The organism is Candidatus Nitrosopumilus sp. bin_7KS (assembly GCF_054095835.1).
Genome location: NZ_JBSWSO010000006.1, coordinates 53,496 through 162,168, shown reverse-complemented (window position 1 = coordinate 162,168; position 108,673 = coordinate 53,496). Strand labels below are relative to the sequence as shown.

Annotated in this window: 145 protein-coding genes, 2 tRNA genes and 1 pseudogene (2 of these 148 only partly in view); 57 read left to right on the top strand and 91 right to left on the bottom strand. The window is 32.7% G+C overall.

Annotated elements, in window-relative coordinates:
- A protein-coding gene (locus ACW9W4_RS07230) for a hypothetical protein (protein WP_457761797.1) crosses the window boundary here: on the top strand, positions 1-148 show its 3' portion. Its footprint begins 101 nt before the window's first position; only the last 148 of its 249 coding nucleotides appear in the window; its start codon lies off the left edge, out of view; it ends in the stop codon at positions 146-148.
- On the opposite strand, the gene ACW9W4_RS07225 is transcribed toward ACW9W4_RS07230, so the two are convergent.
- Positions 145-972 (bottom strand): hypothetical protein, encoded by an 828-nt coding sequence (locus ACW9W4_RS07225; protein WP_457761796.1) that lies wholly within the window; start codon positions 970-972, stop codon positions 145-147. The genes ACW9W4_RS07230 and ACW9W4_RS07225 overlap by 4 nt on opposite strands.
- Before the next feature lie 107 nt (positions 973-1,079).
- Positions 1,080-2,894: a CBS domain-containing protein gene (locus ACW9W4_RS07220; protein ID WP_457761795.1), complete on the bottom strand. Its 1,815-nt coding sequence runs from the start codon at positions 2,892-2,894 to the stop codon at positions 1,080-1,082.
- 144 nt (positions 2,895-3,038) lie between these two features.
- Between ACW9W4_RS07220 and ACW9W4_RS07215 the strand changes: the two genes are divergently transcribed.
- Together ACW9W4_RS07215 and ACW9W4_RS07210 are read left to right on the top strand one after the other, a co-directional pair.
- Positions 3,039-3,467 carry a bifunctional nuclease family protein gene (locus ACW9W4_RS07215; protein ID WP_457761794.1) on the top strand — a complete coding sequence of 143 codons (429 nt, stop codon included), beginning with the start codon at positions 3,039-3,041 and terminating at the stop codon, positions 3,465-3,467.
- Between the two features lie 50 nt (positions 3,468-3,517).
- Positions 3,518-3,736, top strand: a complete 219-nt coding sequence (locus ACW9W4_RS07210; protein ID WP_457761793.1) for a hypothetical protein — start codon at positions 3,518-3,520, stop codon at positions 3,734-3,736.
- Here ACW9W4_RS07210 and ACW9W4_RS07205 read toward each other — a convergent pair whose 3' ends face one another.
- Entirely contained in the window at positions 3,737-3,967 is a 231-nt protein-coding gene (locus tag ACW9W4_RS07205) for a hypothetical protein (protein ID WP_457761792.1), read from the bottom strand.
- Between the two features lie 44 nt (positions 3,968-4,011).
- Here ACW9W4_RS07205 and ACW9W4_RS07200 point away from each other — a divergent pair, with 44 nt between their 5' ends.
- Together ACW9W4_RS07200 and ACW9W4_RS07195 are read left to right on the top strand one after the other, a co-directional pair.
- Positions 4,012-4,371 carry a hypothetical protein gene (locus ACW9W4_RS07200; RefSeq protein ID WP_457762072.1) on the top strand — a complete coding sequence of 120 codons (360 nt, stop codon included), beginning with the start codon at positions 4,012-4,014 and terminating at the stop codon, positions 4,369-4,371.
- A 163-nt stretch (positions 4,372-4,534) separates the two neighbouring features.
- Entirely contained in the window at positions 4,535-4,912 is a 378-nt protein-coding gene (locus ACW9W4_RS07195; protein WP_457761791.1) for a hypothetical protein, read from the top strand.
- On the opposite strand, the gene ACW9W4_RS07190 is transcribed toward ACW9W4_RS07195, so the two are convergent.
- The 5 genes from ACW9W4_RS07190 to ACW9W4_RS07170 form a co-directional block, all read right to left on the bottom strand.
- Complete coding sequence (locus ACW9W4_RS07190) at positions 4,906-5,166, bottom strand: hypothetical protein (protein WP_457761790.1); 261 nt, start codon at positions 5,164-5,166, stop codon at positions 4,906-4,908. The genes ACW9W4_RS07195 and ACW9W4_RS07190 overlap by 7 nt on opposite strands.
- 176 nt (positions 5,167-5,342) lie before the next feature.
- Positions 5,343-5,483 (bottom strand): hypothetical protein, encoded by a 141-nt coding sequence (locus ACW9W4_RS07185; protein WP_457761789.1) that lies wholly within the window; start codon positions 5,481-5,483, stop codon positions 5,343-5,345.
- 358 nt (positions 5,484-5,841) lie between these two features.
- Positions 5,842-6,195: a hypothetical protein gene (locus tag ACW9W4_RS07180; protein ID WP_457761788.1), complete on the bottom strand. Its 354-nt coding sequence runs from the start codon at positions 6,193-6,195 to the stop codon at positions 5,842-5,844.
- Between the two features lie 194 nt (positions 6,196-6,389).
- Entirely contained in the window at positions 6,390-6,719 is a 330-nt protein-coding gene (locus ACW9W4_RS07175; protein ID WP_457761787.1) for a pyrimidine dimer DNA glycosylase/endonuclease V, read from the bottom strand.
- A gap of 319 nt (positions 6,720-7,038) precedes the next feature.
- A complete protein-coding gene (locus tag ACW9W4_RS07170; RefSeq protein WP_457761786.1) occupies positions 7,039-7,884 on the bottom strand; it encodes a cobalamin B12-binding domain-containing protein in 846 nt (281 codons plus the stop codon).
- 226 nt (positions 7,885-8,110) lie between these two features.
- On the opposite strand from ACW9W4_RS07170, the gene ACW9W4_RS07165 reads away from it, so the two are divergent.
- On the top strand, positions 8,111-9,490 hold the full coding sequence (locus ACW9W4_RS07165; protein WP_457761785.1) for an NAD-dependent epimerase/dehydratase family protein: 1,380 nt from the start codon (positions 8,111-8,113) through the stop codon (positions 9,488-9,490).
- Positions 9,491-9,497: 7 nt separating this feature from the next.
- On the opposite strand, the gene ACW9W4_RS07160 is transcribed toward ACW9W4_RS07165, so the two are convergent.
- Positions 9,498-10,037, bottom strand: a complete 540-nt coding sequence (locus ACW9W4_RS07160; protein WP_457761784.1) for a DUF1722 domain-containing protein — start codon at positions 10,035-10,037, stop codon at positions 9,498-9,500.
- 138 nt (positions 10,038-10,175) lie between these two features.
- On the opposite strand from ACW9W4_RS07160, the gene ACW9W4_RS07155 reads away from it, so the two are divergent.
- Positions 10,176-11,084: a peptidase gene (locus ACW9W4_RS07155; protein ID WP_457761783.1), complete on the top strand. Its 909-nt coding sequence runs from the start codon at positions 10,176-10,178 to the stop codon at positions 11,082-11,084.
- Between the two features lie 183 nt (positions 11,085-11,267).
- Here ACW9W4_RS07155 and ACW9W4_RS07150 read toward each other — a convergent pair whose 3' ends face one another.
- Positions 11,268-12,359 carry a DUF1297 domain-containing protein gene (locus tag ACW9W4_RS07150; protein WP_457761782.1) on the bottom strand — a complete coding sequence of 364 codons (1,092 nt, stop codon included), beginning with the start codon at positions 12,357-12,359 and terminating at the stop codon, positions 11,268-11,270.
- Positions 12,360-12,454: 95 nt separating this feature from the next.
- On the opposite strand from ACW9W4_RS07150, the gene ACW9W4_RS07145 reads away from it, so the two are divergent.
- From ACW9W4_RS07145 to ACW9W4_RS07135, 3 genes are read left to right on the top strand one after another with little or no spacing between them, the layout of a single operon-like run.
- Positions 12,455-12,598 (top strand): hypothetical protein, encoded by a 144-nt coding sequence (locus ACW9W4_RS07145; RefSeq protein WP_457761781.1) that lies wholly within the window; start codon positions 12,455-12,457, stop codon positions 12,596-12,598.
- 57 nt (positions 12,599-12,655) lie between these two features.
- On the top strand, positions 12,656-13,213 hold the full coding sequence (locus ACW9W4_RS07140; RefSeq protein ID WP_457761780.1) for a UbiX family flavin prenyltransferase: 558 nt from the start codon (positions 12,656-12,658) through the stop codon (positions 13,211-13,213).
- Between the two features lie 7 nt (positions 13,214-13,220).
- On the top strand, positions 13,221-13,649 hold the full coding sequence (locus tag ACW9W4_RS07135) for an SRPBCC family protein (RefSeq protein ID WP_457761779.1): 429 nt from the start codon (positions 13,221-13,223) through the stop codon (positions 13,647-13,649).
- Here ACW9W4_RS07135 and ACW9W4_RS07130 read toward each other — a convergent pair.
- From ACW9W4_RS07130 to ACW9W4_RS07120, 3 genes are read right to left on the bottom strand one after another with little or no spacing between them, the layout of a single operon-like run.
- Positions 13,646-13,852, bottom strand: coding sequence for a Sec-independent protein translocase subunit TatA/TatB (locus ACW9W4_RS07130; protein ID WP_457761778.1), 207 nt, complete (start codon positions 13,850-13,852; stop codon positions 13,646-13,648). The genes ACW9W4_RS07135 and ACW9W4_RS07130 overlap by 4 nt on opposite strands.
- A gap of 26 nt (positions 13,853-13,878) precedes the next feature.
- On the bottom strand, positions 13,879-14,670 hold the full coding sequence (gene tatC, locus ACW9W4_RS07125; protein ID WP_457761777.1) for a twin-arginine translocase subunit TatC: 792 nt from the start codon (positions 14,668-14,670) through the stop codon (positions 13,879-13,881).
- A 29-nt stretch (positions 14,671-14,699) separates the two neighbouring features.
- A complete protein-coding gene (locus ACW9W4_RS07120; protein ID WP_457761776.1) occupies positions 14,700-15,167 on the bottom strand; it encodes a hypothetical protein in 468 nt (155 codons plus the stop codon).
- A gap of 95 nt (positions 15,168-15,262) precedes the next feature.
- On the opposite strand from ACW9W4_RS07120, the gene ACW9W4_RS07115 reads away from it, so the two are divergent.
- Both ACW9W4_RS07115 and purS read left to right on the top strand, forming a co-directional pair.
- The gene (locus tag ACW9W4_RS07115) at positions 15,263-15,649 is read left to right on the top strand and encodes a hypothetical protein (protein WP_457761775.1); all 387 of its coding nucleotides are present in this window, start codon (positions 15,263-15,265) and stop codon (positions 15,647-15,649) included.
- Positions 15,650-15,783: 134 nt separating this feature from the next.
- Complete coding sequence (gene purS, locus ACW9W4_RS07110) at positions 15,784-16,044, top strand: phosphoribosylformylglycinamidine synthase subunit PurS (RefSeq protein ID WP_457761774.1); 261 nt, start codon at positions 15,784-15,786, stop codon at positions 16,042-16,044.
- A 7-nt stretch (positions 16,045-16,051) separates the two neighbouring features.
- On the opposite strand, the gene ACW9W4_RS07105 is transcribed toward purS, so the two are convergent.
- Positions 16,052-16,462 (bottom strand): CBS domain-containing protein, encoded by a 411-nt coding sequence (locus ACW9W4_RS07105; protein WP_457761773.1) that lies wholly within the window; start codon positions 16,460-16,462, stop codon positions 16,052-16,054.
- 78 nt (positions 16,463-16,540) lie between these two features.
- Between ACW9W4_RS07105 and purQ the strand changes: the two genes are divergently transcribed.
- The 5 genes from purQ to ACW9W4_RS07080 all read left to right on the top strand — a co-directional run bounded on the left by purQ (position 16,541) and on the right by ACW9W4_RS07080 (position 21,901).
- Positions 16,541-17,221, top strand: coding sequence for a phosphoribosylformylglycinamidine synthase subunit PurQ (gene purQ, locus ACW9W4_RS07100; protein ID WP_457761772.1), 681 nt, complete (start codon positions 16,541-16,543; stop codon positions 17,219-17,221).
- On the top strand, positions 17,218-19,407 hold the full coding sequence (purL, locus tag ACW9W4_RS07095; RefSeq protein ID WP_457761771.1) for a phosphoribosylformylglycinamidine synthase subunit PurL: 2,190 nt from the start codon (positions 17,218-17,220) through the stop codon (positions 19,405-19,407). Before purQ ends, purL begins: the two co-directional genes overlap by 4 nt.
- Positions 19,400-19,531, top strand: a complete 132-nt coding sequence (locus ACW9W4_RS07090) for a hypothetical protein (protein WP_457761770.1) — start codon at positions 19,400-19,402, stop codon at positions 19,529-19,531. Before purL ends, ACW9W4_RS07090 begins: the two co-directional genes overlap by 8 nt.
- Positions 19,532-20,127: 596 nt before the next feature.
- Positions 20,128-21,570 carry an amidophosphoribosyltransferase gene (locus tag ACW9W4_RS07085; protein ID WP_457761769.1) on the top strand — a complete coding sequence of 481 codons (1,443 nt, stop codon included), beginning with the start codon at positions 20,128-20,130 and terminating at the stop codon, positions 21,568-21,570.
- Between the two features lie 52 nt (positions 21,571-21,622).
- Positions 21,623-21,901, top strand: coding sequence for a DUF427 domain-containing protein (locus tag ACW9W4_RS07080; RefSeq protein WP_457761768.1), 279 nt, complete (start codon positions 21,623-21,625; stop codon positions 21,899-21,901).
- Positions 21,902-21,904: 3 nt separating this feature from the next.
- Here ACW9W4_RS07080 and ACW9W4_RS07075 read toward each other — a convergent pair whose 3' ends face one another.
- Positions 21,905-22,081: a hypothetical protein gene (locus tag ACW9W4_RS07075; protein WP_457761767.1), complete on the bottom strand. Its 177-nt coding sequence runs from the start codon at positions 22,079-22,081 to the stop codon at positions 21,905-21,907.
- Between the two features lie 81 nt (positions 22,082-22,162).
- Here ACW9W4_RS07075 and ACW9W4_RS07070 point away from each other — a divergent pair, with 81 nt between their 5' ends.
- Positions 22,163-22,327, top strand: coding sequence for a hypothetical protein (locus tag ACW9W4_RS07070; protein ID WP_457761766.1), 165 nt, complete (start codon positions 22,163-22,165; stop codon positions 22,325-22,327).
- 324 nt (positions 22,328-22,651) lie between these two features.
- Here the strand turns inward: ACW9W4_RS07070 and ACW9W4_RS07065 are convergent, their stop codons facing one another.
- Positions 22,652-22,867, bottom strand: a complete 216-nt coding sequence (locus tag ACW9W4_RS07065; protein WP_457761765.1) for a hypothetical protein — start codon at positions 22,865-22,867, stop codon at positions 22,652-22,654.
- A 589-nt stretch (positions 22,868-23,456) separates the two neighbouring features.
- Here ACW9W4_RS07065 and ACW9W4_RS07060 point away from each other — a divergent pair.
- From ACW9W4_RS07060 to ACW9W4_RS07050, 3 genes are read left to right on the top strand one after another with little or no spacing between them, the layout of a single operon-like run.
- Positions 23,457-23,606, top strand: coding sequence for a hypothetical protein (locus ACW9W4_RS07060; RefSeq protein WP_457761764.1), 150 nt, complete (start codon positions 23,457-23,459; stop codon positions 23,604-23,606).
- 38 nt (positions 23,607-23,644) lie between these two features.
- Positions 23,645-24,613, top strand: coding sequence for a nitroreductase family protein (locus ACW9W4_RS07055; protein WP_457761763.1), 969 nt, complete (start codon positions 23,645-23,647; stop codon positions 24,611-24,613).
- Positions 24,614-24,654: 41 nt separating this feature from the next.
- Positions 24,655-25,455, top strand: coding sequence for a helix-turn-helix transcriptional regulator (locus tag ACW9W4_RS07050; protein ID WP_457761762.1), 801 nt, complete (start codon positions 24,655-24,657; stop codon positions 25,453-25,455).
- Positions 25,456-25,783: 328 nt separating this feature from the next.
- Here the strand turns inward: ACW9W4_RS07050 and ACW9W4_RS07045 are convergent, their stop codons facing one another.
- The gene (locus ACW9W4_RS07045; protein WP_179361934.1) at positions 25,784-25,987 is read right to left on the bottom strand and encodes a hypothetical protein; all 204 of its coding nucleotides are present in this window, start codon (positions 25,985-25,987) and stop codon (positions 25,784-25,786) included.
- A 126-nt stretch (positions 25,988-26,113) separates the two neighbouring features.
- On the opposite strand from ACW9W4_RS07045, the gene hsp20 reads away from it, so the two are divergent.
- The 5 genes from hsp20 (at position 26,114) to ACW9W4_RS07020 (ending at position 29,526) form a co-directional block, all read left to right on the top strand.
- On the top strand, positions 26,114-26,608 hold the full coding sequence (gene hsp20, locus ACW9W4_RS07040; protein ID WP_457761761.1) for an archaeal heat shock protein Hsp20: 495 nt from the start codon (positions 26,114-26,116) through the stop codon (positions 26,606-26,608).
- 148 nt (positions 26,609-26,756) lie between these two features.
- Positions 26,757-26,915, top strand: a complete 159-nt coding sequence (locus tag ACW9W4_RS07035) for a hypothetical protein (protein ID WP_457761760.1) — start codon at positions 26,757-26,759, stop codon at positions 26,913-26,915.
- 386 nt (positions 26,916-27,301) lie between these two features.
- On the top strand, positions 27,302-28,126 hold the full coding sequence (gene purC, locus ACW9W4_RS07030; RefSeq protein WP_457761759.1) for a phosphoribosylaminoimidazolesuccinocarboxamide synthase: 825 nt from the start codon (positions 27,302-27,304) through the stop codon (positions 28,124-28,126).
- Between the two features lie 345 nt (positions 28,127-28,471).
- Positions 28,472-28,972, top strand: a complete 501-nt coding sequence (locus ACW9W4_RS07025; protein ID WP_457761758.1) for a helix-turn-helix domain-containing protein — start codon at positions 28,472-28,474, stop codon at positions 28,970-28,972.
- 149 nt (positions 28,973-29,121) lie between these two features.
- Positions 29,122-29,526, top strand: a complete 405-nt coding sequence (locus ACW9W4_RS07020; protein WP_457761757.1) for a PPOX class F420-dependent oxidoreductase — start codon at positions 29,122-29,124, stop codon at positions 29,524-29,526.
- A gap of 80 nt (positions 29,527-29,606) precedes the next feature.
- Here ACW9W4_RS07020 and ACW9W4_RS07015 read toward each other — a convergent pair whose 3' ends face one another.
- Positions 29,607-29,990, bottom strand: coding sequence for a hypothetical protein (locus ACW9W4_RS07015; RefSeq protein ID WP_457761756.1), 384 nt, complete (start codon positions 29,988-29,990; stop codon positions 29,607-29,609).
- Between the two features lie 102 nt (positions 29,991-30,092).
- Positions 30,093-30,578 (bottom strand): DUF4352 domain-containing protein, encoded by a 486-nt coding sequence (locus ACW9W4_RS07010; protein WP_457761755.1) that lies wholly within the window; start codon positions 30,576-30,578, stop codon positions 30,093-30,095.
- Positions 30,579-30,802: 224 nt separating this feature from the next.
- On the opposite strand from ACW9W4_RS07010, the gene ACW9W4_RS07005 reads away from it, so the two are divergent.
- Entirely contained in the window at positions 30,803-31,312 is a 510-nt protein-coding gene (locus tag ACW9W4_RS07005) for a dihydrofolate reductase family protein (RefSeq protein ID WP_457761754.1), read from the top strand.
- Positions 31,313-32,100: 788 nt separating this feature from the next.
- On the opposite strand, the gene ACW9W4_RS07000 is transcribed toward ACW9W4_RS07005, so the two are convergent.
- The 24 genes from ACW9W4_RS07000 to ACW9W4_RS06885 form a co-directional block, all read right to left on the bottom strand.
- A complete protein-coding gene (locus ACW9W4_RS07000; protein ID WP_457761753.1) occupies positions 32,101-32,238 on the bottom strand; it encodes a hypothetical protein in 138 nt (45 codons plus the stop codon).
- A gap of 62 nt (positions 32,239-32,300) precedes the next feature.
- Positions 32,301-32,750 (bottom strand): DUF2299 family protein, encoded by a 450-nt coding sequence (locus ACW9W4_RS06995; RefSeq protein WP_457761752.1) that lies wholly within the window; start codon positions 32,748-32,750, stop codon positions 32,301-32,303.
- A 127-nt stretch (positions 32,751-32,877) separates the two neighbouring features.
- Positions 32,878-33,105 carry a hypothetical protein gene (locus ACW9W4_RS06990; RefSeq protein ID WP_457761751.1) on the bottom strand — a complete coding sequence of 76 codons (228 nt, stop codon included), beginning with the start codon at positions 33,103-33,105 and terminating at the stop codon, positions 32,878-32,880.
- A 12-nt stretch (positions 33,106-33,117) separates the two neighbouring features.
- Positions 33,118-33,366, bottom strand: a complete 249-nt coding sequence (locus ACW9W4_RS06985) for a hypothetical protein (protein ID WP_457761750.1) — start codon at positions 33,364-33,366, stop codon at positions 33,118-33,120.
- A 188-nt stretch (positions 33,367-33,554) separates the two neighbouring features.
- Positions 33,555-33,628, bottom strand: a tRNA-Asn gene (locus ACW9W4_RS06980).
- Between the two features lie 71 nt (positions 33,629-33,699).
- Positions 33,700-33,987: a hypothetical protein gene (locus tag ACW9W4_RS06975; protein WP_457761749.1), complete on the bottom strand. Its 288-nt coding sequence runs from the start codon at positions 33,985-33,987 to the stop codon at positions 33,700-33,702.
- Between the two features lie 14 nt (positions 33,988-34,001).
- Positions 34,002-34,559: a 50S ribosomal protein L6 gene (locus ACW9W4_RS06970; RefSeq protein ID WP_457761748.1), complete on the bottom strand. Its 558-nt coding sequence runs from the start codon at positions 34,557-34,559 to the stop codon at positions 34,002-34,004.
- A complete protein-coding gene (locus ACW9W4_RS06965; RefSeq protein WP_457761747.1) occupies positions 34,549-34,941 on the bottom strand; it encodes a 30S ribosomal protein S8 in 393 nt (130 codons plus the stop codon). The genes ACW9W4_RS06970 and ACW9W4_RS06965 overlap by 11 nt, the downstream gene beginning before the upstream one ends.
- A gap of 6 nt (positions 34,942-34,947) precedes the next feature.
- On the bottom strand, positions 34,948-35,127 hold the full coding sequence (locus ACW9W4_RS06960) for a 30S ribosomal protein S14 (RefSeq protein ID WP_008300270.1): 180 nt from the start codon (positions 35,125-35,127) through the stop codon (positions 34,948-34,950).
- Positions 35,127-35,648 (bottom strand): 50S ribosomal protein L5, encoded by a 522-nt coding sequence (locus ACW9W4_RS06955; protein WP_457761746.1) that lies wholly within the window; start codon positions 35,646-35,648, stop codon positions 35,127-35,129. Before ACW9W4_RS06955 ends, ACW9W4_RS06960 begins: the two co-directional genes overlap by 1 nt.
- A gap of 4 nt (positions 35,649-35,652) precedes the next feature.
- Entirely contained in the window at positions 35,653-36,369 is a 717-nt protein-coding gene (locus tag ACW9W4_RS06950; RefSeq protein ID WP_457761745.1) for a 30S ribosomal protein S4e, read from the bottom strand.
- Complete coding sequence (rplX, locus tag ACW9W4_RS06945) at positions 36,369-36,836, bottom strand: 50S ribosomal protein L24 (protein ID WP_457761744.1); 468 nt, start codon at positions 36,834-36,836, stop codon at positions 36,369-36,371. Before rplX ends, ACW9W4_RS06950 begins: the two co-directional genes overlap by 1 nt.
- 4 nt (positions 36,837-36,840) lie before the next feature.
- A complete protein-coding gene (locus ACW9W4_RS06940; protein ID WP_457761743.1) occupies positions 36,841-37,263 on the bottom strand; it encodes a 50S ribosomal protein L14 in 423 nt (140 codons plus the stop codon).
- Entirely contained in the window at positions 37,263-37,586 is a 324-nt protein-coding gene (locus ACW9W4_RS06935) for a 30S ribosomal protein S17 (protein WP_457761742.1), read from the bottom strand. Before ACW9W4_RS06935 ends, ACW9W4_RS06940 begins: the two co-directional genes overlap by 1 nt.
- Complete coding sequence (locus ACW9W4_RS06930) at positions 37,583-37,849, bottom strand: ribonuclease P protein component 1 (RefSeq protein WP_457761741.1); 267 nt, start codon at positions 37,847-37,849, stop codon at positions 37,583-37,585. Before ACW9W4_RS06930 ends, ACW9W4_RS06935 begins: the two co-directional genes overlap by 4 nt.
- On the bottom strand, positions 37,846-38,052 hold the full coding sequence (rpmC, locus tag ACW9W4_RS06925; RefSeq protein ID WP_457761740.1) for a 50S ribosomal protein L29: 207 nt from the start codon (positions 38,050-38,052) through the stop codon (positions 37,846-37,848). Before rpmC ends, ACW9W4_RS06930 begins: the two co-directional genes overlap by 4 nt.
- Complete coding sequence (locus ACW9W4_RS06920; RefSeq protein WP_457761739.1) at positions 38,049-38,828, bottom strand: 30S ribosomal protein S3; 780 nt, start codon at positions 38,826-38,828, stop codon at positions 38,049-38,051. Before ACW9W4_RS06920 ends, rpmC begins: the two co-directional genes overlap by 4 nt.
- 2 nt (positions 38,829-38,830) lie before the next feature.
- Positions 38,831-39,289 (bottom strand): 50S ribosomal protein L22, encoded by a 459-nt coding sequence (locus ACW9W4_RS06915; protein WP_179361910.1) that lies wholly within the window; start codon positions 39,287-39,289, stop codon positions 38,831-38,833.
- A gap of 5 nt (positions 39,290-39,294) precedes the next feature.
- Positions 39,295-39,690, bottom strand: coding sequence for a 30S ribosomal protein S19 (locus tag ACW9W4_RS06910; protein WP_457761738.1), 396 nt, complete (start codon positions 39,688-39,690; stop codon positions 39,295-39,297).
- Between the two features lie 44 nt (positions 39,691-39,734).
- Positions 39,735-40,001 carry a 50S ribosomal protein L23 gene (locus ACW9W4_RS06905; RefSeq protein ID WP_179361908.1) on the bottom strand — a complete coding sequence of 89 codons (267 nt, stop codon included), beginning with the start codon at positions 39,999-40,001 and terminating at the stop codon, positions 39,735-39,737.
- Positions 39,998-40,810: a 50S ribosomal protein L4 gene (rplD, locus tag ACW9W4_RS06900; protein ID WP_457761737.1), complete on the bottom strand. Its 813-nt coding sequence runs from the start codon at positions 40,808-40,810 to the stop codon at positions 39,998-40,000. The genes ACW9W4_RS06905 and rplD overlap by 4 nt, the downstream gene beginning before the upstream one ends.
- On the bottom strand, positions 40,810-41,805 hold the full coding sequence (locus tag ACW9W4_RS06895; RefSeq protein ID WP_457761736.1) for a 50S ribosomal protein L3: 996 nt from the start codon (positions 41,803-41,805) through the stop codon (positions 40,810-40,812). Before ACW9W4_RS06895 ends, rplD begins: the two co-directional genes overlap by 1 nt.
- Positions 41,806-42,028: 223 nt before the next feature.
- The gene (locus ACW9W4_RS06890) at positions 42,029-42,838 is read right to left on the bottom strand and encodes a putative RNA uridine N3 methyltransferase (RefSeq protein WP_457761735.1); all 810 of its coding nucleotides are present in this window, start codon (positions 42,836-42,838) and stop codon (positions 42,029-42,031) included.
- A 31-nt stretch (positions 42,839-42,869) separates the two neighbouring features.
- A complete protein-coding gene (locus ACW9W4_RS06885) occupies positions 42,870-43,607 on the bottom strand; it encodes an archaeal proteasome endopeptidase complex subunit alpha (RefSeq protein WP_457761734.1) in 738 nt (245 codons plus the stop codon).
- A 134-nt stretch (positions 43,608-43,741) separates the two neighbouring features.
- On the opposite strand from ACW9W4_RS06885, the gene ACW9W4_RS06880 reads away from it, so the two are divergent.
- Positions 43,742-44,158, top strand: a complete 417-nt coding sequence (locus ACW9W4_RS06880; protein WP_457761733.1) for a DUF371 domain-containing protein — start codon at positions 43,742-43,744, stop codon at positions 44,156-44,158.
- Between the two features lie 168 nt (positions 44,159-44,326).
- On the opposite strand, the gene ACW9W4_RS06875 is transcribed toward ACW9W4_RS06880, so the two are convergent.
- Positions 44,327-45,595 (bottom strand): PQQ-dependent sugar dehydrogenase, encoded by a 1,269-nt coding sequence (locus tag ACW9W4_RS06875; RefSeq protein WP_457761732.1) that lies wholly within the window; start codon positions 45,593-45,595, stop codon positions 44,327-44,329.
- A 120-nt stretch (positions 45,596-45,715) separates the two neighbouring features.
- Between ACW9W4_RS06875 and ACW9W4_RS06870 the strand changes: the two genes are divergently transcribed.
- Positions 45,716-46,057, top strand: coding sequence for a hypothetical protein (locus ACW9W4_RS06870; protein WP_457761731.1), 342 nt, complete (start codon positions 45,716-45,718; stop codon positions 46,055-46,057).
- A 70-nt stretch (positions 46,058-46,127) separates the two neighbouring features.
- Here the strand turns inward: ACW9W4_RS06870 and ACW9W4_RS06865 are convergent, their stop codons facing one another.
- The 6 genes from ACW9W4_RS06865 to bioA form a co-directional block, all read right to left on the bottom strand.
- Complete coding sequence (locus ACW9W4_RS06865; RefSeq protein WP_457761730.1) at positions 46,128-46,778, bottom strand: Snf7 family protein; 651 nt, start codon at positions 46,776-46,778, stop codon at positions 46,128-46,130.
- Between the two features lie 90 nt (positions 46,779-46,868).
- A complete protein-coding gene (locus ACW9W4_RS06860; protein WP_457761729.1) occupies positions 46,869-47,978 on the bottom strand; it encodes a redoxin family protein in 1,110 nt (369 codons plus the stop codon).
- 4 nt (positions 47,979-47,982) lie between these two features.
- Positions 47,983-48,714 (bottom strand): cytochrome c biogenesis CcdA family protein, encoded by a 732-nt coding sequence (locus ACW9W4_RS06855; RefSeq protein WP_457761728.1) that lies wholly within the window; start codon positions 48,712-48,714, stop codon positions 47,983-47,985.
- Positions 48,715-48,910: 196 nt separating this feature from the next.
- Complete coding sequence (locus tag ACW9W4_RS06850; RefSeq protein WP_457761727.1) at positions 48,911-50,053, bottom strand: aminotransferase class I/II-fold pyridoxal phosphate-dependent enzyme; 1,143 nt, start codon at positions 50,051-50,053, stop codon at positions 48,911-48,913.
- Entirely contained in the window at positions 50,028-51,005 is a 978-nt protein-coding gene (gene bioB / locus ACW9W4_RS06845; protein ID WP_457761726.1) for a biotin synthase BioB, read from the bottom strand. The genes ACW9W4_RS06850 and bioB overlap by 26 nt, the downstream gene beginning before the upstream one ends.
- A 73-nt stretch (positions 51,006-51,078) precedes the next feature.
- The gene (bioA, locus tag ACW9W4_RS06840) at positions 51,079-52,395 is read right to left on the bottom strand and encodes an adenosylmethionine--8-amino-7-oxononanoate transaminase (RefSeq protein WP_457761725.1); all 1,317 of its coding nucleotides are present in this window, start codon (positions 52,393-52,395) and stop codon (positions 51,079-51,081) included.
- A 72-nt stretch (positions 52,396-52,467) separates the two neighbouring features.
- On the opposite strand from bioA, the gene bioD reads away from it, so the two are divergent.
- Complete coding sequence (bioD, locus tag ACW9W4_RS06835) at positions 52,468-53,151, top strand: dethiobiotin synthase (RefSeq protein WP_457761724.1); 684 nt, start codon at positions 52,468-52,470, stop codon at positions 53,149-53,151.
- Here bioD and ACW9W4_RS06830 read toward each other — a convergent pair whose 3' ends face one another.
- The 3 genes from ACW9W4_RS06830 to ACW9W4_RS06820 all read right to left on the bottom strand — a co-directional run bounded on the left by ACW9W4_RS06830 (position 53,152) and on the right by ACW9W4_RS06820 (position 56,034).
- Positions 53,152-53,700, bottom strand: coding sequence for a hypothetical protein (locus ACW9W4_RS06830; protein ID WP_457761723.1), 549 nt, complete (start codon positions 53,698-53,700; stop codon positions 53,152-53,154). It lies immediately after the preceding gene.
- Positions 53,701-53,823: 123 nt separating this feature from the next.
- Positions 53,824-55,218, bottom strand: a complete 1,395-nt coding sequence (locus ACW9W4_RS06825) for a hydroxymethylglutaryl-CoA synthase family protein (protein ID WP_457761722.1) — start codon at positions 55,216-55,218, stop codon at positions 53,824-53,826.
- A gap of 111 nt (positions 55,219-55,329) precedes the next feature.
- Positions 55,330-56,034: a DsbA family protein gene (locus ACW9W4_RS06820; RefSeq protein ID WP_457761721.1), complete on the bottom strand. Its 705-nt coding sequence runs from the start codon at positions 56,032-56,034 to the stop codon at positions 55,330-55,332.
- Between the two features lie 406 nt (positions 56,035-56,440).
- On the opposite strand from ACW9W4_RS06820, the gene ACW9W4_RS06815 reads away from it, so the two are divergent.
- On the top strand, positions 56,441-57,397 hold the full coding sequence (locus ACW9W4_RS06815) for a TackOD1 domain-containing metal-binding protein (RefSeq protein ID WP_457761720.1): 957 nt from the start codon (positions 56,441-56,443) through the stop codon (positions 57,395-57,397).
- On the opposite strand, the gene ACW9W4_RS06810 is transcribed toward ACW9W4_RS06815, so the two are convergent.
- The 6 genes from ACW9W4_RS06810 to ACW9W4_RS06785 form a co-directional block, all read right to left on the bottom strand.
- Complete coding sequence (locus ACW9W4_RS06810; RefSeq protein WP_457761719.1) at positions 57,384-60,107, bottom strand: polysaccharide deacetylase family protein; 2,724 nt, start codon at positions 60,105-60,107, stop codon at positions 57,384-57,386. The genes ACW9W4_RS06815 and ACW9W4_RS06810 overlap by 14 nt on opposite strands.
- Positions 60,085-61,911, bottom strand: a complete 1,827-nt coding sequence (locus ACW9W4_RS06805; RefSeq protein WP_457761718.1) for a glycosyltransferase family 2 protein — start codon at positions 61,909-61,911, stop codon at positions 60,085-60,087. Before ACW9W4_RS06805 ends, ACW9W4_RS06810 begins: the two co-directional genes overlap by 23 nt.
- A gap of 118 nt (positions 61,912-62,029) precedes the next feature.
- Entirely contained in the window at positions 62,030-62,332 is a 303-nt protein-coding gene (locus ACW9W4_RS06800) for a hypothetical protein (protein WP_457761717.1), read from the bottom strand.
- A gap of 306 nt (positions 62,333-62,638) precedes the next feature.
- The gene (locus ACW9W4_RS06795) at positions 62,639-62,947 is read right to left on the bottom strand and encodes a hypothetical protein (RefSeq protein WP_457761716.1); all 309 of its coding nucleotides are present in this window, start codon (positions 62,945-62,947) and stop codon (positions 62,639-62,641) included.
- A 37-nt stretch (positions 62,948-62,984) separates the two neighbouring features.
- Positions 62,985-63,173 (bottom strand): hypothetical protein, encoded by a 189-nt coding sequence (locus tag ACW9W4_RS06790; RefSeq protein ID WP_457761715.1) that lies wholly within the window; start codon positions 63,171-63,173, stop codon positions 62,985-62,987.
- A gap of 163 nt (positions 63,174-63,336) precedes the next feature.
- Positions 63,337-63,465: a CxxC-x17-CxxC domain-containing protein gene (locus tag ACW9W4_RS06785; protein ID WP_457761714.1), complete on the bottom strand. Its 129-nt coding sequence runs from the start codon at positions 63,463-63,465 to the stop codon at positions 63,337-63,339.
- A gap of 271 nt (positions 63,466-63,736) precedes the next feature.
- Here ACW9W4_RS06785 and ACW9W4_RS06780 point away from each other — a divergent pair, with 271 nt between their 5' ends.
- Positions 63,737-64,789, top strand: a complete 1,053-nt coding sequence (locus ACW9W4_RS06780) for a type II glyceraldehyde-3-phosphate dehydrogenase (protein WP_457761713.1) — start codon at positions 63,737-63,739, stop codon at positions 64,787-64,789.
- On the opposite strand, the gene ACW9W4_RS06775 is transcribed toward ACW9W4_RS06780, so the two are convergent.
- A complete protein-coding gene (locus ACW9W4_RS06775) occupies positions 64,786-66,039 on the bottom strand; it encodes a hemolysin family protein (RefSeq protein ID WP_457761712.1) in 1,254 nt (417 codons plus the stop codon). The genes ACW9W4_RS06780 and ACW9W4_RS06775 overlap by 4 nt on opposite strands.
- Before the next feature lie 137 nt (positions 66,040-66,176).
- Positions 66,177-67,514, bottom strand: a complete 1,338-nt coding sequence (locus tag ACW9W4_RS06770; RefSeq protein WP_457761711.1) for a threonine synthase — start codon at positions 67,512-67,514, stop codon at positions 66,177-66,179.
- Positions 67,515-67,775: 261 nt separating this feature from the next.
- Here ACW9W4_RS06770 and ACW9W4_RS06765 point away from each other — a divergent pair, with 261 nt between their 5' ends.
- The gene (locus tag ACW9W4_RS06765) at positions 67,776-67,994 is read left to right on the top strand and encodes a hypothetical protein (RefSeq protein WP_457761710.1); all 219 of its coding nucleotides are present in this window, start codon (positions 67,776-67,778) and stop codon (positions 67,992-67,994) included.
- Between the two features lie 292 nt (positions 67,995-68,286).
- Here ACW9W4_RS06765 and ACW9W4_RS06760 read toward each other — a convergent pair whose 3' ends face one another.
- The 3 genes from ACW9W4_RS06760 to ACW9W4_RS06750 form a co-directional block, all read right to left on the bottom strand.
- A complete protein-coding gene (locus ACW9W4_RS06760; RefSeq protein WP_457761709.1) occupies positions 68,287-68,604 on the bottom strand; it encodes a hypothetical protein in 318 nt (105 codons plus the stop codon).
- A 70-nt stretch (positions 68,605-68,674) separates the two neighbouring features.
- Positions 68,675-69,124, bottom strand: coding sequence for a hypothetical protein (locus ACW9W4_RS06755; protein WP_457761708.1), 450 nt, complete (start codon positions 69,122-69,124; stop codon positions 68,675-68,677).
- Positions 69,125-69,165: 41 nt separating this feature from the next.
- Positions 69,166-69,747, bottom strand: coding sequence for a resolvase (locus ACW9W4_RS06750; RefSeq protein WP_457761707.1), 582 nt, complete (start codon positions 69,745-69,747; stop codon positions 69,166-69,168).
- A 377-nt stretch (positions 69,748-70,124) separates the two neighbouring features.
- Between ACW9W4_RS06750 and ACW9W4_RS06745 the strand changes: the two genes are divergently transcribed.
- Positions 70,125-70,340 carry a hypothetical protein gene (locus tag ACW9W4_RS06745; protein ID WP_457761706.1) on the top strand — a complete coding sequence of 72 codons (216 nt, stop codon included), beginning with the start codon at positions 70,125-70,127 and terminating at the stop codon, positions 70,338-70,340.
- Between the two features lie 31 nt (positions 70,341-70,371).
- Positions 70,372-71,199 carry a hypothetical protein gene (locus ACW9W4_RS06740; RefSeq protein WP_457761705.1) on the top strand — a complete coding sequence of 276 codons (828 nt, stop codon included), beginning with the start codon at positions 70,372-70,374 and terminating at the stop codon, positions 71,197-71,199.
- On the opposite strand, the gene ACW9W4_RS06735 is transcribed toward ACW9W4_RS06740, so the two are convergent.
- The 3 genes from ACW9W4_RS06735 to ACW9W4_RS06725 are packed head-to-tail and all read right to left on the bottom strand — an operon-like array spanning position 71,192 to position 73,573.
- Positions 71,192-71,500, bottom strand: a complete 309-nt coding sequence (locus ACW9W4_RS06735) for a zinc ribbon domain-containing protein (RefSeq protein WP_457761704.1) — start codon at positions 71,498-71,500, stop codon at positions 71,192-71,194. The genes ACW9W4_RS06740 and ACW9W4_RS06735 overlap by 8 nt on opposite strands.
- Positions 71,497-72,606, bottom strand: a complete 1,110-nt coding sequence (locus ACW9W4_RS06730) for a thiolase family protein (protein ID WP_457761703.1) — start codon at positions 72,604-72,606, stop codon at positions 71,497-71,499. Before ACW9W4_RS06730 ends, ACW9W4_RS06735 begins: the two co-directional genes overlap by 4 nt.
- Position 72,607: 1 nt before the next feature.
- On the bottom strand, positions 72,608-73,573 hold the full coding sequence (locus tag ACW9W4_RS06725) for an LLM class flavin-dependent oxidoreductase (protein ID WP_457761702.1): 966 nt from the start codon (positions 73,571-73,573) through the stop codon (positions 72,608-72,610).
- A 99-nt stretch (positions 73,574-73,672) separates the two neighbouring features.
- Here ACW9W4_RS06725 and ACW9W4_RS06720 point away from each other — a divergent pair, with 99 nt between their 5' ends.
- Positions 73,673-73,819, top strand: a complete 147-nt coding sequence (locus tag ACW9W4_RS06720; protein ID WP_457761701.1) for a hypothetical protein — start codon at positions 73,673-73,675, stop codon at positions 73,817-73,819.
- 12 nt (positions 73,820-73,831) lie between these two features.
- Here ACW9W4_RS06720 and ACW9W4_RS06715 read toward each other — a convergent pair whose 3' ends face one another.
- The 5 genes from ACW9W4_RS06715 to ACW9W4_RS06695 form a co-directional block, all read right to left on the bottom strand.
- A complete protein-coding gene (locus ACW9W4_RS06715) occupies positions 73,832-74,500 on the bottom strand; it encodes a nucleotidyltransferase family protein (protein ID WP_457761700.1) in 669 nt (222 codons plus the stop codon).
- Entirely contained in the window at positions 74,501-74,752 is a 252-nt protein-coding gene (locus ACW9W4_RS06710; RefSeq protein ID WP_457761699.1) for a hypothetical protein, read from the bottom strand.
- Between the two features lie 172 nt (positions 74,753-74,924).
- Positions 74,925-75,056 (bottom strand): hypothetical protein, encoded by a 132-nt coding sequence (locus ACW9W4_RS06705; protein ID WP_457761698.1) that lies wholly within the window; start codon positions 75,054-75,056, stop codon positions 74,925-74,927.
- A gap of 9 nt (positions 75,057-75,065) precedes the next feature.
- On the bottom strand, positions 75,066-75,458 hold the full coding sequence (locus ACW9W4_RS06700) for a hypothetical protein (RefSeq protein WP_457761697.1): 393 nt from the start codon (positions 75,456-75,458) through the stop codon (positions 75,066-75,068).
- 30 nt (positions 75,459-75,488) lie between these two features.
- Complete coding sequence (locus tag ACW9W4_RS06695; RefSeq protein ID WP_457761696.1) at positions 75,489-76,640, bottom strand: 5-(carboxyamino)imidazole ribonucleotide synthase; 1,152 nt, start codon at positions 76,638-76,640, stop codon at positions 75,489-75,491.
- A 100-nt stretch (positions 76,641-76,740) separates the two neighbouring features.
- On the opposite strand from ACW9W4_RS06695, the gene purE reads away from it, so the two are divergent.
- Positions 76,741-77,316, top strand: coding sequence for a 5-(carboxyamino)imidazole ribonucleotide mutase (gene purE / locus ACW9W4_RS06690; protein ID WP_457761695.1), 576 nt, complete (start codon positions 76,741-76,743; stop codon positions 77,314-77,316).
- 1 nt (position 77,317) lies between these two features.
- On the opposite strand, the gene ilvA is transcribed toward purE, so the two are convergent.
- Both ilvA and ACW9W4_RS06680 read right to left on the bottom strand, forming a co-directional pair.
- The gene (gene ilvA / locus ACW9W4_RS06685) at positions 77,318-78,526 is read right to left on the bottom strand and encodes a threonine ammonia-lyase (protein WP_457761694.1); all 1,209 of its coding nucleotides are present in this window, start codon (positions 78,524-78,526) and stop codon (positions 77,318-77,320) included.
- 183 nt (positions 78,527-78,709) lie between these two features.
- Positions 78,710-79,549, bottom strand: coding sequence for a hypothetical protein (locus tag ACW9W4_RS06680; protein ID WP_457761693.1), 840 nt, complete (start codon positions 79,547-79,549; stop codon positions 78,710-78,712).
- A 73-nt stretch (positions 79,550-79,622) separates the two neighbouring features.
- Between ACW9W4_RS06680 and ACW9W4_RS06675 the strand changes: the two genes are divergently transcribed.
- Positions 79,623-79,745: a hypothetical protein gene (locus ACW9W4_RS06675; RefSeq protein ID WP_457761692.1), complete on the top strand. Its 123-nt coding sequence runs from the start codon at positions 79,623-79,625 to the stop codon at positions 79,743-79,745.
- Between the two features lie 10 nt (positions 79,746-79,755).
- The gene (locus ACW9W4_RS06670; protein ID WP_457761691.1) at positions 79,756-80,559 is read left to right on the top strand and encodes an adenylate/guanylate cyclase domain-containing protein; all 804 of its coding nucleotides are present in this window, start codon (positions 79,756-79,758) and stop codon (positions 80,557-80,559) included.
- A 3-nt stretch (positions 80,560-80,562) separates the two neighbouring features.
- Here the strand turns inward: ACW9W4_RS06670 and ACW9W4_RS06665 are convergent, their stop codons facing one another.
- Complete coding sequence (locus ACW9W4_RS06665; RefSeq protein WP_179361860.1) at positions 80,563-80,709, bottom strand: hypothetical protein; 147 nt, start codon at positions 80,707-80,709, stop codon at positions 80,563-80,565.
- A gap of 137 nt (positions 80,710-80,846) precedes the next feature.
- On the opposite strand from ACW9W4_RS06665, the gene ACW9W4_RS06660 reads away from it, so the two are divergent.
- Together ACW9W4_RS06660 and ACW9W4_RS06655 are read left to right on the top strand one after the other, a co-directional pair.
- A complete protein-coding gene (locus ACW9W4_RS06660; protein ID WP_457761690.1) occupies positions 80,847-81,218 on the top strand; it encodes a hypothetical protein in 372 nt (123 codons plus the stop codon).
- A 62-nt stretch (positions 81,219-81,280) separates the two neighbouring features.
- On the top strand, positions 81,281-81,667 hold the full coding sequence (locus ACW9W4_RS06655) for a hypothetical protein (protein ID WP_457761689.1): 387 nt from the start codon (positions 81,281-81,283) through the stop codon (positions 81,665-81,667).
- Here ACW9W4_RS06655 and ACW9W4_RS06650 read toward each other — a convergent pair.
- Genes ACW9W4_RS06650 through ACW9W4_RS06635 form a run of 4 tightly spaced genes read right to left on the bottom strand, consistent with a single transcriptional unit; the run spans position 81,664 to position 82,833 of the window.
- Positions 81,664-82,077, bottom strand: coding sequence for a VOC family protein (locus ACW9W4_RS06650; RefSeq protein WP_457761688.1), 414 nt, complete (start codon positions 82,075-82,077; stop codon positions 81,664-81,666). The genes ACW9W4_RS06655 and ACW9W4_RS06650 overlap by 4 nt on opposite strands.
- A gap of 36 nt (positions 82,078-82,113) precedes the next feature.
- Complete coding sequence (locus ACW9W4_RS06645; protein ID WP_457761687.1) at positions 82,114-82,314, bottom strand: Lrp/AsnC ligand binding domain-containing protein; 201 nt, start codon at positions 82,312-82,314, stop codon at positions 82,114-82,116.
- Positions 82,315-82,325: 11 nt separating this feature from the next.
- Entirely contained in the window at positions 82,326-82,565 is a 240-nt protein-coding gene (locus tag ACW9W4_RS06640) for a hypothetical protein (RefSeq protein WP_457761686.1), read from the bottom strand.
- A gap of 34 nt (positions 82,566-82,599) precedes the next feature.
- The gene (locus ACW9W4_RS06635) at positions 82,600-82,833 is read right to left on the bottom strand and encodes a hypothetical protein (protein ID WP_457761685.1); all 234 of its coding nucleotides are present in this window, start codon (positions 82,831-82,833) and stop codon (positions 82,600-82,602) included.
- Between the two features lie 254 nt (positions 82,834-83,087).
- On the opposite strand from ACW9W4_RS06635, the gene ACW9W4_RS06630 reads away from it, so the two are divergent.
- Complete coding sequence (locus tag ACW9W4_RS06630) at positions 83,088-83,339, top strand: hypothetical protein (RefSeq protein ID WP_457761684.1); 252 nt, start codon at positions 83,088-83,090, stop codon at positions 83,337-83,339.
- Positions 83,340-83,582: 243 nt separating this feature from the next.
- Here ACW9W4_RS06630 and ACW9W4_RS06625 read toward each other — a convergent pair.
- Together ACW9W4_RS06625 and ACW9W4_RS06620 are read right to left on the bottom strand one after the other, a co-directional pair.
- A tRNA-Phe gene (locus ACW9W4_RS06625) sits at positions 83,583-83,659 on the bottom strand.
- A 44-nt stretch (positions 83,660-83,703) separates the two neighbouring features.
- On the bottom strand, positions 83,704-84,240 hold the full coding sequence (locus tag ACW9W4_RS06620; protein WP_457761683.1) for a cob(I)yrinic acid a,c-diamide adenosyltransferase: 537 nt from the start codon (positions 84,238-84,240) through the stop codon (positions 83,704-83,706).
- Positions 84,241-84,330: 90 nt separating this feature from the next.
- Here ACW9W4_RS06620 and ACW9W4_RS06615 point away from each other — a divergent pair, with 90 nt between their 5' ends.
- Positions 84,331-84,864: an HD domain-containing protein gene (locus tag ACW9W4_RS06615; RefSeq protein ID WP_457761682.1), complete on the top strand. Its 534-nt coding sequence runs from the start codon at positions 84,331-84,333 to the stop codon at positions 84,862-84,864.
- A 1-nt stretch (position 84,865) separates the two neighbouring features.
- Positions 84,866-85,090 carry a hydrolase gene (locus ACW9W4_RS06610; RefSeq protein WP_457761681.1) on the top strand — a complete coding sequence of 75 codons (225 nt, stop codon included), beginning with the start codon at positions 84,866-84,868 and terminating at the stop codon, positions 85,088-85,090.
- Positions 85,091-85,092: 2 nt separating this feature from the next.
- Here ACW9W4_RS06610 and ACW9W4_RS06605 read toward each other — a convergent pair whose 3' ends face one another.
- Positions 85,093-85,386: a hypothetical protein gene (locus ACW9W4_RS06605; RefSeq protein WP_457761680.1), complete on the bottom strand. Its 294-nt coding sequence runs from the start codon at positions 85,384-85,386 to the stop codon at positions 85,093-85,095.
- 74 nt (positions 85,387-85,460) lie between these two features.
- On the opposite strand from ACW9W4_RS06605, the gene ACW9W4_RS06600 reads away from it, so the two are divergent.
- Positions 85,461-85,808: a hypothetical protein gene (locus ACW9W4_RS06600; protein ID WP_179363552.1), complete on the top strand. Its 348-nt coding sequence runs from the start codon at positions 85,461-85,463 to the stop codon at positions 85,806-85,808.
- A gap of 51 nt (positions 85,809-85,859) precedes the next feature.
- The gene (locus ACW9W4_RS06595) at positions 85,860-87,083 is read left to right on the top strand and encodes an ornithine cyclodeaminase, nickel-pincer nucleotide-dependent (protein ID WP_457761679.1); all 1,224 of its coding nucleotides are present in this window, start codon (positions 85,860-85,862) and stop codon (positions 87,081-87,083) included.
- Here the strand turns inward: ACW9W4_RS06595 and ACW9W4_RS06590 are convergent, their stop codons facing one another.
- The 7 genes from ACW9W4_RS06590 to ACW9W4_RS06560 all read right to left on the bottom strand — a co-directional run bounded on the left by ACW9W4_RS06590 (position 87,084) and on the right by ACW9W4_RS06560 (position 93,962).
- Positions 87,084-87,821 (bottom strand): RAD55 family ATPase, encoded by a 738-nt coding sequence (locus ACW9W4_RS06590; protein ID WP_457761678.1) that lies wholly within the window; start codon positions 87,819-87,821, stop codon positions 87,084-87,086.
- Positions 87,822-87,902: 81 nt separating this feature from the next.
- A complete protein-coding gene (locus ACW9W4_RS06585) occupies positions 87,903-88,754 on the bottom strand; it encodes a TrmB family transcriptional regulator (protein ID WP_457761677.1) in 852 nt (283 codons plus the stop codon).
- Positions 88,755-88,883: 129 nt separating this feature from the next.
- The gene (locus ACW9W4_RS06580; protein ID WP_457761676.1) at positions 88,884-89,543 is read right to left on the bottom strand and encodes a hypothetical protein; all 660 of its coding nucleotides are present in this window, start codon (positions 89,541-89,543) and stop codon (positions 88,884-88,886) included.
- Positions 89,540-90,178, bottom strand: coding sequence for a hypothetical protein (locus tag ACW9W4_RS06575; RefSeq protein WP_457761675.1), 639 nt, complete (start codon positions 90,176-90,178; stop codon positions 89,540-89,542). Before ACW9W4_RS06575 ends, ACW9W4_RS06580 begins: the two co-directional genes overlap by 4 nt.
- A 75-nt stretch (positions 90,179-90,253) precedes the next feature.
- The gene (locus ACW9W4_RS06570; RefSeq protein WP_457761674.1) at positions 90,254-92,923 is read right to left on the bottom strand and encodes a LamG-like jellyroll fold domain-containing protein; all 2,670 of its coding nucleotides are present in this window, start codon (positions 92,921-92,923) and stop codon (positions 90,254-90,256) included.
- The gene (locus tag ACW9W4_RS06565; protein WP_457761673.1) at positions 92,920-93,423 is read right to left on the bottom strand and encodes a hypothetical protein; all 504 of its coding nucleotides are present in this window, start codon (positions 93,421-93,423) and stop codon (positions 92,920-92,922) included. Before ACW9W4_RS06565 ends, ACW9W4_RS06570 begins: the two co-directional genes overlap by 4 nt.
- Before the next feature lie 92 nt (positions 93,424-93,515).
- The gene (locus tag ACW9W4_RS06560) at positions 93,516-93,962 is read right to left on the bottom strand and encodes a hypothetical protein (protein ID WP_457761672.1); all 447 of its coding nucleotides are present in this window, start codon (positions 93,960-93,962) and stop codon (positions 93,516-93,518) included.
- Positions 93,963-94,134: 172 nt separating this feature from the next.
- On the opposite strand from ACW9W4_RS06560, the gene ACW9W4_RS06555 reads away from it, so the two are divergent.
- The 11 genes and pseudogenes from ACW9W4_RS06555 to ACW9W4_RS06505 all read left to right on the top strand — a co-directional run bounded on the left by ACW9W4_RS06555 (position 94,135) and on the right by ACW9W4_RS06505 (position 106,230).
- A complete protein-coding gene (locus ACW9W4_RS06555) occupies positions 94,135-95,085 on the top strand; it encodes an AAA family ATPase (protein WP_457761671.1) in 951 nt (316 codons plus the stop codon).
- 5 nt (positions 95,086-95,090) lie between these two features.
- Complete coding sequence (locus ACW9W4_RS06550) at positions 95,091-96,662, top strand: vWA domain-containing protein (RefSeq protein WP_457761670.1); 1,572 nt, start codon at positions 95,091-95,093, stop codon at positions 96,660-96,662.
- A 28-nt stretch (positions 96,663-96,690) separates the two neighbouring features.
- On the top strand, positions 96,691-97,374 hold the full coding sequence (locus ACW9W4_RS06545; protein WP_457761669.1) for a hypothetical protein: 684 nt from the start codon (positions 96,691-96,693) through the stop codon (positions 97,372-97,374).
- A 129-nt stretch (positions 97,375-97,503) separates the two neighbouring features.
- Positions 97,504-98,136: a hypothetical protein gene (locus tag ACW9W4_RS06540; protein WP_457761668.1), complete on the top strand. Its 633-nt coding sequence runs from the start codon at positions 97,504-97,506 to the stop codon at positions 98,134-98,136.
- 127 nt (positions 98,137-98,263) lie between these two features.
- Positions 98,264-99,799: a type II/IV secretion system ATPase subunit gene (locus ACW9W4_RS06535; RefSeq protein WP_457761667.1), complete on the top strand. Its 1,536-nt coding sequence runs from the start codon at positions 98,264-98,266 to the stop codon at positions 99,797-99,799.
- 2 nt (positions 99,800-99,801) lie between these two features.
- A complete protein-coding gene (locus ACW9W4_RS06530) occupies positions 99,802-101,247 on the top strand; it encodes a type II secretion system F family protein (RefSeq protein WP_457761666.1) in 1,446 nt (481 codons plus the stop codon).
- 92 nt (positions 101,248-101,339) lie between these two features.
- Entirely contained in the window at positions 101,340-103,898 is a 2,559-nt protein-coding gene (locus ACW9W4_RS06525; protein WP_457761665.1) for a hypothetical protein, read from the top strand.
- 82 nt (positions 103,899-103,980) lie between these two features.
- Positions 103,981-104,676, top strand: coding sequence for a prepilin peptidase (locus tag ACW9W4_RS06520; RefSeq protein ID WP_457761664.1), 696 nt, complete (start codon positions 103,981-103,983; stop codon positions 104,674-104,676).
- Between the two features lie 126 nt (positions 104,677-104,802).
- Positions 104,803-104,970: pseudogene (locus ACW9W4_RS06515) on the top strand (helix-turn-helix domain-containing protein); the annotation flags it as partial.
- An 84-nt stretch (positions 104,971-105,054) separates the two neighbouring features.
- Positions 105,055-105,198: a hypothetical protein gene (locus ACW9W4_RS06510; RefSeq protein WP_457762071.1), complete on the top strand. Its 144-nt coding sequence runs from the start codon at positions 105,055-105,057 to the stop codon at positions 105,196-105,198.
- A 108-nt stretch (positions 105,199-105,306) separates the two neighbouring features.
- The gene (locus tag ACW9W4_RS06505) at positions 105,307-106,230 is read left to right on the top strand and encodes an SHOCT domain-containing protein (RefSeq protein WP_457761663.1); all 924 of its coding nucleotides are present in this window, start codon (positions 105,307-105,309) and stop codon (positions 106,228-106,230) included.
- Here the strand turns inward: ACW9W4_RS06505 and ACW9W4_RS06500 are convergent.
- Both ACW9W4_RS06500 and ACW9W4_RS06495 read right to left on the bottom strand, forming a co-directional pair.
- Complete coding sequence (locus ACW9W4_RS06500; RefSeq protein WP_457761662.1) at positions 106,227-107,585, bottom strand: pyridoxal phosphate-dependent aminotransferase; 1,359 nt, start codon at positions 107,583-107,585, stop codon at positions 106,227-106,229. The genes ACW9W4_RS06505 and ACW9W4_RS06500 overlap by 4 nt on opposite strands.
- Before the next feature lie 70 nt (positions 107,586-107,655).
- Positions 107,656-108,673, bottom strand: the 3' portion of a protein-coding gene (locus ACW9W4_RS06495; RefSeq protein ID WP_457761661.1) for an AMP-binding protein. 908 nt of this gene lie beyond the right edge of the window; the window shows 1,018 of its 1,926 coding nt (coding positions 909-1,926); its start codon lies off the right edge, out of view; its stop codon occupies positions 107,656-107,658.

Sequence of the window (108,673 nt, the reverse complement as noted above, 5' to 3'; positions counted from 1 at the left end):
TATTGAAAACCATGGCAAGGTCCTCTGGACTGAGATTTTAGAAAAAGTTGATCATGATGAAATTACTTACAAACTTACCTTGAAATTCCTACGTAGGGATGGATATGATATTGGGAATCATAAAATTCCAGAAGTGAAAAAATTCTAATCTAGATTAATTTTACAACTGCCATCTGTATTTCTTAACTTCTTTGCCATGATAAATGGGGTTACTAGTAAGATTGGAATTGATATTGCAATGAAAAATGTTTGTAGTTGGGTTAAAGCAATTGACAATGCAATACCGCTTGCAGTTCCAATAAATATTGACAAAAATGATCCTGCGCAAGTTGGACATGCGATAAATAATCCGGCTATTGCACCTATACTGCTTGCTCCCCTACCTTTTCTTGAAATTGTATATGCGTTAACTGCAATTACTGTGTTTAATCCGACCAAATATGACACAATAATTTGTAATACTAGATTAATTGGTATTACGTTTAATCCTACATGTTCTGTAAGGTATATGATAACTTGTGGCATGTATCCTGGTTCGTCACAACATGGTGCAATGAATCCTGATGGTATGGTGGCACCATAATGATATGAAAAGTTAACTTCTGGTTGATACACTAGTGTTCCTGAAACCAGTGAAAAAAATATTCCATATCCGATAAATGTCGTAGTAAATATTTTTCGAGATTTTGTATTCCATGTGGCAAATGCAATAATTGATAAAAGATCCTTTCCTTTGTTTTCTACTTTTTCTCTTTGATATCTGTATATTCCAAATGCAATGGCTCCAAATGATACTATTAGAATAATATAAAATGCATAAGCAATTCTTTGTATGGTGTCCATGGAACTGGGAGTAAATAATTCTGGATCTTGATATCTGCTATACATGAAAAATAAAATTCCAATAGTTACAAATCCTAAAATGATTAGTTTTTTTCCTTGAGTTGTACATTTTTTCTCTTCAACTTCCATATGTCAAATTTTTTAGATATTACATTAAATTCTATCCTAATTCCGGTTTGGTGATAAGCGTAGATTTTTGGGATTTGTTTTGTTGATAGTTTGATTAATTGAGAGTTTTAGCTTAGTTTAGGCACAAAAATGTAGATAATTGCAATTATTTCCAATCTGCCAAAAATCATCAAAAACCCTAAAACAATTTTTGTTGCAGGATCTGTATCAAAATGAATTACTCCTGCAGATAATCCTCCTGTGGTGATTACTCCTACTGATTCAAAAAATGCATCTTGGAATGGAACGTTCTCAATTGCTGCAAGATGTAATCCTGTTATTGATGCAATTATAGGAAATAATGCTAGAATGATAAGTGTGGATATGACTTCTTTTTTTGCTTGAGGTGCAAGTTCTGCACGTTTTACTTTACTGAGCATTGCTCTAACATCTCTGAGATGGAAAATTCTAAATATTTTCAAACCTCCTGCAGTGGAGAATCCGCATCCGCCAATTACCATCAAAATTATCAAAACTGCATGTGCTCCTCCACTCAAACCTGCAAGACTATCAATTTGCAATCCTGCAGTTGTACTGGCTGATACAGAATAAAATGCACTCTGCATTGGATCTAAACCACTAATTCCAATAAACAAAACAGTTGCACTACCTAAAATTGCAAAGTATGTTAAAACTTCTTTTCCAAGTTTTGGGGATAGGAATTTTTTTCTTACAAATGCATAGTGGAAAGTAAATGGTAATGCTCCTAGTATCATTGCCCCCATCAAAATGATATGTTCTTGCCAAACCAACCCTTCAAGAATTGTCGATGTAGGTGTAAATCCTCCTGTAGATAGAGTACTCATAGCCAGTGAGAAATTATCAATGATGTTTCCTTCCCCAAATACATACAGTAGAGATGCAACTATTACAATGTAAATCGAAAAGATGACTGTGATGGTTAAGAATAATTCTTTCATGTGCAATGTTCTTCCTGAAATAAAACCCCTCATTGATTGTAATTTGGATTCGGGATAAAATGCAGTAATCACTAGGTAAATGAAACTCATTCCTCCTACCAGTTGGGTATAGCTTCGAAAGAATGTGAAACTTTGAGTGAGTTTTTCTGGTTCATCAAATAATGATATTCCCCCAGTTGTAAATCCTGCAGCACTAGAAAAGAATGCATTGCTAAATTTCTCAATATCTGTTTCATCACTTGGAAGGACGTACAGATACGGCACTGTTCCAAACAATGATAGCAAAAATAGGCTTGAAAACACCAAAATTGATGCTTGCTGTAAGTTTAGACTTGATTTTTCACCATAAGAGTTGAGGAAAAATCCTGTAACTAGTAAAAGCACAGTAGTCAGGTAAATTCCTGTAGCAGTAGTAGTATCTTCTAATATTGTTGCAACAATGGCCGGAACCAAAAGTAGCACCCCTGCAAACTGTAATACAAAACCAAGATTTCCTAAAATGGCTTTTACTGGTGGACTCAATAATCGAGGTGCAGTAGCTGTTGCATCTCTAATGACATTTGCGATAACTGATTGAAAAATCATTCCAATTACTTGATTTTTCTTTGATAAAACTGGAAGTTTTCTGATGTTGTTATCTCTCATTTTATGTAATGCATCTTGTAAAGTTGCTTTTTCATTAATTGTAATTAGAGGCGTACTCATGATGTCTTTCAATTTTGTAGATTCTGCGTAAACTGTAACGTCACTAACTTTACTTAGAATGTCTTCATCTGTAACAATCCCTACTGGGAAATTATTTTTATCTGTAACAACAATGTCATCTGTTTCATAATGACGTAACATTCTGGCCGCTTCACTGGTTTGCGTCTCTAGTCCAAGAGTCAGTACATCTTTGTCCATGTAATCTGTAACGTACTTGCTAAGAACATATGAGACAGCACGTTCTGGATTAGTTGACATTAAGCTACCTTAGTTGGGGATTTTAAATAATTTGGGGTTACGCGTGAGAAGTGATCGTTGAAAAATAATTAACTAATTCGTGATTTTGATCTCATTTTTTTGCTATCTTTATAAGCACTGAACAGGATGTTTATTCGTATTACTATGGAAATTGATCAAGCACAAGAGCCTGATTATGACTCTGTAAAAATTGATTATGTTGGATTCGTTGATCCATATGCCGTAGAAGGTATGGTTGTTCTAAAAGCTGATAATGGAAAAGAATTCCATATGAGGGCATTTTCTGGCGAGGTTGCAAAACACATCTCAAGTTTTGGAGAAACTGAAGGAGAGGCTGCACCATCCATTTACAAGATGATTGAAGAAATTTGTGAACAAAATGAATTGGTTCTAGTCAAAGTCAAAATTTATGAAAGCGGTGATGTATTACGTGCCAATCTGTACTTTACAGGTAAGAAAGACCTTGTATTGAGAAACTATCGTGCTTCAGACGCAATGGCGTTAGGTGCATTTTATAATATTCCAATTCTTGTAAGAAAGAATCTGCTTAAAGAAAGCATGGAAGCAGAATAAAATTAATTTTAATTAGTATAGTTTTTCTTCTAGTGTATAATTGAGATATTATGAATGAACAAGAGCAACTTATGGATAATTTGCTTAATGTTGATCTTGAGATAATTGATGTGGTTAGAGAACTACATCAAGGTAATTGGGATTCAGAATCTATGAAACAACAAGTTGGAGATTTGCTGAAAATTAGAGATGAAATGGTACAACAACTAATGTCTATGAAAGGTGATGATCATTCTTGTGATTGTGGCCATGATCATACACATGAATAATTAACTTAATTCTTCAAAGAAATTATCTGGAAATTTTTTCTTAATTTTTGCTATTTCTAATTCATAGGTTTGAATTTTCAATTCTATTTCATCTCTTTCTTTATCTTTGAGATTTTCTTTGTCTTTTTTTAGCTTGTTGATTTGACTAGTTAATGTCTTGTACATTATTGAAAATTCAGGAAAATTCTCAGGTAATTCCTCCCCCATAGCTAGATTAAATATACATCCCACTAATACGGATTATGAAAATTCTTTTGTTATCTTTACTTTTTATTATGTCTGGAATGGGTATAGCATTTGCTGATACTGTAGCTACACAAAACGCATCTGAAAATAAAATCCATTTTGTAAATGAGCAAATTATGATCGTGGCTGACGTTTCAAACAATCAAGACACTCCACAAAATTTTGCATATATCACACAAGTGCGAGATGGTAATGATGTTGTAATTTCATTATCTTGGCTGACTGGTTCTTTATCTCCTGGACAGTCATTTTCCCCTGCACAATCTTGGATTCCTATTGAACCAGGAACATATCACATTCAGGTGTATGTTTGGGAGAGTATTGACAAGCCTTCGGCATTATCTCCTCCACTATCTATGATGGTAAATGTAAATGAACGTCAAATCTAATTAAATAAAAAGCGCTTCATAATTCGGCAATTCTCATCATCTATCAGTTATAGCTTAGAAGGTTGATTAATCATCAGCATTTTTCCTCATATTGTCTTGAATATATTATCATTCAATCTAAAAATCAGAAGCTTTTTCACATGATGGGATTTCATTATGATGTATGGCAAATCTTGAAAAAATCTACCAAAGTGTTGCAGAACAAGTGATTCAACGCTGTCATGGGGCAATCAAGATTACTAAACATGGTAAGATAATTGAAGTCTATGACACAAGACGACATATTTGGAGTGATGGACTAGCCGGTCTTATAATTAAAGAAGAATCAAAGAATGCAAATCTTCGCGATTGGGAAGTTGCAAGGTGTATTAGACCTCGTATAATTTCTATGCTTCTTGAAGACAAGAAAGGATTATTATCGACACGGTTAGCTCCTGACAGTGCTGAAAATCAAACTAGAAAAAGATTATCCAAGAAAAAATTTACTGTTAAAAAACCAACAACCAAGAAGAAACCAATTAGAAGGAAATCTAATCAGTAGACTACTTTTCTGATCAAATGTGGCTCTTTTAGCATGATTGAGTCATCTTTGGTAGCTGACAAATCTACTTCTTTGAGATTATGATTTGTAATTACAATTAATGCCTCACATCTAGAACACAGTATTGTCTTTCCATTTGAGCGACCTTCCCTGACGAGGTCTTTTTCCAATCTGTCTTCTTTTTGGCATGTGGGGCATAGCCTTGGCTCTTTTAGAATTGTGATTATTTCCTTGATGAAAATGGACCTGCCCATGTATTTGATTTGAAAATACCCCTAAAGAATTGTATTGTTAATTGGTATCAGCATTCCATTTTGAATGTCAAACCGCTTTAATCATTCAAAATTAGAACGAATGGTATTCAGTATATTTCCAATCTAACCAATTAACACTATTTTATCTGGGTCGTTGAAAATATATTTTTGTAAATCTAGACTATTTTTCGCAGTAAGTCATTTACTGCTTTGGAATAACTATATGTTGAATTTTGTTTATGTATTGTTTTAGCCTGAAATTGTCTAATTTTCTTATCTAAACTATCCTCAATCATTATTGTTACTCGTCTTCCCATATCATCATTTACCCTTCATTGTATTAATACCAGGAATGCAATTTCCCCTAGTGCTAATCATATGTCTTGTAAGTGGCTGATCATATTGCTATGTAAACCTGATTATAATTTACAATAATGCTTTATATTTTATGTAATATTTCATACTAAATGTTAAATAGTTATTTGTCCTATACAATATGATGTCGTTAGTTGTAAAATCTGGCGATTAGACCGCGCTGCCCCGCAGAACGAAAAAGGCAATCAGGCGTTTAGACGTTTGACCACGAGAGGAAATCTCTCAATGTTCTGCAGTTAGGGGTTTGCGCCTTTTTGTTTTCTTTAGAAAACATATTGAATTATTAGAAAAATAAAAAAATTATGGTGAGAATGCTTTTCCACTGACACTATTGTCCCATGCATCCACCATTGGATTTTGTCTTCTTTCAAGTTCTTCCAAGTAGCCGTTTATTTCTCCTGCAGGGATGTAAAATGTTGCAGATACAATATCTCCAACACTTGCATCACAGTTTGAAACAACAACTGATCTTCCAAGACTTGATTCACCCACACAACCATAATCTGTTACAGCGATAACTGACACTTCTTCAGTAACTAATTCTGGAAGAATGTTCCAGGGGGCTATCGTGAAAACTAGTATCACTGAAGTAGCCACAGCCACAATAACTAGAAACTTTAGTTGTGGTGTTTTTGTGTTTTTTGTTTGTTGCATTTCTATTCAATACTATTAACACATTATGATATATAACCTAGGGCTAACATTTGAACTAGTGCTAACAATATGAAGTACTAGTATAATTTTGAGATGGTGTAGACTGAATGTTGTGTTCTACATTATTTTCAAAGTTTGTATTTTCATAAAAAATTAATAAAATATATTGAATTTATTTTAAAAATAAATTAAAATCACACTTTACAATTACAGCCTTTTTGTTTTAGAATTTGGATTTGCTTTGTTGGCATGTCTAGATATACATCCTGTTTTGATTTACCTGTTGCATTTTTTACATCTAATGGACTTTGGTGATTATATCCTCTACTTTTCATTTCATTAACTTGATCATTATGTCTAAGATACAATGCCTTTAATTTTCCAATCCATCTGATGGTTTCAGGATGTTTTGAATACCCTTTCTTGTTTTGGGTGATGACAACCCACATCGCATGTAGCTCACGATGCTCACCTAGAAGATGGTTTCTACATAATTTTTCAACAGGAATATCCCAAACCCTCATTTGGCTTTCCTAGATCTTGGTTTTGTTCTTAAAACAGCTTTACAACACATACATCTGGCATTCTCAGATAACACAAAAATTCCGCAAAATGTGCATCTTTTTTGTCCTATTTCATACCTGATTCTGTTTGGGGCTGGTGCTGCCTTGTATCGTTCACAAATATTGTTACATGTCCTACCCAATTATTTCACCCACAATTCCCCTGATTACTAATTCAACTAACATACTGAAAATGTTGATTTGAGTTATTTAAGACGCCTACATTTTCAAATCTAGTGCCAAAATTTACCTCGTTGATTTTATTTGAGATGATGATTTTTTAATTAACACTTCTAATAATTTTTGGTAATTCTTCTAAATTGACTTCTGAAATTACTCTTGCATCAAACTTTGGAATTTTCTCTGATTGTAGTGCATACCCGCCAATTAGAATTGGGATTTTACATTCATCATTTATTTTTCGTACTAATCTTTGACCAGCTAAGATATTATCTGGCAATGTAATTGAGACAAATACCATATTGGGTTTATTGTTTTCAATAAAGCTAATGATGGATTCTGTTGGCAATGATGTTCTCATATTGTATACTTTGAATCCTTTTATTGAAAGATATGTTTCTAAGACATCGCATCCCAAATGGTGTTCCTCACCAACTGGAACACATATGAGAATTTTTTTCTTATTTGCTATACTTAAAATGCTATCCATAATTATTTTAACTAATGTTTGTGCAATGTTGCTTGCTACATGTTCTGTTGCGATGCTAATTTTATTACTTGCCCAATCTTCCCCAACGTCATACATGACTTGTTTTAAAATTTTATCAAAAAAATCTGCTTGATTAAAAATTCTTGTATAGTCTTGATATATTTTTACACAATCTTCTATGTTACCTTCTGTTAATTTCTTGTATAGTTGTTGTTTTGATTTTTTTGTTGATTCTTCTCTTTTTTTAATATCTTTTGGATTGTAAGATGCTAGTACTGAAAGGATTTTGGGATTATCTCTATATTCAATTGGAATGTCATCTTTTATGACTTCTGATGCTTTACCTAAATATTTCACAATCTCTTGTTTGGATGTACTTTTTTTTGAATCCCATACACTTTTGACTAGGTATAGATATTGATCAGATTTTACTTTTTTTGCTCTGATATAGACCACACATATTTTTTTAAAAAATACTATTTAACTGGTGCTAAATTAAATTTATAGTGCTAATTTTACAACTTTTTGTGACTGTATATCAAAATATATTTTATAATTACCACTAGTAGTAATAATTATCACTAGTTTAAATAATCTGAATAAAAAATTATTCTGTGAATAAACAATATCTTGAAAAATTTACCCTTCACTGTTCTCAATCATTATGTGGTGGATTGTGATGATGAAACAACATTCCTTAAATGAAAAAATTAATCAATCATCTCCGTTTTCAATTATGGTTACTGGTGTAACTGGTTTTATTGGATCTAGATTATTGTCTATTCTTTCATCCAATGGTTACACTGTTACAGGATTAAGTAGAAAAAAATTGAATGATGAAGGTAATGTCAAATATGTACAAGCTGATGTTTTTGATAAAGAACAATTAACAAAATCTATGCATGGAATTGAAGTTGCGTACTACTTGCTTCATTCTATGGAGGGAAGTAAAAGTGAATGGCAAAAATTTGCAAGCCGTGAAAAAGTTCAAGCTCAGAATTTTCTTGAAGCCGCAACAAAATCTGGCGTAAAAAGAATAATCTATTTGGGAGGACTAGTCAATGACAGTCTTGAATTATCTCCTCATATGAAAAGTCGTAAAGATGTAGGTGACATACTTCGCTCAGGTTCTATTCCTGTAACTGAATTTCGTGCCTCATTAATTATTGGTGCACAAGGTGGCTCATATGCTATGTTACGTTATCTTGTAGAGCGATTACCTGTGATGATTTGTCCATCTTGGGTTAAATCATTGGCTCAACCTATTGCAGTCGATGATGTAGTTTTCTATTTAGCTGAATGTCTTTCAAAGTCTGAAACTATGGGTCAAATTTTTGAAATTGGGGGTCCTGATAAGATCACCTATGAGGAATTAATGAGAATATATTCTGCTTATTTGAATAGAAATCTGTTTGTTATACAAATTCCTTTTTTAACTACTCGACTCTCCTCTTATTGGGTGGACCTTATTACTCCAGTTAAGGCCTCCCTTGCAAGACCTCTAATCGATAGTCTTGTGCATGATACCATTGTCACTGACGATAAAATTATAAAAATCATCCCAATTAAATTGAAATCCGTGCGTGAATCAATTGATATCGCTACCAATGAAATGAATTCATCCCCACCGATATCTAAAGTAAAAGAAGAAAAAACTGGTTTCAAAATTAATCAAAAGTTAATTCAGATCTCATTATTGGCTTTGGCTTTTATTGGAACTTCTTATTATTGGTTAGATGATAGATCTGATGTTTATCAACCTCTTTGGTTGTTAGGTTCTTTTCTTTGGTATGGAATCATAATTTCATCTCTGATTCTGATACGAAATAATGCCCGTTTGGGTTATTTTTTGGCGGGAATATTGTCTTGGGTTACTTTGGTATTTTGGCTATCTGATAATTTTTATGTTGTATTTCAAACTTCATTGATTGCATCAGAACCTAATGAATTGATGACGTTTAGAAATTTTATTGGAATCTTTGTTGTCTCGTTAACTGTTTTGTCGTCTCATAATTTATTTCATAAGGTTATCGATTATCAGTATAAAGGAAAACCTATCTGATATTTTTTTATTCGCTCTTTTCTAAAATAGCAAATAAATTTTCTAGATTTGAATTTGAGTATAATAGAAAATAGGTTTGCATTGCAAGATATGTGTTGTTGAATCTATAGATTATTTGATTGATTTCCGATAAAATTTCACCGATTGATATTTTTTCATCGTTGTATTGTTTTAGTAATTCTAAAAATCTTTCTTTTTCTAATTGAGTAAAATCATTAAAAAAGGTTCCAAAAACATGCAAAATTACATTACTATGTGTCTTAATTGTAGGTTTAGATTCTAGTGCTATTTTGAGGTGTTTTTCATATTCTTTTAATATTTCTGAAAATTCAATTTTTTTATTACTTGCAACAATATTCCCTAGAATTTTTAATTCACTTTGATTGTGAGCCATAAGCATGTGTTTATTCATGGCTTGAAATGATACTAGATCTTTAATTTGATTTGATTCTTTCACCTTTGTAAAACGCTCAAAAATATATTTTTTGATATCTTTTTCAGTTAATTCTTGTTCTGAAATATGCCTATTCTTTTGTTTTTTATTCACTTTTCATGTTACTTCTAATTTGCATATAAGCAACAATCTGGTTTTTTCACTTTACCACTATGTTTTAGATAATTGAAAAATTAGCACTAGATTATTGTATTAACACTAGGTTAAATATGGTGAGTGAAAAAAATCAATATGAAAACAATAATCGCCGCAATTTCGACAATTGCTCTACTTTTAGTAGTTACCTCATCTGTATCGTCTGCTTATGCAGAGGTTCCAGGTTGGGTAAAAAACAATGCTGGATGGTGGGCTGATGGAGCTATCTCTGAATCTGAATTTATTTCAGGTATTGAATTTTTGATAACTGATGGAATCATTGTAGTGCCTCCAACAACTGTCTCATCTGAAACATCTAATGGTGTTCCAGATTGGGTAAAAAACAATGCTGGATGGTGGGCTGATGGAACTATCACTGATGGTGAATTTGTAAATGGAATTCAACACTTGATAAAATCTGGTCTTATTTCAGTTTCTGTAAATTCTGTACCAGTTCAGGTTGCACCAGTTGAATCAAATAATGATTTAAAGTTAGCTGCACTAGAAGCGGAGTTAGAGAAATGCTCAGAAATTCTCAAAGCATACAAAAGAATTGATTGTGAAAAACCTATTGATAAAGCAATTATGCTTTACAAATACAAAACAAATGCCGAGCACTTTGATCTAGGACCAATAACATATCATTGGTTTGGTGTAGGCTCTGAAGGTAATGGATTTGAAATCACTTCTTCAGGACAAGCAATATTGTCAATTCGTATGCTTGCAGAAAATACTATCTCAGAAATAGCTGCAATACATTGCACTAGTCCTGCAATATGTGCATATGATATCTGGGATGGTTCAAAAGCATTCAAGTATTCTGGAATGGACTTTACCAGTGGTGAGATAGTATTGAATCCTGGTGATTCACGAGAATTCAATATCCTCTTTGGACCTAACATTGGATACGGTGGAACTGAGTTCAAATATGATCCTTCAAAAAGTTACACCTTCAGAATCAATGAAAACTTTGGAAGTGCAAACATTCCTTTGAAACTGGAGTAATCCTCCTTTTTCACTATTTTTTCTAAATTTTAGGTTGATATTCAATCTATATTATTTCTTAAACAAAATCCATATTCGGGTTCCTACAAAAACCCCTACTGCCAAAACAATCAAAATTGGTACTATGAATTCACCTTCATTCATGATGTTTTGTATCTTTTAATGATATTTAGAAATTATTTCTTATGTGACAATTTCATCCAAGCGGTCTTCTTCTTGTGCTCGCTTAATCTCCATGGCAATCCTTCTTCCAACCCCAAATGTTTGACCGTATTGATATTTTGTATATGGGCTAGTTGTTGCAACAATTGGATTTCCTGGGACTCTTAATGATACATCATAAACAATTAATTCTAAATCTTTTGTGATTACACTCTGCAATGAAAATGGTCCAATTATTCCTGGTGCATATTCTTTCTTTACTGCTGCTACAAATTTGTCTCCCATTTTTAGTACTTTTTCAAGTAGTGATTCTCTAATGCTTGCAGGAGTGTGTCCTACTTCGATATTTTGTAAATCGATATCCATTTCTAATTGTTCTTTTGCTGGAAGTGCATTGTAATCATGAATGTTAGTTTGCAATCTTCTCTCAATTCCAATAAAATCAACCTGATTTGAAATTGGAGTGTGGAAGAAATTAAAATTCATGTATGTCCCAATTGCCAATTCTTCAATGCTTGCTTTTTCAAGATCTTTCCTGGCAATTACTCCTTGCTTTATTTTGTCTTCAGATTTTGTCACATAATCTTTGTATGATGAAACTGTAAAGAATGCTCTTTCTAGTGGTCTCTTTTTTTCTTGAACTTTAACAATACATGGTTTGTTAATTCGTTTAGGATCTTTGAATAGTTTAGGATATTTTATTCTGGCTTTTTCTAATAGATAGTATTGTCCTTTTTTTGCAGTCCTTTCTTCTGCTTGGAATAATTTCCTATTTCCAAAAATTGGAACTTTGAATGAATTTTCAATGGTTTTGTATCCCAAGTAAACTGTAAGGGATCTATGTGGAACTATGATTGTACTGGAATCTCTTAGTTCTTTTTGATATTTGGCAGATGCCATATCTTTGAATTTATCTAAAACGGTTATCTCATCTGCAATACGCCCAAATCTTTGGTATGGCCCTTCCCTGCCTTTTTGACAAAAGACTCTGGTTTGAAAATCCTCATCTTTTGCACCATCCATTATTTCCAGTGCTGAGTGACTTCCAAGAACACCAATTTTCACATCAGAGTAATCATTAACAATTTTTTTAATTTCAGAACTTTTAATCACATTGTGCCTGCATGTTGGTATCTAATATAGCTAATTTTTGATTATTCAGATCGGTTGATCAATAGACTTTTTTCAACTGATGGTTGATGGACATTATGCTGTATAATTTTGAACTCCAAATACTGGGGGTTCTACTTCTTCCTGTGATGCTTGCTGCTGGTATCTTTATGTGGTTTAAACGAAGAAAAGCAAATCAAGAGTTATCTGATTCAGAAAATCTAGATTCTGCAAATATCTAGTGTTAATTTTTCCTTTCTATCTAATACATAAAATACTATAACCTCCGATAATAATCATTGAAACTTGTAATTGGAATTACTGGGAGTACTGGTGTAATTTATGGAATTAGAATGCTTGAGACCCTCAAAAAATTAAACATTGAAACTCACTTGATAATTTCTGAATGGGGCGAAAAATGCATCTCCATGGAAACTGAATTTACTCCTGAACATGTAAAATCACTTGCAACAAATGTATCTGATGAAAAAAATATGGCATCAAGTGTTTCTAGTGGCACTCATAGAATTGATGGAATGATTGTTGCCCCTTGTAGCATGAAAACATTAGCTGCAATTGCAAATGGTTATGATGATACTTTAGTTGCAAGAGCAGCTGGTGTTACAATTAAAGAATCTAGGAAATTAATTTTAATGGTGAGAGAAACACCTCTTTCTGCAATTCATTTAGAAAATATGTTAAAACTTGCTAGATTGGGCATTGTTATTTTACCACCTGTAACTGAATTTTATACAAAACCCAAAACCATTGATGACATAGTGAATCATGGTGTCGGTAAATGTTTGGACCAATTTGACATAGAGCACAATTTATACCCTCGATGGGGCACCCTCTAAACTACCATTGCCCAAATTCTCTTTAGAAAAAATTGTTAACAGCAATCGAGAAAATGTATTTGAAATTTTCTCAAATTTTGAAAATTACCAAAGAATAATTCCACAACATTATCCATCAGTTCGTGTTCGTTCTATGCGCGGCGATGTGTCTGTAGTTGAGGAGCATTTGATTTTGGGTACTATGGAATTGTTAATTATGGCAAAACATGTTTCTCAAAAACCAATTTTACATGAAATGATAATTATTGGCGGCGATGCAAAGGGAAGTAAAATTAAACAAGAATTTATCGAACTTGAAAATGGAACCAAAGTTCTAGTGGATGTTGATTTAAAATTTAAAGGAAAAATGAAGTTTTCAGTCATGTTTGGAAAAAATAATTTCAAACAAGATTATGGTGATGTATTAGATGATTTTGTAAAATTAGCTGAAAACTAGTCTGTTTTTACTTCTTTGTCGTTGGAACTTTTGTTAATTTCTTCTTTGAATTCTTTAAGATCTTTGTCTGCCTCGATTTTCCCTTTCTCAAACTCTCCTTTGGCTTTACCAAAAGTTTTTGCAAGTTCTGGAATCTTTTTTGCACCAAAAATCAATACTCCGATAACTACTACCAATACAATGATCTCGGTGGTTCCTAGCATTTACAAAATATTTGCTCATTTCAGATTTAAGTGTTAGACTTTTTTCGCTCTCTACGCTCGATTATGATCATGCCTGCTGCATACAATCCGATCATTGGACCTGCAACAAACATCATTGTTACTCCTGTACCATCCGGAGTAATTACTGCTCCAAAGATCACTATGGCAACTATTGCATATCTAATATTCTTTCTCCAAAAATCAGCATCGACCATCCCTGATGCAGATATTGCATACATTACAAGTGGAAGCTGAAATGAAAAACCAAATGCTAACAAAAATTGTAATACGAATGTTACAAACTCCATTACATTAAGAAAAGTAATTAATCCTGCCCCTTCTCCATATCTATACAAAAAATCTAACATGTATGGGATGACAAAATTATAAGAAAATACACAACCTGCAATGAATAACCCTAATGCGGGCAATGAAATGTTTCTACTAACATTGATTTCGTTTTCTTTTAATGCTGGTTTGATGAATCCTACTAATTCTTTTATTATAATTGGCATACTTAGAACAACTCCGACTAGTGCTGCAACATACATTTGTGCAAAGAAAGCTTGTCCTGGTGCAGTTTGAATTAAATCTACATTTTCTGGTACTAGATTAATTCTCATGTGATTTGTAATTTGTGCTGCAATATTGTGAGTTGGTTCTGGAATTGGATAATACAAAGTGAATTGACTAAATTGAAATGGTTCTGCATGAAACATTAGTAAAAATGCACTAATTCCACCTACAACTAATACAATTCGAACTAGACGTTTTCTTAATTCTTCAAGATGTTGATTAATGCCATCCAATTCTGACATTTGTTTTCTTTAATTCTAAAGTATAATAGTTATGTAGGAATTGGCAATAGTTTTGCTTCTGGAAGTCCTGCCTCTTTGAGTGCTTCAGCAGTAATGCCTCCAAATTCTAATGATATTACTGCCTTTACATTGAATTTTGCTTCCATCTCTTTTGCTAAATTTGAAATATCTGTTGCAGAATAGATTTCATCAGATCCTTTTAGAATAATCCTGTCTCCTTTCTCCATCTCTTTACCATTGTATTTTCCTTGAAGGAATTTAGTAATTTCTGGGAGTTCTTTTCTGTCTATGTTGTTGTAAAAATAGCAAATTCCTTTTACTGATTCATAATCATATGCAGTTCCATTTCTATACATGAAAACTCCTATAAAATGAGCCTCATCTTCTGGTTCTCTGATACATTTGATTTCCCAGTTTAGCAAATTCTTTTCATCATATGCATAACCGCCTAATTCATCAGATGTAATTTTCCAGTATCTCATTCGACCTTTTGCCATTATGAAATATTGTAAATTATTCTGATATAAATTCCATCTCTATGTGACTGGGTAATTTTCTGTCTTCTTTTATAGTAAATTCTCATAATTTCACGGTGTCAGATCCACAAAACCCATTATTTCCAGTAGAAATTGATGATTATCCAAAACTCTTTGATTATGTATTAACTGCAGAGGGTCTGATCTATTTTCAAACTTTGAAAAGAAAATATGTTCTTGGAAAAGAATTGGTTCTAGATGAATACAATAAACTTCGATTGTTGTATGTGTATTATGCTACGGCTAATCGAAATCCAAAAGAAGTTTTTGCATGGCAAGACATTTGCATAACTCTAGACGATAGAGGAATTTTTGAAAAGGACATATATCAATCAAAAGAAGATTTAAAAAATAGTTTATTGATAATTGAAAATCCTCATTATCAATCAGGTCTTTACAGAATCTATACAGAACATGTAAAGGAAAAAATGAATTCCAAGTAACCGGATTCAGGCTGGCAATATCTTAACAACACAAGTCCACAAACCCGGGTTACCTGTGGGTATATTTCAAAATAAGTATAAAAGCACAAAATTAGGAAGATAGATTAACCACGATTTTATTTTTCAATTTGTAAATGTCAACATTCCAAGTTCATGTAACTATAGAAAATAAACCTGGAATAAGTGATCCTGAAGGTGAAACTATTCTCAATGATTTAGTTCTAAAAGGAACCCACAAAACAGTTTCAAAAATCAAAACAGCAAAGATGTTGAAATTTACAATCCAAGAAAATGACAAAAAAACTGCACAGTCAAAAGTGCAGGAAATTTGTGATGATTTGAGAATTTATAATCCAATGGTAAGCATTGTTACAATTGATGTTTTTGAAGGTTAATTCTATTCTAAATTATGTTATCTACTGTGGCGGTAATCAAAAGTTTACTTCTGAGAACTTCTGATAGATTTGTCTGAGTTATGACTCCTACCAATTTTTCATCTTCAAGCACAATTAAACACTTGATGTTGTTGTTTAACATCTTTTGAATTACCTGTTCAACTTCTGTTTCAGGATTAACCCATTTGAATTTTTTAGACATTATCTTTTTTATCTGAATTTGTGATGACTTGACATCTTCTGCTGCAACCTTTCTGACGATATCTCCTTCTGAAACAATTCCTTCCGGTTTGCCATCTTTTAATATCACCAGAAAACTGATCTCTTTTTCTTTTAGAATTTTTGATGCATCAAGTGCATTTTTGGTGTAATCTATTGTGATTACATTTTTTTCCATAATGTCTCGCACTTGAGTCATGGCGATCAACTAATTTCTATACATAAGAGTCTACTATGACTAGATTCAAATTAAATATCTCTGAATGTTTGAAGAATTGTGAAAGTTGGAGTTGTAGTTTTTCCAGGTAGTAATTGTGATCGTGATATGTTCCATGTATTGACTGATGTGTTCCATCTTGATGCAGAATATTTTTGGCATGAAAAAGGATTACCCGAAAATATTGATGCAGTAATCCTTCCGGGAGGATTTTCTTATGGTGATAGATTGAGAGCCGGTGTAATTGCAGCTCACAGTCCAATTATCAAAGATGTGAAAAAAATGGCTGAAAAAGGAATTCCTATTTTAGGTGTATGTAATGGATTTCAAATTCTTGTAGAATCTGGATTACTTCCAGGTGTATTGCTCAAAAATGAATCTCTCAATTTTATGTGTGAATGGACCAATCTGATTGTAGAAAACAACAAAACACCATTTACAAATAAATTTGAACTAAACCAGAGAATTCCAATTCCTATAGCTAATGGAGAAGGGAGATACTATGTTGATGATGATACTATGAAAGAATTAAAGAAAAAAAACCAAATTGTTTTTAGATATTCTGAGGTGGTAAATGGCTCTTCAGATAGAATTGCAGGCGTGTGTAATGAGGATGGCAATGTGGTTGGAATGATGCCTCATCCCGAAAGAGCAGTTGAATCTGACATTAACCCTATTGATAACAAACCTTCTTCTCTAATCTTTGAATCTCTATTGACAAAAATGGGTGTTGCTAAATGAGTTTAGAAGAGCGAGAACTAGCTGAATTAAAATCCAAAATTGGCAGAGATCCTACCTCTACTGAACTACAAATCGTAGCTGCTGAGTGGTCTGAACATTGTTCATACAAGTCATCAAAACGACATTTGAAAATGTTGCCGATGGATGGGCCACTTGTAATTAATGAGAAAGGATATGATTCTGGAGTTTTAGATGTCGGTGATGGATATGTAGTAACTGCTCACATTGAAAGTCACAATCATCCATCTGCTGTTGAACCGTATGGTGGTGCTGCCACTGGAGTTGGTGGAGTGATTAGAGATATTTTATCTGCTGGTACTAGACCTATTGCAATTTTTGATGGATTGAGATTTGGCGATATTGAAAAAGATTTGCAAGCTAGATGGTTATTCAAAAATGCTGTTACTGGTATTGCTGATTATGGAAATTGTTTAGGTATTCCAACTATTGGAGGAGAGGTAGAGTTTGATGAATGCTATGAAAACTATGCAATGGTTGATGTTGCTGCATTAGGTTTTGGTAAAAAAGAAAATTTGATCAAAAACCATGTGGAGAAAGACGACATTGTTGTATTGATGGGGGGCTCTACTGGTAGGGATGGTATTGGAGGTTCTCAATTTGCATCTGATTCTTTGGAATCTGAAGACCGTTCTGCTGTCCAGATTCCTGACCCCTTTATTGAGAAATTAATCATAGAAGCAGTTTTACAGGCACGAAATGAGGGATTAATTCATGCCATGAAAGATCTTGGCGGTGGCGGTTTATCTTGTGCAGTTTCTGAAACTGCTGATGCTATGGAGATTGGAATTGAAATGGATGTAGATAAAGTTCACACTAGAGAATCTGACATGAATGCTGATGAAATCATGGTTTCAGAATCCCAGGAAAGAATGCTAATTGTTACAAGTAAAACAAAATTTAAAAAATTAGAAGAAATTTGCAATAAATTTCGTATCGGTTGTTCTGTTATCGGTCATGTAAAATTTGATAACAATGTGCATATCAAAAAAGGTGAAAAAACTGTTGCCAATTTACCTGCTGATTTTGTAGCTAATGCAACACTACTTGATTTACCATCAAAAGAACCCACTTACTTGAAAACTATTGAAATTGAAAAGGCATTCAATCCTATCTCTGATTACTCTAAACTTATGATGACATTACTTGCATCACCAAACATTGCAAGTAAGATTTGGGTTTACGGACAATATGATCATGAAGTTGGAATTCGAACTGTAGTAAAACCTGGAACTGATGCATCTGTGTTAAGATTGGATAATGGAAAATATCTTTCTGCAAAAATTGACGGTAATCCAAAACAATGCTACATCAATCCTCGAGAAGGAGCAATTGGTTGCTTTGAGGAAGCATGTAGAAATGTTGTATGTACTGGAGCAAGACCTATTGGAATGCTTGATCATCTTCAATTTGGTAATCCTAATGATCCTGAAATTTTCTGGACTTTCTTAGAATCTCTAAAGGGTTTGACTGATTTTGCAAAATCCTTTGAAATTCCATGTGTTGGAGGCAAAGTTAGTCTGTATAACGAGACTCCTAAAGGCTCAATCAAGCCAACTCCAGTCATTGGGGTAATTGGACTAATTGACAAGAAACCATCGGTTCCTCAAAAAATCGTAAATGGTGACTGCCTTATCCTTATTGGTGATACTAAAGATGAGCTTGGTGGGTCTGAATACTTTGAATATGTTCACAAATTCATTGGCGGGAAATGTCCTGTAGTAAACTTTGAGGATTCAAAAAAACATATGAAATCTGTTCTTGACATTATTGATAAAAATCTCATCAAATCTGCCCATGATTGTTCTAAAGGTGGACTTGCAATTGCAGTCTCTGAAATTTGTATGACTAATCAAATTGGTTGTGTTACCTCGTTGGATAAAGTCCGAGGTGAAAAGCTAGATGTTGATAGAATCTTGTTTTCTGAAAGCCACTCTAGATATCTATTGTCCTTTGATAAGAAAAACCTCTCAGAAATTGAGGACGTTCTCAAAAAGAATAATGTTTCATTCAAACAAATAGGTGAATTTGGTGGCGAGAAAATTCAATTTACTAATGATTCCAAATTAATAATTGATCTTGATTTGAAAAAGACTCATGAAATCTGGCTACATGCACTTCCAAATTTAGTACTTCACGGCAAAAAATTCTCTGATGATAATGTCTGAGAAAAAGAAAAAGTCTGAGAGAAAACAGAAAGGACAAAAGGCATCTGAACAAAATCAACGAATTCAAAAATACAAGAGTGAACAACAAAAAAAGAAAAAAGGAAAAAAACCTAAAAAATATTAAAATCTGACAGAAAATTTTTCTAATCTTTGTTAAATTGAAACGATTGTCTCTGAAACTACTATGGTTTGTTTTTCATAATAACCTGCCCTTTTAGGCTCAAAATATCCTAGATACACTCTCATGATCTGTAATATGCTCGGATGTAACTCGGAAGCTTACGCTAACGTGATGTTTTATCACTTTGAATTGGGGAGTTCAAAAGCCTATTGTCGACAGATCATGAGATTTTGTATTAACCATGCTAAAGAAATTTCAAGAGATGATGACTCAATTAGGATTCAAGTGTTAAGTTGAGAAAAATAGAGATTGATGTAAACGATAAAGACTATCTTGATTTTCTATCCGTCTGTATTAATGAGGAGTTATCAGTTGAAGCCAAACTCAAGAACATCATAAAGTATCACATCATAACTTATCGAAATATGAAAAAAATTAGAAATCAAAAGCTATTTTCTGATCGCATAAAGTGATCAGCATTTTTATTGTTCAAAGGTAGTGATGGATCAGGGGATGAAGGCATTAACTGATTTTTCAGCTAAGTTTTACACTTTTTCTAACCTTTTGATGATATGTTTCCCTGAGGAGTCTGCCTAGAAATGCCAAAAGTAAAGGAAAACTGCGGTGTTGTAGGAATTTACAGTTTAACTGGAAAAAATGTTGTTCCGATGGTCTTTGATGCTTTACGAGCTTTACAACATAGAGGACAAGAAGCTTGGGGATTTGCAGTTCCAAACAAACCTCCGTTTAAAAAAATAGGTCTAGTCTCACATTCTTCATCTGAATTTAAAAAAATTGCTCAAGAATATGCATCTCCATGTGTTATTGGCCATGTGAGATATTCTACAATGGGTACAAGTACTTTGGAAAATGCACAACCTTTGAAAGTAAAAGATCTCTGCATTGCACATAATGGAACAATTGCAAATGCTCAAGAATTATCCAATCTAGTTGGAGGTTGTTCTTTTACACCCCAAAACGCAAGTGATACTTTGGTTGCAGCGCAAAGACTAGTGTCACTAATTTCTGAAAATGGTGAAATGGGTAAAGCACTATCTATTTTAAAAAATGAGATGGTTGGATCTTATTGTTTTACATTTATCTCTGATGATAATTCTGTTTATGCTGCTAGAGACCCTAAAGGATTTCGTCCAATGGTGTTAGGTCATAAGGAATCTGATGATACATACATTGTAACTTCTGAATCTGCTGCAGTTACCGCCGTTGGAGCAACTTTACAACGAGATGTAATTCCTGGTGAATTAATCAAATTAAGTCAAAATGGTTTAGAGACTGAACAATTTTCAACTGATACTTCTCGTGCCCATTGTTCTTTTGAATTTACTTATTTTGCTCATCCTTCAAGTAACATGGAGGGGCGCAACATTTACGTTTCAAGAAAAAAAATCGGGCAATTTATGGCAAAAAAATTTCCCATCAAAGATGCTGATTTGGTTATACCTGTACCTGATTCTGCAAGACCTGCAGCATTAGGTTATGCTCAAGAACTTGGTGTATCTTTTGATGAGGGTTTACTAAAAGACAGATACAGTAAGAAAGGTCCATTACGAAGTTTCATTGAACCCCATCAAAGTGATAGAGTTGAAATTAATCGTTGGATAATTCCAATTAGTGAAATAATTAAAGATAAACATGTGGTAGTAATTGATGATAGTTTAGTTAGAGGCACTAGTTCTAAGGCTATTATCAAGGCTCTTCGTCGTGCAGGTGCCAAAAAAATAAGCATGTTGATCACATATCCTCAAATTAATTATCCTTGTTATGCTGGAATTGATTTTCCATCTCAAGAAGAACTTGCTACATTCACTAATGGAAAAACTATGAGCAGTGATGAGATTACTGAGATGGTAAGACAAAGTATTGGTGTTGATTTTCTAGGATATAATGACGCTGAAAATCTAGCAGATGCAGTTGGAATGCCAAAAGACTCAATGTGCTTTACATGTTCTTCCGGAAACTATGATTCATTGGGAATAAAACCTGATTTTACTAAACGCGAACAAGTTAAAGCAAAAATCTAAACTCCATTTATTTGGAGATTTAATTAAATATGGTTTAAAATATCCTATATTCATGCAAGCAATTTGGAATGATGTAGTAATAGCAGAAAGTAATGATACAATTGTAGTAGATGGAAATCATTATTTCCCATTTGACTCAATTAAACAAGAGTATTTCAAAAAAACTGAATTAACTACTGTGTGTGGTTGGAAAGGAATGGCCAATTATTATTCTGTAGATGTTAATGGAAAAATAAACAAAGATTGTGCATGGTATTATGCAGAACCTAACGATGCTGCCTCTAAAATCAAAGGAATGGTGGCTTTTTGGAATGGCGTTAAAGTAGAATGATTTTTAATTTTTAATACAGTTCTTACATTGAGTAAATTTTTCTGTAATTGCTTGCTCTACTGTGTCTGGAACAAAATAGACTTTGTCTAGTTTTTTAATTTCAACAATTTTACAATCTGATGTCATTACGGCTAAGTGATGAACTACTCCATCTAATCTGTTTCCAAGATATCCTGGCATGTCTATATAGTAAAATGATGAGAATATCTATTTTTGCTTTAAAATTCATAGTAAAATGTCAAAATATATAGAAAATTAGGCATGAAATGCAATAATAGAGTCGGTATATATCTAGTTAAAACCATACAAAGTATGTTCAAAAAAATACTAGGGAAATTAAAACTTGGTTGTTGTACAACCAAATCTGCAGACGATGTTAATGCATTCAAAGAGTCTGAAACCAAAACAGAGGAAAAGTCAAAATAAAATGAAATACAATTGTAGAGTATGTACTTTTCATTGGGATGGAAATTCAGATACTTTTGATAAAGTACTGATTCATGAAAAAACTCACATCAAGAAGGTTAGTGCATAGTGGTCATTTGTAACAAATGTTACAATGAACACCATGATCAATGCATGGGAAAGGCTGACATGTTTGCATGCAGTTGTGACAGCTGTAAAAAATAATCCACTTTAATTATTAAAAAAATACGTGCTTTTAGTGAAATCGTATAAGGTAATTATTGAAATTATATGGTAAGGTGTACATCCTATTTTTATCATATCTGTATAATTAATTATGACTGATTATTCTTCGTCAATTTTTTTATTGTATTCATCAATTTTGAGATTGTATTTTTCAATTTCCTCATTTTCAGAATCAATATCCATTTCAAACAACTCTGGATTTTCTTCTTGAGCCTTTTTCATTAGTTTTTTGAATGAATCAGGATCATCTTTTTGAAGATCTAGCAGTAATTTCCCTATGGATTCATCGAGATTACTCATTTGAGTATCAATCATCTTATCTGGTATTTCTAAATATCTTTTATGAGTAATTTCTAGTGCAATTTATGTGGAAAATGAATCTTGACAAAAAATGTTGTATTTATTGAACAACCTATTACTTATGAAGTTAATCTAGTATGAATTATCATGCCTAAATGCAGAAACTGTGATGATGATTTTATACCTGATTCTACTAGTTTTTGCTCTGACGATTGCTCTAATGTGCATGCTCAAAAATATTTTCTATATTAAACTAAACCAAGGGATTACTTGCTAGTGATTCCTGACATTTTCTATGATGAGGCGATATGTTCCTTATGCTGGCTTTGGAATTAATGGTCTGTGGGTCATATCTGTCGTTATACATAACGAATGAATTTGCTCATCTGATTCAAAATAACATTTTTTACAATTAAACTTGACAGGTTCATGACAAATTGAACATCTCTGTTTGATTGTCATTTCAAATCCGCATTTTCTACAACTATCAATTCTCATGGTATGGATGTGTCAAAATTGATCATATACCTTGGTCAGCTGTTTAGCTTACCTGTAATCAATAGGTTTTACTCGACTCTATATGCAACAGATTCTAACTATAATTATGAAAACACAACAAATCTCAAACTGGGATAAAATGGTTCATGCCCCTTTCAAAAAGGTCGTAAAATTTGACCTCATCTGCATGGGAATCGGTGTAGTGATTGGAGTGGGTATTGGAGCATACTCTGTTGCTAGCGGATTATTAGGCTAGCAACAAACTTATTTTTTATGATTATTGATATGACTATAATGCAATTTCAAACAGTAGATGCATCGTACATATCAAAAGAAGGGTGTAGGCTAGTTTGGAAAGGAGTTGATGATGACGATACAGATGTTATTATTCTAAACAAGAATGAACTAAAAAATTTGGTTGAAATTTTTAAAAAAAACTCTACAGGTGAAGTAGAATTAGAAGATCAGTCTAGCTTTATCAGAGTTAATTCTGATGTTACACAATTTACATTAACAAATCATGGATTACTTGAGGCAAAGACTACTGAACTACAAGAACAAGTTTTAGAGTTTGCCAAAGTCCAACATGAACCACAATATGTTTACGTTGGTTCAAAAGAATTCTATCCTTCTGTCTGGATTCGAGATGATGATAAAGAATCCGAAAATATTGCTACAGAAAATCCAAAACAATCGCTCATTGAAGCAATACTGTCTTCAGACCCTGAAAAGATTAAGCAAGATCTTTCTCCTACTGATTTGTTCAGAGTGTTCTCTACTAGACGTTCAACTAGAAAATTCCTTAAAACTAAAGTTGAGGATTGGAAAATTGACAAGATTTTATCGGCAGCAGATGTTGCCCCTACTGCAGGAAACTTTCAAGGATTTCAGGTATTTTTGATTAAAAATGAAAAAACTAAAGAAGCACTTGTAGAGGCTGCAAACAAGCAACCATATGTCAATGCTCCTGTAGTTTTGGTATTTTGTATGGAGCCCTCAAGAGTCAAACTAAAGTTTCCTCAAGAGATATTGGAGAAATTCTCATTACAAGATGCTACTATTGCAGCTGCCTTTTCATTGTTGGCAGCATCAGGTGTAGGATTAAGTACAATATGGATTGGGATGTTTGATGAAGAAAAGGTAATGAAAATTCTAGGTACTGATTTGAGACCTTCATCTATTCTTTGTATTGGATATCCAGATAAGAAAAAACCTCCAAAATCTAGGAGGAAACTCAAAGAACTTATCAAAGTAATTGAATAACGTCTGAAATCGTTTTTATCTTGTATTGAGTAGCAGTATCATTGACTGATCTGTTTGATGAAACTGCAAATTATGTACTTGATTTGGCAAGTCCACAAAGAATGGAAATTTTATTCAAGTTATTAGAGAAAAATTCCACTCCTACTGCATTAGCAAAGGAGATTGGTGCAACTAAACAAGAAGTACATAGAAATTTCACACGATTGGAAGAAAGTGGTTTAATTGAAAAGAAAAATGATGGAAAATACGTGTTAACGACATTTGGAAAAACCGTTTGTACTCAGGTACCCTCATTAGTTTTTCTTTCACAAAATAGAAAATATTTTGAAGAGCACAATTTTGGAGAAATTCCACATAAATTCCAAATGCGCTGTGGGCAATTAGCAATATGTGAGCGTGTTAAGGGATTTTCTAAAACAATTGAGCAATGGAAGAATATTTACAAAAATTCTAATGAATACATCTATGAGGTATTATCTGAAGTTCCTCTTGATTTGATAGAGCCTCTGATAAAGCAAGTCAAAAAAGGCATAAAATTTGATTATATTTTTTCTGAATCTGTAGTAGTTCCAAAAGGAAGGAAGGCACTTCTCAAGAAATTTGGATTTGATAAATTAATGGCTGATGGATTAATTCAAAGAAAAATGACAAAAGATGTTCAAACAGTACTTGTAATGAACGAGAAAGAGGCATGCATAATGTTTCCAAAAGTAGATGGAGAGTCTGATATCAGTGAGATGTTCTATTCCGATGATTCAATGTTTCACGAATGGTGTCTTGATTATTTTAGATATTGTTGGTATGGCTCTGATGTTTTCAAAGAGAGTAAATTAAAAGAATGATTTTTACTTTCTATATGTTATCACTATAATGATCTTTTTAATTTAAATTTTTATAAAATTAGTAGAAACTAATTAGCTGTTTCTAATTTTAGAATAATTTTTAAATTATTTTTACTATATCGTATCTATGGAAAACAAATCCTGTAGAATATGCGCTTCTATATTGGAAGTCGAGCGTAGATGCAAATTCTGTAATGAGCCAACTAGACTCTTTTGTCATACTTGCGGAGTAATGGCAGAAAAAATTGCACATCCTGCCTGTATGATACTAGATGTTAATAGAATGCTTTTAGAATCAGATATGCATCATTAATTTTTTTAATAATTGTTATCTTGATTCAATAAAAATTACATCTACAAGATCTTTATTGCTCCGTTTTGTAACTGTGTCTCGATTTGCATTATGGTAATTTTGTAAATGTGCCTTTCGAGTTTTTATTCCATATTCTCTACATAATCTGCAAAAATATGTCACCTGTCTACTTGATCTTGGTTTTGATTGATTTTCATATTCTTGTATCGTAGTTTGCATGGGTTTTTTATTTAGATTCCAATATTTGAATATTGTCATAAACATGACATAATTGTCAAATATAGACAATTTATGCAAAATCTTTATATTTTGTAATCTCTATTACATTAAATCGGTGATTAAAAGATGTTTGATGACCAATTCGAAAAAACATTTCGAAGATTATCTGGCCCCTTTTTTTCAATGGGAGATGTCTTTGAAATTCCAGATGGGGCCCAAGTCCAAACAGTTGGGCCATACTATTATGGCTATCATATGACCGTAGGGCCTGATGGAAAACCCGTTGTAAAAGAATGGGGTAATGCAAAACCAACCACTGCAATCAGTGATTCTGGCATACGAGAAGTGTATGTAGATGAGACAATTAATGAAAAAGAACGTATTCTGCAACTCGTAGCTGAAATGCCAGGAATAGAGAAATCCGACATTCAGGTCAATGTAGCAGATAACATCGTGTCAATCTCTGCTGAACGCGGAGAAAGAAAGTATGGAACAAAGATTCCATTAAAGTATGACATTGATGAAAATTCCGCAAAAGCAAAGTACACAAACGGTGTATTGGAGCTGACATTCTCTCTTGCCGAAGAAAAACCCAAAGGCAAGATTGTGTCAGTGGAATGATTGGAGGGTGATATTATGAAAAGCATTTCATCAATCAATCAATTCAAAGAGTCTGTCAAATCTTCTGTGGAAAAAGTTTCTTCATATCCTGAAGAAATTATTTCCAAATGGAGGATTGGGAGGAGAAACTTCCCTTGAGGTGAACAACATGCAAAAGGTCAGCTCTTGGAACAAAATGGTACATGCACCATTTAAGAAAGTGGTAAAGTTTGATCTTCTGTGCATAGCAATGGGTATGCCCATTGGTGCCGGAATCGCCACTGCATTCCTAACTGGTGATATTTACCAACTCGTTTCATGGTGGTAGAAAATGCCAGACACTTTGTGTAGAAAGTGTGGAGGGGAGTTGGATGTTGAAAAGCAATGTTTTCATTGCAATCAACCTACCCAACTTTTTTGTACAAAATGCACAAATCCCACAGAAGTTAGATTCCACAGTCAATGCATATACAATGAGGAGATTCTATGGCATACAGTAGCATCACTGGCATAAGTCATAGGGTTTCTTCTTCAAATATGTGAGGGAAAATCATCTTCCCCCCATACCCTATTTTTTGTAATTTTACAATAATCTATGAATCTGCAGAATGTTGACTTTTTTCCTTTACCTTTCAAACTACTTTGCTCCAATCTTTTGATGGCAAATTGACCATGCCCTAGCAGTTAAATTCTATCAATATCAGGCATAATTGTTTGAAGTTTCTAACAAGTGGCAAAGTAAAGGATCTTTACGATGTTGATGAATCTAGTATTTTGTTCAAATTCTCAGATAGGGTCTCTGCATTTGATGTAAAGTTCAAACAAGATATCCCTAGAAAGGGTGAGATTCTTTGCAAATTTGCAGAGTTTTGGTTTAACAAATTATCTGTTCCTAATCATTTTATCAAACGAGAGTCAGATACTGAAATTATTGTTAAAAAAATGAAAATGCTGCCAATAGAGTGTGTGGTTCGTGGCTATTTTTATGGTAGTCTAGTTGGCAGATGGAAAAAAGGTGAGGTTACTTTGCCTGAGGGTACTGATACAACTTTGGCTGCAAAACTCCCTGAGCCGTTATTTGATCCTACAACAAAATCTGAACATGATATTCCAATAAACAAAGAAAAAGCATTGGAGATGAAACTCGTTTCTGAAGAACAATATGCTTGGTTAGAAACGACTTCAATTGACATTTACAAAAAGATGGCAGAAATTGCAGATGGTGTTGGCTTTATTCTGGCTGATTTGAAATTAGAGTTTGGATTATTGGATGGTAACATTACATTGGGTGATTCAATTGGTCCTGATGAATATCGTCTGTGGCCTAAAGACTCCTTTGAGGTTGGAAAAATTCAAGAAGCCTATGACAAACAACTCTTACGTGATTGGTTGACTGCAAATGGATATCAACAACAGTTTGATGATGAACGTGATGCAGGACGTGAACCTGTTGCACCTGAAATCCCTGCTGAAATTATTTCAAAAATGACAGAACGTTATGTTACTGCATATGAGAAACTAACTGGTCATTCATTGTAACACTATTGTCAACTTGGTACTGACTAGAAGTTAACATTCAACTCGATTTTTATTTTTGACCTATTGGAAAATCCTGTCCTGTAGGGTATTTGACAACATCTTTTCCAGGATCTGCCTTTTTTGATATTTTTTGGAATTTCTAAAACCGCTACAACAATTATTCATCCTATACTATATTCATTGTAGTGCTATTGATTATTTTCATTGCACTACAATATCTATTGTACTGGTATCCATGAATATGATAGCAGTCCAACATCCATTATAGTATACAAAAATTGATGCGATTAGACAAAAAAATATGATACGCGGATCTTTTAGATCGCTTTTAGATGGTAATTCTGTATGTCTACGTTACTAGAAAAGCAAATCAAAGTTAATCGTACTGTTACAACAAGTGTTGGACACGCACGTGCAATTGAAGACCCTGCACGAGCAAAAATTGTTGAAATTCTATATCATCAAGCATTGTCAGCTGATCAGATTTCTACTGCTCTAAAAAAGACAGGATACAAAAAAGCATTAACTACTGTCCGTCATCATTTAGAAATTCTAAAATCATCTGGGCTAATTGAAATTGCCAGAATTGAAGAATCTCGTGGAGCCATCACAAAATTCTACAGTACATCTACAAAATTGTTGGATTTTCAGACTCCTGAAGATTTTGATTCAACATATTCTAAAATAATCACAAATACCTCGACGAAAATTGAGAAAATTCTCAAAGGATTAACACCAAAAACTAAATCAAAAGGTAAAAAATCAGAAGAGTACTCTCAATACCTTGTAATGGAGATAATGAACAGAGCAATGACTAATGTTCTTGAAAAATCAAGTACAAAATAATTGAACGAATTTGAAATGATTAATCACCTCAAACCGATCAACTCAAATTTTGCACTTGGAGCAAAAATGTGCAAAAAATCTTCACAAAATGGAATTGTGACGGACAATATCCGAAAAACATCTACGACAATACGGAAAAGTGAAAACTAATGGATGAGAAAGTTGTAAAACTATTTTCAGAGAAAAACCTTGTCTTTATTGCAACTGTCATGAAAGATGGTTCACCACAAGTTTCCCCCGTATGGGCAAATTATGAGGATGGATATGTTTTGGTAAATACTGCAGAGGGTAGAATAAAACACAAAAATATTTTACGTGATCCTAGAGTTGCAGTATCTGTAGTGTCTAAAGACAATCCACTTGACATGACAACAATTCGAGGAACAGTTGATGAATTAATTCCAGACTATGAATACAAACATGCAGACAAACTTACACAACAATACATGGGTCGTGATCATTATCCGTTCAAACGAGATGGTGAAAAAAGAGTCATACTAAAAATAAAACCAAACAAAGTTTTTGTTTTGCCTGAACTGAAGATGAGTGAGTAGAAAATAAAATGTTTCTAAATTCGAGTTTAGAAACATAATACATTCAGTAGGGTGAATTTAAAAAAGATAGCAAGGACAGCTTATCGTCTACGTTTAGCTGCCTTTCTCTTTGGAGCGGCTTTGCGTTTAGATGCAGCTTTTCGTTTTGGTGCTGCTTTTCTTTTTGCTGCCTTTCTCTTTGGAGCTGCTTTTTTGGCTGCAGTTCTTCTCTTTGGAGCGGCTCTGCGTTTTGGAGCTGCCTTTCTCTTTGGAGCTGCTTTTCGTTTGGCTGCTGCTTTTCGTTTTGGAGCTGCTTTTCTCTTTGGTGCAGTTTTACCTGCATTTTTCCTTCGAGTTGCTGCTGCTTTTCTTTTACGAGCTGCTGCTGCCTTTAATGCCTCTGCTGCTGCATTAGCTGCATTCCTCTTTCGAGTTCTTGCTGCTTTTTTAGCTGCTTCGGCTCTTTTGGCTTTAGATACTGCCATAACATTTTGCAAAAATCATCGGTGTTATATTGTAAAAGTCACACATTACTACGCGCTATATAGAAAAATTTGACACTTTTTTTGTTTTTTTTAATTTAACGATCAGCAATTTGTAAGACATACAACAGCTGTATCAACAGTTGATTGATCTTTTTGTGGACGAATAATTATTTTGTATTGTTTTTCTTCATCAAATGGAACATCAAACTGTGTCGTTCTCTGAATTGGTTTGTTTGGATCAAGTCCTTCTAAAAATAAATCATTTGCTGAAAATTTTCCAAAAAATGCTGCATGTTTTTGATCTCTATCATCTACAAAGTAGAATTGCCCTCCTGAAATCACTGTTTTTTCATCACTGATGTTTTTTGCAGTAATTCCAATCATTACAAACGTGTTTTCAGGTGTATTTTCTTTATCTCCGTTATGAGTTCCCTCAAATGTTATGACGTATTCTACAGGTCCTACAATTACTGGATTTCCTACACTTGATTCAATGAAATTTGTTTCATATTGGATATACATGAACATTGCAAATCCCATTGAAGCTATAATTGCTCCAATTACGATGACAATTCCAATTCCACCCATTGATTTTTTGTAATAATTTTGGTATATAGTTGAAACGCACCTTAAAAAAGAGAGTCTAGGCTAAATGCAAAAATGCGCCTTGTGAGAGGTAAGCCTAAACTCTGAATATACTATAATGAAAAAGGACTTAAAATCCCCGGAATTTTAGCCCCAAAACCACTGCCAAATTGGTCAAACATTTGCATAAAACAACAGTTTAACTACAAAACTTCATGGTGATTACAATGAGGAAGATCATTCTATTCGTTGCGTCCAGCTTGGATGGATATATTGCAAAAACCAATGGTAGTGTGGATTGGCTTCCAGTACATTGCTCTTCTGGATATGATAAATTTTACAAATCTATTGACACTGTAATTATGGGTAAAAAGACCTACGACCAGGTACTGGCATTTGGTGCATACCCATACAAAAACAAGAAATCATACGTGCTTACTCGTAATGACATTCCAAATAATGATGAAAATATTCAATTTGTAAATAATGTTGAAAAATTAACAAGATACCTCCTTACTAGTCCTGGCTCTGATGTGTGGCTGATAGGTGGTGCAGAAATAATTACAACATTCATGAATCTTGGTTTAATTGATGAAATTATTTTATCTATAATGCCTGTCGTTCTTGGTAGCGGCATCTCATTATTCAATAATATTCAAAAAGAAACAAAATTTCAATTGATCAAAACTACAGAATATGATGTATTAGTTGAATTACATTACAAAGTTTTGAAATAATTTCTATCCAAATTATTGAACAATTTTTGTCTAAAAATGGTCTTTTTTTACTGATTTTTAGGGGGTTGAGCTTTTACGCACGACACCAATAGTTTAGGGGTCTTTAGCTGGGAGAGCTTGGTGGAATTAGGGTTGCATCTTGTATCTAGGCACAAGTGTTACACCCCCCCTCCAAATGCCTGTTTTTGAAAATTTCATAATGTGACTAAACATGCTAATTTTAAGGGGGGGTTTAACGCCTAGCCTTAATTTTGGGAAATCACTCATTTTAGAAAGTTATCTGAAATTGATGTGATCCAGTCAAATATTTGAAGAAATAGACTTGATGAAAGTATTCTAAATTTATCAAATATGTTATTTGTAGATGCAAATGTTTCATTGATTGCTGATTCATCAATTTGTAAAATACTCTCTTTCATCATTTAATTTTAGGAAAATTCTGATTTTACTATATGTGTGCATTATTGGACACACATTTTGCCCCAAATAAGGGGGGTTTTTTCAACAAAAAGATGACTAGGCCAATTATTGCTTCAGTTCTTTCTGGACTGTCTTTACGATGAAATGGACTGCTAGTGCTAGCCCCATCACTTTGAAGAAATTATTCATGTAATTTGCCCTCTTTTTTGTCATATGTCTCAAGAACCTCGTCTATCATTTTGAGGATATTCAATTCTGAATTGCCTCCCATTTTGTAGTTGGTTCATCAAGTCTGAGCTTACTGACATTGATGCTAACATTGATCTCAAAGTTCTTTGTTGTGTGCTTGAATAACAGATTACAGATATTCATTTCACAAACACCACCAAAGTTGCAATCATTGTTAAAACAAAAGCCTTGTTTTTTGATGCCTTGAGTTTAAGAAATTGGGTTTCTAAAAAACTTGGGTTTGTTGTATTTTTTGTTGTAGATTTTGTTGCTATCATATTCTATCATGGTGACTTTTCGATATAAGGTCCGCGTAGAACTGATAAATCATCTATTTTTTTTAAAATGTTTTCAACAAAAATCTGGCTGTTTTATCGTATTTCTCTGAAACACTGTCTATTGCCTCTAGCATTGTTTGTTGATTGATGTTTTCCTTGTCATCCATCACTACATAGACTCCGACTTTTTGTTTTCCATCTTCAGTGATAATTTTGTTTATTGCCTGTATGGAATAGCAATAATCGCTCACTTTTTTCTCAAATTTTGCTTTCTCTTCTGCACTAAATCCCAAATATCTTGCAATTTGATTATTTTTCATTTCAACTTTGGCACCAATTACTAGGATGCCTGGCTGTCCTTTTGGTTCAAATATGTCTACTGGAATCCCGTACTGTCCTGCATGTTTTACTAGAATTTGAAAATTATTTTCTGGGTTTTTTACTCCTTCAAATGATAACCCTTCATGAATTACCCATCTCTCTACGTTATCTCTCATCCTTGATGCACTCATTGAAAATCTTTGAAATTAGTACTATATGATTCTAAATTTGAATGATTACCCTACTGAATTTAGAATGTTTCTAAACTCGAGTTTAGAAATAACTGTTATCTTTACCTGGAAAACAAGATATTATTTGCTAGATGTTTACATTAAAGCCTGAATCCAAGCCTGGAACCGTTGATGCAATCACAATATTGAAAATTATACCAATCACCATGAATACAATTCCAATGTACAAACAATTCCTTGCCTTATGTGGATCATCTTTTCGTAAAATAAAAAATGCAATAATTCCACCAATCATTCCAAAGAAAATTGGTAACAGAAACCATGCATTACTTCTAGTTTTTTCTGGATATGACATTCTTTTTCATCTTTATTTTGCAACTATAACTTTTTTCTGTAGTTGCGTGATTTCAATTTCTACTGTTTCTAAAGGATCTTCTACTTGATTACGTCTAATTGAGAACATTTTTGGTTTTTCAAAGTCTTCTGTACAATCTGGACATGCATACACTAGCACTCTATGTTCATTTGGCGCTTTTGGATTTGACAATCTTGGATAATACACCAATCTTGCTCCACAATCCACACAATATCTGTTGGCCCTTCTAGTTCTGACCAATGTAAACCTCCTGCATCATTCTAAGTATGCGATCATGTATTAGATCTATATTGTCTAATAGAGTAAACCAATTACTAACAACCGATCAATATTTCTAAATTCGAATTTAGAAACATATTGAATCATGTTCTTTGATTATAGTACTATTGTAGAAATAGAATGTTTCAGAACTCGAGTTTAGAAAGAAGCGCCTCCCACCAGACTTGAACTGGTGACCAACCGGTTAACAGCCGGTTGCTCTACCACGCTGAGCTAGGGAGGCACACGATTGTACCTTGGCAAAAGTGATTTAATCTTTGCGACTATGCATAATAAACTAAAGTTAGAAAATGTTTAGTTGAATTTGGCAAAGAATTCTTTAATTTCTTTTGCATGACTCTCTACTAATTCAATAATTTCCAAGTGTTCATCAGCTGTTGGTTCTCTTTGGTGTACAATTTGAAATGCACTAAGTGCTGAGCCAACCATTTCGCCGACAAAAAACCCACATAAAAAATCCCCAATATTTCCACAGTCCCATGTTTCACCGATTCTTGGAGATGCACCTGCAGATTTGTATAATTCTAAAGTTTGTACTATTAAATCAGTTGTCTGTTTTGAAAATTCAGGATCAAGGGTCATTTGGTAAACTGATTTTACTTTTCTATGCCTTTTTTCTTTTCAAATGAATAGATACCGTCAAGGAAAACTCTATGATCTTTGTTCTTTACTTTGGATCTTAATTCTATGTTGGCAGCTGTCTGTGTGATATCAGTCCACACTTCACCTGTAAGAATGACATCTTCCCCTTTTGGAACCACTTTGGTATTTCCAACAATATGTGTCAATCTTGGAGCTCTTTCTCCTTGGAAATTTTCAATTATGATTGACTTTCCATCTACTTTGACAGTAATTGGAAAGTGAGAGAACACAATTTTCATTTTTATTGTATATCCTGTAACTAGACCTTCACAAATATTTCTAATAATTGATCTTGCAGTATGTAGTATTGCATAATCTCTCTTTTTTTGTTCAATTGTGGATAAGAGAATCTTCCCTTCTTCGATTTTGATGTTTACTGGAATGGTTCTAAAACTTTTGTGAGTTTTACCTAATGGTCCTACAAAGTGCAGCATGTGTTTCTTTAGAGTGACTGTGACTCCTTCAGGAATATCCACTTGATCTTGGAATTTTTCTAGTTGCTCAGTAGACATAACCTATCAAAAATCCTCCAATTCCTTTAGTTACTGCATCATGATGTGACATTACTCCTTGGTTGGTTGTTACCAAAAGCATTCCTCTGTCATATGCAGGCAAATATTGTTGCTCCCAACTATTGTATTCATCTGTTTTTACTTTGAATCTTGGGGAGATTGCTCCACATTTTGTAATTTTTGCTAATAGTTTAATTTTGAATTTTCCGCCTCTTTTATCGTCAATATGCTCAAATTCACCAATGTATCCGTCTTTTTGAAGTGTCTTTAGAACTTCTATACCTAGTTTTGAGGTTGGAAGAATGATGCAATCTGATTTTCTTCTTGCTTCATTATTGTAAAGTGTGACAAATAGATTTGCTAAGATGTTTGTTGCTGGCATATTAAATCACTTATTTTTCCTGAACCCTAAAGATGTTGCTACTTCTCTGAAGCATCGTCTACATAACATTAAATCATATTTTTGAATGACTGCTGTATAATCCCCACATCTTTTACACCATCTGGAACCTCTTCCAAAGTCGTGTTTTTTTCTTCCTGTTGCTTCGTATGATCTATCTTTTGCCATTATGTTATAGTCACTCCAAATTCTTTTTCTAGATAATCTTTTGCTTCTTGACTTTTGATAACATGAGTTTTTCCAACTCTAGCTTTGTGTTTACTTCGAGTTCTAATTCCATATCCTGGTCTAGTTAATGTAATTGAAATTCCTAATCCTAAAATTCCAACTTGTGGGTCATATTTTACTTCTGGAATATCTATGTGCTCGTTAATTCCAAATGAAAAGTTTCCAAAATTGTCAAATGATTTACCGTTTATTGCGTTACCTTTGGCTTCAAGTAGTCTTTTCAATAATGCAACTGCATCCTCTCCACGAATTGTAACTGCAACTCCTATTGGTTCGCCTTTTCTTACTCCCCAATCTCTGTATGCTGCTTTTGCATTACGTGTTGATGGTTTTTTTCCAGAAATTTGCTCTAGTGCAACTTGTGCTGTGGTAATCACATCTCCTGATTTACCTAAACCCATGTTTAGAACAATTTTCTCTAAAGAGATTTTTCTCATTGGGGATTCTGTTACTTGAGACATAAGATCACTTTAATTGAATTATTGGCTCCTGTTTTCCAATTGGCATAATGATGTCTGCAGGAATTTCGATTTTCCTTTCTCCTAATGTGAGTATGACTCTTTTAGGAAGAATGAATGTTCCTTCTTCAATTGATTCAATTTTACCAATTTGTCCTGCGTTGTTTCCTCTTGTAACCAGTCCTTGAATCCCTGTTTCTAATTTAATTACTTCAAGAATTTTTTGTTCTGGCACTTGAATTAAACATGAATCGCCAACATTTACTTTGATATCTGAAATAATTGAACGTCCGTCATGGAATCCAATTTGCAATTTTCCTTTGTTGAGTGTAGTTTTAGTGGTAACTCTAACAAGTTTTTTAGATTTTTCTGATTCGTTAATTTTAATTGGTTTTAGTAATTTGTCTTCAGTTGGAACTAGACGATAAATATCTGATACATCTGCTAGCTCTACAACATCCATTAATCCTATTGAATGGTGAAGTGATTTTCTAACAACTCCATCAATTTTTACTCTTCCAGAATAAATTGATGCTTTTGCTTCTCTTAGACTGGTAACGATACTTAGCATGTCTCTGAGAAATACTGCTGTAGGAACTGAGAAACTTTTTTTGTGTGAACCTGGTTTTACAGTAATTACAAATCGTTTTGCTTTTCTGGTAATTCCCCAGAATTGTGGGGCCATTTGTCGTTTGAGTTTCTTACTGCCTGCTATGCTTACCATTAATTATCATCTTCCTCTTTTTTGGCCTTTTCTGCTACTTTTGTTTCTTTAGGGGCAACTTTTACAGGCTCTGTTTTTGTTTCAGTAGATACTTTTTCTGTTTTTGGTTGTTTTCTAGGATCTTTCCCTTCAAGTTTTGCAATTCTCCATTTGTCTACTGTGTTTAGTGAAGTAACTACAAGATTAGATGTGTGAATGTAAACGTCAAATTTTTCTCCTTTGGTTTTTTCTTTCTTTACTCCTTCAATTGCAACACTGCTTTTCTGTGTAGATATTTTAGCTATTTTACCATCAACTCCTTTGAATTCCCCTCTTACAATTGTGACGCTGTCTCCTTCTACTACTCTTACACTTCTTTTAGCATATTTTTTATGAAGATCTTTTGAAAGTGCACTTCCGAGTTGTTTACTTTTAGTTTTGTATGTTGCCTGGTAAATCATCTGATTGCGCATTTTAGTTGGCTTCATTTTATTAAACCACCATTGATGCCAAGTTAGCTACTCTTGGCCATTTTTCTGTAGCTTCTGCTGCAACTGGTCCTTTGATGTCTGTTCCTTTAGTTTCTCCTTCTGGAGTAATTAGCACTGCTGCATTATCTTCAAAACAAACTCTTACACCATTTAATCTTCTAACTGCATATTTTTGTCTAATAATTACTGCGCCATACACTTGCTTTCTCAACTCTGCAGGACCTTTCTTAACTACAACGTTACAAAAGTCACCGACAGATGCTGATGCAAGTCTGGATGATCTTGTTTTATGTCTTGGAACATTGATTACTTCTAAAATTTTAGCACCAGAGTTATCTGCACATACAATATTTGCACCGACAGGAATTACTTTGGTAACATATGGTCTGAATTCTTCTACTCCTTTACCTGCTTGCTTTGCCATTATGCCTTAACCTCCACAACAACATATGATACTGATTTTGAGATTGGTCTGCATTCTGCAGTTAAGACATGATCTCCTGCTTCAACATCTATGCAGCCTGGTACGTGTGCATGAATTGTACTTGTACCTCTTGCATATCTCTTAAATTTACTAAAGTAAATTGGTGCATCTTTTTGTAATGTGATGGTCTGTCTTGCTTTTGCTCCTGTCACTTTACCATCAAAGAGTTTCCCTCTGATTGATAATCTGCCATGGAATGGACAATGCCTGTCTTCGCATTCTCTGGTTGGCTCTTTAACTTTTAATCCTATATTTTGAGTCATGCTCTTCCTCCAATTCTATCAAATGGTCTTTTTACAATTTTTGTACCTTCAACTACTACATCCTTTCCTTGAATGGAGAATTTCCAACTGTTGGTTGATTTTGCAATGGATTTTGAACCATTTTCTGTGTTTATTGTAAACATTGATTTTGTTTCATTGATAATTCTTCCATTTAATCCTACTACTTGTGGGTTGGTTGATTGGATGATCTCTGTGTCTAATCCTATGAATTCATGTGATGTTATGTTGTCTGCAGTAATCAATTCTTTTTCCTCATCTCAGTTAATCTTGTAAGCATTCTTGCAATGTCGTGTCTTAATGGTTTTAGTTTTCCACTCTCTTTTCTCAATGTTCCTTTAGAACCGTCAATTCTAAGTTTGGCAAGCTCACTGCGTGTTTCTTGAATTTTACCTTTAAGATCTTTTTCGTTTAATTGATTAATTGTCTTCATACTGAGTCTGGTCATTTCAATTTGGTCTCCTCTTCTTCTAGTGTTTCAAGTGTTTCCATGTTCTTTGCTTCAAGTGCAATTCTTTCTGATTCTGATTTCGCATTATCTTTTTTGCCTTGTGCTTTGATAACTTCTATTTTGGCACCTTCAACTTCAATTTCTTCAATTCTTATTTTCTCTGCTTTTGCTTTCATAGATTTTTCAGTTCTCATTTCAAATTCTGGAATGAGTTTTTCTTTTTTAGCAATTCTAATTCTAACTCCGATTAATCCCATTGCTGTTTTTACGTGTGCAATGTCTTCATCTACTATAATCTCTGCATGATGTCCTGCTCTTGGTAAAATTCCTTGGGTGTGTTTCTCAAATGCTGAACGGTCACCTCTAAGTTTTCCTGAAATTGTAATTTGAACGCCCATTGCACCGCCTTCCATTATTTGTTTAAGTGTCCACATGGTTGCTCTTCTAAATGCTGTTCCTCTTTCCAAATGTGATGCCATTCTATTGCACATTACACTTGGTGCTAATTCTGGTTTTTCAATTTCAACTACTGAAATTTGTGGGTTTTTTAATCCAAAGTCTGTTGCAAGTTTTTCTGTTAGTGCTCTAATTCCTGAACCTTTTCTTCCAATTACGATACCTGGTCTTGTTACATGTAATGCAACTCTGGTACCGACTGGTGTTTTTGAAATCTCTGCATGTGAGAAACCTGCATCTTTGATTGCCTCTCTCAGATAATCTTTGAGTAACATCATGTTGTAGTTATCTTTAATTACATTCTTTACTGCTGACATTTCTAAATCTCCTTTGCCACCAATTCTACGTGAGTTAATACATTGTTCTTTGGAGTTGCTCTTCCCATTGCTCTTGGGATGAATCTTTTTACAACAACTCCTTTGTGAACAGTTGCGTTTACAATTCTTAATCTATCTAAATCCATTCCTTTGTATTCTGCATTTGATTCTAAATTGTCTAAAACTTTGATGAATTCTTTTGCAGTTTTTTGTGGATAACGTCCAGACATTACTCCTGGGTCTGGTCTGTGTGCAACTTGATTTTTGTATCTTCCAAATGGAACTGCTCTTTTTTTGTTAATTACTGCAATAAGATAGTCTCTTGCTTTTTCAATTGATAATCCTTTGATTGAGACTGCAACTTCACGTGCATGTTTATGAGAAATATCTTTTTCACGTAGTGATGAACGTACGTGTCTAGTTGGGTCATAATTTTGGAAAGCGTAATTGAATCTACCCATAACAATCACTTTAATGGCACGTAAAGGCTGGATCTTGATGCACCAACACCTGGGGCACCATGTGAAACCTTCTTGTTCGTTATTACATATTCTCCCAAATAATGTCCAATCATTTCAGTTGTTATTGCAACTGGTTGGAATTCTTTTCCGGAGAATGTGTTTACTGTAATACCTACCATGTATGGTAGAACAATCAAATCTCTTACATGAGTTTTGATAGGATTTTTTAATTTACCTGCTTTTGCAGCTTTAATTTCTTCAATCAATTTTCTTTTTCCATCTGTGATTCCTCTGGTAAGTGATCGTCTTTGTCTGGAATTAAATAACAAGAATAATTTTTCTAGTGATAGACTATCTAGTTCCTCTTTTGGAATGCCTCTGTATAAAAATTCTTTAACCATCTCTATTCTCCTCTGTTAGTATTCTTCGAGTTCTATGGTCCATATTAGAGCATTCCTATCTTTGTTGCCAAATCTCTGGCTTTTTCGGTATTTTCAAACTGAACATAAGCTTTTTTGCCGTAAATTGTTCTTGCAGTGTTTACTTTTTTGACATTTTGATTATAGAGTGTCTTTACTGCTTCTGAAATTTCTGATTTATTTGCGGATATCTCTACTATGAAACAAATTTTACTTTCATTCTCTACCATTGCAAAGGTTTTTTCCGTAATGTACGGCTTTATGATGATTTTCATTGCTTGATCTACATTCATTGTGATTTCACCATTACTTCGAGATGTGTTGATTTTATTTTTCCAATCTCCTCTATTGCAGATTTGGAATATACTGTTAATCTAATTGGATCAGAACCTGGGGCTAAATCTAATACACTCAAGTCTTTGACATTTCTTACTTCTACGCCTGGCAATGCACCTGTTGCTTGTGAAAGATTTGTTGAATTTGCAGTTACAAACAAAACACTTTTGCCTATTTTCTTGGTTCTGCCTCTAAGTCTTGATTGTCCAGAACGTGGTTTTCTTGCGTTTAATCTTTTGACATCTTGTGTTAATTTCAATGCGTCTAAGACTTTGGTAATTTCACTTGTTTTAGCAATAGTCTCAATATCATCTGATACTATAATTGGGAATGATTCTATTCCTTCTACTTTGTGACCTCTAAGTTCAACAAGGTCTTTTGATGCTGTTGCTGCAATAGCAGAACATAATGCAAGTTTATTCTCTTTTTTGTTTAATTTCTTAAAAATCACTTTTTCTACAATTGGTGGATGTGCTTGTCTTCCCCCTCTGGTTGATGCAACTTCTGCACCTTGTCCTTGTCTTCCACCGCCTCCACCTTGCATTCTTGCAACACGAGATACACCTTGACCTGTTGGAGGATCGTTTGAATCTGCAACTACATCCATACCTGCCATTGGTTTTCTTCCCTGTCTTTGGAATTTATGAGATGTTAAATTGGTGACAGCTTTGTGAATTAGATCTCTTCTAAATGGAGTTGAAAATATTATTGGTAATTCAATTTCTGTATCTTTAGTTCCAGTTGTTGTGTATGTTGTTGTCTTCATTATACTACAACCTCCAAGATGTTTGGTTTATTGACTTTAACTGGTGCATTTCTGATTTGACTTCTAAGTTTAATTAATCTCTTGTAAGTTCCAGGGACTGAACCTTTTAGAATTATAAAATCACCTTTAACTAATCCAAAGTGTTTGTATCCTCCATCTGGATTGATTTTAATTTCATCTGATTCAGTATTACCCATAATCATAATTCGTTTATCGTATTCTATTCTTTGATGGAATCCTGTCTGTCCTGATCTTGGAACTGTGTACATGACACTTTGTGGTGAAATAGGACCTAATGAACCAACTTCTCTAACTGTTTTTCTTGATTTATGTTGTTTCTTTTTTACTCCCCATCTTCTCATTGTACCTTGCCATCCATGACCTTTAGTAATTGCTGCAACATCTACAGTTGAACCTGTTTCAAAGATTTGATCAATTTTAATTTCTTTACCTAGATGTTCTTTGACATGTGCAAATTGTTTTACAATGTCGCCTCCACTTACCATTGCTTCAAAAATATATGGTTTTTTCATTTCTAATCCTGCTGCTCTTGGAGAAACTGCAACAATTGCATAAATTTCTTTAATTCTTTTTAATCTTGTCTCTGCATTCTCAATTGATCCTGCAATATTTTTAATTGTAATTTCTTTAGCAATATTTTTTGGAATGTCTTCTGCATACACATCAAACTCTGCATGTTTGCCATCATGATCTTTTGAATATCCTCTGATTCCTAAAATTAACACTGGTGGTGTTACTAGTACTGTTCCTAAACTTACCAATTGTTTTCCTGCGTTTGGAACTTTATCACGGTCATCGATGCTGACAATTTGAACACAACCTGCTTTGAAACCACAATGTGCTAAAATTTTTGGTTCTTCAGAAGATGATCTTGATGGCCAAGCCCTAATTCTTGCCTCCATTGACTTTGCACGTACTCTACGTGAATATGCTAGACTTCCTCTACGTGGTTGGTGTCTTTTTCGAGCTCCCATGACTAAATCGCATCATCGATTTCCCTCTATTAAACCATGTGAGATATCGTTAACCATTAAAAAAAATCAGGTTAACCAACTATGCCTAATTTGTTATGGTGCGATTAATTCTGAGACCGTGTTCCAAATTGTATATCCTCCAATAATGATCCCTATTACTCCTAAACCAATTGCAAGTAACAAAAAATTTTTTCTTTCAGGCATTTTTGATTAATTATTGGCGTTAAGTATTGGCGTTAAGTATTGCCAATGTTCCTAACAGTGCTTCTTCTAGACGTACAGTTTCAGTTGCTTGGTTTGGGAAAAAGTTAATTGATTTTGCATTTTGAACTTTATTCATCCTTCCTCCAATTATCTCATGAACTCCTTTCTCAGGTGATCCAAATACAACTAGAGTATGTTCATCTGATTTTGTATATTTTGATAACTGTTCATTGGATACTGGTTTTCCTTTTCTTGATGTTATGATGATGTTTCCTTTCCATTCTGATAGTATGGAAAACAAATTTGCTCTCTCTTTTACTGAATATCCCCAATACTCTGGAACTTCACTTTTATCAATATCTTTGATTGAAAGTTTAGGATAGCCTTCTTTGAATTTAATTGTCACTCTTTTTCCATTTGTAGTGTTGTTACCATAATATCGAATCAATTGGTTAATTCCAACGTCTACATATTTTTCTCCCTTTGAACTTACTACAATACCTTCTCTAATGTCTCCGGCTTTAATTTTTTTAGAATTCACTGGTGTATTGTGACTTGGAATTTTTAATGGGTGTAAAACTCCTGCAAATTTTAAATCATTCATCTTTGGAAATAATCTTCTTCTCAAAAATTGTGGTGTTTCTAAATATCTTAAAATCATCACCATTAATCCTGGGTCTGTTTTTTTGTTTCCTTCTTGATAGATGTAGATTGTATCAATTTTAAAAATTGCACAAGCTCTTGCTAGCACAGAAATTTTTCTAGTTTTATCAATTTTAAGGGATTCATCTGATAATGCAGACTCGGGAATTGCAACAGATAATTTCAATGTAATTTAATCTCTCAGGCCCTTAAAATAATTATTTTTGCTCGTGTGGGTACTTTGTTTTAGCTTCAGTTGCATATTTTGTAATTTGTTCATCTGATACTAATTCATACAACCCTGTTTCTTTTTTGATATGTGCCATTCTGATATGGCTTGTTCCTTCTTTATCTTCACTTGAAAGATAAATTCCTGCAGAAGCTAATACTGCAGCATCATCAAGTGAAAGATCTGCTTTGTATGTTTTCTCTAAAAAGTCAGTTACTTGATCAGAACCAGATCCAATTGCTATTGCATCATATGAGATGTATGTTCCACTAGGGTCTGTTAGATACAATTGTGGTGTGTTGTTTACAACTCCGCCTAGAATTAATGCAACACCATATGGTCTTACACCTGCATATTGAGTATATTGTTGACATTGATCAGCTAAATGTTTAGCAATTGTTTCAACTTCAACTGGTTCATCATAAATCATCTTGTTACTTTGTGAAAAGAATCGTGCATTGTCTACTTGACTTCTAGCATCTGGGATATATCCTGCTGCTGCAACTCCTACATGATCATCAATTTGGAAAATCTTTTGAGCAGTTTCTGAAATTTGTAGTTTTCTTGGTTTTTCTTCCACTGCAATAATAATACCGTCTTTACATTTTACACCGACAGCAATTGTTCCTCTTCTTACAGTTTCAATAGCATATTCCACTTGGTATAATCTACCGTCTGGTGAGAATACTGTAATTGCTCTATCGTAACCTTGTTGTGCAGGAAGCATTTGATTGCAATGCTTTGATTATACAATTTAAACCATGCCCACAATTGAGAGTAAATGCTACATTGATCGGAGCCTGATTTCTTTTGATTTGTACTAATCAAACTTTAATTTGAAACTGAATTTATGAGTGACATATGAAATTTGAAATAGAATTTTCAGGTCATGAAAATATTCGTTCAAATCATCAAAAAACTATTGAAATTACAAAAGAATCCCATTTGACTCCTAGCGGCGATTGTATTATCGGTGTAAATGCAAAATCTGGTTGTGCCGATTTACCTAATGAATTGAAAACTAAACTAAAAAACCCTGATTCTAAAGTAACTTTTTCAATTAAAGTTGGAGATGAATATTTTGTAATTGAGGGTAAAGGTCATCCTGAACTTATTTTATCTCATAATGACGACATTGTCATTAGAAAAAGTGATTTTATCTGTCCCCGTACACTTGCAATAAATTGTGACAAGGCATCTGATTTAGTACCTCGTAGTATGGTTACACGATTACAAGATCCAAAAACTGTTGGTATCCTTACAATCACAGTTGAATGACACTGTCACAATTTTATAGATGGGTCCATGATTATTGCTATGGGTCTTAAAACAAAAATTTTCCTTTTAATTCCATTAGCAACCTTTGCTGCAATAATTATTGGATTTGGAATGTATAATACACTCTGCAAAAATTCAAACATTCCACTTGATTGCTAAAATAATTTGTTAGACTTTATTTCCATTCTTCGATTTTTTAATTATAAAAAAACTAATTATTACTACTAAACCAAATCCTGCAAATGCATAAATTTGGCTTACATACCCTCTAGTTTCACTAACGTCTGTTGGTCTTGGTTCATTCATCATGTTGTCTTTTGATGGTGATGTATGATCTATTGGAACTATTCTGAGAATTTTATCGTCATTAATTTTTGGTGATCCTCTGCCATCTTGGTTACTGGTTAGAATGTACAAAAATCCATCAGGGCCTGTTTGTACATCTCTTAATCTTCCAAATTCATCTTGAAATAATTTTTCATGTGATGTGACTGAATTGTTTTGTAAATTAAATTCAATCATGTGAAGATGATTGCCGCGTAATGTTGCAACAAAATATTTTCCTGTCCATTGTGGTATTTTATCTCCTTGATAAAATTCTGAACCTGAAGGTGCCCATGTATCTTCTCCTGAATGTAAAATGGGATTTTGCATATTTTCTTTTTCTTCATCTCCAATGATGTGTGGCCAACCATAATTTGCACCTGCAATAATTTGATTAATTTCATCATGAGCAATACCTCTCCAACCTGATGGCCCGTGCTCAGTTGCAAATAGATTCCCTGACTTATCCCAATCTATTCCTTGAGGATTTCTATGTCCAAAGGAATACACTGGAGAATTCTCCCATGGGTTATCATCTGGAATAGTGCCATCTGAATTAATTCTTAGAATTTTCCCTCCTAATGAATTCAAATCTTGTGATAAATTAGGTTGTCCTGCTTCACCTGTTGTGATGTAGAGTTTTCCATCGGGACCAAATTGAATTCTTCCTCCATCATGAAAAGGACCTCCTGGAATTTTATCTAGTAATATTTTATCTAGTAATATTTTATCTTCTACTAAAATTCCATCTGATAATTGATAACGTACAAGTTTGTTTGATGTGGATAATAATTCATTGTAGGTATAATACAAATAAATGAAATTATTTTCAGAATATTTTGGATCAACTGCAATCCCCAGCATTCCTCCTTCGACACCTCCAACACCTAGTGATAGAAGAGGTTCGTCAAACAAAATTCCATGTTGGATGATTCTTAGATTGCCATTTCTTTCAGTAAATAGGATGGTTTCATCAGGTAACCAGTCTATGCTCCATGGAATTGTTAGATTATCTGCCACAATCTCTACTTTTACTCCTATTTCTGGATACTCTTGTGCAAACGAAACTGGAATTAATGATAAAAATACTAAACTCCAGACTAATTCTTTCATATTTTATTGGTTGTAATTTTACATTAAATGTTTGTTACATCAACATTATCAAAAATGATCATGTTTTGTTAATTCTCCTTTAGCAAGTTTCTCTTAAAGCATGATGCAACTTTGATCTTTATGGTAAAACCAGTTATTGAATTACCCATTTCTAAGATTCCTACTGATGCTGAATTAAAGAAATTAAAAGAATATTTCAAAGATATGCCTGTAAAGGAAATTCTTTCTGGATTGAAATTTGCAAAAAATAGATGGTCTGCCAAAGATGCTGGTACTCTTAAAGTGGGGAGAAAAAGTATCATTCAGAAAGAAGTTCACTCAGTTACCACTGAACAGGCTCAGTGGAGATTAAAAAATTGGAAGATGATGATTGCTAATTATCGTAGACGTGGGTATAGCTATCCTACTATTTCTAGAATTAAGAAAATTTTAATTCAAAAAAGTAAAAAGAAATCTAAATGATTGGGTTAATTTCTTAATTCTATTTTTTTGATAATCATCTAATCAATAAACTGCAATGAATTGTAGATGTTTAGATGAAGATATCTGTTTTTTTCTCAACAATTTGCTGTTTGAGTGAATCTGGTATGTCTGGAATTGTAGACTTTGTTTGTCCTGCAATTACACTGTGTGCTTCCTCTAGAATAGCTAATGTGTCTGCATTTGTATCTGGTACCATACTCATACTGTCTCCAATACCTACTGATGAACCAGACATCACATCACCTAGTATTTGTGACAAATCTTGCATTGATGCATTAGCTTCTGGCATAATTCCATTAAGTGATGGACTTAGACCTTTGATTATTGCCATGCATGGGCTGAGTGTTACTACTACATCTCCTAATTCTGAAACTGTATCTAATCTAAGTTTGACTTGTTCCATGGATAACTTTGCTCCTCCAACCATGTTCTTCATTTTTCTAACCTGAGTTAATTCTCCAGCATATGCCTGAGCATATGCAGGTTTGTTGTTTCTTTGTGCATTTACTATTTTTTCAAAGATCTTATCATGTTTTATCTGTAATTTTTCATTTATTCCTTCTAATTTTGAAATCTGGAATTGTAATTTTTTTTGTGCAAAATCAATCTTGTTTTTTAATGGCTCATCTGGTTTTACTTTTCCCATAACTCTTTGAGAAATACTTTCTCCTTCTGTTTTATTCCAAGAGTTACTAATCATACTTTTATCCAAATTATGGTTGTTTTTTTTCTTTTAAACAGAGTTGTCACTGCATGTGGTGTCACTGGAGTTACACTTGTTAGAGGTACACTATCCAAAGGTGAATGCAAACACTTGGAATCCACTCCCTTGGATTTCTATCTCCAATAGATGAGAGGCACTATCTGTACTGCTGATTATATTGTACAATTTTGCTTCTGATGTGACTAATTCATTTCCTGATGTAATATCTGATCCTGCATAATCTTCAGGAAGTGGATTTCCATCAAGAAATATCTTCAACATTGCATTATTTTCAGTAACAATGTTTACTTCTTTTGCATTGTATTGTAGTTTAATGATACCTGTATCTGACACAAGTTGCATGTTTTCCTTATTATTTTCCCATTTGCCTATTGGGTAGAAATTATGTAAATTAATTTTATCTGGTTCTGAATATGTTACTATTTTTCCAGGTTGGAAACCTTCATCACTTCCTAATTGATTTCTATTTTGTGCAAAATAGTGTCCAAAATATAATTCTGGTGTTCTAAATAATGAATGTTGAAATTCTTCGATATCTACTAATGATGTTGTAGTTGATGTTTGAACTCCTAATGATGCATTTCGCTCTTCTAATAATTTCTGAATAACTTTTTCAGTTTCTTGATAGCTTCCTTCTCCAATATGATCATATCTGATGTATCCTTCATGATCAGCAATGTATTTTCTTGGCCAATATCTATTTTCAAAAGCTTTCCAAGTTTCCATATCATTATCTAATACAACAGGATATTCTATTCCATATTTGTCAATAGCAATTTGAACATTTTTGGGATCTTTTTCAAATTCAAATTCTGGTGAATGAACTCCGATAATTAATAATCCTTGATCAGAATATTTGTCATCCCATGCAGTGATGTATGGTAGTGTTCTGATACAATTAATACAACTATAAGTCCAAATGTCATACAGAACAACCTTTCCCTCTATCGTTTTAGATAATTCTTCTGGTGTAGTGTTAAGATAATTAGCAATCCCTGCTAATTTTGGGGCTTTTTTAAATCCCGACTTGTCAATTTCTGAAAATGAATTCATGTCTGTGAATGTAGTGGATGATTGTACATCTTGATCTAATGATGAAAAAATTACTCCTACGACGCCTAATCCTGCAGATATGATAATTCCAAATATTATGCCTGTTTTTATTTCTGAATTCATTAAATCACCCTAGGAGTACCAACTCGTTAAGAAGAGGAAAGTTTGCAATGTATGCGAGTTGATTTGTAAATACCAAAATCCCTAAAATTATAATGAAAGCACCTAAAATAACATTATAGTATTTTAGATGTTTTGACATTGAACGAATTATTTTTGTGGCTCTAGAAAAAAAGATTCCCATTAAAATAAATGGAATTCCCAATCCTAATGAATATGCCAACAATAAACTAAATGAAATTGATGGTGTGGTGGCAGCTAAAGTAAGGATTGTGCCAAGTATTGGTCCTACACATGGTGTCCATCCAGCGGCAAATGCTAAACCAAACACAAATGACATTGGATAACTTGATTTTGAATTTTTAGGAAAAAATTTCTTTTCTACATTTAATGCACGAATTTTTGTAGACAATAACAAAAATATTCCAAATGAAACAATGATGATTCCTCCTACCATGTTCAGACTTTCTGTAAAATCACTTGCTGCACTAGAAAGAACACTATTGATTAAAACTCCTAGTATGGAAAATACTACTGAAAAACCTAATACAAAAAATACTGTATTTAGAATAATATTTGCTCTATTGATTGAGAGAACAGTTCCGCTTTTGGAACCTAATTCAGTTACAGTTGTACCTGAGATATATGCTAGAAATGCTGGGATCATGGGTAAAATACAAGGTGCAACAAATGAACCCAAACCGGCAAGTACCGCTACAAGAATAGTTGGGTCTGCCATGTTCTAAATTTACAATTTTTACTTTAAAGCCTTCTTCCAATTCTTTACCCTATCTTTTACTATCCCTTTTTATCTGGGATGTGGATAATTTTGATATGAATAAGCGATTTATCATTGTCGGAGTGGTTTTAGGAATTATAGTTGCACTTGCAGTAATTATTGGCTCACCTGCAATTGGTGGCTTTGACGCAATGCGCTAATCATAAAATTTTTTGTAAGCTTTTTCAAAAATCCCTAATGACTTATCGATTTCAGTGTCTGATAACCACGCAGTAACTGAAATTCTCAGTCTTGCTTGGTTCTTTGGAACGGTTGGGTATCTGATTGGTTGTGCAAATATGCCGTTATCAAACAAAAATTTTCCAAATTGCATTGCCTTTTTTTCATCCCCTACAATTATTGGGATGATTTGACTATCTGAATTTATTTTAAAACCTAATTGTTTGAGTCCTTTTGTGAGTTGTTTTGTATTTTTTGTTAGTTTTATTTTTTGTTTTTCTCTATTTGATTGAAATCGTTTGAATGAATACTCTACCAGAAAAGATGGCAAAGCGGAAGTGTAGATAAAAGATTTTGATTTATTGACACATAAATCAATTACATTGTTATGTGATGAAACATATCCTCCAAATGATCCTAACCCTTTACTTAAACTACTGATGTACAAATCAATTTTCTTTGCAACTTTAAAATGATCTGGGGTTCCTTTTCCATCTTTACCTATTACAAAATCTCCGTGTGCATCATCTACTACTGTAATAGCATTTGATTTATTTGAAATTTCAGTAATTTGTTTTAGTGATGATAGATCACCATCCATGCTAAAAATTCCTTCAGTTATGACAAATTTGTTTTTTCCTTTTTGTTTTATTTTTTTATTTAAATCCTCCATGTCATTATGTTTGTAAATTGAAACTTTGGCATTTGTTAGCTTGCATGATTCAATTATACTTGCATGGTTTAATTCATCGCTAAGAATCAAATCTCCTTTTTTTGCAATTGCTGAAATTGCACCTAAATTTGCCATATATCCTGTGGGGTAGATTAGACAATTTTGATGTGATTTGTGTTTTGCTAGTGCTTCTTCTAATTTTTTATATGACTCATCATTTCCTGAGACTAGTCTAGAGCTTGATTGTAATTGTTTGATTTGGATTTTTGTAGTTGGAATTCCTAAATAGTCATTTGAACATAAGTTGAGAAGTTTTTTGTTATTGATAGTTATTTTGGAACCTTTGGCTATTCCATATCTCATTTTACGATAAAGATTTTTTTGTTTCAGATTTTCTAATTCTGAATCTACAAAATTCAGTTTATGCTTTAAGGCCAATTTTTTCAATCATTTTACGGTCTTTTTTAGCCTCATTTCCACCCATGGTGAGGTATCCTGCGGTGATTATTCCATTTGCTCCACTTTGAAGCAATTCTTCTCCGGAATCATCAAGATTTGTTTCACGTCCACCTGATATTTTGATAACTGATTCAGGTAATAGGAATCTGATCACAGAAAACATTCTGACAATTTCAGAATTTGGTAAATCTGCTTGTAATTCCAATGGTGTTCCTGGAACTGGAACTAGAATGTTGATTGTTACTTCTTCTGGATAAAGTCTAGCTAACTCTAAAGATAACTCTAATCTTTGCTCTCGTGTTTCTCCTAATCCTATAATTCCCCCCGTGCACAATTCTAGTCCAGCTTCTCTTGCAATGCCTAGTGTTTTTAATCTGTCTTCATACGTGTGAGTTGTACATATTTCTGAGAATTTTGATTTTGCAGTTTCTAGATTATGATTGTATCTTTTTACTTTGAGTTCTTTTAGTTTTTTTGCTTGTTCAGGTGTAAGGAAACCCAAACTACATTCAACACTAATTCCTACTTTATCGTTAATTTCTGTAATGATTTTGCATACTTTTTGAAAGTCTGTGGATGATGGTTCTCTCCATGCTGCAACAAGACAATATGACTCTGCTCCTTCTTCCTTTGCTTTTTTTGCCTTACTTACCACTTCTTCTGGTGTTGGTAATTGGTATGATTCTATTCCTGTATCAAAGAATGCTGATTGTCCACAAAATGTACAGTCTTCACTACATGCATTTTTTTTAATATTGTTTAATTGTTCAACATCCACTTTATCTCCATTAAAATCTCGAGTAATCTCATTTGCACATCTTGCTAAATCTTTGAGATTTTCTTCAGGAACATCTAGTAGTTTCTTTGCATCATCTACTGTTATGTGATTTCCAGAAAATACTTTTTCTTGACACTTTTTGATAAATTCCAGAGTACTCATATTTTTATTAAAATAATTCTATTTTATAACATTACTGGAAAGGTTAACCCTAACTGGTATGGGGGGTTAACCGTCAAATTACCTTTGATTTTGCAGATTTGATTGTAGATATTGTTCTTTTTAGGAGTAAATCTAACTCTGATTCAGATATTGCCAATGGGGGTACAAGCATGACTATGTTCCCTAGTGTTCTAAGATAGATTCCATTCTTTTTTCCTTCCTCAAAGAAGATTTTATTTATGGATTTTTTAGGCGAAATTGGTATCTTTTTTGATTTATCCTTTACTAGTTCAATTCCCATAAGCATTCCTTTGTGTCTGATGTCTCCTACGATATCTATCTCTAAAATTTCGTTATAATATTTTTCAAAAACTTTAGATGTTTTTTGAATTTTTTTAATCAAATTGTTTTTCTTGTACATTTTGAGATTTTCATATGCCACAGCTGCTGCAATTGGGTTTCCAGTGTATGTATGTCCATGGAATAAATGTCTCCAATCATTAAATTCCCCTAAAAATGAATCATATATTTTCTTGTTTGTTAAAGTTGCAGCCATTGTAAGATATCCTCCAGTTAACATTTTACCATATGCTACAATGTCTGGAATACTTTTTTGTTCTTCATACTGTGTCATTGATCCTAATCTGCCCAATCCAGTTGCTATTTCATCTAAAACAAACAACACATCATATTTTTTACATATCTGACTGATCTTTTTCTGAAATCCTTTAGGATACACTATGACTCCTCCTGCAACCTGTGCTCCACTCTCCATTACAAATGCTGCAATGTTATCTTTTTTGGATAATCTTTTTTCAATTTTATCTAAACATTGATTTTGATAGTCTGTTAAGGTAAATCCTTTTGGCATTCTGTATTTGTTTGGAACTGGAAATTGTATTGTTGAAAATAATTGCTTTTTAAATTTACCAAAGAACTCTGGTACATATCCTACAGACATGGCCCCAAATGTGTCCCCATGGTATCCATTTTCTAATGTTGCAATCTCTGTTTTCTTTTTGTTACCAATGTTTTTCCAATGTTGTAGTGCTATTTTGATTGCAATTTCCATTGCAGATGATCCATTATCTGAATAAAACACCTTGTGCATCCTAGGTGATATCTTTACAAGACTGTCTGCAAGTTTTTCTGCAGGCTCTGTTGTTAGGTTAAACTGTGATGAATGCTGTAGTTTTTTACTTTGCTGATTGATGGCTTTGATTAGTTGTGGATTTGAATGTCCCCAGACGTTACACCACATTGAGGCTACACCATCTATCATTTTGTTACCTTTAGAATCTGTTAGCCATACTCCCTTTGCACTGGTAATTTCTGTAAATTTATCCCATTCTTTCATCTGAGTGTTTGGATGCCAGACAGAACTTTTCAACGGATTTTGTATAGATTCAGATCTTAATAATTAACCGATGAATTAATCAATGGATAATTCTAAACATCATTGTTGAAATCTTTCTTTATTACGGGAACTGATACTGATGTTGGGAAAACCTACATTACAGCAGGGCTTGCAGTTGTACTTCAAAAAATGAATGTAGATGTCGGCGTGATGAAGCCATTTGCAGCAGGTATTGCTGAAAAAAAAGGATACAAATCTGAAGACATTAAGATATTATCTCGAGCAGCAAAAGTATGTGATCCTGAAAAATTAGTAAATCCCCAATTCTTTCCAATTTCTGCATCTCCATATACTGCATGGAAGAAATTAAAAACAAAACCAAAAATTTCAACCATTCTATCTAGTTTTAAAAAATTAACTAAACTTCACGACATGATTCTGGTGGAGGGAATGGGTGGAATCATGACTCCTATTCTCAAAGACTATTACATTACAAATTTGATTAAAGAAATGAAAATCCCCACAGTAATTGTAACTAGAAGTAAAATTGGAACTGTAAACCACACTATAATGACAGTAAAGATGTGTGAGAAATATAAAATTCCTATCAAAGGAATAATAATTAATAATTTTGACAAGGGATATGCAGTTAAAGACTTGACTCGTGATTTGGAAAATCTTACTAGTGTGCCTGTTATAGGTTCTATCCCTTTTATCGAAGATATGAGCAATACATCTTTGAATAGAATTTTCAAAAAGAATCTTAATTTTAAATTACTATTAAAATAATTATATTCTTAAAATTTTGAATTTACTTGTACCATGAACATTACTAAACTGTGCAATTTTAAAAATTATCTTTGAAAACGAATTTCCCTCTTTAGATAAAACAAACGTTTTCTTGTTTGTAGGAATATTTTCTGATAACACTAACCATATGTTTTCTTTTTCAGGCTGAATTTTTTCCAATGATGCTATTTTTTCATTTATTATTTCAATGTTTGATGATTTTGGTATGCACACTAACAATGTTTTTTTTGAATCTTCTTCTAATGTTTTTGTATTTGGGATTACTATATCCAACTCTGTATCGTTATACGTTACTTTTCTTTGGCTTGTAATTAGTGCATTAGTAAGTAAATAATGCAATATTCCTGTAGCTAATACCCCTACTACTTCATCTTTTACACCCATAGTTAGAATATGATCATAACAATTCTTTGTAATTTCGTTAATGATTTGATCAAACTTCTTTTCAATAATTAATTTTGGAATGATTTCTGAATTTTCTATATAATTGAACAAATATTCTTTGATTGGGTTTGATTCCTCTTCCATTTCTTGGCAATTCTCTTTTTCTTTTTAATAAAATCCTTGTTAGATGATTTTTAAAAGCAGATTATGTGATGTTAATCCTGGTAATTGTTGGTGATTTAATTGAACTATGATGAGTGATATTGTTTATTCATTGTAAACATAGTGTCTTTCGCCTCTGGATTCCTTTTTAGTATCCACATTTACAAGCACAAATTCCTTCTTTGAATTTACCATCGATTCTTCTGGGGCCAGTTTGTTTTCGTGTAGTTCTTCATATTCATCCCATGTGAGTCTTCTTCTATCTCCAATCTCTACTTCTAAATTCAGATTTTTTACTATTTCTTTGTAATCTGGTTGGATTACTCCACTAAACACCATTGCACTGCTGCCACTTCCATATGATCCAAATCCTACTCTTTTTCCTTCTAGATCAACTCCTTTTTGATATTCAAATTCTAAACTACTTCTAAATCCCAAGTATAGTGATGCAGTATACAAATTACCTATCATACTAGATGCAATTAAAGAACTAGATAGTTTTGATTCATAAACTTCTTGATATGTTTCAGTTTTTGTAAATAGTTTGGTGAATTCATGATCTTTTGCCATGAATTCCTCATCACCCAACACTGATTCAATTGTTCCACGTGGATCTTTAGGAACTGGCTCTTCTACTCCAATCTCTTCTAAAATTTTCTTCCATCGTGGTAATTTTCTCCATTCATGTCTGACTAAATATGCTAAGGCCTTCTTTCCCATGTTACTATAAGGCAAATGCATGTTGATGTAGTCCATATGATCCAAAATTGTCTCATCTGGTTCTATTTTGATTAATCCTGATGATGCAACTTTTTTCTTGTATATTTCAAGTGCTTTTCTTACTTGAATCATGTAAAGTAAATTAGAATACTGTCCATGAACAATAGGAGTTTCTTTTCCAAAAGGTCTGTAAAAATCATATTCGTCTTTAATTGAAGTTGATGTCACTTTAGGATCAAATCCCAATAATCTGGGTTCGTCATTTAGAAGCATAACTACTGCTCCTGCACCTTGTGTCATTTCACCACTAGAGCCCATATCGTATTTTGCAATATCAGATACTACTACCAGTGCATGTTTTCCTTCTGCTTCTCCTGCTCGAATCCAGTTTGCATTATCATATAGTGCATAAGAGCCACTTACACATGCAAATTTAGTTTCAACTCCTCCACAGTGCTCAAATGCACCTTGACCGTAAACTTGCTCTAGCATTCCAATAACGTAAGAATTCATTGCTTTTGATTCATCAAATGCTGATTCAGTTGAAATGTATAATCTTCCTATATCGTCAGGTGAAAGTTTATTTTTTTGCATAATTCGTAAGCATGCATTTGCTGCAAGACATGCTGGGTCTTGATTGGCATCTACTATTGCCATCTGTGACACTCCCAAGCCTTTTTGTAACTTTACTGGGTCTAACCCTCTATTATCTGCAAAATCTGCTGCATCGATATACAATCTTGGAATGTAAATTGCAATGTCATCAATTCCAGCTGCCATAAGCTAGGACTCGGAATTTCATTAATAAGGATATTGGGTAAATTCTAAGTAACTAGGAAGGCAATTTTCGTAATTTTGTTGACAATCTATTCATGAACTGATCGCAAAACTCTATTTTTCTAATTCTATTTCAAAAACTCTTTCGAATGTTTCTAAAGGCTGAGCTCCAAACAATCTGGTTGTTTTTCCATCAGGTCCTATGACAAAAAATGCCGGGGTTCCAGTTAATTCTAAATTCTTTGCGTCTTCATTACTTGCAAGAATTGTTTGTGAATGAAATCCGTTTAACATGCATTCAGACCATACGTCCATATCTAATCCTATTTCTTGAGCAAATCTACCTAGATTCTCTGATGATGCCCATCCGTTATTCTCTCCAGTCCAATTGGAATACAAAATATCATGATATTCCCAAAACAAATCTTGATCATTTGCACAATGAGCCCCATGTGATGCATTTACAGAATCAGGGCCAATAATGTTGTAATCCTTGAAAATCATTTTGACTTTACCTGTTTCAATATAGTTTTCTAAAATTTTACCTTCAGTAGAATGAAAGAATACATTGCAAAAATGACATTGATAGTCTCCAAACTCAATTAATGTAACTGGTGCGTTTGGATTCCCAAGTATTGGTGAACCATTTGCAAGAAATGTATCCATGGTAATTTTTGCAGGACCTGCTTGCTGAATGGTAGGAGTTGGTTCAATTTTTAGTTCTGTAGGATTTGCAATCCCATCAAACATTGTAAATGCAATTACTATAACTATTGCTGAAATTATGGCTCCTATGGCAAGTGAAGGTGCATGTAACAATAGAAATTAAAATTGCTTTGGTACATTTAGTCTTTTGTTCTACTTACAATTATTTGATGTAATATTACTTAAAACAAAAATTTATGATATTTTTGATGCTAAATTTTTATTTTCTAAATTAATCCTTTTTTCTTTTTGGATTATCTGAAAAATATACTTTGTTTCACACAATTCTATATCATTTACAATTACTATGGAATGAACTATTTCTTGATTTTTATCATTTGTAATTATAAGTTGAATACTGATATTTGGTTTGAATTCATAATTTTTACTAAAATTGTTACACTTACTATGGATGACACAAGATTTGTAAAATGGTGAAGAAATTTATGCTATATGTATAATTATTGTATGTTTTATTTTATAAACAGTTTTTATTTTAGTTATAATTGGTAAATAGTTATTGAAATCAAAAAATTCTGTTTTAATTATTGAAGATAGTCCTGCTGTCGGTATGTTGCTAGCTGAATTTATGAGAAAATTAGGTTATACTGATATCAAAACCGCTGAGTCTGGACGTGTTGGGATATCTTTGTTTAAACAATTTGTTGAAAAAGATATCACTCCTTTGATATTTTTAGATTATAATCTTCCTGATAGTACTGCAAATTCTATAATGTCTCAGATTTTACCGATAAAGCCTTTTACAAAAATTATCATTGAAACATCAAATGGAAAAGACGAAGACACAATTAAAGAAGTGATAGGGTTGGGTGCATACCACTATCTTCAAAAACCAATCCATTTCAATGAAGTTGAAAAAATTATCACGATATTGGAAGAAGAAGAATCATACTTGGAAAAAAAATCCCACCAAACAAGTACATCTCAAGAAGATGGTGTAGATGAAGGAAAAATTACAGAACACATTGATTTTATTTTAAAAACTAATAATCAAATTAGTCTAAACAAAATTGAACAGATCCTTGGGTTTTCAAATGAATTTATTGAATCTTATTTAAAAAAGTTAGAAACCAAAGGAAAAATAGTTCAATTAGATGATAAAAAAGAAATCGCTTGTAATCAATGTGATTCTATACGAACATCGCAAGTATTTTTTTGTCCAACTTGTAAAAGCTCAAATTTCAAATTAGGTAAATTAATTGAACATTATGATTGTGGTAATATTACAGAAGAAAGCACTTATGAAAATGAACTTTGTCCAAACTGTAAAAAAGAAATTAAAGCCCTAGGTGTAGATTATAGAGTAATGCAAAATCATTATATTTGCAATGATTGTGGTGGGCTTTCTCCTGAAATTTCAATTAGTTACATTTGTTTAAAATGTGAAAGTAGGTTTAAACTTGAAGAGGCACGTTGGAAATCAAGTGTAAATTACAAAGTTCTTAATATAAAATAATTCCATTCTTAACTAAATATTCTATTCCTTGAACAAATGTTTTATCATCCATTGAACCATCTGCCCACCATCCTGCATTATTTTTAATCCATGGAGGGATGGATTGCTCTATTTTTGATGTTTGAGATTTTTCATTGACATGAATTATCTTTTCTTTAACTAAATACTCTATTCCTTGAACAAATGTTTTATCATCCATTGAACCATCTGCCCACCATCCTGCATTATTTTTAATCCATTGTGGAACACTCACTATTAGATTGGAATTAATTTTTCCAATAGGGACAATTTTGTACCCTTTTTCATTAATTTCATCAATGAGTTTTATTAATTCATTAATTTGATTCTCGTCTACAACATTTGTATATGTGGAATTTTCAATTGTGGAAAATTCTTGTGGGTGTAATGAAATTACTGAGAATCCGTAATTGTTAATGCCTTGTGTTGCTTCTGACATTGTTTGTTGAATTGGAACCCATTCAAAAATATTTTGAGTTGGGTTATATTCTCCAGTAGATGCAATTAAAGGGAATCTGTATACTATTTGATTACTAAATTCAAATGGTGGAGAATCGCCGTTTAGTAAACTAGAACTAATGTGGGTAATGTTGTTTTCTTCTAAAATCTCCATTGTATCTGAATTAAATTTATTATTGGGTGGTATGAAAATTTTTGGTCGTTCATTTAGAATTGATTCTATCAGTTCTATTGATTCTTTCAAATTTTTATTTTGTTCTGATTTATCTAAATTTGTAAATGGATCTAATCCTATTCCTTTAGTTGCAATTTCTAAATTTCTTTTACTGTCTATCGTATTCTCTTTGATAAATTCTGTAATTTTTTGATCATTACCAAATGAATTTGCAAGAATTCCTATTGTTAAGAGTGTATTTTTATTTGCAAATGTATCCATGATGGCAATTTGTACATCATTTAACCAATAATCTTGAACATCATCTAACCTAAATGCAATGCAATTGCATGTGTCTATTTTATCTTCTTGTGTAATTGTATTATTGGAAATTACTTCGTTAGTCCCTATTCCATAATTGGGTTTTACTTCACTTATGGGAATTATCTTTGCGTCTATTTTGATGATCTCATCTAATAATTTATTTAATTTTGATATTGATTCTTGATTTGGACTTCCATATTCGCCTTGATTATTTATGGAGAATTCTTGTGGATGAATCATGATTATTGCATATCCTTGTTCTTGAATGCTGAGGGATACTTTGTTTATGATGTAGTCATTATCTCTTAATTCCCATAGTTTACTTTCTACAAGATTTCCTGTCTCTGTGACTGCAGGTATGTTGTAAAATAAATCATCAATTATGAAAATTTCAGAATTATCTTTTACGTGAGAAATTAGATGTGAAAAACCATTTTCATAGAGAATGTTTACTGTATTTTCATCGTACAAATTTTGAGGAGGGATGAAAACATTTGGATTTATTCCAAATAACTCAAAAATTTTAGTATTTGTTTTTAATATTTTTTCTTTTTGAATTTCTTTTGATATGCCCTTTAAAATTTCATTATCCCAACTATGATTTGCAATTTCTATATTTTTTTTATCAATATTTGTTTTTAATAATGTGGTGATTTTTTCATCATTGCCTATTGTATTTCCAATTAGCCCTACCGTCAAAGGGACTTCTTTTTCTGCAAATAAATCGATTAATTCAATTTGAGTATCAACTAACCAATAATCTTGAACATCATCTAGTCTAAATGCAATACAATTACACGTTTGGAATGTTTTTTCATTATTTATTCTAGTTTCTGTATCTCTAAAAATATTAAATTTATTTGAATCTCCAATGATCTGAATTTTTGTTTCAGGCCATAGTAGATTTTCTGAAATAGTATTGGAATTAATTTTTACTGTGTATGTTCCTGATTTAATGTTTGAAAATTGGGCATCCCCTCGAAAATTTACTTTTGATGAGATGACTTTAGTTCCATGGATGTCTAATAACGATACATCATAATCTCCATTTGAAGATGCAATTTTTTTGGAACCATCGTACAAATTAATTAAAATTAGACTTTCAACAACTTCTGGGATGTTTGTAATTATTTTTTGATCATTTTTTAATCCCGGAAGTAGTTTAATTGGAGAGTATGATGTTAGAAAAATGTCTTCAAAGTAAACATCCGCAGTGTAGTGCTCTCCTTGTTTAGTGGTTGACTGAACCCAATACCTTACAGTTTCTCCATCGTCATTAGTTATTGCACGACGTAGTTCTGAATTATTAAATGATTTTAGTACAACTGTGGCATCTTTAATTGGAACTTGTCCGTTTTTATAAAATATTTGAAACTGTAATCCTCCAGATAATGGGATGTTCATTGTAATTTTTACTGGTTTGTCGTTTACTTGCACATATCCAACATCTGCATACATTCCATCTGCATAAACTTCAATTTTGTATCTGTGATTTTCTTCAACTGAGATAAAATCTGAATTACTGCTAAGTTTTTTTTCTAAAATAGGGTCTTTTTGAAAATCTTGGTATACTACAATTTTAATTGAATTATAATCTACAATGTCTCCATTGGTATATTTTACTTCGATTTCTATAGTTTCTTTTTCTTCAGCATATGAGTTCTCAAAATAAATTGTAAATCCTAGAACAAACATCATTATGAATATTGGTAACACTTTTTTCAATTCTATTTTAAACTCCAATTCTTTTTGCACTTGTCCAAGTAGCTTTCTTGTTTCTTAATTGTTCTATAATTGCTTTTAGTAGCAAAAAGTCTACGATCTGTTTGAATCCATACACTAAAAATATTGTATAGAGAAGTAACTTGGGATCCTCATTATCAATTCTCAGTGCTAATGCCGTCATTAGATAGTGCACAACAACAAAAATTAAAGAAATTTGTAAAATATACAAACCATCTCCCATAATGACGCCTACTATGGCATTAATTGTAGCAATAAACCCAATGATTGGAGTAACTACCATTCCTAAGAATAGATATGGTAAAGATAGTCTTTGCAGATGTCCAAATCTAGGATTTGTTAAGGCATCTGAATGTCTTTTTAGTACCTGAATGTTTCCTCTATACCATCGTTTTCTTTGTGCAACAAAGTCTTTCATAGTATTTGGTGCTTCAGTATAGGCTGTAGCTTTACTACTACCCTGAGTAATTAGACCTGCTTTTAGAAGTTTTATTGTTTGATCAAAATCCTCAACAATTGTATCTTTACCATATGCTCCGGCCTCTATCAAGAATGATTTTCTAAATGCACCTAGTGCTCCTGGCACTATGGTAATTGAGCCAAATAAATCAAAAGCTCTCCTGATAATTTGAATTCCAGTTATGTATTCTAATGCTTGGCATTTTGTCAATATGTTGTTTCTGTTTCTTACTTTTATGTTACCTGCAACTGCTGCAACATGCTCATTTACTTCAAATCCTTTTACAATCTCTTTTAGAGCATTTCTTCCAATTATTGTATCTGCATCAACTATTACAATAATTTCACCTTTTGCATATACCGTTCCATAATTTAGTGCAGTAGCTTTCCCTCCGTTTTCTTTATGTAATACAAGAATTTGTTTTTTATATCTTGATGCTATTGCTAATGTTGAATCACTACTACCATCATCTACAAAAATAATTTCTTTATTCGGATATTTTGTTTCTAATAATCCTTCAATTGTATTTGCGATTACCTTTTCTTCATTATATGCAGGTATTATGATCGATATTTTTGGGTATGATTTTACAACTTGTTGATTCTCTTCTCTATACTTGCTTATGACGGCCATAGGTACAAACAACATTGTAGACCAAAATGAGATAGTTAGTGCCCATAACAAAATTATTCTTACAGGTGATTCTAACAATGTATATCCTTCAAATGCAATCATCCCTCCAATGACAAATGGGGAACCTAAAAGAAACACCAAAAACACTGATGGTGCGCGTTTTCCAGTTTTGTTTTTAGAGTATAGTTCCCCTGTTGCTCCAACTATATGATATAGAGTAATCACTCCTCCAATACCCATGGCAATCATACTCAGAGGTCCTAAAATGAAAAAAACACTTGTTACAAGAAATCCGACAATTGCTATAACTAACCCTACTTGGATTAAATCTAATCTTTTTTTTGGGACTACTACATTTTTTCTAATTTTTGTTTTAATTTTTTCTAAAATTGGTTCTGCACATAATTCATGATACCAATTATTTTGAAATCTTAATGATTTTTCTTCAAGATTGATTATTTTTTCACAAGAATTACATTTGATCATTTTTGGATTTAAAAAAACTGTATTGTCTTTTTTTTGAATTATTGTTTTCTCTTTGATTGGTTCATTGTAGATATTGGAAATTTCTAATTCTAAAATTTTCTCTAAATATTGCCTATCTGAATTTGTAATGTCTCTATCATTCCTAAGTCTTTTCAACAGGTATTGATTTCTACCTTCATCTCCTTTTGATTGATCTATAGCCTTAGCTAGTTTTGAGATGATCGAATTTTTGTCCAATTTTAATAATTGTTAAAGCCTAATTTGTGATTATATGTTAGTGCGTCATGAAAATTTTCCTTTCGGTCTATTATTTTATGCAAAATTACCCTGATTTCATTTTATCCAAAATTCCATATTATTGATAATTAATCTCATAAAATTCTACAGCATGGGTAAATTGCCTATAATGATCTACTTCTTTCCAAAACTTTTCTTCATCTATGTTTTTACCTTCATCAATCCAAACATTTAGTATTTTTTGCATAAACATTTGTGTACTATCATCAATTTGAGGTCTAACTCCGGTTTCTTTTTCGATTCTGTCTCTCTCTTCTTTGAATTTCTTTAGTAATTCTTTGAGTTGTTTTCCATTCATTTGAGCATCTTTTTCTCTTTTTGCTGATTGAATGTCTTTTTTGAAATTTGAGAAAAATCCCATTATGTGATATTGTTATTTCTGAGATTAAAGGGTTACAAACACTATGATGAATGCAATTACAACTATTGCTATGGATATTTTCATAAATGATGACATGTTTTTAATTAAATTATGCGACTATTATGGTTTTACACATTATATTTTTGGCAAGTTCCCTGTTTTATCTAAATTTGATTTGCAAACTTTGCAGTAAAGTCTTATTTCTTTTGATGGAAATTCGGTTCCACAATTTTTACAAATAAAGAACTTTTCATCATCCATAATTTTGTTGAGTTTGTAGTTAACTTAAGAGTATTGATGTCAGGATCATCTTGCAGGTCTTTTAAAACTCGGCTTTATTTTAGAATTATTCACTGAAGATTTTTCAAACATCCTATCTGATATGTCGTTTTTTGTTTTTTCCTCAGATGAAATCTCTTCAATTTTATAAATTTTTTTAATTGATTTTGACGGTTTATCATTTTTTGTATAAATGATGTTTGTTGGAGAAATTTTCTTTTTATTATTATTTCTTGGTTTATCCACATCAACTGGATTTTTTTTTGTCCATGTGATGTTATTAACATCTGATGATGATGATTTTTCTTTATTATAATCTCCTAATGATTTAACCATAATTCACTATGATTCTTCACAACATAATAGTATTGATTTATTTTCTATTCTCATTTACTTGGTTGATTATTGATTGCATGCAGTCATGACAAATAATTGAATTTGTATCCATTTTACGAATATTTTCATGATTTTGTATTTCTGAATCATATGTTGCTGCAATGATTATTTTATTATTCCATACTGCAAAATCTTCTTTCTTTTTACTACATACTATACAGTCCATGATTTTAGAAATTTTATCTCAACATAAGCGTGTTTTTTATAAACTGATGGTAAACATTCTGGCCTATTTTTTAACTAAATCTAACTATAATTTAGAAAAAAAAATAAGAATAATTGAAAATAATCAAGTTTAAAATTAATCAAACGAAACTAATCTAAATTTTCTATTTTTGGTGTTTTGGTAAACATTCTTTGCAATATACTGGTCTGCCCTCTTTTGGTTCAAAAGGAACTTCGGAATCTTTTCCGCAGTCAGCACATACGCATTTGTACATTTTTCTGTCTGATGACATACAATACATGATTTTCCTACCCATATGAACGGGAGTATTGGAGTTTAGAATCTAAGATTCTTTATGTTTATCACATGAGTAACATACTTCTTTTTTCGTATGTTTTGATAATAGACGATTGCAGTTTGTACATCTTTTGTACTCTATTGAAAGTTGCACTGGGATATTTTGTATTTTTTTGAATCTTTCCAAAAATCCCATATGTTATCTAAGATAATTTTGAACTTAAGGTTATTGGAATCTAAATAAATGGGTCTGGAACATCTAATTTATGAAGAAAGTCTTTGTTAATGGATATGGTTCTATTGGGAGTAGAATTGTTTCATTTCTAAAAGATGACCCAGAAATTACAGTTGTAGGTATTGGAAAATACTCTCCAGACAGTAAAGTAGATGATGCACTCTCTAAAGGACTGAATGTTTATGTTCCTGAATCTAAATTAGATTCTTTTTCAAATTATAAAATTTCAGGTTCTATTGAATCTGCATTAGACCAATCTGATTTAGTTATTGATGCAGCACCTGGTGGACATGGTTACAAAAATAAAAAAAATCTTTACGAGCCAAAAAAAATCCCTGCAATTTATCAAGGTGGAGAATCCACTACAGGTGAAGCGGCAGTATCTGAATTGTTGTTTAATTCCAGAGTAAATTATGATCAAGCATTAGGAAAATATCATGTGATGCAAGGTAGTTGTAATGTTACTGGAATGGGGAGAGTTTTAGAACCATTACGAAATAAGTTTGGTGATCAATTAGTTAGATTTGATGTTACTCTAGTGAGAAGATGGGCAGATATTGAGCAAACTGAGAAAAAAGTTTCTGACACTATAGAGATGACTGAAAAACCACATCATGGTGATGACGTTAAATTGTATTTTGGAAAAGATGCTCCATTATACGTTCGTGCAATCAAAGTTCCTACAAGACAAATGCACTTACACATAATGGATATTAGATTCAAGGCCACTGCACCAAAACCTTCTGAAATTCATGATGTATTTACAAATGAATTTGGTGTTGCGACACTTTGGACTGCAAAGGGAACTAAAGATGTCAGAGACTATGCTCAAAATATGGGATTTAATTTCACTGACACCAATATGATCCACATTCACGCTAACATGACTACTACAATTGGTGATACTGTTCAAATGATGTACTCTGATGATCAAACTGGAATTGTGATTCCAGAAAATCATATGTTAATGCAAGCTATGCTTTTTGAAAAATCTTACAATGATGCATTTACACATACTGAATCAATATTCCATATGGCTGATAAAAAACAAAAATTACAAGAACATTTTGCTAAAAATAACTAAGTTTTAATTTTTTCAATTCTGATTTTTTTAGGAATATTTTTTGAAACTTTTTCTACAATAATCCTTAATTCGTCAATTTCTACTTTATCTCCTTCTTGGGGAATGTCTTGTAATCTTTCATGCAGTAGTCCATTTAGTGATGCATAGTCATCTCCTTCTGGAACATTAGTTTTAAAAATCTCATTGATTTTGTCAATTTCTATATCTCCGTTTGTAACGATTGTATTTTGATCAATTCTTTCAAAATCTGCTTGTCTAGTCAAATCTGTTTCATCTTCAATTTCACCAACAATCTCTTCGAGAAGATCTTCTAGAGTGACTAATCCTTCTACACCTCCGTGTTCATCAACTACAATTGCCATGTGTGTTTTTCTACCTTTCATTTCTTTTAACAATCCACTTACCATTTTTTCTTGAGATGCAAATACTGGTTTTCTTGCAATTTTTTCAAGACTAGTCATTTTGTTGTCTCGTTCTAATTCTTTGAGGACATCCCTTACATGAATAAAACCCACGATATCATCACTTGTATCGCCATAAATTGGAATTCGTGAATGTCCACTTTGGTTAATTTGAGGTAATGCCTCAAAAAGTAACATTTTAGAATTTAATGTGAACATCTTTGTTCTTGGAGTCATAACTGAACGAATAACTGTGTCATCGAATTTCAAAGCACCGTGAACTAATTCCATTTCATCTCTTTCCAATGCTTTTTCTTCCAAACCCTGATCAATTACTCCTCTGATTTCTTCTTCAGTTATTGGAGGTGGAGTGGAACTACTGCCGGTCATTTTTACCACTCCTTTAGTTATAATCTCAAAAAATTTTACTACTGGGTAGAATACATAACTAAACACTAGTAATACTGGAGAATACCTTAATGCAATTTTAGTTGAATTGGCATTACAATATGTTTTTGGAGTGATCTCTCCGAATACTAGAATTAAAAATGTCATTATTCCAACTGCAATTCCTAATCCATCATCTCCAAACAATCTGATGGCAAGACTTGTTGCAAGTGCTGATGCACCTACATTTACCAAATTATTTCCAAGATTTACACTGGACATCATCCAGCTAGGATTCATTTTTAATTTGTGGAGAGCTTTGGCACCTTTTTTACCTTCATTAAATAATTGAACTACTTTGGATTTTCTTACTCCGACAAGTGCAACTTCTAGACCGCTGAAAAATCCAGACAATCCGATTAATACAGCTAGCGCTGTAATTTCAACCCATAAATCTACCATGATATTCTCCTAGAAAATTTCTTAGAACAATTATTACAATTACTCATTTAGTTTTTTTGCACCATCTTTTGGTTGTTGATTATTTACAAAACATGGATTTAACTCTTGAGATGAAAATTACTTTAGGGTAATTGAGGCTAATTCTTAGGTGGAATTGCAAATTTATTCTCAGGATTTTTATGGTAATCCACAGGTATCATTGCATCTTTTTGTCTACCTGTAAGGATACCTACAACTACTTCATCTTTTTTAATAATTCCCTCAGTGATTAATTTTTTAATTCCAGCTACTGATGCACCTGAAGCCATTTCACAATCAAATCCATTTAGACCGACAACTGACATTCCATCTAACATTTCAGCATCTGTAACTGTTGTTGCAACGCCATTAGTAAATTCTAATGCCCGTAATCCTTTCAAGATATTTGCAGGTCTGCCAATTTGTATTGCAGTAGCTTTTGTTTTGGGTCTTAATCCTTCTTTATCTAAATGATCATAATATCTTGAAATTAATCCTGTATTTGGATTACCTTTATTCCATCGTAATTCTTCATTTTCAAATTCTCCATTATACAAATCAGATAATGTACTTGCACCTTCGGAATTAATTACTGCAATTCTTGGAATTTTTTTAATCCATCCCCATTCATACAATTCCATTAATGCCTTACCACAACTTGAGGTATTGCCTAATGCCCCTCCTGGATACACTATCCAATCAGGTGCTTCCCAATTCAAATACTCTAATGCTCTAAATGGGATTGTTTTTTGTCCTTCAATTCTAAATGGGTTAATTGAATTGACTGTATATCCATCATGATTTTGTGCATCATCTAAGGATTGTTTTAATGCCTCATCAAAATTCCCATCAACTTCTATAATCTGTGCTCCAAATTGATATGCTTGACTTAGTTTTCCTGGGGCTATTTGACCTGCAGGAATATACACGTCACAGTTTATTCCTTCATTTGCTGCAAACATTCCAGCTGAAGCCGATGTATTCCCAGTTGATGCACAAACAATTTTTTTGGCACCCACCATTTTGGCATGAGTCACTGCTGTTGCCATCCCATTATCTTTGAACGAACCACTTGGATTGTATCCTTCAGGCTGTAACCATAGATTATCATTTGAAATTCCTATAAAATTTGCAGCTTTTGACATCCTGTATGGTTTTGATTGTCTTCCTTCTGCTCCATCTAATGATACTAGATATTTTGAACATTCTTCTAAATTCTCAGTATCTATCTGACAAAAATTTAGTAAATCTCTAAATCTCCAAACTCCACTTTCATTGAATATACTATTTTCAGAATCTCGTCTTTTGTAAAAAACTTCTTTGAGTTCTGGAGATGGTTTATTTTTGTATTTTACATCTAAAAGATGTCCTTTCTCGCATTGAACATTTGTATTCTTGATTGGGTATTCTAATCCACATTGGGGATCAATACATTTGAGATAGGCATCACCTTGCATCGTAATTTTAGATAATTGGTGATAATTTAAAGGAAATCATGTAAAAATTGATTGAGCTTTACCATATTTGCTAAACTTTAGATTGGATGTATATCGACTGCAAATGTGGTTACATACAATGAACATCTCAAGAAGATTCTTTCCCAAACTCTTGAATCATATCATGTCCTTAAAGAAATTCAAGATAAGCCGGGTGATCTTGATAACATCAAGAAAGAGATGCTGAAAATTAATGGGTTTCTTAAGGTGATCACTAACAATATGGATGAACAAAAAATTAGCCATTCTGATTTTAAAAAATTAAAATCTAAATTTAGTCATTATTTGGAAAATTATTTTTTTGAAAAAGAGATTGAAACAATGGCTCCTTTATATTCAAATGATGTGCATAGAGTAAAAAATATGAGATTAAAAATTCTTGAAGCATTAGAAGATAAAAAAATGATAGATAGTATGGGGGATTTATTAGAAAAGTTATGACAAATGAAAAAAAATGCATTCTGTGTGGCTGTAGTGATCATAAACTCTTTGGATGTAATAGACATATGTCCAAAAAATGCAGTTGTTTCAAAAAGGATAATTAATTTTATTTTCGTTTTGGTCCAGATCTTTCATGGAAATTCAAACAGCATTTACATTCTTTTTCACGACATTCTGCCTCACTGTGATGACCGCAGATTCCACATTCGCAGCTACTTGACATGATATTGGTTGTATGATTTAGAATATAATTTATCCCCCAATTTTTTATGAGTTTATGGTCAAAATGTGACTATTTTTTTGATTTTGATTTTGTTTTTTTTGCAGGTCTATCTTCTAATTCTTTTTTAATTTCATCTGCTTTATGGTCTACTGCTTTAATGATTTCTTGAATAATTCCATCTAAATCACTATCTTCTGCTACTGGTTCTATAGTACTTGCAATTTCTGTTATGGTGCTTGAGATTTCAGAACTTACATCTTCAAAGCTTTCAGGGTCTTCATAAGCTGCATTGTAAAGATCTTTTAGATTATTGACATGACCTATCACTTGCTCCGTTAATACAATCTTGTAATCTGTTCCATTAACTTCAAATTCTTTAGAACTCATATTGTTTTTTCAATAACTTGAGTTTATAACGTTTTCAGCTAAATTGTTCACATGATGGATTGATAAATAATCAAAATATTATGTAATCTAAGGCTGAAGCATCACTGATTAATCTGGTATGTTTTGATCCTACCACATAACCGTTTTTGATATCTTCTGCAGGTATCCATCTATTTGTAGAAGAGTAGTGTCTTTTTTCAGCTAATTCTCTTTCTATTGCTTCAATATCAAATTCAGCCTCTTCAACTTGTTGAGTTGTAAGATGTTTGATGGTTACCATGATTTTAGTTACTTTTACACGATCACCGAATTTCCATTTGAGGACTGGATTTTCATCTGAAACTTCTAATACTTTGATCTTCATTTGCTTTTTTCCAAATGCATCATGACTGATTAATGCTCTCTCATCTGTAAATTCTTCAAAACTTATTCTTGAATTTACTTCGGCATCTGAGACAGTTTCAAGTAAAGACTCTACTTTATTTTCGGATAATTCTTTATTGATTTTCTCTTCAGACATACATCTGCTGGACATATTATACTTAAAAGTGATTTGAAGAATTAATCTAATTTAGCACTAGTTCGCTGTTTTGTCTTAAATGGCATTTCACATTCTTTGAGGAATAACTCTTTTCTGGACCCTTCTATTTTGGCATAAAATTTACCTTCATATGTACACACACAGTCAGTAATTTCTAGAGATTCATCCCAAATTTTGAAATATTCTCTTAATTCTCTATTTTCATATTTTCCAATATCAATTCTTTTCTTTGATAAAAATTTGAATGCTAATAGAACATTTCTTTTTTTATAAATATCAAAAGTCTTAATCCAGGATAAACAACGTTCGATTTGATCTGCAGGTACTGGAAGAGATGTACTGGTTCCTGATTTTGCCTCTATGGTAAAGATTGCGCTATTGCCCGTATTTACCGCCAATACATCCGGCAATGCTATACTTGGAGAGCCTAATCTAAATGCCTTCCAATTACTGGTACTATTGAATCGCTTTACAATTGTATCTTCCCATTGGTATCCTCTCTGCCTGCGTGTTCTAGCTGCTCTTTGATTATTGGTAATTAGCGGTTGATTTGTTTTTTGTTTTGTAACTGTTAGTGCAGAAAATTTTGATCTCAATACCATATTACTTGCCTGTTGTGTATAGTAAAGTAGGTAATTATATAATAACTCCACAAAATGTTGTGCAAATACGATAATCATCTTAACCTTTTAGAATCTAATCATATTCTCAAAAGATTCTACTAGAGTAATTGAAAAATGAAAGTCAAGATGTGCAGCAATCTAGATACTGTGATCTCTAACCTTCTAAATTAGTTGGAATCTGCGATCTATAAACTTGTCGTATGATAGTTTAGTGTAAATTATGAACTTGTGCCTATTTCTCAAAAGAATTTAGAATACTGTATATGCAAATTACAAAGTAAACATGAATAATTTTAAAACTTTTGAATGAAAATCACTGCAATAGATATTTTAAAATCTTAAAAATATGAATTATAGTGCCTGAATTTGACATAATAATTGAAAAACTATTGGAGCAAAGGAATTTTCATCTAAATACCATGAAGCATTTGGATTTTGAATTGATAATGGATCCTTCTGATAACGAAATTAAAAATATAGAAAAATTGCAAACAACCACAATAGATGAAATAAAAAAAATAGAACAAGAAATTGCTTTTTTAACATCTAAAAATAATGAAAAACTACAATGAGTTTATCAAACCCAACTAAATGTAAAAAATTATGCTAGATGAATTAGTAAAGAATCTAGTTGATGTAAAAAGGAGTTTTGCTAAAAATTACTCTGGAAATGCACACATTCAAGAAGTAATACCATCATCTGTTTCAGATAGATTCCAATTACCCTCTGCACATTTAGAACAACTTCATGATTTTGCCCTCAAAAACCCAATTTACTTTAATCATTATGAAGAAGACATTGAAGGAACTATGTGTACGATCTATGAGGGAGACATTAACCAATATTGGTTAAACAGCATCAAACATGGTTCAAGTTGTCAGCCATTTTATCCTACATGGATAATGTCTGCATATGTGATGACAAGTATTGCTAAAGAACTAGGGTGTTTAGAATTAGTAGATATTGGTTCAGGGGATGGGCGAATAGCTTTTTCTGGAACCATATTGGGACAAACATCTCACAGCATTGAAATCGATGATGTGTTAGTTGAATTACAAAATACAATTTGTAAATCAACAAAACAAAATTTTAATCCAAAATGTGGGGATGCTTTGGAATTAGATTACTCTCAATTAAAATTACACAAACCTGTTTTTTTCATAGGAGGTCTTCCACAAATGGGTGGGGATGTATTGGCAACAAGTATTATAGAAAAAATTAATCATATATACGATTTAAAAAAGAACACTTGTATTGTTTTTGCTGGCACTCATACAAAGCGACAATTATCTGGAAATTTAGAAAATGGTGGGTGGAGTGCATTAATTGAAAAGCACAATTTGAAAGTAATTGATACGGTATCATTGCCTACAATTTGGACATTTGATCAGGCTGTAGAAACACCCTACATCTATACTGAATTTAACTAACTTGAAAATAATAATTTCCTTGAGAAACCCCACATTTTGATATTGTTACAGACTGTCCTATCTCTGGAATTTTTGAAATAGTTGCAATAATTCTGAAAGTTTTTTCAATTTCTACCAAGCAAAAATACTGATCGTTTTTACCTGAAAATTCAATAATTTTAGCCTCAAAATCACTCTCATCTAGTGAAATATCTCCAAAACAATAATTGCAGAATTCAGATGCTGGCCATACAATTTTTTTACAATTGTTGCATTTTGGAATGCAAAAAATTCCGTCAGTTAATTTATTTTCAAAACTCATGTCGCTAAAACCAACACTGTAGATGATGTTGCAGCTGCTGACATATTGTGAACCATTCCAATTTTAGAATTATCTACTTGCCTTTTACCTGCAGTTAATTGAAGTTGTTGTGTAATTTCTATAGTTTGAGCAATCCCCGTTGCACCTAGAGGGTGACCGCATCCAATTAAACCGCCTCTTGGATTTACTTTGAAATTATTGGTATCATGTAATTCTTTGATCATGTTCATACTCTTTCCCTCTTGTGAAAACCCTAAAGATTCCAGTGCCATTGGTTCACAAACTGAAAATGCATCATGTAATTCTATAACATCTATATCTGCAATGTTTTTCTTTGACATTTTTAATGCTGCATCTCCTGCTTGTTTTGTCGAGTCCATGGATGTAAATGAAGTATTTTTTGTAAATCCTGCTGATGTTGTTTTTTGACCAATACCTGTAATCCAAACAGGACTCTCTGAAAGTTTTTTTACTTTTTCCTCAGAGCCTAAAATAATTGATGCACTTCCAGTACAAGGTCTTGAGCAATCTAATAGTCTTAGATCATCAGTGAGTTGTTTTGAATTCATTACATCATTAACGGTAAATGTTTTATGTGAAAATGCGTTCTTATTCTCTTTTGCCTGTTTGTGATTTTTTACTGAAACTATTGCTAGTTGCTCATCTGTAATGTCGTATTTTCGTTTATATGATTTTGAAAATATTGAAGACCAAAAAATAGGATGCTTGAATTCACCACGTGAATTATCCCACTCCAATACACTCCCTGGACTATCGTATCTTTCAGCACCTGTCACTAAAACTAAATCTGCAAGACCTGATGCTATGTACGAATATGCTGAAACAATGGAATTTGTGCCTGAATTACATAAATTTTCAATAGAATAGGCTATTTTTGGCTGAATGCCTGCCATTTCAGATAGTATTGGGGATAGGTATTTTGAATTACTATTTGTAGAAACTAAAACCGCATCAATTTCACTCCTGTTGATGTGTGAATTATTTTTGAATAGTTCTTTTGTAGAATCCAGTAAAATAGAATCAATTTTTTTATCCTCTTTTGTAAAAGGAGTAATCCCATATCCTACAATTCCAACTTTGTTCATATCATTCATCCAAAAATGTTTTTTTGAACAACTCAAATGAATTTATTGTAGGTCCAATTGGGTTAAATTGTAAAATAGGTTGTTCAATTCCAATATCGATAAAATTCTTTAATTGCTTTTTGCATTCTTCTGATGTGCCTGAAATTGCAAGGGATTGTAACATGTTATCAGTTACCAAATTATGGACTGATCTAAATCCTGATTTTTTAAATTCATCAAAAATTTCACTTGTTTCTTTTTGAAAACCATTATCTGATAAAAATTTACGATAAATATCTCCTACAGAAATATAAAATGCAATTGTCTTTTTTGCTCTCAATATTGATTCTTCTGAATTTTCAGACACACATGTGATTATCTGACATGTAACATCTATTTTTCTCTTTGATTGCATTTTAGATATGGTTTGTTTCATTTCATTTAAAGGTCTAAGATAAAAAATTACGCCATTGCCAATTTCCCATGCAAGGTCTACCATTTTTTTATTTATTGCAGCAAGATAAATTGGAATTTCTTTTCTTTGCGGTTTAATTAACAACGTAAAATTATTTAATTTAAAAATTTGACCATCATAATTTACTTGTTTTCCTGATAATACAAGGCGAATTATTTCAACATATTCTTTCATTCTTTGTAATGGGTTTTCAAATTTATTCCCATGAAATGATTCAACTATGGGCAAACTACTTGTGCCAAGTCCTAATACTAATCTGCCATTTGATAATGTATCTACTGTTGATGCACCCATAGCAATAGTTGATGGACTTCTAGAATAGATGTTGATGATTGATGAGCCTATTTTCTGATTTTTTGTTTTGGCTGATACTGCTCCTAACATTGAGAAATTCTCCATACCCCATGTTTCAGGCACCCATACTGTGTCAGTATTTGTTTTTGAGATGATTTCTGAGCATTTTAGTACCTCATCTATGGATAGTAACGAACCCAAACTACATGCAATACGCATGAAACTGGTATGCCTTTTGGATATTCTAGTGTTCTGTTTTAGCAAGGGGTGAATTTTGGTTGAGGTCGAGTATTATCAGATCTGTTTAGAAATGGAATTATGAGTGAACAAATATTCTCAGAAGAATCTGGTAAAAAAACAACATTTTGGGACAATGCAACAAAATATGCTTCAATTAGCAAAGATGAACTATTTGTTGAAGAGATAGCATATTGTATGGTTACATTACATAGAACTGGTGCATAAAAACACAAAATTTTATTTTATTATTTTATCTATTTCCAAAGAGCATTCTTCCATATCTTTGAATGAATCCACTGAATACCATTTGACATTTTTGAATTTTTCAATATTGAGTTTTCCTTTTTTAGCATAATCTGGAAAAACTGTTTTTTCTATATCTCCCTTATCGGGCAAATCTTTTAGAATATTTCTTTCTAAATGATAAATACCTGCATTCATCCACACATCTGAAATTTCTTTTTTTTCTTTGAATTTCGTAATTTTATCATTATTAATTTCCAGCACCCCAAATTTTGTTTTTAATTCAATTGATGCAATTGAATTTTGTTTCTTTGATAGTTTTTTCAAATCTATATTTGTAATCGTGTCTCCGTTTATGACAAAAAAGGATTTGTCTTTGATCAATTTACCTGCTTTCTTAATTGCACCACCTGTACCTAGGGGGGTTTTCTCAATAGAAAATTTTATCTTAATTCCTAAATTTTTAATTTTCAAATAATCTTCAATCATTTCTTGTTTATACCCTGTACAAATTATTACTTCAGATACGCCAAATTTTTTAAGATATTTTAATTGCCATTCTATGATTGGAGTATTTTTAATTGGTACTAGTGGTTTTGGAACATAATCTGTAATTGGTCTTAGTCTTTTCCCTCTTCCGCCTGCTAGAATTATTGCTTTCATCTATTTGGTAGTGGATTTTTCAGGTTTTATGTTTTCAGTCTTTACTATATCTTCCATTTTTTTTGCAAATTCATTATAGATGTCCTCAAGATCCTTTAATGGCATTTCAATACCTAGCAATTTCATTGTTTTATTCCAAGATTCAATATACTTTTCATCATCAAGGCCTTTTCCCAGAGTTTCTGCAATAGAATGAACGCCTTCTGTTTTTCCTAGGGCATAAATTGCAATATCTCTATCTGTTAACAACATTTTTCACTTTCTGTAAGGTAGTAGTTCAAATCCTCTCACGACCTGCATTACATGAAATAGTGTATATAAAGAAATAGAAAATACCTATTCTGATTTAATGTCGCTGTCATAATAAAATAATTCAGTGTAGCATTCAAGACAATGTGGAGAATCAATTTTGGATTTTTTCATATTAACAACTACTTTCTTCAGTTAAATTGTAATGTAATTCTTGATAGCATTCAACACAATAATTTTTAAATTTAGTATGATCACAATCATACACTTTGTTTACATCATTTTCACATTTTGCACAAGTAACCATGCTAATCGTTTAAGATTTTTTAATTTTAAGTATTCCTAATGCTATCTGAATTAATCCTGCAATAATTAATGGAATTGTTTCAGAAAGCACATTGCGTCCTGATTCTTCGGCTTTTACAGGATCTGAATTACCGATAACTACTGCACCGCCAACAATTATCAAAATACCTGCAATTATTATCATAACTCCTAGTGCTTTTGATGATTCCTTTCTTGAAATGAAAAATGCAACAATTGGTAAAATTAATGCGGGTAATCCTAATCCCATACCTCTGGTCTTGTGATCAAATGGAATGAAACCTTCTCCGCTATCAGTACTATAACCTACGACTACATCCATACCATAAACTACCAGTAATGCAATTGCAATTCCAGTAATGATTAATGCAGGAGTTAAAGCCATACTCAAATCCTCTTTAATCAATTAATAAATCTAATTAGAAGGTTTGAGAACTATTTTTGGCAATAGTGATTGTAGTTTATTCAAAAGATCATCAATTGATTCATTTTGCATCCCAATAACATTGAGATGTCCCAGTTTTCGTAATGGCTTTGAAATTTTTTTACCGTACATTTTCAAAAAGACTCCGGGCTCAGATATCTCTAGAGGCGTATATTCACCTGTAAAACTACTATCGCCTAAAATATTGTACATAATAGAATTGTACTTTAGTTTAGTACTACCTAATTCCATACCTAGAATTGCTCTTAGATGTTGTTCAAATTGAGATGTTTCACTAGATTGTAATGTATGATGTCCTGAATTATGAACTCTTGGAGCTATTTCATTAATCATTACTTCATCATTGCTTGTTACAAACATCTCTATGCCAAATATCCCTGCTCCTTTTAGTACAGACATTGTTTTTTCAGCTATCTTTTCTGCCTTGTCTGAAATGTTTTTAGAAACTCTGGCAGGTGTTATTGTTTCTCGTAAAATATTTTGTTCATGTATATTTTCAACTAGTGGATATGTTTTGATTTGACCTTTGGTATTTCTTGAAGCAATTACAGATACTTCCATACTAAATGGTACAAATTTTTCTAAAAGCAGAGGTTGTTCTTTGAAATAATCAAATGCTTTTTGAATTTCATCTTTAGAATTAATTTTAAAATTCCCTCGTCCATCATATGCGTCTCTTCGTGCTTTTAGCATTGCAGGAAGTCCAAATTTTTCTAATCCAATTTTAACATCATCGATATTATTTATTTCCATAAAATCTGGTACTGGAATGTTATTTTCTTTTAGAAATGATTTTTGAAAGAATTTGTCTTGTATAATTTTCAAAGTCTCAGGAGATGGATTGATTTGGGATTTACCTTCAACTGATTTTAAGACATCACTATCTCCTGATTCAATTTCATATGTGATGATGTCTGATTTATTTGCCAATTCAATAATGGCGTCTCTGTCTTTAAAATCTGCAATAATTTGTGTTGCCCCAACTTGGGATGCAGGACAATTTTCAGTAGGATCTAATACAATAATTTCAGATATTTCGCTAGGCATTTTTTTAGCTGCCTCTGCAATCATCATTCCTAGTTGACCCCCACCAATAATTCCAAGAATTTTTGCCATTACCAAATTGTTTTTTTTGGATTAAAAATATCTAATGTATTTGGAATGATATTTTTGAATTTTTCTTAATAGAATTGTTAATTACTCTCTAGTTTTTTCTATTATCATGGCATATTCAAAAAAACCCTTAGTGGGAATTATCATGGGATCTAGTTCTGATAGTAGAATTATGCAGGCTGCTGCAGAGGTTTTAGATGAGTATAAAATTAAACATGAAGATCAAATCGTATCTGCACATAGAACTCCTGCAAGATTAGCAGAATATGCAAAACATGCTGAGAAAATGGGATTCAAAATCATCATTGCTGGAGCAGGAGGTGCGGCACATTTACCTGGAATGATTGCATCTCACACTATAATTCCTGTAATCGGAGTTCCAATTCTAGTTTTTAATGATAAACATCCAAAAAAATCAGATACGGCAAAATTTTCTGCGTTTGGCGGATTAGATTCGTTGTTATCCATAACTGAAATGCCATCTGGTTCTCCAGTGGTAGCTGTGGGAGTAAACAAAGCAGGTAATGCTGCAATCTATGCGATGAAGATGTTAGCAAATGAATTTCCAGATTTGAAAAAGATTTTAAAACAACACAAATCCAATCAACATAATTCAGTCATGAAAGAGTCTGATCAATTAAAAAAAGAAGGTCTTTCAAAATTTGCAAAAAAGAAATTCAAATAGATTAGGTTAGCAATGTGAATTGAATATTTTTCTTTTTTAATGCACCAATAAGTAATTCTGCTTGTTCTTTTCCTTGAGTTTCTAGACTTAAAGTAACGCCTGCAGAGCCTGCATTAATGTTGGAACTTAGTCTATCATGAACCACTTCAACGATATTTGCATTTGCTAAAGTTATTTCATCAACAATTTCTTTGAATGCACCTGGTCTATCAGGTAGTAAAATAGATAATTTTAACAATCTACCCATTGCTGCCAGGCCTTTATCTACTATTTGTCCTAGTAGATACATATCCACATTACCTCCAGCCAATACTGCTACAACTTTTTTTCCTACTGCTGGTTTTTTAGAAATTAGATAAGCTAAACTTGATGCTCCTGCAGGTTCCACCACGAATTTCATTCTTTCCATTAGCAAGAACATTGCTTTTGTAATTTCAATATCATCTACTAGAACTATTTCATCTATGAGCTCTTTAATGATTGTAAATGTCAATTGTCCTGGAACTTTAACAGAAATACCATCAGCTATGGTTCTTTCACCTCCGCTAGAAGTTATTGATCCTTGTTTTACAGAATCATACATTGATGGGAATGACTTTGATTGTACTCCTATAACTTTGATTTGTGGATTTTTTTCTTTAATTGCAATTAATGTACCTGCTGCCAATCCTCCGCCCCCAATTGGTACATAGATTTCATCTACATCTGGCAAATCTTCTAGTATTTCTAATCCTATTACTCCTTGTGCAGCGATTATCTGTGGATCATCAAATGCATGAATCATTATTGCACCAGTTTCTTTAGCTATTTCTTTAGCTTTTGCTGATGATTCATCATAGTTTATTCCTTCCAATATTACATTGGCACCATAACCTCTAGTTGCAGAAACTTTTGCAGGGGATGCATTTTTTGGCATTACAATGGTACATGGGATTTTTTCTAATGATGATGCAAATGCAACACCCTGCGCATGATTGCCTGCAGAAGCTGCAACAACTCCGTGTTTTTTCTCTTCATCTGATAATGATTTAATTTTAAAATAAGCTCCACGAATTTTAAATGAACCTGTTTTTTGTCTAAATTCTGCTTTAAGATATACATCGGATCCTGTCATATCACTAAATGTTGAAGTGTGTATCAGAGGTGTTTTTTTGATTTCATTTCCCCGCAATGCATTTGCAGCCAGTATGTCATCATATGTGGGATTCATTGGAAATCATGCTATTGATTTGGCGTATTTGTCTTCTTCTATCCAAAAATTGTATTTTTAGTCAAATTTTATGCGTATATTTTGAGGAATGCCTAAATAGTAAAAAAATTTACGTTCAAATATATCCAGTGGCCGAATCTCCCCTTTGAGATAATTTCTCATTTTTCGGTCACTTGGGTTTTATTATGATTGAATAACTTTTTCAAGCTCAGTCAATCGTTTTAGAATATTTTCTTTTACTGTATCTGACATTTTTCTTGGATCAAACACTCCTTCACGATTACCATTTTTAATAAATTCTAAATCTAATGATAACAAACATCCTTCTTCACCTGAAACTAATCTAGGATCATCAATTAACACGTGAGATGTTTGATAAGTTTCAAGTAAAAGTGAATCAAGTTCTGAAAATAATTTAGATTTTTTTTCAGATAGTTCTTGAAAATCTACTCCTGCATCTTTTTGAATTTCCGCAAATACTTTTTCTCTGAATTCATCATTTTCATAAAATACTTCAAACAATTTTTGATGATCAAAATCTTTGTATCCCATTTCTTTTAGTTTATTCAATACTAATTGATCACTATTATCTGATAATTGCTCCTGTTCGTTTTTAGTTAAATCTACAATTTCTGCTAATTCTTTTTGGCAATCAATTACACGTTGTTCTGGTTTGTAATATAACAATACATGAAATTGTAAAGATAGATGTCCTGATAACAAATAACTTCCTTCAGAAATCTCAAATTTTGTAAAAATTCGTCTTACATCCTGGTTGTTTGTAATTGATACATCTTGAGTAGACCATTCTTTAAGGGAATCATTTATTTTTTGAAAATAATCTGAAATTTTTTTTGGATCAAATGTTTTTTGATCCGTAATGGTTGAATCCCCCATCATTACTTTCACATCAATCATTTTGGTGACGTCTATTATTTTTGGAAGATATGCTTTTTGAATTGATTCATTCTTTTCATTTAATATTTGAATGAATTCATTAGATGATCTTGAACCTAATCTCACAGGAAATATCTGAAAATTCCTCTCCTTAAACCTTCATCCTTAAATGTAAATAGATTAAAAGGCCCTGATAGGCATGGGTAGTTCAGTAATTTCTTGTGATGATTGCAATGCGGATATTACAGAGTATTATCATGAAGGATACAAGGGGAAAAGAGGCAAATGCCCAAATTGTGGAGTAGATTTCCCACTAGAATAAGGCGATTCAAATGACTAGAGAAGAAAATGAAATTAAACAAAAATCAGAGAATATTGATCAACCCAACAATGTTGTAGATATGATGCTTAGTAAAAATCAGCAACCCACATTAGATTCTGAAACTATGATTTTAGAAACTCAAAAACGAGTTTGGGCTGCTCTGAAAAAAGGTTATGAATATACTGGGTTAATTGACGAATCAGATGCGTTTCTAAGAAAACATGTTTTATCAAAAGTAGATATGGTTGTACTTTATGTTGATTTAGTCGGCTCTACAACAATGACATTGGAAATGCCTGCAGAAAAAATTGCAATTATAATTAGCTCCTTTTCTCAAGAGATGGCTGCAGTTATTAGACAACACCATGGTTATGTCTTAAAATTTGTAGGGGATGCAGTGATTGGATATTTTGTTAGGGATGAAAGTGGGCTTCTTGCAGCTGATAATGCCGTAGATTGTGCTAACTCTATGATCTCGATTATTCAAAAAGGAATTAACCCAATTTTGAATCAATATGATTATCCTGATTTAATGGTGAAGATTGGAGTTGATTTTGGTCAAAATATTGTAGTAAGGTATGGTTCAGATATTGAAAATTCCCATGTAGATTTAATGGGACCTGCCATGAACATTGCAGCTAAAATTCAAAACATGGCAAAACCCAATCAGATTTTAATTGGTAACGACGTATACCAAAGACTACACCCAAGTTCCCAAAAAGATTTCGTACGAATTATTTGGACAAAAGATGAATGGAAATATCGTTCAAGAGCTACAGGCGAAACTTACCATGTCTATGAATTCAAAGGATGAATGTTAAACTGTAAAATTATCCGGACACTCCACATGTTCATAGTGGTGCTCTGTAAATTTTTCTTGAACTACATAAATTACAATTTTATGAAGATCTTTCCCTTCAATGTCTTTTTTGCATTTTAGACATGCCTTTTTTGATTGTTCCAACTGTATTTGCGATCCAAACTGCGAATCTATAAGGATCTGCGATCAGCTCAAGTTGAGCTAAGGCACCTGAGAATTGAGTTAGTGGTATATCAAATGCGTAAAGCAAGCCACAAATATAGCAAATATTCAGTATAATCATGGATAATACGGTGACAAACCATCTGCGTGACCTCTATGGATTAAATCCAAACATACCTCATGTGGCATTTCAATTTCCAAGACTGCCACCAGGATTATCAAATCCAATGTTCAAAAACCATGAGAATCCAATGAAGGCACAATTTTTACAAAATGCAGATAATGTGGCTCAAAAACTTCAGGGATTTCAACACATGTATCAACAATATGCTGCAGGCCTACTAACAATGACCTCTTCTGTGATACCACCAGGACACCCTGCATACACTAGACAAAATTCTATAGAAACACTTCAGACAGAGAATGACAAACTGATTAAAGAAAATTTGGAATTAAAGAAAAAATTAGACAAAGAAAAAAATTCAAAATAATTACTAGTTCTAAAAATTGCAATTAGGCAACATCCTTATTAATTTCAAAAAATAGTTTGATCATGGTAAAAACTGCTGCTGATAAATGGAAAGACACTGTAATCAAATACAGAAAAAACTGCCAAAAAATTTTAGAGATATCTGGCAATATACGATATGCCGGAATTGTAAATGCATATGGCAGAACATTAACTGGAATGATAAAACCAAATCTCAAACCTCTTTTACAATCCGAAGATTTCAAAAATGAATTATTTGTGATATCTACCCTAATTTCACTAAGAAAAGATTCAGTAGGTGCAATTGGAAAATTAGAACATGTTGTTTTGGAGCATCAAAAAATAACAATAGTTATCTTACAAAAAAATAATGTAACGTACTATGTTTCAGTAAATAGAAAAGAAAAAGACTTAGAGAAGATTATCGCTTCAATTAAAAAGACAATCTAAGCTGGCGTAAATCCGTGATATCCGCCTGATTGTTGATCTTTATCATCAAATACAGGTTCAAATAAAGAAATTAGATAGTCATCAGGATCTAAAATTACTGCATTTAGTCCTGCATCTTTTTCAACAACATCACGATGAATTGTGACGCCTTTTGACTTTAATTCTTCAACAGCGGATTTTACATCACCAACAATAAAACCAATTGTAATTCCGTTTTCTATAGAACTACCAATGTGTTGTGCAGTTAGCGATGCGGGATGTAAACTCAATAATGCACCAGTAGTACCCAAATCAACCCAGGATCTTCTTTGACTTTTGATTGGAAGTCCTATGATTTCATGGTAAAATTGCAGGGATTTGTCAATATCAGTTACAGCTAATATTACATTTCCTACTTTTTTGATGTTCACATAAACTATACAATAAAGTTCTTTAAATCAATTGCGTCATTGCACTTCAACCATGGTTTCAGTTCTATCCACTCCGTTGATTTTCTGAATTTGATTTGCAACCTCTTTTATCTGGATTAGTTCTTTGACATCAATTATAGCAACGGCATCAAATTGACCGCTAGTTGGAAATGAATCTGCAACAAAAGCGATTTTTTTTAATCTTGCAGCAATTAGTTTTTTGGGAGATTTAACCAAAATTATAGCCCTTACCATCCCATGTTGACCTCCACTTCAATCAATGTTTCAGTTGTCACAATATCTTTGATCTTTTTAAAATCAATTACCATGTTGTTTATTTCATCAATATTACCTTGCAATAAGACACTGATATCAGCTCGTCCTGCAACCACCATGATTTGTTTTAGATTTTTACGTTTTTTCTTTAAAATCTCTACAACCAAATCAACTTTACCGGGTTTGACAGTAATCAAACATAATGCACGCATACAAAGTGTATGTCACCGGATCGGATAAAGATTCCTAGTCTGATGCTTCTTGTGAGCGAGATTCTTCCAGATATGCTCGTCTTTCTTCATTAACTTTCTCTTGATCAATTACAATATCATCATCCACTATAACAATACCTCCATCTACAAATGGTTCTTCTTTTTGTTTTTTAGATTTTGTTTTAGATTTAACTACTTTGGATTTGGTCGTTGTTTTCTTTGCAGGTGTTTTTTTCACTGTTTTTTTTGCAACTTTTTTTTCTGCCATGAATCTCGAAAATCAAGAGTCAGGGTGGTTTTTAAAGATTATGCAGAATATGTAATGGATCAAATTAATAATTTTTTATCGATCAAACTGGCCATCTGAGTCAACAAATAACACATAATCCACTTTATCATCAAATTATACAAATAATTCTCATTGGGAGGTGAAGAAAAATAGCAACATTAGCAGATTACCAAATAACAGGAAACAGTGCATCTCTGGCAAAAATTGGAGAACAATCATTTACAATTACATATGTGGAAGATTCCAATTATACCCAAGGTGAGGTTGTTACCAAAGGGGTAAAAATTACAACCAAAGAAATGTTTGATGTGGATGGAAACCAAATGAACAAATTTCACACTACACGTGTAGCCATAGTTAATAGATTCAAAAATGAAACACTTCGAGGAGATATTAACAATAAACACATCCCATTAGGGCCAGTCAAATGTATTTCTGAAAAATCAGCATCTGGAAAAAGTTTTTACAATTTAGTGGATGCATAGATAAAAAAACTCTCAAAAAGGTTTTCCACCTCTTCTTTATTTCTAAAGAAAAGGGAATAAAATGAAAACCAAATTGTATAGACCCATTATCTACTTAATAGTATTGTAATTTTTAAAACATACTGAATTATTCACTGTTATTGCATTGTAGCAAAATATGAGATTTTGATAATAAATTAGAATCGAATTATTCAATTTTTTACTAAATGATTGAACATCCAAAAATCATCTTTTAAATGAAAATGGTGCCGAGGGCATGATTTGAACAAGCGACAGCCCGGTCTTCAGCCGAGTGCTCTTCCAGGCTGAGCTACCTCGGCACTTAGAAAAAATGAATAATGTTGAGGAATTAAAGTTTGTCTTTTTAGATCTTCCAAGGAATATCGTCTATGTTTTTTCGCTTATTGATTAAACGACTCATGACGAAAAACAAATCAGACAAACGATTAAGGTATTTTATACAATTTGAGTTAATTTCATCTTTTTCACTAAGTAGAACTGTTTGAGATTCTGCTCTTCTCACAACCGTTCTCACATAATGTAACTGTGCAGCTGATGGATCTCCTCCAGGTAGAATAAAATTTGTTAGAGGTGGTAATTCTAATTCAAATTTATCAATGAACTGTTCTAAATTTGACACCATTTCTAGAGACACTCTATTTTTTACATCATTGAGATTTGGATTTGAAAGATCTGCTCCAACTAAAAATAAGTCCTTTTGAATTTTAGTTAAAACATCGTGTATATCATCATCTAGAGAATTGGCCAAAACTAGCCCGAGTGCTGCATTTGCTTCATCAACTGTACCATATGAGATAATCCTTGGATGTGATTTACCTATTCTGTAATTTCCCTGCAATCCAGTATTTCCATCATCACCTGTTTTGGTGTATATTTTCATAATTATCTATTTTGTAGATTGCTATTATGTTATTCGAAATGAAATAATATGAAAATTCATTAGGAGATTACTCTAGATAATATATACATCATGATATTGGATTTTTTTAAAACTGTGATTAATTTGAAAAAAATTCACAGACAGGGATGGGTTGATAAATTATCTGTCTCACACCCTGAATCTGTAGCAGATCATACATACTCAATGGCAATGATGGGTATGATAATATCGGATTTAGAAAATTATAATTTTGAAAAAATTATCAAAATGATATTACTACATGATTTGGCTGAATCAAAAATAGGTGATTACACCCCAGGTCAGATAGATTTGGAGGAGAAGAATGAAATAGAAAATGAGGTATTTTTGAAAATTTTAGAAGATTTACCTGCATTAATTAAATCACAATATCAAATTATTTGGAAAGAATATCTAGAAAATAGTTCTTCTGAATCCCAAATTGTGCACCAACTTGATAAATTGGAGATGGCGCTACAAGCCAAAACATATCAAAATGAAGGTCATTCCACAGAAAAATTAGAAACATTTTTTGAATCTGCAAAAAAAGACATCAACCATCCAAAATTAAAAGAAATATTTAGAAATATCATTGAGGAAGAATAGTATGTCAGTAACTGAAAAGGATGAGTTAATTGATGCTCAAAAGCAAGTCATAGGGATATTGTTTGAAGTGATCAAAAGATTACAAGCAAACAATGATCTTGATGAAGAGTATTTCCAAATAATTTCAAATGGTGCCAAAAATGATGATCGGATTAAAAAAATAATGAGTGAGAGAACAGAAAACGCAAAAATTGTCGGTAGATTGTTAGAGCAATTAGAGGTTTAATTTCAACAACCACAATCATCATCAGATATTATTCTAAGATGAGCTGTTTGTTGATATTTATCTTGGACATAATTTGCAAGATTCACTATTCTAATTCGTGGTTCGCGAGTAGTCCAATTGCCTTCATTTTCAAACCAAAATTCAATTTCATCAAGGTCATATCGCTCATTTTTTTCAACCAGTCCTTTGAAGATTAATTTTATTTCATTAATTTCAGATTCTGTAAGTTTTGATTTGTCTTCAACAATACTGGTGATTTCATTTAATTTGATTATCACATTGTTTGTCAGAGGCATATTTTGTATTGTTTTGAGATTCTATACAAATCTTTAGAAGTAAAATTGTTATAGCAATCCCAACAGTTGGAATCATGCAATATTTTCAGGCTTTAAAATTAGGTCAAAAAAGAGTAGCCGAGGCAAGAGAGTATCTCAACACTTTGACAAATGGTAAAGCCATGCCTGCATTAGCTCTTGTAGCCAATAACTCAAAGGTATGGGCCCCAGTTGGCGAAGAGAATCTATATGCGTTTGTTGATGAATCTGCAGGTTTTGTATTAACTGATAATAGTGGCTACATTCTTGCACTAGTGGATAAAACAGGTTCATCTAAAACAATTGTTCAAGGGGTGACAAACCAACAAAAAGAGATATTGGAAAAGGCATTCCAAACGGACAATATTCCAAAGTTTGAGGGTAAAGTAATCTTACCTGTTTAGGCTCAGAAAAAAAACGTAAGCTTTAGTTATGATATAGTTTAGATGTATTAAATGAGCAAATTTTCTCAAGAAATTGAAGTCGGTGGTCATCTAATTGATTCTTCAATTTTGACTAAGATCTTTGATAAAATAATGGATTTGAAGGGCGAATTTAATGTACAGGAGATTGAAATTGGAAAAAAGAAAAAAGATCAATCCTTTGCACGATTATTAATTACAGGAAAAAATCAAAAACATCTCGATGAAATTTTAGAGACCGTGTATAGGTTAGGAGCAGTATCAAAAATTCAACAACAAATTACTTTGAAAAAATCACCAAAAAAATATGTCATGCCCGATAACTTTTACAGTACAACAAATAATCACACTCAAGTTTTTCATAAAGGAAAATGGATTCCAGTAGAAAACATGATGATGGATAAATGCATAGTTGTAAAAAACGGAAGGGCATTTTGTGTACCTGTAAGAGATGTAAAAAAAGATGATCAGATAATTGTAGGAGAAAAAGGCATCAAAATTACACCCCCTGAACGTCCAAGAGAAGGAGTCAATGTGTTTGAATTTATGGGAAGTTCTAGCTCTAGTGAAAGACCAACACAGCACATTGCTAAACAAGTCGCCGATGATATTTACAATACAAAAAAGAAAGGAGGAAAAATTGTAATTGTTGGAGGCCCCGCCATCGTACATACAGGAGCAGATGATTCTGTATCTGAATTAATTAGATTAGGGTACATCGATGGTGTTCTGGCAGGCAATGCTTTAGCAGTACATGATATTGAATATGCAACATTAGGCACATCTTTGGGAATGAATGTACATGATGCAACATTGGCATATCATGGACATAGAAATCATATGGATACAATCAATGCCGTATTCAAAGCAGGTTCGATAGCAAACATGGTAAAAAGTAAAAAACTAACCAAAGGAATAATGTACGAATGCGTTAAAAATAAAATTCCATTTGTTTTGGCAGGTTCTATTAGAGATGACGGTCCATTACCAGATGTAATTACAGATGTTGCAGAAGCTCAGCGTGAATACAAAAAAGTACTAAAAGATGCAAGTATGGTAATTATGATTTCTACAATGTTGCACTCTATTGCAACAGGAAATATGCTTCCAGCAAATGTCAAAGTAATTGTTGTAGATATCAGTCAGCCAACAGTTACTAAACTTATGGACCGAGGAACTTGGCAAGCTCTGGGAATTGTATCTGATGTTGGATCCTTTTTACCACTAATTGCACAGCAAATTAGAAAAAAGAAATAATCACGGCATCAATCTTGGATGGAGTAATTGCAAGCCATCTGAATTAAGATCAATTGGATGTATTTGCTCACTATGTTTAATTCCCCTCATTTTGGTGATTTGGATTGTTCTCTCCATTGTATCTTTAATTCTTGTATGTCTAAGTTGGATAATTCCGGAAGTTACAAACCATTCTAATGGGATTTCATCATTATCGTTATATTCGGATAGTATCAAACTAGTGACTCCGAAATTTTCTAATGCTTGGACCATTCCCTGTAATCCTTGTCTCATGTAAAATTTATCAGAATATTGCATAGCAAGAATTGTAACTGAATCAATTACCACCCTTTTAGCTTCGACTCGTTTAATGCTGCTAAGTATCAATTTTGTTAAATGTTCAAACGGTAATTGCTCTCCTCGATATAATGAGTCGTCCTTGCCAATCAACTTGTCTTGAATTTTGAATGGCCTTGCATCAATCATCAATATCTTATCTTGGGATATTAAATTATCAAAGTCCCAACCGAAAGACTTGCAATCATTTTTCACCTCTTCAATATTTTGAGATAAAGTGATGTAGATTCCAGGTTCATCAAAGTCATTTGCTCCTGAATGTAGGAATTGTAGGCCAAAGGTGGTCTTTCCACTACCTGGGGGCCCTGAAACAGTCACTGATCTACCTGGTTTTAATCCTCCAGATATCACTGAATCTAATCCTGGAATTCCTGTTTTTACTTTGGAATATGTAGAGTCCATGGCTATAGTAAATTTAGAGATAATTTTGCATATAAAGAAGAAGACGGATTTTATTCTAACAAGTAATTATGTGTGAGATTATTACAAATGAATATTCTTTGAACTTGTCCAAAGGGATTCAAATAACAATTTCATTGAATACACCATAGATTTTGAATTAGTCCACATTGCAAACAATTCTTCTGTAGAGTTTGCATTCTTTGTAAAGAATAACATCTCGCCATTATCTTTTAGTATAAAGCATAGATGATTTTCAATATCTTTACTAAGTTTTTTAATATTCTTTCTTTCTAAATCATCAAAGATGTATGCTGTTTTTTCAGAGCATGCACTGAGTAATCTAAACTGCTGTTTTGATTTTACAAATGATTCCAGAAAATCACCGTGATATAGCTTGAGATAATCTTTCTCAGATCCTAAAATTAAAAATTCATCATTATAGCTATCAGTCATCTCTGTTATTTTTGAGTGAATTTGGTTTGAGCCCTGAAGCATTTGGAATTTCTCTTCAACCTCTTCTTGGATAACATCAAAAGTTGGAATGTCATCCCATAATTCAGATAATCCTTTTTCCATTTGTTCAAGAGATTTCACTCTTTCTTTTTCAGAGTTTACCAATATCCATATTGCTTTGTCTAATGGTAATGCGGTGAACTGGATTGGATGTTGGAACGTTGCCGTAACAATTCCTTTGTTTTGTAAAGCAGAAAGCAGATGATAAGTTTCAGTTCTTGGCAATTTGAGGGCCTTGCATACGTCAGGAGCAGTCTTTGCACCGTATTTTCCAAGATAGATAAACACCTTACTTTGGTTGGATGTCAATCCATATTGCAATAGTTCAGTTTGAACTTTTTCAACAGATAGTTTGTATTCATACATTCGTGAATCAGGTGTTGAGTCAAATACAGAGGTCTGCGTTGTTTCTTTTGACATGTTTTTTCAGGATCCTCTGTTAGAAAACCCTAGATAATATTGTGGTGTAGCTAATTTTGTTAGATCGTATTGATCGTTTTTGTCAATTTTAAGACTTGAATTTGAATAAATTTTAGGCATAATTAGTTACTAAATTCCAATTTTTATAGAATTTTCTATAGATATTGCTTTTCCAGAATAGATCGATTTTAATGAAAAATTCTCCCTTACTCCTGCTGATTTTAAGAAAGCAATTTCGATAATACCTTCTGAGCCTCTAAAAGCTATGCATCCCATGTCTTTTTTAAGTCCTTTTTCAATTACAGTGTTTAATGTAGATAGACATCTTTGAAGATTTTCTAATTTATCTTTTAGTTCATCTACTGCTTTAAAGTATAACTCCAATTCACCTTTTAATCCAATTCCATTATAGACTAGTATTTCATTTAGATTATACCATTTGTCACTAACACCTTTTTTGCCTTTTTTCTTTTTCTCTTTTAGTTTTTTTCCTTGTTTCTTATCATCTGATTTCTTATCATCTGATTTCTTATCATCTGATTTCTTATCATCTGATTTCTTATCATCTGATTTCTTATCATCTGATTTCTTTTTTGAGGTTTCACCTCCAAATTTTTCTTTTAATGCAATAAAATCAGGATCATCTACAGATGCTTCTTCGTTTATTCTAATTTTTTCACCCAACAAGTTTGAATATTCTTGAATTTTAGATTCAGTCTCTTCTATTTCTATTTCTAAATTTGTTTTTAGAGAATTAACAGAACTAAATTTCTCAATTAAGTTTTTCAATTTTCCTCAATAGTTGTCATGGATGGCAAATTTTCTTTGAGTTGGCTTAATGTACTGAGTTGTTTAGTAGCAGTACGTAAGAATGTGATTTTTTCTGTAAGATATAATTTTTGTTTTTGAATCAATTCTAATAATTGAGGCGTAGTATGTTCAACAATCTGTGTGATAGTTTCAGGTGGATAATCAGTGAATTTTTTAGTTTCAGTTTTTCCATTAGCAAGTTTGATTAATAATTTTAAATTTGGAAGCATTGTAATTGTAGCATCTGAAGAAAGGTTAAAAATTTCAGGATGAATATTTGTTGAAAAACCTAAAAATTGTGTGATGACTTGTAATGCATTGTGTAAATCATCAATTACATTAATTTTTTGGTCTTCTAATTCATAAATTTGCAATGACTCCTCCATCAGAGTATTTAGATGAGTTAGAGTTTTTGCATCGACATCATTAGGAACTATTGCAGTTTGTTTTGGAGCTACCTGTACATCTGGAGCTACCTGTACATCTGGAGCTACCTGTACATCTGGAGCTACCTGTACATCTGGAGCTACCTGTACATCTGGAGCTACCTGTACATCTGGAGCTACCTGTACATCTGGAGCTACCTTTGTATCACTTGATTCTGCAGATTGCAATGACTTTCAAATGCCAAAAGATCACATTAAAAGTTGTATGTACCACAATGTTACAGATCTAAACTTAGGCTCAAATTATGGGTTTCCTGTAATTTGGATCAAGCCTAAATTAATTGTCTTTTTGAAGGTTTCACCTGACTCGCCATATCCTTGTAGATATAATGCAGCATTATACTGACCAGTTGGCACTTGACATTCATTACATGGACTGAGATCTTGAGATGGAGGTGCCTGAATTGGGTAAAAGTCAATGTAAGCAAAATTTTGATCAGGTATATACATACTATCTTGAGTAGGCGATATCACGGCATGTGTATTTTGTGGACTGGGTGCTGTAGTATAATTGACATATTGTGGCACAGCTGCATATGAATTAGTTCCATCGTTTGTTGTTAAAACTAATCTTGTTCCGCTAAAAACAAACCAAATTCCATCAGGACCATCATTAAATGCCCTGAATGTTAATAGTTCATCATGATCAAATGTTAGGAAGGTTGGCCATGTATGAGTTGGCACTGGTGTTTCTAAATGAGAAGAACCATCTGGATATGACCATCCTGTAGAATCCCATAAAATATTGATTGGAAGGTTTTGTTCATTATAATTATTCCAATCTAATGTTACTTTTAATCGCTCCCCCGATAGAACAGTGACATCTGAACCAATTGTAGAAGTTATTGTGGCTGTATGTGCCTGATCATTATCATCATCTGCATCTCCATGGAATTTTTGATTAGTAGTATTTCCAGTTAGTAATTGTATCCAAGATCCATTTTCGTCATCATAATTTCCTATAGACGGATCCTTAAATGGTACATTTACTTTTGTTTCAGATGTTATTTCAGCGACAACTTGATCTCCTGCTTCATTTACTCTTTCAATTTTAAAATCAAACCAAGTTCCATTATTTCCATAGTTTGTATAGTAAAGGTCTTCAATCTGACCTGAAGAAAATGCATTTTGATTCCAGTGAATTATAGATGCAATGTCTCCATCAAAATCCGCTTCACTAGAATCATATCCAATATCAATTCTATCTACATCAATGTCTCCTGAACCTGAACCACCTATAGTTCCAGACCAAGCAACTCGTACATTATCAACCCATAGTTCACAATATCCCCCCTCTCTACGAATTACTACATGATGCCATTGATCATCGTCATATTCTGAAGAAGATTTACAGGTGACATCATTACCTCCACTATCTGCATCATGGTCCTGATATCCAAACTCAAGTTCACCACCTGTTACTACTGCAAGATAAAATCTATCTTGACTGCCTCCGCAGTCATCATTAGATGCACAACCCCATGTTATTACTCCTTTGTATGAATTACTGGTAGGTTCTATTCTGAGCCATAATGCAGTAGTTGTATCATATGATTGAATTTCAGTGTATGCCTTTCCTGTTCCATCATTAACATTAAAATCATTATAGAAATAGTCGCCATTATCAAAATGCCAATACTCATCCCCATCAGGACCATCTCCCTGAGTTTCAGCACTACTACCATCTCCAGAAAATTCTGGATCGTTTCCGCCTTCTTTCCATCCATTTTCATCATCAAATCTGTTTATTGCACTTGAAATTTCACCACCATCTCCGCAATCTCTACAATCCATAAAAAGTGCAAATGAAGGTTCAGGAAATCCTAGGGGAGTAATATTGGAAAAGTAATTCAAACGTATATTGAAATCTCCTGCAGGAATAGTAACATCTTCAACCATGGTAGCAGAAAGAAATTCAATGGTTCCACCTACTTCGTTTAACCCTCTTGTCATTCCTGCAGTGTTTGGAGACGAACCATCCATTTGAAATTCAGAATTTGGAGTTAGTGTGTTGTCTGCATGGAAATATAATACATCAGGTAAATCGCCTCCAGTATTTGTCAGAGATAATGAAGACAATGATGAGCCGGATTCATCAGCTAATGGAACGCTTTGTACAGATACAGATGTTAAAACCTCGTTTCCTTTATTGGCATTTGTTAATGTCGCATTAAACCACACTTGATCCAGACTTGTCTCTCCAATCAATTGATAAACATATGTAAAAACAGCAACCTCTCCAGGACCTAATGAATCATATGAAATTGGGTTTGGACCTGAAACATAACTTACTTCTAATCCTGTAGAGTCATCCTGTAAAATTTTTCCAGTATCATTCATAGAAGGAGTCACATTGTATATGCGATTACCATTTGTCATGTTGTTAACTATAGTATAATGCAAAGTTGTGGTAAATGTGCTTGGTATGATTGTAGGAATTGCAGTTAATGTCATGTATATATTTTGATCTGAAATAGAATTGACATAAAATGAGTTTACCGCCCCTCTTGAAGTAATTATCTTCATATTGTAACCCTTGGTGGGATCCATGTTTACATCAACTAAATCTCGAATGTTTACGGAATTCCCAGGAGCAATTGTTTCATTTATTGTAGTTTTATTTACAATATCATTCACTCCCTGCTCATCAATATACAATGTAGTTAGTTGAAGAGGAATTTCACCAGTATTCTTGATCACGCCATCTAGTTTGTCATCTGCTGTCACATCAATTGACGAGATTTCAAATGCCTCTGATTGTTTATCTCTCTGTCGAGATTCCTCAACAATGAGCGATTGTGAAAAATCTCCCATCATATCAAGACTGTATGAAACATATGATAACGAACCAACTACAACTGCAATTAAAAATACAGTTCCAACTACAGCACTAAGACCCCTGTGAGATTTCATGGTGCTACTACCAGAGAAACGAATTGATTTCCTCTATTTGTAAAAACAATCAAATCAAGTTCATCTGAAGACTGCCAAGGATATGTTGCATTCAATGAAATAGATTCAGATGTTATTATTCCTGCATCAGTATAGCCATAAGTAAATGATGTATTGTTATTTGCAGTGGCATTAGTAACCTGAATAGATGTGATGTTTAGTCCTAAAATTCCAATATTTGCAAGGGTAACATTGAGATGATTTGTAGTCATTAATCCTGCAGGTGTTGCAAACCATACATTTTCAAAAATTATTTCCTCTCGAATTTTATTTAATTGAGTGTCAAAAATATCGTTCATCTCTTGTTTTTGTTCATTTATGCTAGTTTGCGACCAAGCTAGCATCATGACACCCATTATGCTAACCGCCGATAAAAGAATTCCACTAGTTACTATAGTGGCTAGTCCTTTCTTATAATTAATCCTAGAATTACTGGAATCATCCTTTGACTTATTACGCAATAACGAAATTATATGATTTATGTGTATTATTACTAGTATGTAAAAAAAGATACTTACACCGTAGGCTTGACTACATTGGATGTTTCTTCTTCCTAAGTAACTGTATCTGTTTGAGGTTTTAACAAGTCATTTGACAATTCAGAATTTTCAGATAAAACATCTGTTTGAATTTCCTCAGATAACTCAAAACCGCTAATTGTGTGGGGGGGACATGATACATTGAGGTTCTTTGACAATAAAAAGAAAGTAGGAAATAATTCATGATAAATCATTGTTAAAATTTTAGGAATATTGTTTTCATCTTTTTCTAATATTTCATTTCGCTCATCTGAAGATCCTTGAATTCTAGCAATCCCCTCAATAGATAAACGGACATTTTTGGGGTTAGATAATGCAGTAAATCCATATTTGAATATTGATTGATCTTCACTGTTATCGACTTCTTCAATATTTGCCTCTACATCATATTTGTCTAATTTGGTTATTTTTGGATCATTTTTACTCATGGCAATCGAAGTAAGCTCAACATGCGTATTCATAATGAATGAAATACTAAAAAATTCATTATTACAATGTGTATGTAACATTCCCACACACACATAACAGCATTAGCGACAACTAGAAGTAATATGGACATCGTTGGAACAAAAGAATTCGTTAATTTCATCAATTAATCGATCTAGAGTTAGTTCAGACAAGGTCAACTTGTCCATGTCAATTTCAAAGATCAAGAAAGAATCACACATATTATCCAAAATGTATGATTTTAAGAAATACATGAATTCTGCAGAAATGGTATTTCCTGAAGAAATGGATGAAATGATCCCAAAAGATACTCCTCCTTATCTAGATAATGGTGAGCATTATGTCGAAAGAATTGGCAGGGCATTAAAATTTTTCAAACAATGTGCATTGGTTGGTCCGAGTGGAACGGGTAAAACACACATTGTGTATCTAGTCGCAGAATTGGCAGGATTGCCAATGTGGGAAATTAACTGTGGTTTGGCAACATCCGTTTTTGATTTATTTGGAAGATATGTGGGATTGGGAAAAGAAAACTGGATTGACGGATTAATTACAGGTTGGTGTAGAAAAGGAGGAATTTTATATCTGGACGAGGCAAACATGATGAAACAAGATGTTGCAACCAAACTCAATCCATTGTTAGACCAAAGAGGTCACATGGTATTAACAGAAAAAGATAGTGAGATCATCCATCGACATAAACATGCTTACATGATAATTAGTATGAACCCTGTATCCTCAGAATTCGCAGGTACAAAACCAATCAACGCTGCTATGAGAAGAAGAATGAGTGTTTGGCTAAACTTTGACTACATGAGTGTGGGGGACAACATTGATGAAAAAGAAATTACCATGGTTTCAAAGAAAGGAGGAATTCCAATGGTTGATGCAGAAAGTATTGTAAAAGTAGGAGCTAAACTAAGACAAGAATACAAGATGGGGGATTTACCATACGGTCCATCCGTAGGAGATTTGGTTAACTGGGCAAAAATTTGTTCTGATGGAGTATCGATAATGGAGAGTGGGAATGAAACTCTCATTCCAATGACAAGTGATGATCCAGAAGTTCAAGACGAAGTTAGACATATTGTCAAAAAAGTTTTGGAAAGTCAAACAGCTTCAAAAAAGAAGGTGTAAATTAATTGAAAGATACCATTCAGGATATTGCACATAGTTTGTTTTTTAAGATTTCTGGGCGTAAACCCATAGACATTGACACTTTCTTCATAGAGCAACAATATTTTCCAAAAATTGAATATGAGCCAAGAATGACGGCATATTTTCCATTGCCAAAATCAATTCAAGGGTTAGAAACAATTCAAGGATGTGCTTTTTCAAATTTAGGAGAATCACAAAATTCAATTTTTTCCTTATTTCTGGCCTCAATTTGTCATGCTGCAGGACATGCAAAGGTAACAGATTTTAAAAAATACAAGAAATGGATAAAAGGAAAAAATAAGAAACGAGCATATGAAACAATTGAGTTTATTGAAGATATTAGAGTAAATGAATTTTTAAAAAATGAATATCCGGAATATTATAGTGAAATTGTAAAAATTACAGAATTTTTTAATATAGTTAATGAAAAGAAAGAATTAGAAAATACCGAAAAAAATTCTAAAAAAATATTTTCAAATACATTTGTTTCAAGAATTAAAACAAAAAGAGAAGGATTACAAAGTCAAATTCTTAAGTCAGATCCCAAAGATGATGAAGCATTTATAAAAATTGCAGATATTATTTATGAGTCCTCAAATATTGTTTCAGACCACATGTTGCCATTTGAAGATCATTATAGTCATCCCACGCGAATTGAAAAATGGTTAGAAAATATTATAATAACTACCGATGGAAAGTTCCAAGATATAGTACAAAGATTTGGAGAAGTATGGTTTGAGCAATTAAAACGCAGAGCCAAAATTCAAAAAAAATATGGTGGAATTACAGAAGATTTAGAATTTGACAAAATTGATTTTGCACCAGAAAATATTGGGGAATATTTTAGGTTGAAAAATACCACTCACTTGTTTTTAAAGAAAATGTCATCTCAAATGAAAATGTCACCAAATGTGATGGATGAAGGAATGCCTGAAGATACGGGTTTGTTCGAGATGCAAGCAGCCATTCAAGCAGTTGCAGCTCAAAACAACAGTATTCAAATTTTTGAACAAGATGATTATAGACGAATTGAGGAAGAATGGGCAATTGTCGTAGATACTAGCAGTAGTATGAGATTGAAATTTGATGAAATGAAGAAGTTTGCTTTTTGTTTGGGTGAAGCAGCAAATGAAGTAAACTCAAAAAATGGGGAATGGGGATTTTTTACTTTTAATAATAATTTTACAATAGTAAAAGATCATTATGAGAATTATGATCAAAATTCCAAATCTAGGATTGGTGGAATTGAAATCAAAGGATTTTCTTTTATTGCAGATGCTGTAAAACTCTGTTCTAGAATCTTAGAGAAAGAAAATATCGAAAGGAGATATATTTTCTTAATTACAGATGGTCTAGCTTTAGGAACATATGAAGCAGATAAGAAAATGGAAGAAGCAGTAGAGGCTGCAAGAAAAAAGGGGATCAGTGTTGTTGCAATTGGTATGCCAACAGGAGTAACAAAAATTTTTTCATTATGTATACCCTATGAAGGATTAAGAAAAACAGTATCAAAATTTCTAGGTGCATATACAATGCTTGCAGGAGATGATTTGTAAGTTTCATGATCATTAGTTCAATTTAGTATTGGGTTTAATTCCAAATATAGAATATGCACTTTCAGTTTTTATAATCTTACTCTACATCATAACTTATTACATATATACCAAACTAAGCAAAAAACGTGCAATCAGTACAGTACTTACAACTGTCATCATCTTGGTGTCATCAGTTGTACTTGGTTCAGGTGTTGTTTTGTATGGTACCAGTCTTTTCCAAAGCGGTACACAGACAGAAAATATCAACATCTCAGGAACTAATCTGTGGGTACATACTGAGGCACCAGAGGGTTTAGCTTGGGGCGCAGCAGGAATTAGAAATACAGGAGATAAAGTAGTCGCTGTTGACAAAATACAGATCAGAGGTGCAGATATTCCATTTACACAATGGTATCCGGACACCACAGTTACTGCAGCCACATTCCAGAAGTCATTGAACCATACAGGATGGTCTGGTAGTAGTGGAGCATTAACTGCAGATGCTACTTGTACCGGTTTAGGACAAGATCTACGAATCGATCTAGTTGGCGACGATGATGCAGATGAATCAATTTGTGCAACACAAGCATTAGGTCCAGTGTCTCTAAATCCAGGTCAAGCAGCAGTGATTTACTTCAAGTTAACTAACGGAACAATCACATCACTTGACTCAGGTATATCTACAAATCTTGGAGTATATGCGGGGAAACAGGTGCACCTTTTTCAGTCATAGTGGAAGGAATTTAATTCTAGGCATGTTTCATACAATATTCAAATAATAGTAACAATATTTTTACTCTGTAATTCAAAAAAATTACATACGCGACTAGATATTCTATTACCCAAAAATGTTAGTAATAAAATGAAAACCAAACTAAGCAAAAAACGTGCAATCAGTACAGTACTTACAACTGTCATCATCTTGGTGTCATCAGTTGTACTTGGTTCAGGTGTTGTTTTGTATGGTACCAGTCTTTTCCAAAGCGGTACACAGACAGAAAATATCAACATCTCAGGAACTAATCTGTGGGTACATACTGAGGCACCAGAGGGTTTAGCTTGGGGCGCAGCAGGAATTAGAAATACAGGAGATAAAGTAGTCGCTGTTGACAAAATACAGATCAGAGGTGCAGATATTCCATTTACACAATGGTATCCGGACACCACAGTTACTGCAGCCACATTCCAGAAGTCATTGAACCATACAGGATGGTCTGGTAGTAGTGGAGCATTAACTGCAGATGCTACTTGTACCGGTTTAGGACAAGATCTACGAATCGATCTAGTTGGCGACGATGATGCAGATGAATCAATTTGTGCAACACAAGCATTAGGTCCAGTGTCTCTAAATCCAGGTCAAGCAGCAGTGATTTACTTCAAGTTAACTAACGGAACAATCACATCACTTGACTCAGGTATATCTACAACTGTCAGTATATTTGCTGGCAAAGCAGGCGGCCCAGCAAGCATAACCGTAACAGGCGTAGCCCCTTAGGATAAGAGGAAATTTTTAACTTATCCAAAAAACCTTTTTCTAAATTTTTTAAATTTCAAACTGTGTGTATTGTAATGTTTCATACTGTTCAATATAACTAAAAAATCAAGAATAATTATTGAGTCTAATGGGTAAAAAGAATGAAGAGCAAGGATTAGAAACATTTCTTAAAAGTGAATTTTTATCAGAATTAAATAACGAAACCCCAAAGGGTTCAAAATTATTAGAAAAATACCCGTTAAAAACCCCATTTAGTTATGTAAATATTTTACAAGATTTAGAAACTGGAAGTGTTTCATATCAGGTAGATGAAACTAAATTAAATCAATCTGAGCAAATAGTTTATAATCAACTTTATCGATTGATTGAAGAAAATCTAGATTCTCCTGAAAACATTGAAAAAGATTTTGGATTTATTTCATTTGTAAACAAAATTCTCAAAGAAAATGAAAAATTGTTTGATGAACAATCCCTAGCAAGTCTTGAAAAAGTAAAATATTATTTAGAAAAAGAAATTGACGGTTTTGGGAATATTGATCCAATGATGAATGATCCAAATATTGAAGATGTAAGTTGTAGTGGAATAAACACCCCAATCTATGTATGGCATAGAAAATATGACAGCATTCCGTGTAATGTTACATTTGAATCAGATAAATTAAATTCATTCGTATCTCGAATTGTTTTCAGGGCAGGAAAACACATTAGTTCAGCATACCCAATTTCAGATTTATCACTGCAAGGGAATCATAGAATTTCTGTACTATATCAAAAAGAGGTCACACCTAAAGGAACTAGTTTTACAATTCGAAAATTCAAACAAGATCCTTATTCAGTTATTGATTTAATATCCTTTGGTACAATTAGTGTGGATATTGCAGCGTATTTGTGGATGCTAATGGAAGCAAAAATGTCCATAATGGTCATTGGTTCAACAGGAAGTGGTAAAACAACTATCCTTAACGCAATTACAGGTTTAGTGAATCCTGATTTTAAGATTTTTTCGGTAGAAGATGTAGCTGAAATCAATATTAAACATGAAAATTGGTTTAGTTTAGTATCCAGAGTAGGTTTTGGTAACAATGAAGAAGGGGAAATTGGATTATATGATTTAATTAAATCAGGAGTAAGACACAGACCTGACTATATAGTAGTTGGTGAAATTAGGGGTGCAGAAGCATATGTCATGTTCCAAGCTATGGCTACAGGTCATGGAGGTTTGTGTACAATGCACGCAGATAGTTTAGAATCTGCTAGTAAAAGATTGCAACAAAAGCCAATGGACATTCCTGCATCCTACATGGCATTGATGAATTGTGCAATAGTAATCAGAAGGGTCAAAGGAATGGACGGTAAAAGTACCAGAAGAGCAATTTCAGTTCAAGAAATTAAAACATCTGATTCATATCATGATTCTTTCAAATGGAATCCAAAAACAGATTATTTTGAACCTCAATTAAGAGGTAATGAAATGTTTAATAGAATTTCAATGCAAACAGGACTCATCTCAGATGAAATTCTTGAAGAATATGAAAAAAGAAAGATTGTTTTAAAATGGTTAGTAGATAGAGGAATTAGAAGTTATGATAAAGTTGCAGACTGTATTGGAAAATATTACAGAGATCCTGAAACACTGATGAAGAAAATTGAATATGGTGTATAGATATGTCATTTATTAAAAAACATGAAGAGGAAGACAAGAAAAAGAAATTAAATAAAAAAATTGATCCAGAATTACCCTTTTTTATCACCATAGTAACATTGTTGGCTACAAGTGGTTTTGGTCCATACACTATTTTTTTAAAAATTAAAAACTTAGATTTGCTACCTAATGTCAGATTAGAATCATTAAAAATTTTAAAAAGAATTGACATTTTAGGTCAAGACCCATTAATAGTAATGTCTGAGAGTAAAGAAAAGGGTTCTAGTTTTGGAGATTTTCTCAGTGGATGGGTATCCGCAATCCAAAGTGGAGGGGATGTAGTTAATTATCTCAAATCAAAGATGGATGGTGCATTTGAACTATATGAATCTCAACAAGAAGAGTTAGCAAAAAAAGTTGAGACAGTTATTGAAACATACATGACAATGCAAGTTGTAGTATTAGCTATTTACATCATAATTACAGCAACATCTACAGACGGAGTAGGTACTCCTCCAGGACCGAATGATATTGATCCTCTATATTTTGTGATTGTATTATCGCCAGTAGTGTCTGTATTATTTTCAATTATTGCAGGTAAATTAAATAAATCAAAAGTTGATGAATTAGACTGGAAAAAAATCCTAACATTTGGATTGCCAGGAATTATAGTAGCAATCATAATTAATTATTTAGATTTACTGCCAGAATTAAACTTGTATGTGCTAGGAGGCGCACTAATTGCTGCTGCTGTATGGCCTGCATTAAATTTTAAAGATAAATACAAATTCTCAATTGACGCAGAAAGAGCAACTGCTCAAATTATGAGAGACGTGGCAGAAGCAAGAAAAGCAGGTCTAGGTGCAGAGAAATGTGTCGTAAGAACCACAAAAAGAAAAGATTATGGACTATTTAATCGCGTAGCTAACGGAATCGCAAATAAACTTGAATGGGGTATGACATTAGAGGGTATTTTTGATTATCTAAAAAAAGAAACTAATGATTTTAGAATTTTAATTAATTTCAAAGTATTATTTGAAATTATTTCAGCAGGTGGAGGAAATGTCAATACTTTGATCACATTGGCAGGAGTTGCTGAAAAAATACACAATCTAGAAAAAACAAAAAGAGAAAAACTAAAGCCATTTGTCATGGTGGGATTTATGTTAATTGCAATTACAGGTTTTACCACATTGCTTGTAATTGAATCTCTGACAAGTCTAGGTGCACAACTAGAGACAGATGAAAGTAAAATCTTGCTGTTTGAAACAGATGCAAAATACAGATTTCAATTGTTAGGTATTGCAATTTTAGTTCAATCTTGGATTTCAGGATTATTTTTGGGAAAAATTACTACAGGATCGTATTCTGGAGGCTTCATATATTCAATATTTCTAGTTGCAACATCAATAGGGGCAATAATCGTAATTTCGCTTAAAATATTTAGCGTGTCCTCAATTTTCGGATGACTGTATGTATTGTAATGTTTCATACTGTTTAATATAACAAAAATTTAAAATAATGAATTAGATTGAAAGGTATTTTTGTTATATTAAGCATCATGTTAAGCATACTTGTTGTACCAGTTCAGGCCCAAAGTATATCCGAATTTGGATATCAACTTCACCCTGGAAAACTATTGGAGAATACGGAGGCAACATTACAAATTTTTGTCACTTCAAATGACATGATTGTGCCAAAAGAAATAGAGGATTTACAAGTCGTTAGTTCAGATAATGAGATTATTCAAATTATAAGTGTCACTGATGGAAATGATATTTTTTCCAAAAATGTACAGATATTAGCAAAAAAACCAGGCATTGCCAGTGTAGTGTTAGCAGCTTCTAGTTTTTCTTCAAAAGAAATCATTTTAGAGATATTTACTAACAATAATCACCCCACACAGATGTTGATGAAAGTATCTCCTACGGAATTTCCAGTAGATGGTCCGAGGTTTGGATACATCACTGTAGAATTAGCAACAACTGGAGGATTACCTACAATTGCATCAAAAGAAACCATCATCCATTTAGATACACCCAATAAAGATATCATAAAAATCCAAGAGCCAGAATTAATTATTTCCAATGGGGAATATTATACAATCACTCAATTTCAAATATTAGATTATGGTGATGCAATAATTTTTGCAGAAACAGAAGGGATGGAGAAAATTAGCAGCATTGTCAAAATTCTACAAGCAACAACACCATTACAATTAAAACTATATGTTTACCCTGAAAATTTTATTAGTTTTAGTGGTTCAAAGGGATATGCAATTGTTCAACTTTTAGATGGTAAGGGATTACCTGTTTTAGCAGATGAAGATATCCATTTTAAGATTGGAGTTGAAAATCCAAATGTGTCAATAAATACTAGTCATAATTTTGATGAGGTGATTTTTGATCAAAAAGAATTGGTTATTGAAAAAGGAAGATATTCCACATTTACTAAATTTTCCCCTAGACCAAATCTTGGGGAATTCACTTCAGAAATTGAGCAAACATACAACATGTTCATTTCTGCAGAAAATGTGCAGACTAGTGGAGGTTCATTCAAAATGATTCATGATGAAATCGGAGCACTTGAAGGAAAAGGACCATCAATCACCAAAGCTTTACCATTTCTAACAACTGGGAATGAGGAAATGATTGCTGTAACGTATTATGAAACAGAAATTGAAGTTTCAAGGCAAACGGGTGGTAGTGCTCAAGGCACTACAAATAGACAACTTGCCATAGTAACTGTACCTGTCATGTCTCAAGAAAATCATGAAATTAGTTTTTCATCATCTGAATTAGACACAGTAAACCCAATTGATCCTGTTATGAAAAAAGGAAGTAATGCAGTTATTGTTTACGGGAAAACAGGCACAGTAGCACCTGAAAATACTCTTAATTTTTATGTTAATGATAACGAAGGAGCAAAAACAATCACAGGTAATCCGATAGGACCAATAGAAGATGACATGATGATGGTTGTTGACCCCTTAGTTCCAATAATTTTAGCAGAGAAAGAATTTCCAGTTTTAGGGTATTTGTTAGAAGGCAATTCAGAAGATGGTGAGGAATCCACATCTTCAGTAGACGGAGAGGAATTAGATCCTAGACTAGGGGTCACATATTTTATTGAAGATGGAATTTTGAGTTTTTCAGCAAATGAATTTGTTGACGCAAAATCTATAACAATCAATCAAAATCAACCATATGCAGAAATGAACATGGTGTCAAAAAAAGTCGGAACAACACAAATAGAATATCAAATGGGTAGCTTTGAAGGTTCAACTGCAATTACCAGTCATACAACTGATCCTACACAAATATTTTTATCGTATCCAAAAAATGTCTTGGCAAATTCTGAAACTTTAGCTACAGTTCAATTGCTAGATTCTGTAGGAAATCCAGTTTATTCCAAAGATGACATTAAAATTAAATTAGTTTCAAATGATAAAAAAGTATTACAAGTTCCAGAAGAATTAGTAATTAAAAAAGGCGATTATTTTTCAACTTTTGGATTAAAAACGAATAATGAAGGTACAATAGAATTGGCATTACTTTCAGAAGATTTTGCTCTAAGTAAATACGATATTAATGTAATTGATCTTAGTCCAGTTGCATCATTAGAATTCATTGGCGGGTTGAATTGGAATGAGAGAATAGAGTCAAAATTATCAGTTACAATCCCACAAGTAACAACTTCATTAGATGGATTTAATGTAGAATGGGGCGTTGTAGGGGCAGAAATAATGACTACAGAAAAAATTACAAATAATGAAGGAAGGGCAACTGCAAATATACTTGCAAATGATCAAGAAAAGATTTCAGTGACAGCTACTGTTTCAGGCAACGGTCTTAGATCTACAACAATTTCAGAATCAGTTACCATACTAAATATGCCAGTTATTGAAGAAACAACAAATGAAGATGCAAATGCAGAATCAACAACAGCATTTCAGATAGACAGCACATTATTGGTAATAATTATAATTCCAATTGCCATATTAGGGGCATTATTTTTCCTTAAACGCATAGATAAATTAGATATGATTACAGATAGAATTTCAATTGGAGATAAATTGGAAGAAATTAAAGAGAAAATTTCAGATATTAGAAACAGATAAACACATTGTAAAAGACATGACTAAACAAAAAGAATATTTTTCCTCACTTATTTCACATAGAAGTTGCAGGTAAAGACACACAATGTTTGAAACATTAACAAATTATGAATTAGTTGGAATTAGTTTAGCACTTGTCATGTTGATTTTAGGATCCATTATTGATGTATGGAAAAGAGAGATTCATGATTATTATTGGATCGGATTTGCAAGTGTTGGTTTTCTACTAGTATTCATTAGTTCAGATATTATTCCAAATCTATTGACTATGGGCTTTGCATTAATTATTGCACCATTTGTCATAATAATTTGGAGAGTGGGAATGTTTGGGGGGGCCGATGCCTTTGCATTGATTGCATTAGCAGTTATTGCACCCATGGCTACATTAAATGACAATCCAATATCCCCATTTACCACATTATCAAATGCAGCAATATTGTTTGTAATTCCATTCTTAATCAATATTTTTAGAAATATAATTGCTCAGATCAAAGGCGAAAATATTTTTGAAGGATTTGATGAAAGTATATTGAAAAAAATACTAGCTTCATCGATGGGTTATAAAGCTAAAAATCCAAAATTTTGTTTCAAAATAGAAAAAATTGAAAAGGGGAAAAAGAAAATAGATTTAGCAATTCATCATGCAGAAAATCAAGAGTTCTGTACAACTCCAAATACGTGGATTACTCCTGGAATACCTTACTTATTATTAATCACAGGTGGATTTATCATTCAATTACTCTATGGAGATGTAATTTTAGGCATTTTCCTAAGTACATGATGTGAATTTCAAAATATACTATGTAACATACAATAACATACACTCGTTTATGTCATAATTTAATATAACAAAATTGTTGACAATCACAGAAACCGTAGAAGACAGAATGTTTCAAACAGAAAACCCATCTATGAACTGAATCGCATGCTTGTCAGGTATGATCTCACCCCAAATCAAGTTAAAGTGTACATATTTTTAAGTAAAATAGGAATGAAAACTGCATCCGAAATATCTAAAGCATTAAAAATTCCAAGAACAGAAACATATCATCTTTTATCAACATTGCAACAAAAATGAATTATTCAAGAAATTCTATCAGGTAGATACTTCATCAAAGAGGAAAAAGCAGGAAGTGGCTTGGGTTTGACAATTTGTAAAGTGATTGTCGAGGGTTTAGGGGGTAAGATTTGGGTCGAAAGTGAAGAAAACGTTCAAACCACGTTCTTTTTTAAAATTCCGAAAAAAACTGTCAACATATCCGGGGATAGTGTTTCTGTAAGAAAACAAGAAATCGACATTTAACTTTTACTTACAATAAACCTGGATGAATACTACGTTCATCTTAAATTTAAAAAAATATGTTTTATTTTATTGAACAAGATTAAGAATGTAATTTATTTTATAGTTGGCATGTTATTAGTATTATTTGTAAATCCTACGTTTGCAGAACTCTCTAGTCTAAATGTTAATGATGAATTATTTGTCAAAGGTGACAAGGTAGTGTTTTCAGGTATAGTGGAGGAAGAATCACCAGGTTTAGTAACAATTGTAATAAGAGATCAAAATGATCAATTTGTTTTGCTATCACAAGCAACTATCAATTATGATAACACGTTTGAAAAAAGTGTAATTATTGATGAACAATTTAAAAACTATGGAATTTACACTGCAAACGGATTCATCCTTAACATGACAAAAGGAATATCTACAGAATTCATAATCTCTTCAAATGATTTACCAATTGAAATTAATGAAGAAATCAATGAAGAAGAGAAATTAAATGATTATGAACAATCCAATGACAATTTAATCATAAATGAACCTGAACCAATTGTTGAGAAAAACCAGATTTACGTAGATTTTGCAGATTCAAGTAAAGGCCCATCATACTATGTGGAAAGATATCATTCAGAGTCAACCTACAAGAGTTGGTTTGATAGAAATTATCCCGGTCTAACTATAGAGGAGGCAGTAGGTTATACAGATAATTTCAACGGAATTCCCAAAGTTCATGAAATAGTAGATAGTGAAATAATACCTAGAGCTCAGGCATCATCTATTGTAGAACCAGTTGAAAGATCAGATAATAGTTCGGATATTGCACAAATATCCTTAGCAATGGCAGCTTTAGGGATATTGTTTGGAGCAGTATACGGAGTAAAAAGACAAGTGGATAATAATTCCAAACAAATTTTGATGAATAAAAGCACAATTAGAAAAAGAATTTTTCATTCAATTATTGGAACCAAACCTACAGACATCATACAAACTAGATTAGCTAAAGGTGAGATTAGTTTAGAAGAATTTGAATTATTAAAATTAAAATTGAATTAGTTAGGGGAAACCATAGAACTTTTTTTAATCTGATCTTCAGTCAAAGTGTTTTTTCTTAAATTTCCAAAAAATTCAGCAATCATATCAATTCCTGCAACTACTTTAGGAGCATTCTTCTTTACAAATTCAAGTTTTTCAGAATTAGATTTAGGTTTATTTTTAACATATTCTTGGTAAACTTTGGGACCATCATAATCAACATATGCAATTCTAGCACTAAAATCAGTTCGCTCTAAAACAAGACTATCTCCCCCCACAATTGCAGTATGATAAGGATGGACAATCAGAGATTCAGATAATTTTTGAGATGTGGTAATGTTTGAATTTTGTAAATCAGTTGCAAATACATTAAAATCTGCAAGAAGATAAAATGTAGCATCAGGTTTTGTTGCAGTTACACCTTCAATTGCAGTTAATGCATTGTAAGTATACTCCCCCATGATTTGATGAATATTTCTAGTGATAATAAAATAGTCATCTATTTCTTTGCTTATTTCAAATCCAGCTACAGCAGCATGTTGAATTGGAGTTGAAACTGCAGTATATTCAGTAGCCAATATTTTTTTAAATTGTCTTCTTAAATCAATAGCATGTTGTGGAAAAATAACATATCCTAATCTATATCCGCCTGCTGCATGAGATTTTGATAATCCATTTGTAACAAAAGTCCCTTCAGGATAAATTGCTCCCATACTAACAAATTTTGAGAAGTCATATGTAGTCAGTGCATAAATTTCATCAGAAATCACAGTGATATTTTGTTCTCTACATACATCAGCAATTTCTTCCAATTCCAATCTATCATATAATAATCCAGTAGGATTATTTGGATTATTTAATATCAAAATCTTTTGTCGGTCATGTAATCGTAATGATAATTTTTTAAGACTGTTTGAAGATATTTTTTTATTTGTACGAGTAGGTAACATGTGATAATTTTTTTTTAAAAATCTAATTTGTGGAAGGTATCCTAACCATGCAGGAGTTGGTAAAATAACAGTACCATGTAGAATCTCCAAAAGATTAAAAATTAATTCTTTAGTTCCAGGACCAACATAGATTCTTTCAGGAGATATATCCATTCCAAAATAATGCTTATTGTATTTTGATATGGCAGATCTTAATTCAGGGATACCTGGAACTGCAGCATATGCACCCTTGTCAGCATTTTTGATTAATTCATCTTGAATTAATTTAGGAACAGGAAATGGAGACTGTCCAAATGCAAATCCATAAAATCCAAAACTGCATTCAGGATGAGGGCAATCTGAATGAAATTCTTGTAAAAATGTGTTTAATTTGAGATTTTCAGGCATCTCAATGTCTTCAACCTGCTGATCAACTACAAATTTCATCAACATGTATTGTAATGGTTGAAATTATAGATGTTATGTAAAATACAAAATATCAAAGAGTGAGATTTTATCAACCTAATTTTTGAATTTCATCTAAAACATGTGGATTTTCCAATGAAGATAAATCACCCAAGTCTGTTCCAAGTAACTTTGATTTTAATAATCTACGCATAATTTTGCCAGTTCTAGTTTTTGGCAAATCAGACAACTGAAAAATAAATTTAGGCCTGGCCAACTTTCCAATTTTCTCAGAAACATAATCAGAAATTTCAGAAGATGTGATATTATCAGATTTTTTATCTTCTACAAAAAAGACAACGATTGCCTCACCAGTAATTTCATCTGGAATTGCTACAGATGCGGCATCAGATATTTTATTATGTGAAATTACAGTATGTTCAATTTCTGCAGTACTCATCCTATGACCTGAGACATTAATGACATCATCTGCCCTTCCACGCATATACCAAAGATTATCTTTATCAACATAAACAAAATCTCCATGAAACCAAATATTTTCAAATCTATTCCAATAAGTTTCCAGATATCTTTTATCATCATTTAGTAAACTACGTGTCATTGCAGGCCACGGAGATTTTATAACAAGATAGCCGTTTTTTCCCCGTACAGATTTTAGATCATCATCAACTACATCTAAATTCATTCCAGGTACGGGCATACCTACAGTAGAAGGTTTCAATTTCATTCCAGGAAATACCGACAACATTGCTCCACCTATTTCAGTACCGCCAGACAAATTCATAATTGGAATTTTTTTATTTCCAACTTTCTCATATAACCACCACCAAGAGTCTTCATCTAATGGCTCCCCAGTTGTAGGAATATTTTTTATTTTATCCAATGGATATAATTTCAATGGTTCAACATTATTTTTTTTAAATAATCTTACAGCAGTTGGAGATATTCCAAAAATTGTTGCATTATAATCAGACAGCATCTTCCAAATCCTATCAGATGTGGGAAAATCTAATGCCCCATCATAAATTACTGCACTAGCCCCCATCATCAACAAGCCATAAACATTCCAGACCAATCCCGTAATCCAACCTATATCGGCAGACCAATAC

Excerpts from the sequence above, each read along its gene's own strand:
- ACW9W4_RS07225 (WP_457761796.1), bottom strand. The coding sequence starts at position 972 with ATGGAAGTTGAAGAGAAAAAATGTACAACTCAAGGAAAAAAACTAATC.
- ACW9W4_RS07220 (WP_457761795.1), bottom strand. The coding sequence starts at position 2,894 with ATGTCAACTAATCCAGAACGTGCTGTCTCATATGTTCTTAGCAAGTAC.
- ACW9W4_RS07215 (WP_457761794.1), top strand. The coding sequence starts at position 3,039 with ATGGAAATTGATCAAGCACAAGAGCCTGATTATGACTCTGTAAAAATT.
- ACW9W4_RS07210 (WP_457761793.1), top strand. The coding sequence starts at position 3,518 with ATGAATGAACAAGAGCAACTTATGGATAATTTGCTTAATGTTGATCTT.
- ACW9W4_RS07200 (WP_457762072.1), top strand. The coding sequence starts at position 4,012 with ATGTCTGGAATGGGTATAGCATTTGCTGATACTGTAGCTACACAAAAC.
- ACW9W4_RS07195 (WP_457761791.1), top strand. The coding sequence starts at position 4,535 with ATGGCAAATCTTGAAAAAATCTACCAAAGTGTTGCAGAACAAGTGATT.
- ACW9W4_RS07190 (WP_457761790.1), bottom strand. The coding sequence starts at position 5,166 with ATGGGCAGGTCCATTTTCATCAAGGAAATAATCACAATTCTAAAAGAG.
- ACW9W4_RS07185 (WP_457761789.1), bottom strand. The coding sequence starts at position 5,483 with ATGGGAAGACGAGTAACAATAATGATTGAGGATAGTTTAGATAAGAAA.
- ACW9W4_RS07180 (WP_457761788.1), bottom strand. The coding sequence starts at position 6,195 with ATGCAACAAACAAAAAACACAAAAACACCACAACTAAAGTTTCTAGTT.
- ACW9W4_RS07175 (WP_457761787.1), bottom strand. The coding sequence starts at position 6,719 with ATGAGGGTTTGGGATATTCCTGTTGAAAAATTATGTAGAAACCATCTT.
- ACW9W4_RS07165 (WP_457761785.1), top strand. The coding sequence starts at position 8,111 with ATGAAACAACATTCCTTAAATGAAAAAATTAATCAATCATCTCCGTTT.
- ACW9W4_RS07155 (WP_457761783.1), top strand. The coding sequence starts at position 10,176 with ATGAAAACAATAATCGCCGCAATTTCGACAATTGCTCTACTTTTAGTA.
- ACW9W4_RS07145 (WP_457761781.1), top strand. The coding sequence starts at position 12,455 with ATGCTGTATAATTTTGAACTCCAAATACTGGGGGTTCTACTTCTTCCT.
- ACW9W4_RS07130 (WP_457761778.1), bottom strand. The coding sequence starts at position 13,852 with ATGCTAGGAACCACCGAGATCATTGTATTGGTAGTAGTTATCGGAGTA.
- tatC (WP_457761777.1), bottom strand. The coding sequence starts at position 14,670 with ATGTCAGAATTGGATGGCATTAATCAACATCTTGAAGAATTAAGAAAA.
- ACW9W4_RS07120 (WP_457761776.1), bottom strand. The coding sequence starts at position 15,167 with ATGGCAAAAGGTCGAATGAGATACTGGAAAATTACATCTGATGAATTA.
- purS (WP_457761774.1), top strand. The coding sequence starts at position 15,784 with ATGTCAACATTCCAAGTTCATGTAACTATAGAAAATAAACCTGGAATA.
- ACW9W4_RS07105 (WP_457761773.1), bottom strand. The coding sequence starts at position 16,462 with ATGACTCAAGTGCGAGACATTATGGAAAAAAATGTAATCACAATAGAT.
- purL (WP_457761771.1), top strand. The coding sequence starts at position 17,218 with ATGAGTTTAGAAGAGCGAGAACTAGCTGAATTAAAATCCAAAATTGGC.
- ACW9W4_RS07090 (WP_457761770.1), top strand. The coding sequence starts at position 19,400 with ATGTCTGAGAAAAAGAAAAAGTCTGAGAGAAAACAGAAAGGACAAAAG.
- ACW9W4_RS07085 (WP_457761769.1), top strand. The coding sequence starts at position 20,128 with ATGCCAAAAGTAAAGGAAAACTGCGGTGTTGTAGGAATTTACAGTTTA.
- ACW9W4_RS07080 (WP_457761768.1), top strand. The coding sequence starts at position 21,623 with ATGCAAGCAATTTGGAATGATGTAGTAATAGCAGAAAGTAATGATACA.
- ACW9W4_RS07075 (WP_457761767.1), bottom strand. The coding sequence starts at position 22,081 with ATGCCAGGATATCTTGGAAACAGATTAGATGGAGTAGTTCATCACTTA.
- ACW9W4_RS07070 (WP_457761766.1), top strand. The coding sequence starts at position 22,163 with ATGAAATGCAATAATAGAGTCGGTATATATCTAGTTAAAACCATACAA.
- ACW9W4_RS07065 (WP_457761765.1), bottom strand. The coding sequence starts at position 22,867 with ATGATTGATACTCAAATGAGTAATCTCGATGAATCCATAGGGAAATTA.
- ACW9W4_RS07060 (WP_457761764.1), top strand. The coding sequence starts at position 23,457 with ATGAAAACACAACAAATCTCAAACTGGGATAAAATGGTTCATGCCCCT.
- ACW9W4_RS07055 (WP_457761763.1), top strand. The coding sequence starts at position 23,645 with ATGCAATTTCAAACAGTAGATGCATCGTACATATCAAAAGAAGGGTGT.
- ACW9W4_RS07045 (WP_179361934.1), bottom strand. The coding sequence starts at position 25,987 with ATGCAAACTACGATACAAGAATATGAAAATCAATCAAAACCAAGATCA.
- hsp20 (WP_457761761.1), top strand. The coding sequence starts at position 26,114 with ATGTTTGATGACCAATTCGAAAAAACATTTCGAAGATTATCTGGCCCC.
- ACW9W4_RS07035 (WP_457761760.1), top strand. The coding sequence starts at position 26,757 with ATGCAAAAGGTCAGCTCTTGGAACAAAATGGTACATGCACCATTTAAG.
- ACW9W4_RS07025 (WP_457761758.1), top strand. The coding sequence starts at position 28,472 with ATGTCTACGTTACTAGAAAAGCAAATCAAAGTTAATCGTACTGTTACA.
- ACW9W4_RS07020 (WP_457761757.1), top strand. The coding sequence starts at position 29,122 with ATGGATGAGAAAGTTGTAAAACTATTTTCAGAGAAAAACCTTGTCTTT.
- ACW9W4_RS07015 (WP_457761756.1), bottom strand. The coding sequence starts at position 29,990 with ATGGCAGTATCTAAAGCCAAAAGAGCCGAAGCAGCTAAAAAAGCAGCA.
- ACW9W4_RS07010 (WP_457761755.1), bottom strand. The coding sequence starts at position 30,578 with ATGGGTGGAATTGGAATTGTCATCGTAATTGGAGCAATTATAGCTTCA.
- ACW9W4_RS07005 (WP_457761754.1), top strand. The coding sequence starts at position 30,803 with ATGAGGAAGATCATTCTATTCGTTGCGTCCAGCTTGGATGGATATATT.
- ACW9W4_RS07000 (WP_457761753.1), bottom strand. The coding sequence starts at position 32,238 with ATGATAGCAACAAAATCTACAACAAAAAATACAACAAACCCAAGTTTT.
- ACW9W4_RS06995 (WP_457761752.1), bottom strand. The coding sequence starts at position 32,750 with ATGAGTGCATCAAGGATGAGAGATAACGTAGAGAGATGGGTAATTCAT.
- ACW9W4_RS06990 (WP_457761751.1), bottom strand. The coding sequence starts at position 33,105 with ATGTCATATCCAGAAAAAACTAGAAGTAATGCATGGTTTCTGTTACCA.
- ACW9W4_RS06975 (WP_457761749.1), bottom strand. The coding sequence starts at position 33,987 with ATGACCCTTGATCCTGAATTTTCAAAACAGACAACTGATTTAATAGTA.
- ACW9W4_RS06970 (WP_457761748.1), bottom strand. The coding sequence starts at position 34,559 with ATGTCTACTGAGCAACTAGAAAAATTCCAAGATCAAGTGGATATTCCT.
- ACW9W4_RS06965 (WP_457761747.1), bottom strand. The coding sequence starts at position 34,941 with ATGCCAGCAACAAACATCTTAGCAAATCTATTTGTCACACTTTACAAT.
- ACW9W4_RS06960 (WP_008300270.1), bottom strand. The coding sequence starts at position 35,127 with ATGGCAAAAGATAGATCATACGAAGCAACAGGAAGAAAAAAACACGAC.
- ACW9W4_RS06955 (WP_457761746.1), bottom strand. The coding sequence starts at position 35,648 with ATGTCTCAAGTAACAGAATCCCCAATGAGAAAAATCTCTTTAGAGAAA.
- ACW9W4_RS06950 (WP_457761745.1), bottom strand. The coding sequence starts at position 36,369 with ATGGTAAGCATAGCAGGCAGTAAGAAACTCAAACGACAAATGGCCCCA.
- rplX (WP_457761744.1), bottom strand. The coding sequence starts at position 36,836 with ATGAAGCCAACTAAAATGCGCAATCAGATGATTTACCAGGCAACATAC.
- ACW9W4_RS06940 (WP_457761743.1), bottom strand. The coding sequence starts at position 37,263 with ATGGCAAAGCAAGCAGGTAAAGGAGTAGAAGAATTCAGACCATATGTT.
- ACW9W4_RS06935 (WP_457761742.1), bottom strand. The coding sequence starts at position 37,586 with ATGACTCAAAATATAGGATTAAAAGTTAAAGAGCCAACCAGAGAATGC.
- rpmC (WP_457761740.1), bottom strand. The coding sequence starts at position 38,052 with ATGACCAGACTCAGTATGAAGACAATTAATCAATTAAACGAAAAAGAT.
- ACW9W4_RS06920 (WP_457761739.1), bottom strand. The coding sequence starts at position 38,828 with ATGTCAGCAGTAAAGAATGTAATTAAAGATAACTACAACATGATGTTA.
- ACW9W4_RS06915 (WP_179361910.1), bottom strand. The coding sequence starts at position 39,289 with ATGGGTAGATTCAATTACGCTTTCCAAAATTATGACCCAACTAGACAC.
- ACW9W4_RS06910 (WP_457761738.1), bottom strand. The coding sequence starts at position 39,690 with ATGGTTAAAGAATTTTTATACAGAGGCATTCCAAAAGAGGAACTAGAT.
- ACW9W4_RS06905 (WP_179361908.1), bottom strand. The coding sequence starts at position 40,001 with ATGAATGTAGATCAAGCAATGAAAATCATCATAAAGCCGTACATTACG.
- rplD (WP_457761737.1), bottom strand. The coding sequence starts at position 40,810 with ATGAAGACAACAACATACACAACAACTGGAACTAAAGATACAGAAATT.
- ACW9W4_RS06895 (WP_457761736.1), bottom strand. The coding sequence starts at position 41,805 with ATGGGAGCTCGAAAAAGACACCAACCACGTAGAGGAAGTCTAGCATAT.
- ACW9W4_RS06885 (WP_457761734.1), bottom strand. The coding sequence starts at position 43,607 with ATGCTTCCTGCACAACAAGGTTACGATAGAGCAATTACAGTATTCTCA.
- ACW9W4_RS06880 (WP_457761733.1), top strand. The coding sequence starts at position 43,742 with ATGAAATTTGAAATAGAATTTTCAGGTCATGAAAATATTCGTTCAAAT.
- ACW9W4_RS06875 (WP_457761732.1), bottom strand. The coding sequence starts at position 45,595 with ATGAAAGAATTAGTCTGGAGTTTAGTATTTTTATCATTAATTCCAGTT.
- ACW9W4_RS06870 (WP_457761731.1), top strand. The coding sequence starts at position 45,716 with ATGGTAAAACCAGTTATTGAATTACCCATTTCTAAGATTCCTACTGAT.
- ACW9W4_RS06865 (WP_457761730.1), bottom strand. The coding sequence starts at position 46,778 with ATGATTAGTAACTCTTGGAATAAAACAGAAGGAGAAAGTATTTCTCAA.
- ACW9W4_RS06860 (WP_457761729.1), bottom strand. The coding sequence starts at position 47,978 with ATGAATTCAGAAATAAAAACAGGCATAATATTTGGAATTATCATATCT.
- ACW9W4_RS06855 (WP_457761728.1), bottom strand. The coding sequence starts at position 48,714 with ATGGCAGACCCAACTATTCTTGTAGCGGTACTTGCCGGTTTGGGTTCA.
- bioB (WP_457761726.1), bottom strand. The coding sequence starts at position 51,005 with ATGAGTACTCTGGAATTTATCAAAAAGTGTCAAGAAAAAGTATTTTCT.
- ACW9W4_RS06830 (WP_457761723.1), bottom strand. The coding sequence starts at position 53,700 with ATGGAAGAGGAATCAAACCCAATCAAAGAATATTTGTTCAATTATATA.
- ACW9W4_RS06825 (WP_457761722.1), bottom strand. The coding sequence starts at position 55,218 with ATGGCAGCTGGAATTGATGACATTGCAATTTACATTCCAAGATTGTAT.
- ACW9W4_RS06800 (WP_457761717.1), bottom strand. The coding sequence starts at position 62,332 with ATGGGATTTTTCTCAAATTTCAAAAAAGACATTCAATCAGCAAAAAGA.
- ACW9W4_RS06795 (WP_457761716.1), bottom strand. The coding sequence starts at position 62,947 with ATGGTTAAATCATTAGGAGATTATAATAAAGAAAAATCATCATCATCA.
- ACW9W4_RS06790 (WP_457761715.1), bottom strand. The coding sequence starts at position 63,173 with ATGGACTGTATAGTATGTAGTAAAAAGAAAGAAGATTTTGCAGTATGG.
- ACW9W4_RS06785 (WP_457761714.1), bottom strand. The coding sequence starts at position 63,465 with ATGTCATCAGACAGAAAAATGTACAAATGCGTATGTGCTGACTGCGGA.
- ACW9W4_RS06780 (WP_457761713.1), top strand. The coding sequence starts at position 63,737 with ATGAAGAAAGTCTTTGTTAATGGATATGGTTCTATTGGGAGTAGAATT.
- ACW9W4_RS06775 (WP_457761712.1), bottom strand. The coding sequence starts at position 66,039 with ATGGTAGATTTATGGGTTGAAATTACAGCGCTAGCTGTATTAATCGGA.
- ACW9W4_RS06770 (WP_457761711.1), bottom strand. The coding sequence starts at position 67,514 with ATGCAAGGTGATGCCTATCTCAAATGTATTGATCCCCAATGTGGATTA.
- ACW9W4_RS06765 (WP_457761710.1), top strand. The coding sequence starts at position 67,776 with ATGGATGAACAAAAAATTAGCCATTCTGATTTTAAAAAATTAAAATCT.
- ACW9W4_RS06760 (WP_457761709.1), bottom strand. The coding sequence starts at position 68,604 with ATGAGTTCTAAAGAATTTGAAGTTAATGGAACAGATTACAAGATTGTA.
- ACW9W4_RS06755 (WP_457761708.1), bottom strand. The coding sequence starts at position 69,124 with ATGTCTGAAGAGAAAATCAATAAAGAATTATCCGAAAATAAAGTAGAG.
- ACW9W4_RS06750 (WP_457761707.1), bottom strand. The coding sequence starts at position 69,747 with ATGGTATTGAGATCAAAATTTTCTGCACTAACAGTTACAAAACAAAAA.
- ACW9W4_RS06740 (WP_457761705.1), top strand. The coding sequence starts at position 70,372 with ATGCTAGATGAATTAGTAAAGAATCTAGTTGATGTAAAAAGGAGTTTT.
- ACW9W4_RS06735 (WP_457761704.1), bottom strand. The coding sequence starts at position 71,500 with ATGAGTTTTGAAAATAAATTAACTGACGGAATTTTTTGCATTCCAAAA.
- ACW9W4_RS06730 (WP_457761703.1), bottom strand. The coding sequence starts at position 72,606 with ATGAACAAAGTTGGAATTGTAGGATATGGGATTACTCCTTTTACAAAA.
- ACW9W4_RS06725 (WP_457761702.1), bottom strand. The coding sequence starts at position 73,573 with ATGCGTATTGCATGTAGTTTGGGTTCGTTACTATCCATAGATGAGGTA.
- ACW9W4_RS06720 (WP_457761701.1), top strand. The coding sequence starts at position 73,673 with ATGAGTGAACAAATATTCTCAGAAGAATCTGGTAAAAAAACAACATTT.
- ACW9W4_RS06715 (WP_457761700.1), bottom strand. The coding sequence starts at position 74,500 with ATGAAAGCAATAATTCTAGCAGGCGGAAGAGGGAAAAGACTAAGACCA.
- ACW9W4_RS06710 (WP_457761699.1), bottom strand. The coding sequence starts at position 74,752 with ATGTTGTTAACAGATAGAGATATTGCAATTTATGCCCTAGGAAAAACA.
- ACW9W4_RS06705 (WP_457761698.1), bottom strand. The coding sequence starts at position 75,056 with ATGGTTACTTGTGCAAAATGTGAAAATGATGTAAACAAAGTGTATGAT.
- ACW9W4_RS06700 (WP_457761697.1), bottom strand. The coding sequence starts at position 75,458 with ATGGCTTTAACTCCTGCATTAATCATTACTGGAATTGCAATTGCATTA.
- purE (WP_457761695.1), top strand. The coding sequence starts at position 76,741 with ATGGCATATTCAAAAAAACCCTTAGTGGGAATTATCATGGGATCTAGT.
- ilvA (WP_457761694.1), bottom strand. The coding sequence starts at position 78,526 with ATGAATCCCACATATGATGACATACTGGCTGCAAATGCATTGCGGGGA.
- ACW9W4_RS06675 (WP_457761692.1), top strand. The coding sequence starts at position 79,623 with ATGGGTAGTTCAGTAATTTCTTGTGATGATTGCAATGCGGATATTACA.
- ACW9W4_RS06670 (WP_457761691.1), top strand. The coding sequence starts at position 79,756 with ATGACTAGAGAAGAAAATGAAATTAAACAAAAATCAGAGAATATTGAT.
- ACW9W4_RS06660 (WP_457761690.1), top strand. The coding sequence starts at position 80,847 with ATGGATAATACGGTGACAAACCATCTGCGTGACCTCTATGGATTAAAT.
- ACW9W4_RS06655 (WP_457761689.1), top strand. The coding sequence starts at position 81,281 with ATGGTAAAAACTGCTGCTGATAAATGGAAAGACACTGTAATCAAATAC.
- ACW9W4_RS06640 (WP_457761686.1), bottom strand. The coding sequence starts at position 82,565 with ATGCGTGCATTATGTTTGATTACTGTCAAACCCGGTAAAGTTGATTTG.
- ACW9W4_RS06635 (WP_457761685.1), bottom strand. The coding sequence starts at position 82,833 with ATGGCAGAAAAAAAAGTTGCAAAAAAAACAGTGAAAAAAACACCTGCA.
- ACW9W4_RS06620 (WP_457761683.1), bottom strand. The coding sequence starts at position 84,240 with ATGAAAATATACACCAAAACAGGTGATGATGGAAATACTGGATTGCAG.
- ACW9W4_RS06615 (WP_457761682.1), top strand. The coding sequence starts at position 84,331 with ATGATATTGGATTTTTTTAAAACTGTGATTAATTTGAAAAAAATTCAC.
- ACW9W4_RS06610 (WP_457761681.1), top strand. The coding sequence starts at position 84,866 with ATGTCAGTAACTGAAAAGGATGAGTTAATTGATGCTCAAAAGCAAGTC.
- ACW9W4_RS06605 (WP_457761680.1), bottom strand. The coding sequence starts at position 85,386 with ATGCCTCTGACAAACAATGTGATAATCAAATTAAATGAAATCACCAGT.
- ACW9W4_RS06600 (WP_179363552.1), top strand. The coding sequence starts at position 85,461 with ATGCAATATTTTCAGGCTTTAAAATTAGGTCAAAAAAGAGTAGCCGAG.
- ACW9W4_RS06595 (WP_457761679.1), top strand. The coding sequence starts at position 85,860 with ATGAGCAAATTTTCTCAAGAAATTGAAGTCGGTGGTCATCTAATTGAT.
- ACW9W4_RS06590 (WP_457761678.1), bottom strand. The coding sequence starts at position 87,821 with ATGGACTCTACATATTCCAAAGTAAAAACAGGAATTCCAGGATTAGAT.
- ACW9W4_RS06585 (WP_457761677.1), bottom strand. The coding sequence starts at position 88,754 with ATGTCAAAAGAAACAACGCAGACCTCTGTATTTGACTCAACACCTGAT.
- ACW9W4_RS06570 (WP_457761674.1), bottom strand. The coding sequence starts at position 92,923 with ATGAAATCTCACAGGGGTCTTAGTGCTGTAGTTGGAACTGTATTTTTA.
- ACW9W4_RS06560 (WP_457761672.1), bottom strand. The coding sequence starts at position 93,962 with ATGAATACGCATGTTGAGCTTACTTCGATTGCCATGAGTAAAAATGAT.
- ACW9W4_RS06555 (WP_457761671.1), top strand. The coding sequence starts at position 94,135 with ATGTCAATTTCAAAGATCAAGAAAGAATCACACATATTATCCAAAATG.
- ACW9W4_RS06540 (WP_457761668.1), top strand. The coding sequence starts at position 97,504 with ATGAAAACCAAACTAAGCAAAAAACGTGCAATCAGTACAGTACTTACA.
- ACW9W4_RS06535 (WP_457761667.1), top strand. The coding sequence starts at position 98,264 with ATGGGTAAAAAGAATGAAGAGCAAGGATTAGAAACATTTCTTAAAAGT.
- ACW9W4_RS06530 (WP_457761666.1), top strand. The coding sequence starts at position 99,802 with ATGTCATTTATTAAAAAACATGAAGAGGAAGACAAGAAAAAGAAATTA.
- ACW9W4_RS06525 (WP_457761665.1), top strand. The coding sequence starts at position 101,340 with ATGTTAAGCATACTTGTTGTACCAGTTCAGGCCCAAAGTATATCCGAA.
- ACW9W4_RS06520 (WP_457761664.1), top strand. The coding sequence starts at position 103,981 with ATGTTTGAAACATTAACAAATTATGAATTAGTTGGAATTAGTTTAGCA.
- ACW9W4_RS06505 (WP_457761663.1), top strand. The coding sequence starts at position 105,307 with ATGTTATTAGTATTATTTGTAAATCCTACGTTTGCAGAACTCTCTAGT.
- ACW9W4_RS06500 (WP_457761662.1), bottom strand. The coding sequence starts at position 107,585 with ATGAAATTTGTAGTTGATCAGCAGGTTGAAGACATTGAGATGCCTGAA.